General features: G+C 54.7%; 106 protein-coding genes (1 of these 106 only partly in view). 42 read left to right on the top strand and 64 right to left on the bottom strand.

Going from position 1 to position 114,213, the window contains the following annotated elements:
- Positions 1-919 carry the 3' portion of a tyrosine-type recombinase/integrase gene (locus CPA45_RS13915; protein ID WP_096652427.1) on the top strand. It extends 23 nt beyond the left edge of the window, so the window shows 919 of its 942 coding nt (coding positions 24-942); its start codon lies beyond the left edge, outside the window; it ends in the stop codon at positions 917-919.
- Positions 920-964: 45 nt separating this feature from the next.
- On the opposite strand, the gene CPA45_RS13910 is transcribed toward CPA45_RS13915, so the two are convergent.
- The 9 genes from CPA45_RS13910 to CPA45_RS13870 form a co-directional block, all read right to left on the bottom strand.
- Complete coding sequence (locus CPA45_RS13910; protein WP_096652425.1) at positions 965-1,912, bottom strand: acetamidase/formamidase family protein; 948 nt, start codon at positions 1,910-1,912, stop codon at positions 965-967.
- A 28-nt stretch (positions 1,913-1,940) separates the two neighbouring features.
- Entirely contained in the window at positions 1,941-3,206 is a 1,266-nt protein-coding gene (locus CPA45_RS13905; RefSeq protein WP_096652423.1) for an amidase, read from the bottom strand.
- 66 nt (positions 3,207-3,272) lie between these two features.
- Positions 3,273-4,673 (bottom strand): amidase, encoded by a 1,401-nt coding sequence (locus CPA45_RS13900; RefSeq protein WP_096652421.1) that lies wholly within the window; start codon positions 4,671-4,673, stop codon positions 3,273-3,275.
- Positions 4,674-4,690: 17 nt separating this feature from the next.
- Positions 4,691-5,161, bottom strand: a complete 471-nt coding sequence (locus CPA45_RS13895) for a RidA family protein (protein WP_096652419.1) — start codon at positions 5,159-5,161, stop codon at positions 4,691-4,693.
- Positions 5,145-6,431 carry a M20 family metallo-hydrolase gene (locus CPA45_RS13890; RefSeq protein ID WP_096652417.1) on the bottom strand — a complete coding sequence of 429 codons (1,287 nt, stop codon included), beginning with the start codon at positions 6,429-6,431 and terminating at the stop codon, positions 5,145-5,147. Before CPA45_RS13890 ends, CPA45_RS13895 begins: the two co-directional genes overlap by 17 nt.
- Positions 6,432-6,442: 11 nt before the next feature.
- Complete coding sequence (locus CPA45_RS13885) at positions 6,443-7,717, bottom strand: TRAP transporter large permease (RefSeq protein WP_096652416.1); 1,275 nt, start codon at positions 7,715-7,717, stop codon at positions 6,443-6,445.
- Positions 7,718-7,732: 15 nt separating this feature from the next.
- A complete protein-coding gene (locus CPA45_RS13880; protein WP_096652414.1) occupies positions 7,733-8,254 on the bottom strand; it encodes a TRAP transporter small permease in 522 nt (173 codons plus the stop codon).
- A gap of 44 nt (positions 8,255-8,298) precedes the next feature.
- Positions 8,299-9,300 carry a TRAP transporter substrate-binding protein gene (locus CPA45_RS13875; protein WP_096652412.1) on the bottom strand — a complete coding sequence of 334 codons (1,002 nt, stop codon included), beginning with the start codon at positions 9,298-9,300 and terminating at the stop codon, positions 8,299-8,301.
- 132 nt (positions 9,301-9,432) lie between these two features.
- A complete protein-coding gene (locus tag CPA45_RS13870; RefSeq protein ID WP_096652410.1) occupies positions 9,433-10,437 on the bottom strand; it encodes an asparaginase in 1,005 nt (334 codons plus the stop codon).
- A gap of 202 nt (positions 10,438-10,639) precedes the next feature.
- Here CPA45_RS13870 and CPA45_RS13865 point away from each other — a divergent pair, with 202 nt between their 5' ends.
- Entirely contained in the window at positions 10,640-11,371 is a 732-nt protein-coding gene (locus CPA45_RS13865) for a FadR/GntR family transcriptional regulator (protein ID WP_096652408.1), read from the top strand.
- Positions 11,372-12,490: 1,119 nt separating this feature from the next.
- Here CPA45_RS13865 and CPA45_RS22860 read toward each other — a convergent pair.
- From CPA45_RS22860 to CPA45_RS13795, 14 genes are all read right to left on the bottom strand, one after another.
- Positions 12,491-12,658 carry a hypothetical protein gene (locus tag CPA45_RS22860; protein WP_165771561.1) on the bottom strand — a complete coding sequence of 56 codons (168 nt, stop codon included), beginning with the start codon at positions 12,656-12,658 and terminating at the stop codon, positions 12,491-12,493.
- A 109-nt stretch (positions 12,659-12,767) separates the two neighbouring features.
- Positions 12,768-13,979, bottom strand: a complete 1,212-nt coding sequence (locus tag CPA45_RS13855; protein ID WP_096652406.1) for an XRE family transcriptional regulator — start codon at positions 13,977-13,979, stop codon at positions 12,768-12,770.
- Positions 13,976-14,563: an alpha/beta hydrolase gene (locus tag CPA45_RS13850; RefSeq protein WP_133066788.1), complete on the bottom strand. Its 588-nt coding sequence runs from the start codon at positions 14,561-14,563 to the stop codon at positions 13,976-13,978. The genes CPA45_RS13855 and CPA45_RS13850 overlap by 4 nt, the downstream gene beginning before the upstream one ends.
- Before the next feature lie 174 nt (positions 14,564-14,737).
- Positions 14,738-17,650 (bottom strand): DUF927 domain-containing protein, encoded by a 2,913-nt coding sequence (locus CPA45_RS13845; protein ID WP_096652402.1) that lies wholly within the window; start codon positions 17,648-17,650, stop codon positions 14,738-14,740.
- Positions 17,647-17,946: a hypothetical protein gene (locus CPA45_RS13840; RefSeq protein WP_096652400.1), complete on the bottom strand. Its 300-nt coding sequence runs from the start codon at positions 17,944-17,946 to the stop codon at positions 17,647-17,649. The genes CPA45_RS13845 and CPA45_RS13840 overlap by 4 nt, the downstream gene beginning before the upstream one ends.
- Positions 17,943-18,272, bottom strand: coding sequence for a hypothetical protein (locus CPA45_RS13835; RefSeq protein ID WP_096652398.1), 330 nt, complete (start codon positions 18,270-18,272; stop codon positions 17,943-17,945). The genes CPA45_RS13840 and CPA45_RS13835 overlap by 4 nt, the downstream gene beginning before the upstream one ends.
- Positions 18,269-18,736, bottom strand: a complete 468-nt coding sequence (locus tag CPA45_RS13830) for a hypothetical protein (RefSeq protein ID WP_096652396.1) — start codon at positions 18,734-18,736, stop codon at positions 18,269-18,271. Before CPA45_RS13830 ends, CPA45_RS13835 begins: the two co-directional genes overlap by 4 nt.
- Entirely contained in the window at positions 18,733-18,918 is a 186-nt protein-coding gene (locus CPA45_RS13825) for a hypothetical protein (protein ID WP_096652462.1), read from the bottom strand. Before CPA45_RS13825 ends, CPA45_RS13830 begins: the two co-directional genes overlap by 4 nt.
- 376 nt (positions 18,919-19,294) lie before the next feature.
- Positions 19,295-19,966 (bottom strand): hypothetical protein, encoded by a 672-nt coding sequence (locus CPA45_RS13820; RefSeq protein WP_096652394.1) that lies wholly within the window; start codon positions 19,964-19,966, stop codon positions 19,295-19,297.
- Entirely contained in the window at positions 19,963-20,448 is a 486-nt protein-coding gene (locus CPA45_RS13815; RefSeq protein ID WP_096652392.1) for a hypothetical protein, read from the bottom strand. The genes CPA45_RS13820 and CPA45_RS13815 overlap by 4 nt, the downstream gene beginning before the upstream one ends.
- Complete coding sequence (locus CPA45_RS13810) at positions 20,445-20,744, bottom strand: helix-turn-helix domain-containing protein (protein WP_096652390.1); 300 nt, start codon at positions 20,742-20,744, stop codon at positions 20,445-20,447. The genes CPA45_RS13815 and CPA45_RS13810 overlap by 4 nt, the downstream gene beginning before the upstream one ends.
- A 320-nt stretch (positions 20,745-21,064) precedes the next feature.
- Positions 21,065-21,772: a hypothetical protein gene (locus tag CPA45_RS13805; protein ID WP_165771563.1), complete on the bottom strand. Its 708-nt coding sequence runs from the start codon at positions 21,770-21,772 to the stop codon at positions 21,065-21,067.
- Positions 21,769-22,056 carry a type II toxin-antitoxin system RelE/ParE family toxin gene (locus CPA45_RS13800; RefSeq protein WP_096652386.1) on the bottom strand — a complete coding sequence of 96 codons (288 nt, stop codon included), beginning with the start codon at positions 22,054-22,056 and terminating at the stop codon, positions 21,769-21,771. The genes CPA45_RS13805 and CPA45_RS13800 overlap by 4 nt, the downstream gene beginning before the upstream one ends.
- Positions 22,046-22,489, bottom strand: coding sequence for a hypothetical protein (locus CPA45_RS13795; protein ID WP_096652384.1), 444 nt, complete (start codon positions 22,487-22,489; stop codon positions 22,046-22,048). The genes CPA45_RS13800 and CPA45_RS13795 overlap by 11 nt, the downstream gene beginning before the upstream one ends.
- A 69-nt stretch (positions 22,490-22,558) precedes the next feature.
- On the opposite strand from CPA45_RS13795, the gene CPA45_RS22980 reads away from it, so the two are divergent.
- Positions 22,559-22,705, top strand: a complete 147-nt coding sequence (locus CPA45_RS22980; protein WP_208858512.1) for a hypothetical protein — start codon at positions 22,559-22,561, stop codon at positions 22,703-22,705.
- Between the two features lie 182 nt (positions 22,706-22,887).
- Here the strand turns inward: CPA45_RS22980 and CPA45_RS13790 are convergent, their stop codons facing one another.
- The 3 genes from CPA45_RS13790 to CPA45_RS13780 form a co-directional block, all read right to left on the bottom strand.
- Positions 22,888-24,243 carry a tyrosine-type recombinase/integrase gene (locus CPA45_RS13790; protein ID WP_096652383.1) on the bottom strand — a complete coding sequence of 452 codons (1,356 nt, stop codon included), beginning with the start codon at positions 24,241-24,243 and terminating at the stop codon, positions 22,888-22,890.
- Positions 24,244-24,803: 560 nt separating this feature from the next.
- A complete protein-coding gene (locus tag CPA45_RS13785; RefSeq protein ID WP_096652381.1) occupies positions 24,804-25,781 on the bottom strand; it encodes an OmpA family protein in 978 nt (325 codons plus the stop codon).
- Between the two features lie 179 nt (positions 25,782-25,960).
- The gene (locus CPA45_RS13780) at positions 25,961-26,413 is read right to left on the bottom strand and encodes an META domain-containing protein (protein WP_096652379.1); all 453 of its coding nucleotides are present in this window, start codon (positions 26,411-26,413) and stop codon (positions 25,961-25,963) included.
- A gap of 193 nt (positions 26,414-26,606) precedes the next feature.
- On the opposite strand from CPA45_RS13780, the gene thpD reads away from it, so the two are divergent.
- Together thpD and CPA45_RS13770 are read left to right on the top strand one after the other, a co-directional pair.
- Positions 26,607-27,575: an ectoine hydroxylase gene (thpD, locus tag CPA45_RS13775; RefSeq protein WP_096652377.1), complete on the top strand. Its 969-nt coding sequence runs from the start codon at positions 26,607-26,609 to the stop codon at positions 27,573-27,575.
- Positions 27,576-27,697: 122 nt separating this feature from the next.
- Positions 27,698-28,363 (top strand): fumarylacetoacetate hydrolase family protein, encoded by a 666-nt coding sequence (locus CPA45_RS13770; RefSeq protein ID WP_078090106.1) that lies wholly within the window; start codon positions 27,698-27,700, stop codon positions 28,361-28,363.
- Between the two features lie 247 nt (positions 28,364-28,610).
- Here CPA45_RS13770 and speA read toward each other — a convergent pair whose 3' ends face one another.
- Both speA and CPA45_RS13760 read right to left on the bottom strand, forming a co-directional pair.
- On the bottom strand, positions 28,611-30,527 hold the full coding sequence (gene speA, locus CPA45_RS13765) for a biosynthetic arginine decarboxylase (RefSeq protein WP_096652375.1): 1,917 nt from the start codon (positions 30,525-30,527) through the stop codon (positions 28,611-28,613).
- The gene (locus CPA45_RS13760; RefSeq protein WP_096652373.1) at positions 30,527-31,483 is read right to left on the bottom strand and encodes a homoserine kinase; all 957 of its coding nucleotides are present in this window, start codon (positions 31,481-31,483) and stop codon (positions 30,527-30,529) included. Before CPA45_RS13760 ends, speA begins: the two co-directional genes overlap by 1 nt.
- Before the next feature lie 174 nt (positions 31,484-31,657).
- Between CPA45_RS13760 and polA the strand changes: the two genes are divergently transcribed.
- Positions 31,658-34,447: a DNA polymerase I gene (polA, locus tag CPA45_RS13755; RefSeq protein ID WP_096652371.1), complete on the top strand. Its 2,790-nt coding sequence runs from the start codon at positions 31,658-31,660 to the stop codon at positions 34,445-34,447.
- Positions 34,448-34,546: 99 nt separating this feature from the next.
- On the opposite strand, the gene CPA45_RS13750 is transcribed toward polA, so the two are convergent.
- Positions 34,547-35,572, bottom strand: a complete 1,026-nt coding sequence (locus tag CPA45_RS13750) for a Fe(3+) ABC transporter substrate-binding protein (protein ID WP_096652369.1) — start codon at positions 35,570-35,572, stop codon at positions 34,547-34,549.
- A 239-nt stretch (positions 35,573-35,811) separates the two neighbouring features.
- Between CPA45_RS13750 and CPA45_RS13745 the strand changes: the two genes are divergently transcribed.
- A complete protein-coding gene (locus CPA45_RS13745; protein ID WP_096652367.1) occupies positions 35,812-36,903 on the top strand; it encodes an ABC transporter ATP-binding protein in 1,092 nt (363 codons plus the stop codon).
- A 5-nt stretch (positions 36,904-36,908) separates the two neighbouring features.
- On the opposite strand, the gene CPA45_RS13740 is transcribed toward CPA45_RS13745, so the two are convergent.
- The 4 genes from CPA45_RS13740 to dctP all read right to left on the bottom strand — a co-directional run bounded on the left by CPA45_RS13740 (position 36,909) and on the right by dctP (position 41,793).
- Complete coding sequence (locus CPA45_RS13740; RefSeq protein WP_096652460.1) at positions 36,909-38,624, bottom strand: ABC transporter permease; 1,716 nt, start codon at positions 38,622-38,624, stop codon at positions 36,909-36,911.
- Positions 38,625-38,794: 170 nt separating this feature from the next.
- Positions 38,795-40,126, bottom strand: a complete 1,332-nt coding sequence (locus CPA45_RS13735; protein ID WP_078090111.1) for a TRAP transporter large permease — start codon at positions 40,124-40,126, stop codon at positions 38,795-38,797.
- A complete protein-coding gene (locus tag CPA45_RS13730; protein ID WP_096652365.1) occupies positions 40,123-40,626 on the bottom strand; it encodes a TRAP transporter small permease subunit in 504 nt (167 codons plus the stop codon). Before CPA45_RS13730 ends, CPA45_RS13735 begins: the two co-directional genes overlap by 4 nt.
- Before the next feature lie 63 nt (positions 40,627-40,689).
- Positions 40,690-41,793, bottom strand: a complete 1,104-nt coding sequence (gene dctP, locus CPA45_RS13725) for a TRAP transporter substrate-binding protein DctP (RefSeq protein ID WP_096652363.1) — start codon at positions 41,791-41,793, stop codon at positions 40,690-40,692.
- A 317-nt stretch (positions 41,794-42,110) separates the two neighbouring features.
- Between dctP and CPA45_RS13720 the strand changes: the two genes are divergently transcribed.
- Together CPA45_RS13720 and CPA45_RS13715 are read left to right on the top strand one after the other, a co-directional pair.
- Entirely contained in the window at positions 42,111-44,255 is a 2,145-nt protein-coding gene (locus CPA45_RS13720) for a tRNA(Met) cytidine acetyltransferase TmcA (protein ID WP_096652361.1), read from the top strand.
- Between the two features lie 126 nt (positions 44,256-44,381).
- Positions 44,382-45,845, top strand: coding sequence for an aminoacyl-histidine dipeptidase (locus CPA45_RS13715; RefSeq protein ID WP_096652359.1), 1,464 nt, complete (start codon positions 44,382-44,384; stop codon positions 45,843-45,845).
- Positions 45,846-45,942: 97 nt separating this feature from the next.
- On the opposite strand, the gene CPA45_RS13710 is transcribed toward CPA45_RS13715, so the two are convergent.
- Both CPA45_RS13710 and CPA45_RS13705 read right to left on the bottom strand, forming a co-directional pair.
- Complete coding sequence (locus CPA45_RS13710) at positions 45,943-46,419, bottom strand: Dps family protein (RefSeq protein ID WP_096652357.1); 477 nt, start codon at positions 46,417-46,419, stop codon at positions 45,943-45,945.
- 230 nt (positions 46,420-46,649) lie between these two features.
- The gene (locus CPA45_RS13705) at positions 46,650-47,780 is read right to left on the bottom strand and encodes a glycerate kinase (protein WP_096652355.1); all 1,131 of its coding nucleotides are present in this window, start codon (positions 47,778-47,780) and stop codon (positions 46,650-46,652) included.
- A 363-nt stretch (positions 47,781-48,143) separates the two neighbouring features.
- On the opposite strand from CPA45_RS13705, the gene CPA45_RS13700 reads away from it, so the two are divergent.
- From CPA45_RS13700 to CPA45_RS13685, 4 genes are all read left to right on the top strand, one after another.
- Entirely contained in the window at positions 48,144-48,743 is a 600-nt protein-coding gene (locus tag CPA45_RS13700) for a hypothetical protein (protein WP_096652353.1), read from the top strand.
- A complete protein-coding gene (locus tag CPA45_RS13695) occupies positions 48,740-49,111 on the top strand; it encodes a hypothetical protein (RefSeq protein ID WP_096652351.1) in 372 nt (123 codons plus the stop codon). The genes CPA45_RS13700 and CPA45_RS13695 overlap by 4 nt, the downstream gene beginning before the upstream one ends.
- A gap of 65 nt (positions 49,112-49,176) precedes the next feature.
- Positions 49,177-49,803, top strand: a complete 627-nt coding sequence (locus tag CPA45_RS13690) for a DUF1007 family protein (protein WP_096652459.1) — start codon at positions 49,177-49,179, stop codon at positions 49,801-49,803.
- A 59-nt stretch (positions 49,804-49,862) separates the two neighbouring features.
- Positions 49,863-50,864: a nickel/cobalt transporter gene (locus CPA45_RS13685; RefSeq protein WP_096652350.1), complete on the top strand. Its 1,002-nt coding sequence runs from the start codon at positions 49,863-49,865 to the stop codon at positions 50,862-50,864.
- A 61-nt stretch (positions 50,865-50,925) separates the two neighbouring features.
- Here CPA45_RS13685 and CPA45_RS13680 read toward each other — a convergent pair whose 3' ends face one another.
- Positions 50,926-51,345 (bottom strand): HIT domain-containing protein, encoded by a 420-nt coding sequence (locus CPA45_RS13680; protein ID WP_096652348.1) that lies wholly within the window; start codon positions 51,343-51,345, stop codon positions 50,926-50,928.
- A gap of 208 nt (positions 51,346-51,553) precedes the next feature.
- Between CPA45_RS13680 and CPA45_RS13675 the strand changes: the two genes are divergently transcribed.
- Positions 51,554-51,685, top strand: a complete 132-nt coding sequence (locus CPA45_RS13675) for an entericidin A/B family lipoprotein (RefSeq protein WP_078090121.1) — start codon at positions 51,554-51,556, stop codon at positions 51,683-51,685.
- A 105-nt stretch (positions 51,686-51,790) separates the two neighbouring features.
- Positions 51,791-52,156 carry an I78 family peptidase inhibitor gene (locus tag CPA45_RS13670; protein ID WP_096652346.1) on the top strand — a complete coding sequence of 122 codons (366 nt, stop codon included), beginning with the start codon at positions 51,791-51,793 and terminating at the stop codon, positions 52,154-52,156.
- On the opposite strand, the gene CPA45_RS13665 is transcribed toward CPA45_RS13670, so the two are convergent.
- The gene (locus CPA45_RS13665) at positions 52,153-52,758 is read right to left on the bottom strand and encodes a LysE family translocator (RefSeq protein ID WP_096652344.1); all 606 of its coding nucleotides are present in this window, start codon (positions 52,756-52,758) and stop codon (positions 52,153-52,155) included. The two genes, CPA45_RS13670 and CPA45_RS13665, sit on opposite strands and share 4 nt — an antisense overlap.
- 96 nt (positions 52,759-52,854) lie before the next feature.
- Here CPA45_RS13665 and CPA45_RS13660 point away from each other — a divergent pair, with 96 nt between their 5' ends.
- Positions 52,855-54,249 (top strand): aminotransferase-like domain-containing protein, encoded by a 1,395-nt coding sequence (locus CPA45_RS13660; RefSeq protein ID WP_096652341.1) that lies wholly within the window; start codon positions 52,855-52,857, stop codon positions 54,247-54,249.
- On the opposite strand, the gene CPA45_RS13655 is transcribed toward CPA45_RS13660, so the two are convergent.
- From CPA45_RS13655 to CPA45_RS13625, 7 genes are all read right to left on the bottom strand, one after another.
- A complete protein-coding gene (locus CPA45_RS13655) occupies positions 54,250-55,254 on the bottom strand; it encodes a hypothetical protein (protein WP_096652338.1) in 1,005 nt (334 codons plus the stop codon). It lies immediately after the preceding gene.
- Positions 55,255-55,267: 13 nt separating this feature from the next.
- The gene (locus tag CPA45_RS13650; RefSeq protein WP_096652336.1) at positions 55,268-55,792 is read right to left on the bottom strand and encodes an acyl-CoA thioesterase; all 525 of its coding nucleotides are present in this window, start codon (positions 55,790-55,792) and stop codon (positions 55,268-55,270) included.
- A 115-nt stretch (positions 55,793-55,907) separates the two neighbouring features.
- Positions 55,908-57,218, bottom strand: a complete 1,311-nt coding sequence (locus tag CPA45_RS13645) for a short-chain fatty acid transporter (RefSeq protein WP_096652333.1) — start codon at positions 57,216-57,218, stop codon at positions 55,908-55,910.
- A 151-nt stretch (positions 57,219-57,369) separates the two neighbouring features.
- The gene (locus CPA45_RS13640; protein ID WP_096652331.1) at positions 57,370-58,674 is read right to left on the bottom strand and encodes an MATE family efflux transporter; all 1,305 of its coding nucleotides are present in this window, start codon (positions 58,672-58,674) and stop codon (positions 57,370-57,372) included.
- A gap of 9 nt (positions 58,675-58,683) precedes the next feature.
- Complete coding sequence (locus CPA45_RS13635) at positions 58,684-58,932, bottom strand: YfhL family 4Fe-4S dicluster ferredoxin (protein WP_078090129.1); 249 nt, start codon at positions 58,930-58,932, stop codon at positions 58,684-58,686.
- A 71-nt stretch (positions 58,933-59,003) separates the two neighbouring features.
- Complete coding sequence (gene coaD, locus CPA45_RS13630) at positions 59,004-59,498, bottom strand: pantetheine-phosphate adenylyltransferase (protein WP_096652328.1); 495 nt, start codon at positions 59,496-59,498, stop codon at positions 59,004-59,006.
- Positions 59,495-61,378 (bottom strand): beta-ketoacyl synthase, encoded by a 1,884-nt coding sequence (locus tag CPA45_RS13625; protein WP_096652457.1) that lies wholly within the window; start codon positions 61,376-61,378, stop codon positions 59,495-59,497. The genes coaD and CPA45_RS13625 overlap by 4 nt, the downstream gene beginning before the upstream one ends.
- A 210-nt stretch (positions 61,379-61,588) precedes the next feature.
- Here CPA45_RS13625 and trmB point away from each other — a divergent pair, with 210 nt between their 5' ends.
- From trmB to CPA45_RS13595, 6 genes are all read left to right on the top strand, one after another.
- Positions 61,589-62,254: a tRNA (guanine(46)-N(7))-methyltransferase TrmB gene (gene trmB, locus CPA45_RS13620; protein WP_096652325.1), complete on the top strand. Its 666-nt coding sequence runs from the start codon at positions 61,589-61,591 to the stop codon at positions 62,252-62,254.
- Positions 62,251-62,580 carry a DMT family transporter gene (locus tag CPA45_RS13615; RefSeq protein WP_078090132.1) on the top strand — a complete coding sequence of 110 codons (330 nt, stop codon included), beginning with the start codon at positions 62,251-62,253 and terminating at the stop codon, positions 62,578-62,580. The genes trmB and CPA45_RS13615 overlap by 4 nt, the downstream gene beginning before the upstream one ends.
- A 92-nt stretch (positions 62,581-62,672) precedes the next feature.
- Positions 62,673-64,106, top strand: a complete 1,434-nt coding sequence (gene dacB / locus CPA45_RS13610) for a D-alanyl-D-alanine carboxypeptidase/D-alanyl-D-alanine endopeptidase (RefSeq protein WP_096652322.1) — start codon at positions 62,673-62,675, stop codon at positions 64,104-64,106.
- Positions 64,107-64,137: 31 nt separating this feature from the next.
- Positions 64,138-64,509: a diacylglycerol kinase gene (locus CPA45_RS13605; RefSeq protein WP_096652319.1), complete on the top strand. Its 372-nt coding sequence runs from the start codon at positions 64,138-64,140 to the stop codon at positions 64,507-64,509.
- A 134-nt stretch (positions 64,510-64,643) separates the two neighbouring features.
- The gene (gene glnE / locus CPA45_RS13600) at positions 64,644-67,643 is read left to right on the top strand and encodes a bifunctional [glutamate--ammonia ligase]-adenylyl-L-tyrosine phosphorylase/[glutamate--ammonia-ligase] adenylyltransferase (protein WP_096652455.1); all 3,000 of its coding nucleotides are present in this window, start codon (positions 64,644-64,646) and stop codon (positions 67,641-67,643) included.
- Between the two features lie 133 nt (positions 67,644-67,776).
- Positions 67,777-68,670, top strand: coding sequence for an AEC family transporter (locus CPA45_RS13595; RefSeq protein ID WP_096652316.1), 894 nt, complete (start codon positions 67,777-67,779; stop codon positions 68,668-68,670).
- Positions 68,671-68,813: 143 nt separating this feature from the next.
- Here the strand turns inward: CPA45_RS13595 and CPA45_RS13590 are convergent, their stop codons facing one another.
- Positions 68,814-69,170: a hypothetical protein gene (locus CPA45_RS13590; RefSeq protein ID WP_096652314.1), complete on the bottom strand. Its 357-nt coding sequence runs from the start codon at positions 69,168-69,170 to the stop codon at positions 68,814-68,816.
- 166 nt (positions 69,171-69,336) lie between these two features.
- Here CPA45_RS13590 and CPA45_RS13585 point away from each other — a divergent pair, with 166 nt between their 5' ends.
- The 5 genes from CPA45_RS13585 (at position 69,337) to CPA45_RS13570 (ending at position 73,491) form a co-directional block, all read left to right on the top strand.
- Positions 69,337-70,962, top strand: coding sequence for a BCCT family transporter (locus CPA45_RS13585; protein WP_096652311.1), 1,626 nt, complete (start codon positions 69,337-69,339; stop codon positions 70,960-70,962).
- A 46-nt stretch (positions 70,963-71,008) separates the two neighbouring features.
- Positions 71,009-71,167: a hypothetical protein gene (locus CPA45_RS22855; RefSeq protein ID WP_165771560.1), complete on the top strand. Its 159-nt coding sequence runs from the start codon at positions 71,009-71,011 to the stop codon at positions 71,165-71,167.
- 184 nt (positions 71,168-71,351) lie between these two features.
- Entirely contained in the window at positions 71,352-72,710 is a 1,359-nt protein-coding gene (locus CPA45_RS13580; protein WP_096652308.1) for an MFS transporter, read from the top strand.
- Positions 72,711-72,723: 13 nt separating this feature from the next.
- Complete coding sequence (locus CPA45_RS13575) at positions 72,724-73,239, top strand: retropepsin-like aspartic protease family protein (RefSeq protein WP_096652306.1); 516 nt, start codon at positions 72,724-72,726, stop codon at positions 73,237-73,239.
- 72 nt (positions 73,240-73,311) lie between these two features.
- Positions 73,312-73,491 carry a PLDc N-terminal domain-containing protein gene (locus CPA45_RS13570; protein WP_078090140.1) on the top strand — a complete coding sequence of 60 codons (180 nt, stop codon included), beginning with the start codon at positions 73,312-73,314 and terminating at the stop codon, positions 73,489-73,491.
- A 127-nt stretch (positions 73,492-73,618) separates the two neighbouring features.
- Here CPA45_RS13570 and CPA45_RS22850 read toward each other — a convergent pair whose 3' ends face one another.
- Positions 73,619-73,759: a hypothetical protein gene (locus CPA45_RS22850; protein WP_165771562.1), complete on the bottom strand. Its 141-nt coding sequence runs from the start codon at positions 73,757-73,759 to the stop codon at positions 73,619-73,621.
- 240 nt (positions 73,760-73,999) lie between these two features.
- On the opposite strand from CPA45_RS22850, the gene CPA45_RS13565 reads away from it, so the two are divergent.
- Both CPA45_RS13565 and CPA45_RS13560 read left to right on the top strand, forming a co-directional pair.
- Entirely contained in the window at positions 74,000-74,758 is a 759-nt protein-coding gene (locus CPA45_RS13565) for a winged helix-turn-helix domain-containing protein (protein ID WP_096652303.1), read from the top strand.
- Positions 74,759-74,776: 18 nt separating this feature from the next.
- Positions 74,777-76,384 carry an ATP-binding protein gene (locus tag CPA45_RS13560; protein ID WP_096652299.1) on the top strand — a complete coding sequence of 536 codons (1,608 nt, stop codon included), beginning with the start codon at positions 74,777-74,779 and terminating at the stop codon, positions 76,382-76,384.
- On the opposite strand, the gene CPA45_RS13555 is transcribed toward CPA45_RS13560, so the two are convergent.
- A complete protein-coding gene (locus CPA45_RS13555; protein WP_096652295.1) occupies positions 76,347-77,285 on the bottom strand; it encodes a LysR family transcriptional regulator in 939 nt (312 codons plus the stop codon). The two genes, CPA45_RS13560 and CPA45_RS13555, sit on opposite strands and share 38 nt — an antisense overlap.
- 99 nt (positions 77,286-77,384) lie before the next feature.
- On the opposite strand from CPA45_RS13555, the gene metE reads away from it, so the two are divergent.
- The gene (metE, locus tag CPA45_RS13550; RefSeq protein ID WP_096652292.1) at positions 77,385-79,682 is read left to right on the top strand and encodes a 5-methyltetrahydropteroyltriglutamate--homocysteine S-methyltransferase; all 2,298 of its coding nucleotides are present in this window, start codon (positions 77,385-77,387) and stop codon (positions 79,680-79,682) included.
- A 128-nt stretch (positions 79,683-79,810) separates the two neighbouring features.
- On the opposite strand, the gene ppk1 is transcribed toward metE, so the two are convergent.
- Positions 79,811-82,003 (bottom strand): polyphosphate kinase 1, encoded by a 2,193-nt coding sequence (gene ppk1 / locus CPA45_RS13545; RefSeq protein ID WP_096652453.1) that lies wholly within the window; start codon positions 82,001-82,003, stop codon positions 79,811-79,813.
- Between the two features lie 142 nt (positions 82,004-82,145).
- On the bottom strand, positions 82,146-83,153 hold the full coding sequence (gene hemB, locus CPA45_RS13540) for a porphobilinogen synthase (protein WP_096652289.1): 1,008 nt from the start codon (positions 83,151-83,153) through the stop codon (positions 82,146-82,148).
- A 176-nt stretch (positions 83,154-83,329) separates the two neighbouring features.
- Between hemB and elbB the strand changes: the two genes are divergently transcribed.
- Positions 83,330-83,989 (top strand): isoprenoid biosynthesis glyoxalase ElbB, encoded by a 660-nt coding sequence (gene elbB / locus CPA45_RS13535; protein WP_096652286.1) that lies wholly within the window; start codon positions 83,330-83,332, stop codon positions 83,987-83,989.
- A gap of 133 nt (positions 83,990-84,122) precedes the next feature.
- Here elbB and tatC read toward each other — a convergent pair whose 3' ends face one another.
- The 13 genes from tatC to CPA45_RS13470 all read right to left on the bottom strand — a co-directional run bounded on the left by tatC (position 84,123) and on the right by CPA45_RS13470 (position 96,763).
- Positions 84,123-84,902, bottom strand: a complete 780-nt coding sequence (gene tatC, locus CPA45_RS13530) for a twin-arginine translocase subunit TatC (RefSeq protein WP_096652283.1) — start codon at positions 84,900-84,902, stop codon at positions 84,123-84,125.
- Entirely contained in the window at positions 84,899-85,354 is a 456-nt protein-coding gene (gene tatB, locus CPA45_RS13525) for a Sec-independent protein translocase protein TatB (protein WP_096652280.1), read from the bottom strand. Before tatB ends, tatC begins: the two co-directional genes overlap by 4 nt.
- 3 nt (positions 85,355-85,357) lie before the next feature.
- Positions 85,358-85,633, bottom strand: a complete 276-nt coding sequence (tatA, locus tag CPA45_RS13520; RefSeq protein ID WP_096652278.1) for a Sec-independent protein translocase subunit TatA — start codon at positions 85,631-85,633, stop codon at positions 85,358-85,360.
- Between the two features lie 23 nt (positions 85,634-85,656).
- On the bottom strand, positions 85,657-86,013 hold the full coding sequence (locus CPA45_RS13515; protein WP_096652276.1) for a phosphoribosyl-ATP diphosphatase: 357 nt from the start codon (positions 86,011-86,013) through the stop codon (positions 85,657-85,659).
- Between the two features lie 74 nt (positions 86,014-86,087).
- Positions 86,088-87,710 carry a ubiquinone biosynthesis regulatory protein kinase UbiB gene (ubiB, locus tag CPA45_RS13510; protein ID WP_096652273.1) on the bottom strand — a complete coding sequence of 541 codons (1,623 nt, stop codon included), beginning with the start codon at positions 87,708-87,710 and terminating at the stop codon, positions 86,088-86,090.
- Positions 87,707-88,387: a ubiquinone biosynthesis accessory factor UbiJ gene (locus CPA45_RS13505; RefSeq protein ID WP_096652270.1), complete on the bottom strand. Its 681-nt coding sequence runs from the start codon at positions 88,385-88,387 to the stop codon at positions 87,707-87,709. Before CPA45_RS13505 ends, ubiB begins: the two co-directional genes overlap by 4 nt.
- A gap of 40 nt (positions 88,388-88,427) precedes the next feature.
- Entirely contained in the window at positions 88,428-89,183 is a 756-nt protein-coding gene (gene ubiE / locus CPA45_RS13500) for a bifunctional demethylmenaquinone methyltransferase/2-methoxy-6-polyprenyl-1,4-benzoquinol methylase UbiE (RefSeq protein WP_078090153.1), read from the bottom strand.
- Positions 89,184-89,304: 121 nt separating this feature from the next.
- Entirely contained in the window at positions 89,305-89,688 is a 384-nt protein-coding gene (locus CPA45_RS13495) for a gamma-butyrobetaine hydroxylase family protein (RefSeq protein WP_096652267.1), read from the bottom strand.
- Positions 89,689-89,765: 77 nt separating this feature from the next.
- Positions 89,766-91,088, bottom strand: coding sequence for an ATP-dependent protease ATPase subunit HslU (gene hslU / locus CPA45_RS13490; RefSeq protein ID WP_078090155.1), 1,323 nt, complete (start codon positions 91,086-91,088; stop codon positions 89,766-89,768).
- A gap of 9 nt (positions 91,089-91,097) precedes the next feature.
- Positions 91,098-91,631, bottom strand: coding sequence for an ATP-dependent protease subunit HslV (gene hslV, locus CPA45_RS13485; protein WP_078090156.1), 534 nt, complete (start codon positions 91,629-91,631; stop codon positions 91,098-91,100).
- A gap of 184 nt (positions 91,632-91,815) precedes the next feature.
- Positions 91,816-92,547 carry an SPOR domain-containing protein gene (locus CPA45_RS13480; RefSeq protein WP_096652264.1) on the bottom strand — a complete coding sequence of 244 codons (732 nt, stop codon included), beginning with the start codon at positions 92,545-92,547 and terminating at the stop codon, positions 91,816-91,818.
- 3 nt (positions 92,548-92,550) lie between these two features.
- Positions 92,551-94,236 carry an arginine--tRNA ligase gene (argS, locus tag CPA45_RS13475; RefSeq protein ID WP_096652261.1) on the bottom strand — a complete coding sequence of 562 codons (1,686 nt, stop codon included), beginning with the start codon at positions 94,234-94,236 and terminating at the stop codon, positions 92,551-92,553.
- Positions 94,237-94,378: 142 nt separating this feature from the next.
- Positions 94,379-96,763 (bottom strand): primosomal protein N', encoded by a 2,385-nt coding sequence (locus tag CPA45_RS13470; protein WP_096652259.1) that lies wholly within the window; start codon positions 96,761-96,763, stop codon positions 94,379-94,381.
- A gap of 19 nt (positions 96,764-96,782) precedes the next feature.
- Here CPA45_RS13470 and rpmE point away from each other — a divergent pair, with 19 nt between their 5' ends.
- Entirely contained in the window at positions 96,783-96,998 is a 216-nt protein-coding gene (gene rpmE / locus CPA45_RS13465) for a 50S ribosomal protein L31 (RefSeq protein ID WP_096652256.1), read from the top strand.
- Between the two features lie 390 nt (positions 96,999-97,388).
- Positions 97,389-98,663, top strand: a complete 1,275-nt coding sequence (locus CPA45_RS13460; protein ID WP_096652254.1) for a malic enzyme-like NAD(P)-binding protein — start codon at positions 97,389-97,391, stop codon at positions 98,661-98,663.
- A 139-nt stretch (positions 98,664-98,802) separates the two neighbouring features.
- Here CPA45_RS13460 and CPA45_RS13455 read toward each other — a convergent pair whose 3' ends face one another.
- The gene (locus CPA45_RS13455) at positions 98,803-99,642 is read right to left on the bottom strand and encodes an acyl-CoA thioesterase (protein WP_096652251.1); all 840 of its coding nucleotides are present in this window, start codon (positions 99,640-99,642) and stop codon (positions 98,803-98,805) included.
- A 113-nt stretch (positions 99,643-99,755) separates the two neighbouring features.
- Between CPA45_RS13455 and tadA the strand changes: the two genes are divergently transcribed.
- Positions 99,756-100,223, top strand: coding sequence for a tRNA adenosine(34) deaminase TadA (gene tadA / locus CPA45_RS13450; RefSeq protein ID WP_208858513.1), 468 nt, complete (start codon positions 99,756-99,758; stop codon positions 100,221-100,223).
- A gap of 97 nt (positions 100,224-100,320) precedes the next feature.
- Here the strand turns inward: tadA and mltF are convergent, their stop codons facing one another.
- Positions 100,321-101,784 (bottom strand): membrane-bound lytic murein transglycosylase MltF, encoded by a 1,464-nt coding sequence (gene mltF / locus CPA45_RS13445; RefSeq protein WP_096652245.1) that lies wholly within the window; start codon positions 101,782-101,784, stop codon positions 100,321-100,323.
- Between the two features lie 183 nt (positions 101,785-101,967).
- Here mltF and purL point away from each other — a divergent pair, with 183 nt between their 5' ends.
- From purL to CPA45_RS22715, 8 genes are all read left to right on the top strand, one after another.
- Positions 101,968-105,894: a phosphoribosylformylglycinamidine synthase gene (gene purL / locus CPA45_RS13440; RefSeq protein WP_096652241.1), complete on the top strand. Its 3,927-nt coding sequence runs from the start codon at positions 101,968-101,970 to the stop codon at positions 105,892-105,894.
- A gap of 188 nt (positions 105,895-106,082) precedes the next feature.
- Positions 106,083-106,874: a crotonase/enoyl-CoA hydratase family protein gene (locus tag CPA45_RS13435; RefSeq protein WP_096652238.1), complete on the top strand. Its 792-nt coding sequence runs from the start codon at positions 106,083-106,085 to the stop codon at positions 106,872-106,874.
- 1 nt (position 106,875) lies between these two features.
- Positions 106,876-108,711: a DNA repair helicase RadD gene (radD, locus tag CPA45_RS13430; RefSeq protein ID WP_096652235.1), complete on the top strand. Its 1,836-nt coding sequence runs from the start codon at positions 106,876-106,878 to the stop codon at positions 108,709-108,711.
- 67 nt (positions 108,712-108,778) lie between these two features.
- Positions 108,779-109,747, top strand: coding sequence for a segregation and condensation protein A (locus CPA45_RS13425; RefSeq protein ID WP_096652232.1), 969 nt, complete (start codon positions 108,779-108,781; stop codon positions 109,745-109,747).
- Positions 109,744-110,562, top strand: a complete 819-nt coding sequence (scpB, locus tag CPA45_RS13420) for an SMC-Scp complex subunit ScpB (protein WP_096652229.1) — start codon at positions 109,744-109,746, stop codon at positions 110,560-110,562. Before CPA45_RS13425 ends, scpB begins: the two co-directional genes overlap by 4 nt.
- On the top strand, positions 110,549-111,424 hold the full coding sequence (rluB, locus tag CPA45_RS13415; protein WP_096652226.1) for a 23S rRNA pseudouridine(2605) synthase RluB: 876 nt from the start codon (positions 110,549-110,551) through the stop codon (positions 111,422-111,424). Before scpB ends, rluB begins: the two co-directional genes overlap by 14 nt.
- A gap of 1,191 nt (positions 111,425-112,615) precedes the next feature.
- The gene (locus CPA45_RS13410) at positions 112,616-113,404 is read left to right on the top strand and encodes an OmpA family protein (protein ID WP_096652223.1); all 789 of its coding nucleotides are present in this window, start codon (positions 112,616-112,618) and stop codon (positions 113,402-113,404) included.
- A 228-nt stretch (positions 113,405-113,632) separates the two neighbouring features.
- Positions 113,633-114,213: BapA/Bap/LapF family prefix-like domain-containing protein (locus CPA45_RS22715; protein WP_133066787.1), on the top strand; the 581-nt coding region annotated here is incomplete at its 3' end.

Below are 114,213 nucleotides of genomic sequence, written 5' to 3'. Positions count from 1 at the left end.
CTTGCTGCAATCCTATTTTTCTGAGCGCTGGCTGACCGAAAGAAGCCGGATTTCCTATAGCGTTCCGGTGAAGCTATTCCGGAGATTCGTGGGCCAGGATAAGCTGCCTGCGGAGGTGTCCCGTGATGATGTCAGGGAGTGGAGGGAGTTCTGCTTCTCGGAGGAGGGCAGAAACCTCGCGCACTCAAGCTGGAATAACTACTGCCGGCACAACCGAATCCTCTTCAAGCATGCGATTGATCACGCCTTGATCGATATCTCCTACAACCCTTTTGCCAAGATGGAGGTCAGCTCCCCCAAAAAACGCAAAAAGACGCTAAGCAAGCGGCAGGTCGATATGGCACGCGAGGCCATCAGCCTGTATAAAAGGATAGAGGTTCACCAAGGAAAGCCCTCCATGCTGCATCCCGTCTGGTTCTGGGAAGCCGTGTTTGAAACGTTCTACCATACCGGTATTCGACTGACTCAACTGCTGCTGATGAAGCCCGAGGATGTCAACCTAAAGAGCCGCGTTCTCACCGCTACCTGGCAGGGCGCAAAGAATAACCGGGAGCACTTTGTTCCCATCTCCAATGCCCTCTATCCGCATTTGGAAAACCTGCTGAATTCTGCCAGAGCGGTGGGTATCCAGCGGGGCGAGCAGCTCTTTAACGTGAACCGATTCAGCGTTCGGCACCGAATGGAGACGATGGACTCCTGGCAGGTGGAGAGCTTCTATCAGAAGCTCTCCCAGATTTGCGGCTACCAGATGAGTCCGCACCGATTCCGCCATACCTTGGGCACTGAGCTGATGAAAGAGCCGGACCGTAACCTGCACATCGTCAAGGCGCTGCTTGGCCACAGTAATATCAGCACAACGCTCGAGTACGTCGAGGTCGATATCGGCAGCCTGCGCAGTGCCATCGAGGGGCGTGTCTAGTTGTAATGCACGTCAACTGCAACAAGACTGTTTGGCTTGGCGAGGCTACTCGAGAACGACCCTGGGCAGATAGAAGGACACCACCCAGTTCGGCGCATCGACGATCTCGCTGATGCGCAGGTCCCCGCATACCGAGCAGAGCATGTAGGCCTGTTCGGCCGGCAGGTTCCGCGTCTTTCCCAGCCAGTCGATGGCGCCCTCCACCGCCTGGCGAGCACCGGTCATCAGGTCGGGCCCGATGCCCGTGAACACCTCGTAGCCGGCGCCATCCAGGTGACGCGTCACCGGCCCCGGCGTGCTGAAGCGGGGCATGGCCAGGTGCGTGTCCTTGATCAGGTCCAGGGTGACACTGACCTGCATGGCGCTCTCGATGGCCGTGCCGCAGACCTCCCCGTCGCCTTGGGCGGCATGGGTATCGCCGATCGAGAACAGTGCTCCGACGACCTCCACCGGGAGGTAGAGGGTGCTGCCGGCGCTCAGGTCGCGGATATCGAGATTCCCACCGACTCGCCTCGGCGGCACGATGGAGTGGGTGCCCTCAGCGGCGGGGGCCAGTCCGATGGTGCCGGCGAACGGCTTGAGGGGGATGCGCGCCTGGCTGCCGAAGGCGGCAGGCGTTCGGGCGGTGGAGTCGTAGTCCCACAGGAACAGATCTGGTGAGGTGAACTGATCGGCTAGCAGACCGAACCCGGGGATGATGGCGGTCCAGCCGAACCCGGAGGGGCGGAACTCGTTGATCGTCACCTTGAGGATGTCGCCCGGTTGCGCACCATCGACAAAGATGGGGCCGGTCACAGGGTTGAGGTGCTCGAACGGCATGGTCGCCACGTCCGCCGCCTTCGACTCTCGGGTGAAGTACCCGCCCGCTGCATCCTGGCACTCGAAGGAGAGCGTGGTTCCGGGTGCCACCGTCTCGACGGGAGCGTTGGCATGGTTCCAGCCGTGATGGCAGTGCTGGCCATGAATCGTCTTGATGGGCGTCGGGTGAGCCATGGCGGCATCTCCTTCCGGGGTGAATGACTCAGGGCATCAGGGCGCTGGCGATACTCAGCAGTCGCTGATCCTGATAGCGGTCGGCGATCAGCTGCACGCCGACGGGTAGGCCCAGGGGCGTCCAGTGCAGTGGCAGGTTCACGCAGGGCACTCCCAGCAGGGTCCAGGCCCGCGAGTAGATCGGGTCGCCGGTGCTGGCGAGGCCTTCCGGAGCTGCGCCCGGGGCGCTGGGGGCCAGCAGCACGTCGAAGCGCTCGGCAAGCTGTTGCGACAACTCGATCCTGGCCCGCTCGGTGGCCTGCCGCGCCTGCCAGTAAGTGGCGAGGGTGAGGTTCTGCCCCTCGTCCAGCAGCGCAAGCAGAGGCGAACTCATCAACGCCCCAAAGCGTTCACGCTCGCTGGCCAGGGCTCTCGTGGCCTCATAGGCCAGGATGACCCGCTGGTGCGCCACGAGCTCATCGAATGACGCGCCCAGCTCGGCGGTACCGATATCGGCGCCAAGGGCGGCCATCTTCTCACCGGCGCCTTTCAGGGCGGTGGCGGTCTCCGGCGACGGCGAATGTGTGCTGGGCACCTGGCAGAGGCCGACGCGGACCCCGTCGAGCCGCGTCAGGGTGCGGATCGGGGGACTGCCGGTGAGAGCCCTGAACAGCGTGCGGCTGTCCTCCAGGTGCCGCGTGAACCACCCCAGCGTGTCCAGCGACGGCGCGAGTGCCTTCACCCCGGCGACGCCCAGCGTGCCGTGGGTGGGCTTGAACCCCACGACGCCGCAGTAGCTGGCTGGACGAATGATACTGCCCACTGTCTGGGTACCCAGCGCTACGGGCACCATGCCAGCGGCAACAGCCGCCGCCGAACCGCTCGAGGAGCCGCCCGGGGTGCGTGTCGGGTCGTGCGGGTTACGCGTCTTGCTGGGCTGAAAGTAGGCATACTCGGTCGATACCGTCTTGCCCATGGGCAGGGCGCCGAGGCGAGCGAGCTCGGTGACGATGGAGGCATCCAGATCAGACTGAGCGACCCGATGATAGCCTCGGGTGCCCCAGGTGGTAGGCAGCCGTGCCGTATCGATGATGTCCTTGATGCCCACCGGTATTCCGAAGAGGGACTGGCCAGGCTTCACGCCATCAGGGGCGGTGATGGCGGGCTCGGGGGCCTGGCACTCCCAAGCCTGGAGGGTGGGCTCCAGGGCATCGATCCGTTCCCGGCAGGCCCGCCACCAGTCGAGTGGCGCGAACTCGCCGCGGGAGAGTCCGCGCTGAAAGCCTGCCAGGGTCATCTGGGTCCAATCGGTCATCTGCCTTTCACTCCTGACTGACCTGCTGCGTGAAGGGTGGCATGAGCGCCCCGGCCAAGTGGTGGATCAAGGGGCCGGCGGTTCCCCGAGCAGGGTGGTGCCGGTGCCCAGCTGCTCCTCGATGGCCTGCCCAATGGCCAGCAAGCGGGCGTCCTGCCAGGGACCGGCCAGCACCTGCAGCCCGACCGGCATGCCGGCAGCGTCCTTGCCCACCGGCAGGGTCAATCCGCACAGCCCCATGAAGTTGGCGATCACCGTGTTGCGCAGCGCGTGCATGTTGGCCCGGGCATAGGCGCCCTCGGGGAGCAGGCTCTCCAGGGTGGGCGGCGTGATCGCCACGGTGGGGGTGAGCAGGGCGTCCACGTCGGCCAGCCGCGTTGCGGCCGCGGCAGTCAGCTTGTCGATAACGGCGCGGCGGCGCACGTACTCCCAGGCCGGCATGTCGTCGGCGGCCTCGACCCGGGCAGCGACATTGGGATCCAGTGCCTCGATCATCTCGGGAAGCTCGGTCTTGAGGAAGGCCGCCAGCTCGGCTGCGGCCAGCCCCCCCTGCTGGAACAGGGTGTACGCCTCGTCGGTATGGGGCAGGTCGAGGGTGACCACGCGGGCTCCGGCCGCCTCGAGCCGGCGGATGGCCGCCTCGACGGTTTCGGCAATCCCGGGGCTGCAGTCCTCCCAGAAGAAGGTGCTGGGCACGCCGAAGGTCAGATCGGCCAGCGCGGGCGGCGCCGGAACGCGGGTGGCACGGCTCGTCAGGGCGCCGTCCAGTGCATCGAAGGCGAAGGCCAGGTCGTCCACGCGGTGGGCCAGCAGGCCCGGGGAATCCAGTGTGCTGGAGAGCGGTACGATCTGGCTCGTTGACCAGCGGCCGGCTGTGGTCTTGAGCCCCGCAACCCCGGTCATTGACGCGGGAATGCGCACCGAACCGGCGGTATCGGTGCCCAGGGCGAGGCTCGCGGTACCGCCCACCAGTGACACGCCAGCACCCGCGCTGGAGCCGCCGGGCGTGCGGTGATCCTTGAGATCCCAGGGATTGCGGGGCGCGCCCCAGTGGGCATTGGTTCCGAGGCCACCGAAGGCAAACTCCACCGTGTGGGTCTTGCCCATGACGCTGGGCAGCTGGGAGAGCAGGGCAGCGACCATTGGGCCAGGCTGTTCCCACCTCTGGGGAAGCCGCTGGGCCGAGCCGGCGTAGGTTGGCAGGCCCGATACCGCATAGATGTCCTTGATGGAGACGGGAATGCCCATCAGGGTCCCGGCATCCCCGCCCTGACGGATCACTGCATCGATGGCCTGGGCGAAGGCCATCGCGGCCTCGCCGTTCCAGGTCAGGTAGGCATGGTCATGTTCGCCGCGGGCCTGATGGGCCGCCAGGGAGGACTCGGCCAGTTGGGTAGCGGTGAGCGTACCGTTGCGCAGCCCGGCGTACTGCTCGCGGAGTGGGCGCTTCAGGGGAGAGTCGGTCATGGTGGGCTTCCTTGGGTTCAGTCGCGAATCTCGAAAATCGATTCGACTTCGACGGCGGCGTTGCCGGGCAGGGTGGCGACGCCGATGGCGGTGCGGGCATGGCGTCCATGCTCGCCGAACAGCGCGATGAACAGCTCCGAGGCGCCGTTGATCACCAGCGGCACGTCGTGGAACCCGGGCGCCACGTTGACGAACCCGTTCATGCGCACGCAGCGTACAACTCGGCTCATGTCGCCCTCCACTGCATCGCTGAGCGAGGCCAGCAGGTTGAGAGCACAGGCCTGGGCGGCCAGCTTGCCGGTCTCGAGGTCGAACTCGGCTCCGACCTTGCCTGGGTAGAGGACCTCGCCGTCCCGCTCGCAGATCTGGCCGGCCAGGAACAGCTGGTTGCCCAGTCGCGACCAAGGCAGGAAGGCGCCGCGGGGGCGAGGGATGGCGGGCAGGGTGAGGCCCTGGGCGGCTACGGCCGCGTCAATGGTCTGGGTCATCTCTATCACTCCTTGTCATGATCAGCTGCTGGACGGCGTGCATCAGGGTGCGGACGGCAACTTCGGCGTCGGCGCGCTCGATGTGTTCATCGGGATGGTGGCTGATGCCCGCGCGGCAGGGGGTGAAGAGCATCGCCGTGGGGCAGAGGTGGGCGAGGTGGATGGCGTCGTGGAAAGCCCCGGACACCAGTCGTGGAGCCTGTGGCCAGTGCGCCTTCACGGCCTCGTCGAGTATGGCGACCAGGGCGTCATCGAAGGCTACCGGGGCCACCCGCGAGGTCGCTTCCAGGCGGGCCGTGCAGCCGGACCACTCTCGCTGAGCCACCTGTCTGAAGGTCGTATCCAGCGCCTCCAGCACCGTCGGATCGGGGTGGCGAAGGTCGATAGTGAAGCGGGCTCGCTGGGGGATGGTGTTCACCGAGTTGGGCGACAGCGCGAACTTGCCGATGGTGAAGCGCACCTGGTCATCGTGGGTCGCCACGGCTGCCTTCAGGGCACCGACCAGGGCGTGGGCGCCCATGAAGGCATCGCGACGCGACGCCTCGGGGGTGGTGCCCGCGTGGTTGGCCTGGCCGTCGACCTCGACCTCGTACCAGTGGACGCCCTGGATGCCGGTGACGACACACACCGGTGCTCCTTGCTCTTCCAGCACGGGCCCCTGCTCGATATGCAGCTCAAGGAAGGCGTGGGGCACGACGGGCGCGGAGCGGAAGCGGGCGCCGTGGGCCTCCAGCAGCGCCAGGCAGTCGGCCAGTGCCGCCTGGAAGGTGATCCCCTCGTCGTCCTGTGCGGAGAGGACCGTCTCGGCGCCGCGCTGGCCAGCAAACCAAGAGGAGCCGGAGGCCCCGGGGGCGAAGCGTGCTCCCTCCTCGTTGGTCCAGGAGACCACCTCCACCGGGCGCCGGTGGGCAATGCCCTGCTCGGAGAGGGTGCGCAGGACCGCCAGGCCGGCTACCACGCCCAGGGTGCCGTCGTAGGCCCCGGCGCTGGGCTGGCTGTCGAGGTGGCTGCCGATCAGCAGCGGGGCCAGCGTCGGCTCCTGCCCCTCACGGCGGAGGAAGACGTTGCCCATGGCATCGTAGTGGGCGCTGCAGCCGAGTGCCTCACCCTGCGCCATCAACCACAGCCGGGCGCGATTGTCCTGGTCGTCCAGGGCCAGGCGACGAATGCCGCGAGGGGAGAGGGCGCCGATCCGGGCCTGGGCCTCGAGATCGGCCCAGAAGCGCTCGCCGTCGACCGCGCCGGCCAGGGATGAACTCGTCGTGTGCATGCTCGGCCTCCTCAGTAGAGCAGCGATGGCAGCCAGGTACTGATCCAGGGCACGTAGGTGATGACCATCAGGGCGATCAACATGATCAGGATCAGCGGCAGGCAGGCCTTGAAGACCTCCTGCAGCGACATCTTCGAGATGGCCATGGCCACGAACAGGTTCAGCCCGACCGGTGGTGTGATCATGCCCACGGAGAAGTTGACCAGTGTGATGACACCGAAGTGGACCGGATCTACGCCGACCTGGGCGGCGATCGGCTGCAGCAGCGGCGAGAGCACGATGATCGCCGAGGCACTGTCGAGGAAGAAGCCGGCAATGATCATCACCAGGTTGAACAGGGCCATCACCTGGAAGGGATCATCGGTGAGGGAGAGTACCTGGCTCGCCAGCTGGGTCGGGGTGCCGGTGATCGCCAACAGCCACGAGAAGGCCGAGGCGCCGGCGGTGATCAGCAGCAGGGTGGCCGAGATCAGGCCAGAGCTGCGCAGGGTGCTGATCAGGTCCCGGAAGTCGATGCGGCGGTAGACCACCATGCCGACAAACAGCCCGTAGACGCAGGCCACCGCCGCGGACTCGGTGGGGGTGAAGACACCGCTGTAGATCCCGCCGAGCAGGATGAACGGCAGGCCCAGGCCCCAGGCGGCCGACTTGAACGCAGATCCGATCTGGCGCAGGGTCGGAAACGGCGAGCGCTCGTAGCCCCTGATCGAGGAGTAGACGATGCAGTAGGCGATCAGCAGTGAGCCGATCAGGATGGCCGGCAGCAGGCCCGCCGCGAACAGCCGGCCGACCGACGTGCCGGTCACTGACCCATAGATGATCAGCGCGATGCTTGGTGGCACGATGGGCCCCAGGGTGCCCGCGGTGGCGATCAGACCGATGGCGAAGCGCTTGTCGTAGCCCGCTGCCACCAGGGCAGGGAACATGATTGAGCCGATAGCCACCACGGTGGCGGGGCTCGAGCCCGAGATCGCTCCGAAGAACAGGCAGGAGAGCACGGTGGCTGCCGCCAAGCCCCCAGGCACCCAGCCGACCAGCGCCTTGGCCAGGTTGATGAGCCGGTCCGAGAGTCCGCCGATACGCATCAGTTCGGCCGCCAGGATGAAGAACGGGATGGCCATCAGCGAGAAGTTGTTCATCCCGGTGAACATGCGCATGGGGACGATGACGGGGCTGGTGGTGCCGAAGAACTCGATGGCCAGGAAGACGGAGAACGCCAGCGCCGCGAAGATCGGCAGCCCCAGCAGCAGCACCGCGAAGAAGATGGGAAGAAGTGCCGTGATCATGAGGATCTCCAGTCGTTAGACGAGCTTGTCTTTCTCGGCGGCGAGCTCTTCGGCGAGAGTGACCGGCGGCTTGGTCCATGCCTCATGGATGACCCACAGGTAGCGCAGGATCAGCAGGATGCCCGATACGCCAATGGGCAGGTAGAACCAGGCCATGGGCAGGCGCAGGGCGGCCGTCAACTGTCCGCGTCCCAGCGTGTTGAAGTAGAGGTGGAAGCCGTAATAGACCAGGAAGCCGGCGAAGGCGATACCCAGCACCGCGGCGATGATATGCAGCCAGCGGTTGATGGCAGGCGACACGAAGGCGTTGAGCACGTCGACGGAGATATGCACGCCGTGCCGGACCCCCATGCTGGCTCCCACGAAGCTCATGCAGATGATGGAGTAGATGACGACTTCCTCGGCCCAGAACAGCGAGCCGTTGAAGCCGTAGCGATAGACGACCTGGATGGTGGTAATGATGGTCGCGATCGACATGAACGCGACCATCGCCACACTCTCCAGGAAATCAATCACCTTGTTGAGTGCTTCGAACATGGTGAGTGCACCGGGTTAGAGTGACATCGAAGGGGATGGCAGGATCAGTACTCGATACCCACCGCGTCATAGACCTTGTGCAGGAGCTCGGTGGTGACCACACTCTCGTACTCCTCATGGACCGGCATGCTGGCTTCGATGAAGGCTTCGCGCGCCTCGGGAGTGATCTCGTTGATGGCAATCTCATCCTGAATGGCCTCGAGAATCTTTTCCTCGTCCTGTAGGGTCAGCTCGCGCGAGGTGGTGCGCCCATTGTCGAAGGCTTCAACCATTACGGCCTGAAGGTCTTCCGGAAGTGAGTCCCAGGAGTCCTGGTTAATCACCGCCGCATAGGCGTGGTAGGCGTGGTTGGTCAGCGAAAGATAGTCCTGCACTTCGTGGAAGCGCATGGTGTAGATATTGGCCAGCGGGTTTTCCTGCCCGGCAACGACGCCCTGTTGTAGGCCGTTGTAGACTTCGGTGAAGGCCATGGCGGTGGCATTGGCACCGAAGTTCTGATACGTGGAGATGATGATCGGTGCCTGCATGGTACGCATACGGATGGCATCGAGGTCCTCGGGGCCATGGATGGGTCTGATGTTGTTGGTCATGTGGCGGAAGCCGGCGCCCCAGAAGTTCACGCCATACATGTTGTGCTCACTGAGTGTGTCCAGGATCTCCCGCCCCACGTCGCCATCCAGGGTCGACACCATGGTGTCGTAGTCGGCGAGCAGGAACGGCAGGTCGAGGATCTGCAGGCGTGGCTCGAAGTTGCCGAGCGTGGCGCTGGGCGGGATGCCGATATCGACCAGCCCCATCTGGATCTGCTCGATGATCTCCACGTCGCCGCCGACCTGGGCGGCGGGTAGTACGTTGATCTGGATGCGCCCCTCGGACTTCTCCTCGACCTCCTCCTTGAAGCGAAGTGCTGCCTGCCCGTTGGGGGTATCCTCGATCAGGACGTGGGCGAAGCTGAAGGTGTACTCGGCGGCCTGTGCCTGGCTCATGCCGAAGGACGCTGCGGCAATTGCCGCCACCAGGGACACCTTGGTCAGTTTGCTCTTCATTGTCAGCACCTTGTTGGTTGTTGGTGTGCATCTTCTTGTGAAACTCGACACCGGCGTGACCCGGAGTCACCCGCACTCGGTACGGGCCCTTTCAGCCTGACGCGGCCAGGCGGAGCATGTTGCCGGCCATGCTCAGGCCGTCAGGGTTCGTAGTGCCGGTACGATCTCACCCTTCGCAGAGGCGAGGAGGACCGACAGGGCAAGCCGGGCTTTACGAGCGCTCAGGTCCGGCATGGCGATGACGCCGGCTGCCTCCAGGCTCGCCAGGCTGCCGACGAATTCGTAGCTGGCATGGACCGGTCCGGTGGGGCAGCTGCTGACGATTGCCACCGGAGTGCCTTGTTCGGTTATGTGCGGGATAGCATTCAGCCAGTCCGGGGGGACATGGCCGCGTCCCAGGCCGTCTATCACCAAGCCGGCGGCCCCCCCGGCAACTGCAGCCTCCAGCAGGGCGGGTGAGGCGTCCAGATAGGCGGGCAGGATGTCGACCCTCGGCAGCGTGGCATCGATGGGGAGGTCCAGCCCTTCAGGGCGAGCAGGGCGTAGCGCGACACTCACCCGTGCCCCATCGACATAGCCGAGGGGGCCGGTCTCGGGCGCGGCAAAGCCGTTCACCTGAAAGCTGCTCACCTTGCGGACATGCCGAGCAGAGAAGATCGACTGGTTGAATACCACCAGGGTGCCGAGGCCGCGGGCCGCATCGCTGGCGGCGACCACCACGGCATCGGCGATGTTGCGAAAGGCATCCGTCCCGGGTTCGTGGGGGGCACGCTGCGAGCCGGTCAGCACGATGGTGGGGGAGGCCGGTAGGGTAATATCGAGGAAGTAGGCGGTCTCCTCGAGGGTGTCGGTGCCATGGGTGATGACGATGCCCGTTACGTCTGAAGACTCGGCCAGAGCCAGGCACTCCTGGCGCAGGTGCATCAAGTCATCGCGGGTAATGGCATTGCTGGGTTTCTGCAGCAGGGAGCGGACCTCGACGTAGATGGCCGTACCCTCCGGGAGCGAAACCCGGCTCATCAGTACGTCACCCTTCAGAGCACCTGACCGATTCCGGCCGGAATCATCCGGGCTACTGGCGATAGTGCCGCCGGTGGTGAGGACCACCACTCGGGGGCTTGTCCTGATTATTGTCATTATTGTCACCGTGTCGGGCATGGGGGCCTTGGCCCTCGATGCCACTTCAGGGTTCAGACGTCAGATGTCTGTTGTCTGACCTCATGCTAGACTCGATTTCGAGTCGTCTGCAAGCGGGAAATGACAGGACGTCCAACTATTCGGCATCGACAAATCACAATTCGCTTCGATGCGGCACGCCACGCCAACACGAGACGCCAGCATGAGTCTGAAACGCCAGCCCACACTGCCGCTCACGTCCATGGAGAGCTTCGGCAGCTCCATTGATCGCAGCTCCGTTGCCCTGCAGCTGCTGGAACGCATCAAGGGGGCACTGATTCGCGGTGAACTCCAGCCGGGCGATTACCTGCCGTCGGAGACGGAGCTGACCCAGACCCTGGGGATCGGCAAGTCGAGCGTCCGAGAGGCCATCAAGATGCTGCAGGCCATCGGCATCGTGGACGTTAAGCGGGGGCAGGGCACCATGATTTGCCGCGAGCCAGGAGCCCCTCTGGTGGACCCAATGGCATTCGGCATGATCCTGGCCCGGGGCATGACCCGAGATGTGCTCGAGTTCCGCAAGATGTTCGAGCCCGCCTATACCCTGCAGGCCATGCACAATGCCTGGCCGGAGGACCATGCTCGCATCCAGCAGAGCATCGAGGCCATGGCCACTGCAATTGCCAACGGGGAGCAGACGGCTCGTCACGATGTCGCCTTCCACCGGGCGATCCTTCAGGCGACCCACAACCCGATGACCATTCGGGTGGGTGAGACTCTGATCCAGCTGATCGAGGCGGCCCTGGAGACCTCGATGCAGACGTTGCCCGAGGTCGCCCTGAAGGACCACCGGGCCATCTATGCCGCCTTACAGGCGGGTGACGAGTCGGCGGTAAGGGCGGCCATCGAAGTCAGCAGCGAGAGCTGGGAGACTAATTTGACTTACCTAGAATGAACGATTGATCTGAAAGCGTCATAAGCTCATGTGGGTTAGGCATGATCGAACAAGTAGCAAGCAGGTCTCCGTCAGTTGGATCACCGTTGCTGAAACAATGTGGTCAGCCCGGCACCGCTTTTTGCTTCACTCGAGATCCCTTCTGCGCCTATCGGCCTGCTTTAGACGATTGTCTGAATTAGCCCTCCCTGATGCAGGTTGACACTTGCAGCCTCATCCTCTTCAATAGCTACTCGATGATGCCGTGTGATGCTGGTGATAATTCCTGATCTCCCAGGCTGTCCCTATACGCATTTCACGAGGCCTTGCGCTAGGCGTAATGCACTGATTTTTCTACTTTTTTTGGTGGTGTGACTTGTAATCAGTAGGTCCCGGGTTCGACTCCTGGTGTCGGCACCACTAAAAGTGGTTCAAAAGCAAAGCGTTAGAGACATTAAAAGGCCACCCCATCGGGTGGCTTTTTTCGTTGGGTATATGCCGGGTATAGAACTGGCGTGTTTTTCTATCCCTGAGGCCTGAATGCCTACCCCGCGTTTGCCTCCAGAAAAGAAGCGCTGGCGTGTTCTGGCTAAGCTCCCTTAGTGATAACGTCAATCCATTTTCTATGTGCATTCAAGTGCAGCTTTATGGCACTCAACCCTTTGATATACCCCCCTGCCATTTTCCCCGCTTAAACAAGCAAGGGGGGCGTATCGGTCTAGAGCCATAGGGCTCTGAACTTTTGACCTGCCCCCCGGCTGGGCACGAGACCGCCAGCACCCCCTATATACCTAAAACCCTTGGAGAGCTTCAAAGGGGCAAAACCTCTGGTGGTAGTGCATGGCATTGGGGCGCATCACGGCGCTACTTGGATGATGCTTTTGCAGGGCGTGGGCATGCCTGACCCGGGTCGCTGTGTTTTGGTTGTGTCCGTTGTGTCTTTGTGTCCTGAGTCACTTTAAGTCAATGAAACTAATAGTAAAAATTTGTAGGACACAAAATTAAAAACAGGCTGACACAAAGTGCTTAGACACAAGTTGTGTCTTGGTTTTGGAAGGTGCTGGTTAGGCGGTAATCCATCACGGTCGGGGTGCGACACGACACAAAATAGCGAAACAGCGTTCTTAGCCCTGAACAGCACTATTGGCAAGGCACAATGAGAGCGGCCCTAGCGTGGCTGTTGGCGCGGCTGAAGCTCATAGCCAATGGTTGATTAGGTGCCTGCTTGGGGTACGCTACTGCCAGCGCCAGCGCCAGCGCCAGCGCCAGCGCCAGCGCCAGCGCCAGCACCAGCACCAGCACCAGCACCAGCACCAGCCAAGGTGGTATTAACTTATTGAAGTGGTGCTTAGCCTCGCGTTGAGGCTAAGCAGTCAGGAAAGTGTAGAAGGTGTTTAGAGGGGCGGGCTGTAGGTATTTATGTGGTTTGCTTATTACGATGAAACTCTACCACTTTGCCAGGTCTTTCAGTGGCTGATTCCGGGCGGCTGCTCATGCGATCCCGTAGGGTAGGCAGAGTGAGGACAGTGGCACCACCTTTAAAGTATCCCTCAGGAAGGCTGGTTAGCATCTCGATATCTCCTGCTGATAAGCCTATATAGCGAGGGATAGAGTCGAGCGTCATCACTCCTTCATTAACTAGCATTTCGATGGTTCGTTTTAGAAGTCGCGGTTTTTCAGGCGCTCTGGAATCATCGTATGGTTCTGATTTAGCTCCCCAGCGAGCTGAGCGTCTTTTAAAGAGAGCTATCTTTTCTTCTTCATCAATCATACCCAAAGCCACCAAACGCATAATGATGGCTGCGACAGATACTCCCCAGCGCTGTTTGTCTAATAGCAGACTGTCTAAAAGAACTGGTGTCCTTATTTCATTGACAAAAGTCTCAAGAGGTAACAGGAAAGCGCCTGCGAACTGATGGGCTTGGGCTTCCATCAGCTTATACTGATCCCGCTCAGTTGCCCTTGGAATATGCTTGTGCAGGATTAGATGCCCTAGTTCGTGAGCTAAATCGAAGCGGCTTCTAAAACCGTTATCCTTGTCAGCAGACAGCAAAATAAAAGGCCTGTCATGAGAGCCACTCCAAGCTGATAAACCTTCAATCTGAGGAATGCCTGTCTCTTCTCTCACCAATATAATGCCAGCACTTTCAACAGCCAACGCTAAGTCTGGCACTGGCGCACGGCCTAGACGCCAAAGGTCGCGACATTCCGAAGCCGCTTGCTCAATATCTTCTGCCGTAATTTCTTCAGGATTTAAGAATTTACGTACTGGTAAATTTACTAGTGGGTAATCAACGTACTCTTCTAATTTTTCAGTGATTTCTATTGCCCATGCTAAACGAGTTTCCAGCATGTTACGCGCAGCAACATGGGCTGTAGCGTTACTACGAAATAGTGGTTTAGTACATGCCTGTGAGAGAGGACGTGTGAACCACTCGGCCTCTAGGTTTACAACATTAGCTAGACGATCAAGCACTTCATTTGTAGGAGCTTGTTGGCCAGCTTTCCATTTGCTAACAGTAGCAGGCGAAACGCCTACCATGTTCGCCAGTTGAACTTGTGAAAGCCTACGAGCGGCTAATACCTGAATTAGCCGCTCGGGTGCGAATGTGGAAATTCCACGGCTCATTGTGTGCCTTCCTGATCTTGACGCTTGACAACGCCCACCTTGAGACGCGCCGTTGCGTTGTCTTCTTGAGTAACAACCTCTGTTTCATAGCGGCGCAAAAACATTCGGATTGATTCGTGAAAAACCCATCCATTCATGTCTTTGCGAGGTACACCAATCTCAATAGACGATAAAGGGGATTGATCCTCATCACCGTTGTAATGACGGTTCGAACTGGTCATAAAGAAAACGCTTGCGCTAGTTGCTTCGCGCGCTTCCTGAAAAAGGTCAGGCGCAATGATCTTCTCGATCACTTCGTTTGCTTCTGCTAGCTGAGATCGGGCCTTGCTGCGTCTGCCACCCTGGAGGCCGCAATCACTATGAAACCTGCCAATAGTAAAAATACCTGCTTGCCCCACAACAATCTGATTCCCGTTTAATGGTGTTGGGGTCGCTCCCCCTGCTTCTAGTGCATCCCAGAAGGCTTCATTGCAATGGAAGTGGCGCATTTGCCCAGTTGAGTGCGCTCGATGCCCCGGATGGGTAGCCCCACCAGCCGCATATCCACGCCTTGCCCCAGTATAAAGAGCATCTTCAATACCCATGACAAGGTCGCGTGCAAGATGTTTTACAAGCAAATCAGCAATAGGGTTTGGGCGAGGGGACATGTTGGGCAACTCTTGTGGCGGTTTCGTTAAACAGGATTTTAGGCCCTAAAAGTTTCGTGTGTCAATTTTTGAAGCGTATAAGCATCTTCCTAAGGCGATTATGGCTTGATTTTAGGCTGCCTTGGTGGCCGCATCATCGTTCGCGGCGTTCTGTGCCCTGTAGAGCGCTTCATCAGTGAACACGTAGTAGCGTGGTGAGCCGCCTTTGATGCCGGGTACCTTGATAGACGTTTTGCCTTCATGGTCAAGCTGAAGCACGTCATGGGCCTTTAACACCTTGTTGGCTTGGCGTGCTGAGGGTAGCCCCGCACGGCTCCACACCTCTTTTGTCCACGAGGCTGAACCAATGTAATAGGTCGTGATGGTACGGCACTCAGCGCCGCTGCCTAGCGTTTCTGTGCGTCGATAGCCCAGCTTATTGACGGTGCGCGGTGCATGGGTATCGTGCTGGTAATCCACGTTCAGCCGAGAGAATCGCGCCTCCCCGTGCGTTTCAATCAGGTGGCAAAGAGCATCAAGCACCTTGGCTTCTTCCTGACTGCCAGCCCCGCCGCGCTCAGTCAGCCAAGCAGAGAAACACGCCTTAGCGGCGTTCCATGCGGTATAGGCAGGCCAGCCCGTTGCACCCCACTCGGTGGCGTATTCACCCGCCAAGGCCACCAGGGCAAAGCGAGCAGCGGCGCGGTGCGCTTGCCCGCTGGCATCCTTCGGGAGTGTCTCTTTCTCAAAGGCTTGAAGCGTTTTGGGAAACGCTTTGATGATGGTACGCATGTTATCAGGGGTGGTGAGTGCTTCCAGAAACTTCACTAGCGGGGTGCCGTAATACTTATTAACGCTGGCCTTGAGGGAATCAGACAGATCCGCCGCGTTGTCGAAGCCATGAAGCTCTTGAAACAGGCCCATGCCAGCGCCAGCATCGGCAGGCACGCCAAGCATGCGAATATCCATACCCGCCCGGTGCATCTGGTTGGCTTCATCCATGTGCTGTTCTAGCGTCTTTTCCCCCGTAGAGAGAAATAACAAGCGCCAGCGGCGCACAGGCTTCCCGTTGCCGCGATCATTCGCCCGGGCCTTCCCGGCACCGTTGCCCAGCATGTAGACCGTTTCACCGATGATGCGCGGGCTACACATGCCTATTTCATCCAGGGCAAGCAGGCCGTCAGAGTGGGCGGAAGCGATCGACTCTAGGGCGTTGTCAGTAGAGCGCCAGCTACGCACCAGCTTAGGCGAGCCGTATACGGAAACAGCCGCTTGAAGGTGTGTGGTTTTACCTCCTGAACTCTCCCCGTACAGGTGGAAGCCACCCGACTCTAGCCCCAGCAGGTGAAGCAACGGCCCGGCAAAAGCGACGCACACGCTTAGCGCTAGCCTGTCGTTGCCAGGGCAGAGCGCACCAATATGGGTTTGCCACTCTTCTAACGTGCCCGCCTCTTCAATGCTGGGAAGCTCAGCACCGTGGTTGGTGAACTCAAGAGCTTCCACGGTTTCACCGATAGCCCCCATGGGCAGTAAGTAAGCATCGCCGTGCCAGCCCATGCGATCCACCAAGCGAGCGCGGGCGCTGCCTGCATACCCTTGTAGGTAGCTGATAAGGTCATTTTTCGTGTTGCGGGCTGGTCGCTTGGCATCCAGCTTTAACCCCATCGAAAGCAGTGGGGAGATAGCATCTTTCGCGCCTTCGCTTATCAATGCCTCAGCGGGAATGTTCCAACGCTTGGTGATGCCGTCAGGGTCGCAGAACTCAACCAGTAGCCCCCAGTTTTGGCCGCGTTCGTCGCGGGTTTGCGCGATGATATCCAGCCGTTCACAGACGCGCCGGGGCTCACCATCTTCAGGAACGGCATACAGGCCTGTGTCCTTAACGGTGAAGCCGGGTGTTTGCTGTGCCTTTTTGCGGGCGTCTCGCTTTGCCGGGGCAGGCTTGGTTGCTGGCGCAGGTGAAGCGGGTGGGGCTGGAGGTTCCTTAAACAGCGTCCCTTCAGTAGCCAGAGCGCTCAGGTGTGCGGGGGTCCAATCACGGGCTAACAGGTCGGCTGCATCGTCCTTTTCCTGCCACTCACCACCCTCAGCAAAGCCGGGGGTATTGTCATGCCACACAGGGGCTTGGCTGAAGCAATCCAAAGCCACCAGGCGCACAGTCTTGGCCCCAAGCGTTTGTAGCTCCCCGGCCAACCGCTGCATGCAGACAACGCCACCTTCATCGTTGTCAGGCCATAGCAGTACGTCACGCCCCTTGAGTGGGGTGAAGTCGGCTTTACTCACGGAGTTGGTGCCGTTGGGCCAGCAGGTGGCGATATAGTCCGGCAGCAATACGCCAGCCGCATCGGCGCTTTTCTCGCCTTCACAGACCACCACCGGGGCGCTGGGCTGCTTAGCAAGTTGATCCACGTTCAGCAGTGGCCTAGGGGCGGGTAATCCCTTACGTTGCCACTTGGTGTCCCCTGTTCCGGTATGCCGCCAAAGGGTCAGGGGCGCGAATACCTTACGCGGTTTCTCTTCACCTGGTTGCAGTGGCAAGTTAAAGCGATCAATCACCATGAGTAGTTCGCCTTGAGCGTTGCGATATTCCCAACGCTTCCAAGGATCGCCATGCTTTAAGTGCCGCTTGGGTATACCGCTGAGGGCATCGGCGGGTATGGGTGTCACGGGTTGCCATGGGTCAGGCGGTGCCGCCTTGGGCTTTTTGTGCGGGCGGGATGGCTCTATAGGGGCAGTGCCTAGAAAGCCTTCCAGCAGGTGCAAGGCGTCGGCCTGTGCGGGGCAGCGTTCAAGGTAGGCCACCAGGGCGACCAGATCGCCGCCCTTGTCTCCTGAAGCGAAGTCATACCATTGGCCCGTGTCCAAGTTGACCGAAAACGAGCCCGCGTTTTGATCGTCACGGGCGGGGTTCTTCACCACGTATTCACGCTTTTGAACCTTGCCGCCAGGGAGCCAATGCGCCAGCACGCTTTCAATACAGGTTAACGCCAAGCGGTTAGTGTCCTGAAAGCGAGCATGGGTTACTGATCCGTTGGGTTTGCTCATGGCTTGTTCCTTTTAACCGCCTGTAAAGGGGCTGTTAGCTTGGCCTCGCTGGCTGCCCTGATCCCTTCACCGTATTCAAGTTCTAACGCATCGGTCAGGCTATGAATGCGCTCAGTGAGCTGCATGGCCGCATGGCTTAGCCCGCTGGTTAAACCGGGCGTCAGGAAAGGCGTTTCGTCGTCAGTGTCCCGGCGCAATTGATCCTCTTCGATCAAGTGCATAAGGGTTGCAATAGCCGTAGCGCTGTCGCGTAGGTCGTGGCAACGCATATCAAAACCATGGATGGGGCGGTTCATGCGACACCTCCTTTAACCGTTACTAACAGCGCTTCTAGCTCAAGGGCCATGGCGTTCAGTTCTGCAAGGGCGTTGTCGCCCGCAAAGGCAAGGCAGCCAGGTAAGAGAACGCGCAGCGTGATATCTGCTTTAAAGTTGCCCTTGGCAATTTCGCTAAAGCGCAGCGTGTGGGCGCTGAACTCATGGATATGGCCCGCGTATTCAGTGCTAACCGCGTGGGTACCCTGCTGGCTAATGGTGATCGCTAAGCTTTGAATGCGGGCCATTGCCTCCCGGTGTGCATGTGTTAGCTCGCTTGGGGCTGGAGTATGGAAAGTGGTCATCATCCGTTAGCCCTCCCGCTGCTTTGCTGCCCACACGCTTGGGCTTCCAGAGCCGCTAGTTGCCCATTGATATCGGTCAGGGCGCTGGCGCTAAGCTGGCTGCCTAGGCGGGAAAGGTGCTTCGCCTGGTGGCAGGGTGCCGGGGAGTCCAGCAGCTTGGTAATGGAGTAGAACAGCGCCTCTGCATGCTCCAGGTGCTCACGGCAAAGGGTTAAGCTGTCGTCGTGATCCATTAAGCCCAAGGCAGGCCCGCCGTGCGCTTCCAGGGCAACCAGGCGGCGCTCTAGCAAACGGATTAAGCAGGCTTGCACCGTGGCGCGTTCTTGCTGGGTGAGTACTAGGGTGCCGTAGTCGGTTTCAAACTGTTGCTTGATGGTGGCCACTTGCTTGGTGATGGCGTGCCGGGTGTCGTCGATAGCCGCCCGTGAGGTTAGCCATAGCTCTTGAGTAATCGCCTTAGCGTTCATGCCGCACCTGCCTTGCTGCATGGGGCAGCTTCCAGGCGGCGGGCCTTATCCATGTGGTGGTTGTAGCGCTTCAGCCGAACGGCAGCACTTGAGTTAGAAAACAGGGCGGCTTTCGCCATTGCGCGATGGGCAGCGGCGCGAGCGGGCGCACTACGGGTAGGGAACAGGCGGAATGATGCCATGGTTGTGACTCCTAGAGTTGAGGAGTCGCCACGATCCTTCCTACGGGATTGGGTGGCGACTGTACGCGGGGTAGGAAACCGGCACTCTAGGAAACCGGCCAAGCCGAAGCTTGCCCACGCACAGCCGCCATAACATGCAGCGGGCACAAAAAAAGCGCCTGCTGAAATGGGGGCGCTAGTGCGCCTAGAGGTAAACGGGTTCCTACGCCCGGCCACTGATTTTGCAGTGACCGCTTTACAATACCTTTCCCCAAGCGTGGGCGCAAGCGCTGGCGCTTGCCTCATGGTGTGGGGCGTTTTATGCTGTGTGAAGTACATGAAAGCTTCCTCTCCCCAGTGTTCCAGCACTGGGGTTTTTATTGGGTGCCCTTCCACCTCAGGCACGCTGGCCCAATGCGTTATTCCCCTCGGGGTGGTAGGCCTTTTCCCAAGGCGGTGCCTCCTCGCTGGGCATTGGTTGGGGCAGTGGCACCACGGCGCTAGGCGCTTGTGGGGTTTCGCCACCTAGCCACACCCGTACTTCATCGCGTTCCGCGCACAGGGCTTCCCACTCCCCCTCATAAGCGGGCGGTGTATGGGGGCATTGCCCATCTTGTAAGAAGCGTATTTCCGGTAGGTCTGGGGTGAGGTAGTAGGTCACAAAAGCGCCCCAATCCCCTTCAACCATGCGGCCAAGGTGAGGGCAGAAAAGCCCAAAGCGGCCCATTCCCATATCTTTCAAACGCAGCATGAAGCGACCACGCCCGCGTAAGTAGCCAAGGCGGCGGGCATAGGCCCGTGACATTTCCCGTTCAAAGCTGTGGCGCTGGTGGTCAGGTATCACCACGGGAAGCACTAGGCCGTCTGGGTTGCTAAATTGCGCCAGCCCAAGCGCCGGGTAAAGGCTAACCGCATGAATGGCGGTATGACGGCATGGGCGGTAGCGGCCTTGCTGCTCAGCACTAACCACTTGGCAGCCTAAGCCATAAGGATCGTGAAGCTTCCCCGCCAGTAGGACTGATAGTGATCCCGTGGAGAAAGGCGGCTGATAGCCAAGAGTACGTTTCATACGGTGGCCTCATGGATGGCAATAGGGGCTGTGCCCGTGGGCGGCTCGCCTGCTAGCCAGTGGCGCAGGGCGGCGGCTTGCTGGCGCGACGCTTCCCAATCCTCTTGGGTTTGCAGTTCGCGGCGGGTAGCAAGCTGATAGCGCAGGGCGCTAGGGTCGGGGCCTAGGTAGTAGGTCACGAACCCTTCCAGTTGGCCGCGTTTGTCCAGGTCATCAATCAGGCGTCGCGGAAAGGCAAAGCGGCCATGGCCGTGTAGCTCACCAAAGGCCAGGTGGTTGGCCTGCCCTAGCATGTTGTGAAAGTCTGGCAGCGCTGCCAGGTCAACCGTCAGTGGTAGCGCCAGCCCTTCAGCGTTGCAGAATTGGGCGAGCGTTAGCTCAGCGTGCCAACTAATCGTTCTAATGGTGCGGTGTGGGCAGTACAGCGTGTGAACTATGGGATGCTGGCACGCTAGGGCGTAGGGGTCGATAAAGCCTTTCATGCATCCACCTCCCCGCTTTGTCCGGTGTGTTCCTGCATGCGAGAGGCTAGCCATTCATCCAGGTCACGTAGGCGGTAACGAACACGACTACCCACCTTGATGTAACGCACACCGTGACGGCCCGTGCTACGCCAGGTTTCCAGCGTGCGAGGTGACACGCCAAGGTAAGGGGCAGCCTCATTGGTCGTTAACAGTAGGTTGGGGTTGTGTGACTCGGGAAGCCGGGCACTAGCGGCGGGGAGTAGGTCGCTAGCGGCAGGCGTTGAAGGGCGTGAATGTTGGTTTGTATGGTTCATGGCAGTTTGTCCTGTTTGGCTGTTGCACGTTGCAGCGCGTTTGCACACACAGGATTACTGCTTAGGCTGAACACTTGGAGGGGTTTGCTAAGCTAACCCTTTTTTTGGAATAGCCGGACAGGTTGCCACCAGAAAGGCGGGCAGGGCTGGCGCTGGTGGAATATCACAAACGCCTATCGTCGACCGTTAGACAGGTGGCAAGTGGCTTTCTAGGGTAGAGGGCTTGAATAGCAGGGAATGCTTTCAGCGGGCGCAAAATTGCGTTGGCTGAATTTGAAGAAGGCTTGTTTAGCGGGGGAAGCTGGCGCTTTGGCTGTTGGCTATGACTGCGGCCACTGGTTCCAGTGCTTGGGTAGTTTGGGCCAAGCGGGGAAACCTTCGGCTTTATGCCAGTCAGTGAGCCAATCAAAAACGGCACCTTCTTTTGGCATGCTTGACTCTGGAAATACTGTAGCTAATGAATACCAGATAATTTCAGCCGCCTTGGCTTTCTGGAGACGTTTCCCATTAGCGTCATAGCAACCGCTTGGTACCAGAGAAGCAAAGCGATCCCTGATAGGGCCATACTCTTTCCAACGATTATTGCCGCCAGACCGGGCCACTCTGATACGCTCTTCACGCCGTGCCTTTGCTGCCGCTGCGGTTGATCGATCAACAACGGGTATGCCGTAACCCACTAAGTAGGCGAGTCGATAACAAAGCCGCCATGTCTCTGCATCATTGAGCGCACTGAACATGGACCGGGCGGCAAGGGTCATGGCGTCATGTAGGTGTTCTTCAACGTCGGTGATCCGGGGCGTTTGCTTAGTGGCCTGAAAAGACTCTAGCCGCATAGAGAGCATCTCAAGTAACGTGCTGCCAGGCTGTTGCCCCAAGAGTTCCATTTGCTCTGAGAAAGGCAAGTCAGCGTGAAGCCTGAAAGCATCATTACGCTCAACCAGCATTTCTCGCAGGCTCTCCACTTCCGTCATGGCCGCTGGCGTAGGCTTGTGCTGTGTTGTGGTTGGGGAGTCTTGATTAGCCATCATGAGCCACCGGGCGGCCACTGCTGGGCACCGTGCAGCACACGCAGTATGTCCACGCTCTGGGTGTTAAGCCGATAGACAACCAGGTAAGGGGTGCTGGTTACGACAAGTTCACGGGTGCTGCTCACACGCCCGGCCCGCCCTTGTTCAGGGTGGCGCTCTAACCCCTGCACACATAGCTCTATACGGTCAGCCATGCGCAGGGCAGCGCCGGGGCTATCTTGTGCGATGTAATCCGTGATGCCTTCCAGGTCGCGCAAGGCTAGCGCCAGCCATCTAACGCGCATGCTTTTCCCTTATGCGCTGGCGCACATGCTGAAAGGCTTCTGCGTTGTCTGTCCATTGGGCGTCAGGGTGGTTGGCTTCCGCTAACGCCTCCTCTACTTGGCCCCTGAACCAAGCGTCATGCTCAGCCGCTTCATGTGTCTTGATTAACCGGGTAGCGGCATCCGGGCGCTTGCGGGTAGGGGTGGGCTCATAGTGTTCAGCGTCAACGCTAAAGCGTTCAATGCCTACCCGTTTCAAATAGCTCGCTAGGGTCTCAAACCTACCAAAGAGTCGGGGAACCCCACGCTTTGATACCAAGCGGCCACGTGTGCCGTTCAGGTCTACTTCGATTAACCACCCACCTACTTGGCCAATCACACGGGTGTCCTGCATCGCTTGCTCATCCGCTAGGCGGGTTAGTGTCCTATGGTCTATGTCGATTGTGGTACCCATGTTGCTACCTCACTTAATAGCTAACCGATATACAAGTAGTAAGTGTAGGGGATTCCCCCGGCCCACGCTATGCCGCCAGAAACAGCGGGGCAAGGCAATGCCGCTTGCTGGGCAACGGTGTCCTTCCTTGGGGTGCGTGCTGGCGCTGGCAGTGCCTTGGGTATGGGCCTAATGGTGAGCCTGCACCCGCATGAGCGGTGCTGTGTGTCGGGCTAAGGAAGGGCTTGTTGATCGGCTGAGAGCGGGACACAAGTTGTGTCTGAACACTTTGTGTCAGCGTGTTTTTTATTTTGTGTCTTGCGTGTTTTTATTATTAATTTCAGTTGGTTATGATGATTCGGGACACAAAGACACAACGGACACTGCAAAAAACAAGGAACCCGGAAAACGCCTATAAATTACGATGACTTTTTCTTGAAGGGCACCACATCACCAGGTGCCGTGACACCCCCAGCGGCCAACAAATTATCAACTGCCCGGGTCACGCTATCGCGTACCGGGTCGATATCTAACCGGGCATAAATGGCCGTGGCTTGAACGCTCTTATGGTTAAGTGACTTTCCGATGATGGCGAGTGAGGCACCATGCTTTGCTTGCCAACTTCCAAGTGTGCGGCGTAGATCGTGAATGCGAAGGTCAGACAGGGAGAATTGCTCGGGTGTCATATCGTGCTTACCAAGGGCAACGGCACACCCTTGGATAACATCGGTAGGCTGGAAGAGCGCTTTTTCTGTCATGTCTTGAATACGCTGTTCACTCCAGCTATCCACCTCCGCTAGAGCCTTGACGATCCCCAGCGCTTGCGCTCTGGTCAATATCCGTTCCCACCCTTTGCGGGGTTCAGTGAAGTGGCCTGTTTTACCTGTGCCGGGGAATACCCATGCACCCGTGGTGTGTGCCCTGCGTTCATTCAGAACCGTGACTAACTGCGTGGGCAGTGTGACCAGTTGCGGCTCCCCGTTCTTGGTGTCCGGTATGCGCCATACGCCTTCCGTTAGCTCAAGCTCTTCCCATCGCATGGCAAGGACATTGGAGCGCCGGGCACCCGTCAGTAGGCAAGCCAAGAAGAAATCACGCACCGTGTCCGATGGCTCTGCTGCCAATGCCTGAAAGAAGCGGGGTAGCTCCGAAGGCTGCAAGAAGCGGTCACGTTTCTTCTCACGGTTTTTCTTGATCCCAGCGGCAGGGTTGCTGCTATCCCATAGGCCAACATCTTCAGCCCACCCGAAAAGGCTTGAGCACAGTGCAAGCACCCGGTTGGCTTGAATAGGAGCCGTGCGGCTAATGGTGGCATGAAGCGCCACAAAGTCACGGCGGTTGAGTGCGGATAGTTTCCGGCCACCAAAGGTAGGGCTCACGTATTTATGAAACACGCGCTCATCTTCACGCCAAGAGCGTTTCACCAATTGTGAGTGGCGGCGTAAGTAGTCGCTAAACAGTTCGTTCAGTGTTGGCTCCCCTTTTAGCTGGCGCCGAACTTCAGCGGGGTTCTCACCATCAGCGATCGCGCCGCTAATGTGTAACGCCTGCTTTCTGGCCTGCTCGATTGTCATGTTGGGGTAGCGGCCTAAAGTGATGCGCTCGGGTCTGGCGCTAGCCTTTACCCAACGTTGGCAGCTAAACGTTTTGGTGCCCTTCGAGGTCACGCGAAGTTCCAGGCCAGACACTTTCGTGTCCGTATAGTTGGCCCGTTTGCCATCGGCAGGAACTGGGAGGCTATCAAGCGCCTTTTTGGTGAAGTTGAGACGGGGCATGGTGTGGCCTCCAAGGAAGGGCGTTGCGGTCAGTGTTTCCGCTTGGGTATATGCCGGGTCTAGGAAATGCAGCAAATTGGGTGGAATGTCAGAGAAAGCCAACGTAGCCGCATAACAAGAAAAGCCCGTGTTTATAGTTCCTTAGCGCATCATAGCAAACTCTAGCAAACGTGAGCAAAGTATGGACACTCTGACTTGTAATCAGTAGGTCCCGGGTTCGACTCCTGGTGTCGGCACCACTAAAAGTGGTTAAAAGCACAGCGTTAGAGAATTAGATGAAGCCGTCCGAAAGGGCGGCTTTTTCGTATGTGTCTACAAAGTACCAATCGTACGAATGGTTCGAAAGTAGGTACACGTGGGTGGTAGATTTGGCGTTTTTTTGCGGTCATCAACCTAAGCGCATATATTTCAATGCCTCTGGTGCAGATGCAAACAGGACTGTCACAGTTACCCTTCGGTTACGTAGTTGGCAGTGATCTTGTTGGAGGGCTATCACAGAGCCCCCCGTGCCAGGATGAAGTATTGTTGCCTAGATACGCTTTCTTAAATATTGGCCAAATTTAGTTTGGCAACTCTACCAGTTCGACTCGGCGATTGAGGCTGCGGCCCTCTTCGCTTTGATTGCTAGCCAGAGGTGCCATCATGCCTGCGCCTGACGCCCTTAATCGATCGGCTGGTATATCGTGTTGTTGTTCAAGATAGGCTTTGACTGCCTGGGCTCGGTCGGCAGACAAACGCAGGTTGTATTCAAAACTGCCGTCACTATCGGTATGGCCAACAACCAATAGGCTTAGCCCTGTATTCGTTTGCAGTAATTGTGCAACCTCTGTTAGTGCTTCGCTGGACTCGGGCAGTATCTCTGCACTGTCAAAGGCAAAGTGTATCTGCTGCAGGGCTACGCGTCCCTGGCTGCCCAGATCTGTCGCCAGCCTCTCTGCCGTCAGTGGCTCATGCGCCATCTCGCTGTCCATCTCGGTGGCGGTCACGACATCAAGTAACACGACCGGTGTATCGCGACGATCGGGCATAAAAATCACTACTGAGGCCAGTACATTCCCATCCGCTGAACGCACCGCAAGATAGGCAACATCGGATACGCTCCTTTGGCTGGGCAGTCTCATCTGAGGTTTAAACCCCATCCTTTCAACAGCGCTGTACCGCCCCATAAAGTTGATACCGCTGCGGTTATCCAGCTCATTATCTGCACTGCGCCCACTGAACAGTACCTCAAAGCCAGCCCTTTCCAGCGCTTGCTGATAGCTACGCATGATCCTGAGCGTCGTGGTCGGTTCATCAAACAGGTAGACAATACGCAGATGCTCACCTTCTAACGTTTCAGAACTCTCATAACCTTGGCGATAAACAAAAGGGCCGGTAGGAATCATCACACGATCAAAATCGCTTCTTGAAAACCAGCCGATATAGGACCCTGCTACGCGCTCGATCAAAGGGTGATCGCCAGATCCCTCCACATCCTCATTGGCCAAAGCGAGATAAGGCAGTGTCATTAAGAGCAGTAGTGCGGCTATTTTTTTCATGAGAGATATTCATTTAAATTTGGGAATGAAAGTATAAACACTGCTTGTTGAATGAACCAGATGAGAGCTTGGGTACCTTATATGTTTGCATGCCATACCCGCGCACGACCCTGGGGGGCTTCTTCGCAAAAGTCTCAGGAGGAAATTTTCCTTGCCCACATAAGAGTGCGCGTCGCTAATTAATAAAGATGCACGGCTTCCAGTTCAGCGAGTGGGTTGCCATTGGTATCTTCAAGGAGCAGGGTGCTGCCCTTGATTCGCCATTTAGCTACCTGCTTAAAGGTGCTAAGCATCGCCTGCTCAGTTCTCATTTGTGTGGTGGCGCAGGCCATTTTTGTCGTGGCCACTTGCCCAAAGGTTAGATGCTTGCCTTCTGCTTGGTATCGGCCGGTAAACGAATTGCATCCGGTTGATCCTGCTAGGCGTGCATTATCCGTATGTAGCACCATGTGTGCTTCACGAAAATTCTCTGCTGTGGTAACGGGACTGCCATCGAGGGTTACTAGCTTCCAATACGTATTGATGAGGGGCTCATCTGGGAGAGCGGGTGTGTGCTCTACCGAGTAGGAGTGGCAGCCTGCGACTAATATCGACAAGCTTATCAACCCAGTTTTCAGCCATTTGGAGGCCATAGTGTTATTCCCTATTTTTGTTAACTAGAGTAGTAGAAACTTTTTGTGATAACACACGTTATGATGTCATTGGTTCTTACTTGCAGGGCTGTACAGGTTGTCTACCTTTTCTACTGCATGGTGATTTCGCCTGTACAAGGGTTACGTTTCCATGCCTTTGACCTGAAACCTAATCATACAAGGAGTGGATTAGATGACAGTCAGCAATATACCTTTTAAGCCCGTGACTGCTTACAAACAGTACAGTGAAATGGCCGATGTGCCATCAGCTCAAAGTGAGCGCGTAGAGGATATTTACCCTACGCGCTTATCCAGCGCTCCTGCGTCTCTTACCCAACCACGTCGCGATAAGGTGGTAAAGGGGCGTCATTTAGCTGGTCCATTGACCCAGGCTCAATTAGATGAGTTTGAGCGACAGGGCTTTTTATTTATCCCTGAGCTTATTAGTGGTGCCGAGCTGAAGTCATTGCGCCAGGAAATGAAGGCGTTAATGAACAACGATGAGTATCGTGACAAGGACTTCAGCATTACCGAGCCAGAGAGCCACGAAATTCGCTCGCTGTTTGCAGTACATTTGCTTTCTGAGCGTCTGGGTAAGCTTGCTCGCGATGAACGCGTAGCAGGGGCTGCCCGTCAAATTATTGGCGATGACCCCTATGTGCACCAGTCGCGGATAAATTACAAGCCAGGGTTTGCCGGTAAAGGCTTTAACTGGCACTCGGACTTTGAAACGTGGCACGCAGAAGATGGCATGCCGAATATGCACGCGGTAAGCGCATCGCTAATTCTCACTGATAACCATGAATTTAACGGCCCGCTGATGTTGATCCCCGGTTCGCACATGCAGTTTGTGCCTTGCCTGGGGGAAACGCCGGAGGATAACCATAAAAGCTCATTGAAAGCGCAGGAGATAGGTGTGCCAAGCCGTGAGGCATTAACGAAGCTAGTCGCTAAGCAGGGCATTGAAGCGCCGAAGGGTAGGGCTGGTGGCCTGTTGCTATTTGATTGCAACACGCTGCATGCGTCAAACGCTAACCTGTCACCGGACCCGCGAAGTAATGTGTTTTTCGTGTTTAATCGTCCCGATAATCACTGCGTTCAACCGTTTGCTGCGCCTAAGCAACGGCCAGAATTTCTAGCCCACGGGCCGGAAAGCTGTTAGCTGAGCGGCTGTATAGGAGGAAAAAGCCTGCGTTAGGTTGTGGAACATACGTATAGGTGGGGTAGACTAATGCGCCTGTCGTTGCGAATGCGGCACGCATAATGAGAAGGAGATTATCCACCATGCGTTTTGTTCCACAATTTACCGACGGTCAGGAGTTCCCCCACGCGTTGGGCAAGGTTGTATGCGTCGGCCGCAACTATGCCGATCATGCCAAAGAGTTGGATAACCCTGTTCCTAGTGAGCCACTGCTATTTATTAAACCAGCGACGAGTGTTGTCGATTTAACCAAGCCGTTGGACCCGCCTTTTTCCAGAGGCGATATCCATTACGAAGTTGAGTTGGCTCTTTTGGTTGGTGAAACGCTTACGCATGCGACGCAAGATGAAGCAGAGCGGGCAATCACCGGTATTGGCCTAGCAATGGATCTCACACTGCGCGATGTGCAAACGCAGTTAAAAGAGAAGGGACACCCTTGGGAAATCGCTAAAGCATTTGATGGCGCTTGTCCTCTCTCGCCGTTTCTGCCGCTAAGCCGTGTACCTAACTGGAATGCACTGAGTTTTACGCTTGAGCTTGACGGTGAAGAGCGTCAGCACGGTGAAGGTGCCGACATGATTTTTGCTATCCCGACACTGGTAGCTGAAATGAGCCGCCACTTCACCTTGGAGCCAGGTGACATTATTCTCACCGGCACACCTGCTGGTGTTGGCGTGCTGCCGCGTGGCGCCAAGCTGCGTTTAACGCTGACTGGTGGATTGGAAATCGAGACTAGCGTCGTTGAGTAATGGTTTGTCGAATAATAGATAGCTAAGTGATTAAAAGTCGACTAGATGGTTGAGCAGATAGCAGGCCACAAGCACTGGGCTATCATTAAGCTCAATAAAAACGCCACCCGTTAACCACGGGTGGCGTTTTTAGTATAGGGCATCCCAACTATAAAAATTTGAGCGCTAACTATCCATATAAACCAAGGCGATTCCAGCCAAAGTTGTTCAAACCAGCGCTCTTCAAGCCGGGTTATTCAAGATAGGGTTATTCAAGATAGGTGTAGCCTTCAAGGCCTTCGCTTAAGCTTGCTGCAAAGCGAGCCTGTTCATCTGCAGAAAAGCCGCTTGCTGCAAGTTGTGCGGAGAGCTTGCGTTTAAGCACCTTGGCGTCAAAGTTGACGTACGCCAGTACGTCGGCAACCGAGTCGCCAGCCTGTTGGTTAGAGATAACCCAGTTCCCATCGGCATCCAGTGCGGCATCAACCGAGTCGGTATCGCCGAACAGGTTATGTAGATCGCCGAGAATCTCCTGGTAGGCGCCTACCAGGAAAAAGCCTATCCAGCGCTCATTCTCGCTTTTCCACTCTGGCAGCGGCAGCGTGCTTTCCACGCCTTGGCCATCTACGTAGCTATCGATGCGGCCATCGGAATCGCAGGTAATGTCCTGGATAACTGCACGTCGAGTAGGCGCTTGGTCTAGTCCACTTAGTGGCAGTACCGGGAAAATTTGCTCAATCCCCCAAACGTCAGGTACTGACTGGAAGAGCGAGAAGTTAACAAACAATTTGTCGGCAAGCTTCTCTGCTAACTCATCCATGATTTCACGATGGGCTCGGTTGCGGGTATCAAGCTGGCTGCGTAGCCTGGCGCAGGCTGCCATATATAGCCGCTCGCCTACAGCACGTGCGTTGATATCGCTTAGCCCTAATACAAAGCGATCCTGCAGCTCGCTAACGGCCTGCAGCAAGTCGTGCCATGCTTCCACCAGTACCCGTGGCTCTTGGGTCTCGGCCAACTGCTCAAATACACGCCACAGCACTTCTACTTGAGGGTCGCCCTGGGGCATGCGCTCGGGGGGCGTATCATCGATACGCTCTTCGCCGATGACGTTGGTTACCAGCACTGCATGGTGTGCTGTTAGGGCTCGGCCAGATTCACTGATCAAGTGCGGCTGGGGTAGGTTAGCTTCTTGGCAGAGCTGGGCAAAAGCGCTCACTACATTACGGGCATATTCACGCATGGAGTAATTGGCTGAGCAGTAGCTGCGTGAGCGGGTGCCCTCGTAATCAATCCCCAAGCCACCGCCAACATCGACAGTATCAATGGGGGCGCCGAGGGTAATCAGGTTTTGGTAAAAACGAGCACACTCACGCAGGCCACGCTGAATATCGCGGATATTGGCAATTTGCGAACCCAGGTGGAAGTGCACCAACTGCAGGCTTGCTAGTGCATCCTGGGTACGTAGCGTTTCCACTACCTCAAGAATTTGGCTTGCAGTCAGCCCAAATTTAGATTTTTCGCCACCAGTGTTTTGCCATTTGCCTTTACCTACTGAGGCAAGCCGCGCTCGCAGACCAATGCGCGGGGTAACCTCCAGTTCGCGGGCTTCTTCTAGAATTAGCTGCAGCTCGGAGAGCTTTTCGACCACTAAATAGACCTTATGGCCGAGCTTTTCCCCTAGCAGGGCAAGACGCACATACTCGCGGTCTTTATAGCCGTTGCACACAATGAGCGACGAGCCGCCGTCTGATAGGGCGAGTACTGCCAGAAGCTCCGGCTTACTGCCCGCTTCCAGCCCTACGCGGCCATTGCCACGCTCGGCAGTAGCTAGGATCTCCTCAACCACACGGCGCTGTTGGTTGACCTTAATGGGATATACCGCGGTGTAGCCACCCTGGTATTCCGCATCCTGCATGGCGTTATCAAAAGCACCACAAAGCTGCTCCACGCGGTCGTGGAGAATATCACTAAAACGTACCAGCACTGGCAAGCGTAGCCCTGCCTGCTGGAGCTGGCGCACTAGGCCACTAATGGGTAACGCAGGCCCTTCGGCATCGTTGCCAAGTGGGCGAACTAGTGCTTGACCGAGATCGTCTACATCAAAGTAGCCGCTGCCCCATTGATCAATATTCCATGTGCGGCGTGCGCGAAGCGCAGGGCTGCCAAATACCGTTTCGCTCATTAAGAAGCCTCTGGAAGCGGTAGCGCACCAAATAAGATGCGTGCTTTTAAAATGGTTCGGAAACGCTCAGGGTCATGAGGTGTTAAGTCGTGAGCTGGAGGGTCCACGTAGACCACTAGCAAGCGCGACAGCCAGTAGCGCAGTGCTGTCATGCGTAGCATCGTTGGCCATAGAGCTCGCTCAGCAGCGGTTAGCGGCCTGCGGGCTTGGTAAGCGCTGAGGATAGCGTCATGGCGCTGCGCATTTAACGAACCATCTTCATTGGAAGCCCAGTCGTTAATCACAATGGCTAGGTCAAACAACAAATCCCCAGTGCAACCGTTGTAAAAGTCGATAATGCCGCCCAATTGGTTACCGTCATACAGCGTGTTGTCACGGAACAAATCGCCGTGCAGCGCGCCCTGGGGCAACTCACCATACTGGTTGAAGGCACTTTCAAAGTCATCAACCTCATCCTTCATCAGCGCCTGGTCTTCCGGGCTTAGGTAGGTAAGTACTTTATGGTGGACTGCTCGCAGCCAATTCAGATCGCGTGGATTGGGGCGGTGGCCTTGAAAGCGCTGGGAGACCACATGCAGACGGCCAAGCGTGTCACCCAATACTCGGCACTGGGTCGCATTAGGTGCCTCAGGGTGGCGTCCTGGCAGGCGCGGGAACAGCAGGGCGGGTTTACCTGCCAAACTGTGCAGCGCGATGCCTTCTCGGTCATGTATGGTGCCGGGCACCGGGAGGCGGTGCTCATCCAGATAATCTAATAAATCGACAAAAAACGGTAGCTCAGCATGTTCGCCCTGCTCAAACAGGGTTAGTACCAGCTCGCGGCGGTCGGTAGTAACAAAAAATGTCGAATTTTCCGTGCCGCCCGCCACACCCTGAAGTGAAACGAAGCTACCTACATCAAACTTTTCCAAAAACGCGGCGACCTGTGCGTCGCTAAGCGGGGTGAATACAGCCATGAGAGTCTCGCCCAGGTTGCTAAGCCCATTATTGTAGCGGCTTGCTGCGTCAGTTGGCAGCGTTGTTACGCTTTGAAAGTCGTTATTGATTACGGTAGTTTCTGCAGTGACCGCTTTGAACGCGTATCATAACCAGTAGACGTTTATCTGTTTTGCTAACAATGGAATTTGGTTATGGCCCGTGCCCCAATCGTGCTTGTCGATGGCTCTTCCTACCTGTATCGCGCATTTCATGCGCTGCCGCCGCTAACCACCTCTAATGGCCAGCCGACTGGGGCTGTGAAAGGGGTATTGAATATGCTCAAGCGGCTAATAAAAGATTATCCCGAAAGCCCCATGGCAGTGGTCTTTGATGCACCGGGTAAAACTTTTCGCGATGAGATGTACCGCGAGTACAAAGCGCACCGCCCCCCGATGCCCGATGACCTACGCAGCCAAATTAAGCCGCTGCACGCTTGTGTAAAGGCGCTGGGCCTACCACTGCTGTGTGTTGAAGGCGTAGAAGCTGACGATGTCATTGGCACCTTGGCCCACCACGCCACTCAGGCTGGGCGTGACGCGGTTATTTCGACGGGCGACAAAGATATGGCGCAGCTGGTGAATAGCCATATTACGCTTGTGAATACGATGAAAGAGGAAACGTTGGATGTGGCGGGTGTGGAAGAAAAATTTGGCTTGCCGCCTGAGTTGATTATCGACTTCCTTGCTTTGATGGGTGACAAGGTCGATAACATCCCCGGCGTGCCCGGCGTGGGCGAAAAGACTGCCATCGGCCTGCTACAAGGTATGGGAGGCGGGTTGGAAACCATTTATGGCGACCTGGAAAGGGTGAAAACGCTCAGCTTTCGAGGTGCCAAAACCCTGCCCAAAAAGCTTGAGGAGCATCGCGATCAGGCGTTCCTTTCCTACCAGCTAGCCACCATAAAAACAGACTGTGAGCTACCCGTAGGGTTAGATGACCTGGATATTGCCCACCCCGACAGGGAAGCGCTGGTCGAGCTCTATAAAGAGATGGAGTTCCGCCAGTGGCTAGGTGAGCTGCTGGAGGGAAAGGACCAGGGCGTAGATGATGTTAAAGGCGGCGACCCTGCGCCTGCTAGCGCCGATGAAGTGGATAGCGAGCTGAAGGGAGCGAGCAACCCTTCCCAAGAAAATACCCGTGAAGATCACATCATCCTGGAGCAGGCAGACTTCGAGCGTTGGCTAGAGCGGTTGCAAAGCGCCGAGCGTTTCTGTTTTGATCTGGAAACCACCAGCCTTAACTATATGGATGCCGAAATTGTCGGCATTGGTTTGGCGCTGGAAGTGGGCGAGGCGGCCTATATTCCACTGGCCCATGACTATCTGGATGCACCCGCGCAGCTTGACCGTAAGGCGGTACTGGCGGCACTTAAACCGCTACTGGAAGACCCGGCAAAAACCAAAGTTGGTCAGAATCTGAAGTACGATATTTCCGTGCTGGCTAACTACGATATCGCCGTTGTAGGGCCATTGGCTGACACTATGCTAGCCTCCTATGTGCTCAACTCCACTGCCACGCGCCACGATATGGATTCGTTGGCGCTGAAGTACCTTGGCGAAAAAACCATCTCGTTTGAAGAGATCGCTGGCAAAGGTGCCAAGCAACTGACGTTTAATCAGATTGCCCTGGAGCAGGCAGCCCCTTATGCCTGTGAAGATGTGGATATTACGCTGCGGCTTCAAGAAACTCTGCGGCCTCAGGTGGAGCGGGAAGGGCGTTTGGCCGACGTGCTGGATAACCTTGAGCTACCTTTAGTCAACGTGTTGTCGCGTATTGAGCGCAATGGTGTGGCGCTGGATGCCGAGCGTCTCCACGTACAAAGCCAGCAACTTGAAAGCCGTATTCGTGAGCTTGAAAGCGAAGCATTCGAGCTGGCAGGCCGCGAGTTTAATTTAGGTTCGCCCAAGCAGCTGGGCCAAATCCTCTTTGATGAACAGAAGATCCCAGTCATCAAGAAAACGCCGAAGGGCGCCCCCTCCACGGCAGAAGCCGTGCTGGAAGAGCTGGCGCTGGATTACCCGTTGCCCAAAGTTATTATGCAGCACCGAGGGCTTGCCAAGCTGAAGTCCACTTACACTGATAAGCTGCCGCGCTTGCTCAATAAAGCCACTGGTCGAGTGCACACCAGTTACCACCAAGCGGTCACCGCCACCGGACGACTGTCTTCCTCAGACCCTAACCTTCAGAACATCCCCATTCGTACGGAAGAGGGGCGCAAAATACGCCAAGCGTTTATTGCCCGGCCAGGTTACCGCATTGTCGCTGCGGATTACTCACAAATAGAGCTACGTATTATGGCGCACCTGTCGGAAGATAAGGGATTGTTAGAGGCGTTTGCCGAGGGGCGTGATATTCACACTGCGACGGCCGCGGAAGTGTTTGGTACTTCGCTGGACAAGGTCTCTGGCGATCAGCGACGCAGTGCCAAGGCAATTAATTTTGGCCTGATTTATGGTATGAGCGCCTGGGGGCTATCGCGGCAACTGCATATTGATCGCAACCAGGCGCAAACCTATATCGACCGTTACTTTGACCGCTATCCTGGGGTTGCCCGCTATATGGACCGTATTCGTACCCAAGCAGCGGAAGATGGCTTTGTGGAAACCGTGCTCGGCCGCCGTCTCTACTTACCAGAGATTCACTCGCAAAACCGCAACCGTCGCCAAGGTGCTGAGCGCACCGCGATTAACGCACCCATGCAGGGTACCGCTGCCGATATCATCAAGCAGGCAATGATTGATGTGGATGCTTGGCTAGCAGACGGTAAGTTTGACGCGTTAATGGTCATGCAGGTACACGACGAGTTGGTGTTTGAAGTGGCTGAAACTCAAGTAGAAGCCTTTATTGAGCAAGTACAAACACGCATGCAGGCTGCCGCAACGCTAAAAGTACCCTTGACTGTCGAAGCCCAGAGCGGCGCAAACTGGGATGAAGCCCACTAAGCGCTGCCATGCATCGCCTACTTAATAAAAAACCCCGTTGCCAAGGCAACGGGGTTTTGCGTAACAGCATCAATACTAGACTAACGGATGGAGCAGTGCTTAACGCCAGTCGACGCGGTCAAAAATGCGAATTGCTTCTGGGTTATTTTCACCCAGGATGTTCATATTGATGTCGTCTCTAGTGAAATCGCCCCATGACTCTAGCACCGGGTTTTTCTTAATACCTTCGACTACGGGGAATTCGTAGTTGCGCTCGGCGAGAACCTCTTGAGCTTCGTCGGAGGCTAGGAATTCCAAGAACCGGATACCATTTTCAGGGTTCTGGGCATTCGCTACTAGGCCTGCTCCGCCAACGTTAACGTGGGTGCCACGGTCTTCCTGGTTGGGGAAGATAACACCTACTTTACGTGCTGCTTCACGGTCGGATTCGTTATCCGAGTGTAGCAGGCGAACGTAGTAGTAGTGGTTGGCAACGCCTAAACCACACTCACCGCTGGCGACGCCAAGAATTTGGTCAGTATCACCACCTTCCGGTGAGCGAGCCAAGTTATTAACCACACCTTGGGCCCACTCTTGGGCACCTTCTTCGCCATGGTGCTCAATCATTGCAGCGAGTAGCGATTGGTTGTAAATATTGTTCGAAGAGCGAATACATACCTGACCTTCAAACTGCGGGTCGGCGAGATCTTCGTAACTGGTGATCTGGCTAGGATCGAAATTATCACGGTTATAAAAAATTACCCGTGCGCGTTGGCTAAAGCCAAACCACTTGCCTTCCGGGTGACGCATAGACTCAGGGAGACGCTCATTTAGCTCTTCAGAATCCACGGCTTGGAATAGACCATCTTGCTCGGCACGCCACAGGCGACCAGCATCTACTGCCAGCATGATGTCTGCGGGACTGGCGATACCCTCACGCCGCATGCGCTGCATTAACTGATCAGAATCCCCTTCAAGTACGTTTACTTTAATTCCAGTTTCTTCAGTAAACGCTTGGTAAAGAATCTCATCAGAGTCGTAGTGGCGCGCAGAGTAAATGTTAACTTCGTTGGCCTGAGCGCTGCTAGCAAATGCAGCACCAGCCATGATGGCTGCGACGGATACTGTGAGGCGAGTTTTGTTCATTAAAGTCCCCTAAATGTGCATGATAATAAGTTGCATTATCGTGGTGGGTATTCAATCGTTTCTTTGTTCTGACGTCAAGCCAAATGGTAACTGAAATCATTCCACATAATGGATGAAGCGTGCATCTCGCTGCAATAGAAATTAGAATGTAAATAACTTTCAACCGTGTTCGTAACTGTATTGCGTTAGCAGCGAGATGGCCGAACGAACCGATGGTCGAATACAACAATGGTGAAAAAATGACGGCAACTGTTTCACTTACCGATGTTGCAGCCCCGGCTCTGTCTCTGAGAGATATTCATCACACGTTTGCGGCTAACCAAGTCGTGAAAGGGATCGATTTAAATATCGCTCCAGGGGAAGTTGTTTGCCTATTAGGGCCGTCTGGCTGCGGTAAAACCACCTTGTTGCGTATTGCCGCGGGGCTGGAAGTGCTTCAGGAAGGGGCGGTTAGCCTGGATGGTAAGCCAATTGCAGCGCCCGGTAAGCGTCATGTGCCGCCGGAGAAGCGCAATGTTGGTCTGGCTTTTCAAGACTCTGCGCTGTTTCCACATCTAAGCGTGTTGGAAAACGTCACCTTTGGTCTCAAGCACCTGCCGAACCGCGAGCGTCGTGAGCGGGCAATAGAGTTACTCACCCAGCTGGGCATGGCGAATTATATTGAAACTTATCCGCACATGCTGTCGGGTGGGCAGCAGCAGCGTGTGGCGTTGGCGCGTGCTTTAGCACCTACACCAAAGTTAATGCTATTGGACGAACCTTTTTCTAGTCTAGATGCACGACTGCGTGACCGTATTCGGGACGATACGTTGCACGTTCTTAAGAAGCTTGGCTCTGCCACTTTGCTGGTAACCCACGACCCTGAAGAAGCCATGTTTATGGCTGACCGTATTGCGTTGATGCGTGATGGCAAAATTATTCAAACCGGCACCCCGCGAGAGCTATATTGCGCACCGATTGACCCCTTTGTGGTCACGTTTTTTGGTGAAGTAAATGAGCTGCGCGGTACGGTTCATCAAGGGAAGGTGCAGACTCCGGTAGGCGCAGTAGATGCCAGTTGGCTGCCTGAGGGGAGTGAGGCACAAGTCATGATTCGCCCTGAAGCACTGCGTATCAAAGAGAGGGACCTGCCTTTTGAAGCTCATAACCATAGCCATGTGGTAATGGCGAAGCTATTGGGGCGCACCAGCTTGATTCACCTATGTGCTCATAGTGACGATGGCCAGGAAGCGCACCTGCACGCGCGCGTGCCAGGTGTCTTTCTTCCCGAGGAAGGCCAACCGATTGATATCGACTTGGACCACTCCCAGGTGTTTATCTTTCCTCGCTAGCCTTTCTATTTAGCCTGCAATGACTCAGCTTGGCTGCCCGGCCGTGCCCGACGCATCGCCAGGCTGAGTAGTATCACTGGTAGAATCCCCACCACCACAATTGTTAGTGACGCAGTTGAGGCTTCTGCTAAGCGTTCGTCTGAGGCCAAGCTGTGGGCGCGCACCGCCAGCGTATCGAAGTTAAACGGTCGCAGAATCATAGTGGCCGGTAGCTCTTTCATAGCGTCTACGAAAACTAAGATACCCGCTGCTAGCAAGCTGCTGCGCATGAGTGGGGTATGTATCCGGCGCAACGTTCCTCCCGCGGTTTGGCCAAGGGTGCGTGAAGCCGCATCCATGCTAGGCGTTACTTTCCCCAGGCTGGCTTCCACGGCATTGTATGAAACTGCCAAAAAACGTACTACGTAGGCATAAATCAAGATAAACGCCGACCCACTAAACACTAGGCCGATAATTTTGCCATAGTGTTCATGTAGCCAAGTATTGAGGGTGTTATCCAGCCAGGCAAAGGGTATTAAAATGCCCACAGCAACCACTGAGCCCGGAATTGCATAGCCCATGGACGCTATGCGGGTAAATATTCGGGCACTGGGCGAATTGTGCAATCTGACGCCGTAGCTAAGTAGCACCGCCATACCCACGGCAATTAAGGCGGCAATCAGTGACAGGCTTAGGCTATTAGTGGCAAAGCGGATAAAACGGGTTCCAAATAGGCTATCGCCCTGGTGAATGGCTAGATTAAGCAGAATGCCACTGGGCAGTAAAAAGCCAATCAAGATAGGTAGAAAACATACCATGCTAGCACCTAGCGCACGCCAGCCGCGAAGGTGGTATTCCGGCAATTGTTGATAGCGGTTGGTGGTGTGAAAATAGCGCCGTTTACCCCGTGAATAACGCTCTAGCAGCACAAGTACAATGACAAAAGTAAGTAGGCAGGCGGCAAGCTGGGCGGCTGCGACCGGCTCGCCTAAGCCAAACCACGTTCGGTAGATACCAGTGGTGAAGGTGTCCACGCCAAAAAACTGTACGGCACCAAACTCGTTGAGGGTTTCCATCAGCACTAGTGACACACCACCCACTAATGCGGGGCGAGCTAACGGCAGGGCAACGCTGCTAAACAAGTGCCAAGGGCCGCGACCCAAGGTGCGGCCCACGTCCAACACACACACGGACTGCTCAAGGAATGAGGCGCGGGTGAGCAGGTACACATAGGGGTAGAGCACAAAGGTGATTAACGTAGCGGCTCCGCCTAACGAGCGTATATTCGGGAAGTAGTAATCGCCATACTGCCAGCCAAACCACTCTCTTAGCGCGCTTTGCAACGGCCCTGCCACCTGTAAAAAGTCGGTGTAGGCATAGGCTATGACGTAGGTTGGTACTGCTAAGGGAAGTAGAAGGGCCCACTCAAATATTCGTTTGCCTGGAAAGCGGCACATCACCACCAACCAAGCAGAGCTTGCACCAATAACCAGTGTACCCAGCCCCACCCAAAACACTAGCCAGAAGGTGTTGGAGAGATAGCGTGGGAGCACTGTGCTGGCGAGGTGTTGCCATACGCCCTCGGTGGGCACCACGATGTGCCCTAAAACTACCAAAATAGGCAGCGCCACCGACAGTGCTATCAAAAATAGCGCGATCGACCAAGGGTTTAGCGATAGCGTAAAACGCGAGACCAAACCTGAAAATAGAGCCAGCGGTGAACGGCGAGCAGGTAGTGACACGTCGTTATCTCCTAGGTCGATGCGGGCAATGGTGGCATTGCAAATGCGAACATCAATGCGAAAAAGTATCGGGTGCAAATAGTATCACTTGCGCTTGGATGCTGCAGCTAACCCACAGTCCATAATAAAAAAACCCCGCTTGAGAGCGGGGTATACACCACGTTAGATAATTAACCTAAGAGTATTTTGGGAAGTCCTGTTACCAGCCATGGGAAGAACGCCATAAGTGTACAGGCCAGCAAAATCAAGGCGACGAAGGGGATAACCGCTTTGTACAAATCGACAATTTCGACCCCAGGCGGCGCGACCCCTTTTAAGTAGAACAGTGCGTAGCCGAAGGGCGGTGTTAGGAACGACGTCTGCAGTACCACGGCAACCATCACCACGAACCAGAGTGGGTCAACGCCCATCTGCTGGACGATGGGTAACATAATTGGGAAGCTGAGTAGCACAATGCCCGTCCAGTCCAGAAACATGCCCAGGATAAAAACCAGGAACAGCATCATAATGAGTGCCCCGGTAGTGCCTCCTGGCATCGCTAGTAGCAGGTCCTGGATGACCTGCATGCCCCCTCCGCGTGAAAAAACCCCTGTAAAGGCAGTTGCACCCACCAGGACTAACATTACCATGGTGGTGGTTTTACCCGCTTCAATCAGCGTGTTGAAGCAGGTTTTAATTTTCCGATCACCGAAAATCATAAACAGAACGAAGGCGATAAACACCCCTATTGCGGAGGCTTCGGTAGCCGTCGCAATGCCTGTGAAAAGTGCACCCAAAACACCCAGGATCAACGACATCGGCGGCACCACATACTTTGCCAACATGACCAATAGCTGCTTGGTGCTTACCTCCGCGCGTTCCTCTTTGGGTACTGGCGGGCCGTAAGAGGGTTTGAAATGACAAATCAGTAGCACGTACAGCGCGTACATCACACCCAGCATTAAGCCGGGGATCATTGCGCCAGCAAACAGCGCGCCGACGGAAACAGGCGAGTAACTGGCCATCAAAATCAGCATGATGCTGGGGGGGATCAGAATGCCCAAGCAGCCGCTAGCCATGATAACCCCGGCACTTAGCTCTTTGTTGTAGCCATACTTCAACATTGGCACCAAGGCGATCATGCCCATGACTGCAATGGATGCCCCAACAATGCCGGTAGTGGCCGCCAGCAGCACCGATACAATGACTACCGTGAGCGCCAGGCCGCCCCGTAGATTGGCAAGCAACAAGCGCATGGCATCAAACATCTTCTCCGTGACGCCAGAATCGTTTAGAAACCTTGCCATGAGTACAAACAGGGGGATGGCGACCAGGACATAGTTGTCCATGGCATTACCAAAAATATTGTTAATCAGCGTGCCCAGTACGCGTTCACCAGGTCCTAGGAATGCACCGATAACCGCCACGCCACCGAGTACAAAGGCCAGCGGATGACCCATGAAAAGGCCAATTAGCAGGCCACCAAACATCACTAGCGCAAGTAGTTCAGGGCTCAGGTTCATACCGGCTTCTCCTCGCGCAGCTGCATAATGGCTCGCAAAACGATGGCAATCGCCTGTAATAGAATTAAAACAGCGGCAACCACAATCACGCCCTTGATGGGGTAGACCGGGATCGACACCATGCCGTAGGTGGTTTCACCACGGCTAAGAGAGCGTTCAAAGAAGCGCCAGCCGTAGGTCAGTAACATCCAGATAAAGGGAACAAAGAACACCAGGTAACCGACTATTTCGATCACAGCTTGACGCTTACGGGAAAGTAATCGCTTTACTACGTCAACTTCGACATGGGCATGGTGGCGCAGCCCATACGCGGCCATAAGCATAAAGTGGGCGCCAAACAGCATTTTGGTCACATCGAACGCCCAGTCGCTGGGGCGACCAAAGAAAAAGCGTGATGCAATGTCATAAAGAACAATCAGGGTGATGATGGCAATTAACGGAGCAATAATTCGCCCGAGAAGCTCGTTAAGCGCATCGATCGCCTTGGCAATCGCATTCATGGAAGACCTCCGCGGTCAGCACAAAAAAACCGCCCCGGTTCGCCGGGGCGGCACAGAAGCGCCTTACAGGCAGGCTTCGATCTCTTCCAGTGAGGGCAGGTTATCCATTGTACGGCTCATGTTGAAGGGTGCAGAAACGTCACGCCATACGCCGTACTCTTGCAGATAGGTGATCATAGAGTGGTAGACTTTCGCGTGGTCGGCGTGCTCGCAGGCGCCGCGTACAATCACCTCGTTAGTGATTTCCTGGATACGCTCCAGATCCTCTGCCGAGAACTGGTTGATCGTTATGCCTGCATCAATAAATTTCTGGGTGGCCTCGCTGGACTCACGCTCTGACCAGGATAGTGACCATGCCATTGTTGCATCGGCAGCGATTCTTAGCTTTTCCTGAGTCTCTTCGGAGAGGGCATCCCAGGCATCTTTGTTAATCATAACGCCGAAGACGCTGGCCGACTGGTGCCAGCCAGGAGTGGCCCAATAATCGGCAACCTCTGCAAAGCCAGCGTTGAAATCAACGCCGGGAGTTGAGAATTCTCCCGCGTCGATAACACCGCGCTCAATGGCTTGATACACTTCACCACCGGCCAGCGTTACCTGGGAACCGCCCAACTGCTCTAGAACACGGCCCTGGTCGCGGCCAGAAAGACGTAGCCGTTTGCCCTCTAAATCGGCAAGGCTCTCGATGGGGGTGCGGCCCATAAAGCCGGATTCATTGTTGGTAATGCCGTAGGGCAAATAAACCATGTTGTACTGGCCGTAGATCTCTTCATAGAGCTCGCGGCCTCCCCACTGTTGAATCCAGTTAAGGTAATCGACACCGTTAAACAAGCTTGTAGTGGTGGCTAATGGGGAGAAAGCCGGGTTCAGACCTGCCCAGTAGCCAGGCCAATCACCAGCCGCCTCGATGCTACCGGTTTCAGTGGCATCAAAAACCTCTGTGCCGGGCATCAGCGTGCCACCAGCGCGGAAATTGATTTGCAACTCGTCGCCAGCTAGCTTGTTGACCAAATCAGCCCAGTGCTGGTCGATCTTGATCAAATCCAGGTTGTCTGGCCAGGTGGATGTCATGGTCCACTGTTCTTGTGCCTGAGCGGAAGTGGTAAGTGCGGCGAATGCGACCCCAGCCGCAAGACTAGTAAGAGCGAATTTTGTCATTTTCTTCATGATGTTTTCCTGGTTGGGCGTAGGAATTTATTAGTGTTTGTTACCTGGATGCAGGAAAGTAAAGCGTGGAAGGTGACGTTTACGTAAAGCGCTGCGTCTATTCCACTGCAAATCTAAGCTATCACACTCCTGCCGCTGCGGCGCAATATCAGTAATTTAAGGAAGTTAACGCAGCAGTAGCCGTAAGCTGGTTTTTTATTTTTAAATTTAACAATGATTTATGAGTTTTTTATGACGCAAAGAAGAGGTGTTTCAGCGTTGAAAATCGACGGTTTTAATACCAAAGTTGCAAGCGAAATGCTCAGATGGAAGCTGCCATGAGTGCGTCTGGCGCTAACGGTGATCGCCATGTCTTGACGCTGGTTTGTCACGCGGTGCGCTTGCTGCGCCGCCGCTGGAGGCAGCTGGTGTGGCTCTCTGGGCCGTCAAATGAGTGCCGCGAGCAGGCTTTGCAGCTTTGGCAAGCCGCTCCTTGGCAGTCGCCACTTTGGGTAAGTGGCGCGCACGAAGCGCCTGTTTCCCCTAGCTTAACGGCGCGTAAGGCGCGTACCCGGCTAGGTGCCGAGCATCAATTGATGGTCATTGATGCTAGTGGCGACCAAGGACTAGACCCAGATGCCTTAGGAGCATTGGCTGGAACGGTGACGGCAGGCGGGCTCTGTATCGTGATTACTCCCGAGTACTTTGGCGCCCGCCCAGACCCAGACTATGCCCGTTTTGCTGATCACCCTTGGTCCTGGGAGTCGCTCACTGCACACTACTTAACGCGTTTGGCGCGTTTACTGGCATCTTCTTCCGCCGTTATTCGTTGGTCCGCAGGCAGAGAGCTGAAATTGCCTAAACTGACAGAGCGCGCTCAGTACGTTGTGTATGCTGACGATGCCGACTGCTTAACGCGCGATCAAGCGCGGGCAGTTGCTGGTTTGGTCGGGCTTAAACGACGTCGGCCACTGGTAATCACTGCCGACCGAGGGCGTGGTAAAAGCGCTGCGCTAGGCATTGCCTGTGCTCGGCTATTTTCCCAGGGAGTGGCACATATTGTGGTCACCGCTCCTCGGCTGAGCTCCCTTGACAGTCTCTTCACGCGGTTGGCCGCACTCTGTCCCGAGGGACAGCAGGTAACGCCAGGGCGCTTTGTGCTTCCAGAGGGTGCGGCGCTCGACTTTTTACCGCCGGATAGACTGACTGAATATGTTAACGAGCAACGCATAGGCGGTGACGGTAGCTACTTACTGGTTGATGAGGCAGCAGCCATCCCTGCGGCGCTATTAGGGCAGTGGCTGGCCGCATTTCCGCGCATTGCTTTTGCTACCACGGTGCATGGCTATGAAGGGTCTGGGCGTGGCTTCGCTTTACGGTTCCGCGATGTACTAGATCGCCAGGCGCCCCAATGGCGCGGGCTTGAACTCATTGAACCGATCCGCTGGTCGTCAGAGGACCCCCTTGAATCGGCTATTCAGCAACTGCTGATCTTAAAAGCTCCGCTGCCTCAAGCTAAACACGGTGCTGGGAGAAGTGTTCCGCTAGCCCAAGCCGAGCTCGCTAGGCAAGAGCCGTTACTTGAAAAGTTATTTGGCCTCTTGGTGCAGTCACACTACCGCACCACCCCCAGTGATGTACGCCAATTGCTGGATGGTCCTGGAACGGGGCTGCGCATAATTGATCACCATGAGCCTCAGGCGGTACTGGTTACCCGCGAAGAGGGTGGTTTTGCTGCTCCGCTTGCCGAACAAGTAGCGCGAGGTGAGCGGCGCCCTCGAGGGCACCTGCTCGCCCAATCGCTGGCAGCACATAGTGGCAGTCGGGAGGCGTTGACTGCGCGCTGGCGGCGGGTGTCGCGAATTGCTACCCACCCGGAGCGGCGCCGTGAAGGGTTGGGGCGGCAACTGATCGAAGATGATATTGCGCTAGCTGCTCAACAAGGTATTGCGCTTTATGGGGCGACGTTTGGCGCAGAAGCGTCACTACTACGCTTCTGGTTGGCGCTGGGGTTTGTACCGGTGCGCCTTGGTGTTACGCGGGAAACGGCCACTGGTGAATATGCGGTGATGGTGGCGCAGGCATTGAGCCCTGAAGGTGAAAAAGTACTGAGCGCTCTGCGGAGCCAGTTTGCAGCCTCATTACCTAGCCTCTTGGCCTTTGAGTTAACCACTTTGCCCGCTGCTGTGCTGGTGCTTTTGTTACCTTCGCTCCAAGGCGAGCCTATGAGCGCACTGGATAGACAAGCGATTGACGATGTAGCGCACGCCCATCGCGATCCTGCACTCGCTAGGGTGTCTTTACAGACCCTAGCCCGGGAAGCAAGTCACTGGGAGCTGGATAAGCAGGCAAGCTTGGCACACCAGCAGTTGGCTGCCTGGGCGTTTCAAAACCAGCCCTTGGCGAAAGCCCGCAGTGATGCCATTAGACAGCTGCGCCAAGCTGTCCAGTGCTTGGCTAAATGGATAGCAGCTAGTAACTGAGCAGCCAGCAGTAGAGCGTGGAGCAGAAGAATCAGTAGCTAGTTAAGTAGTGGATAAGCAGTACACGCTTTCCCGACGTGGTTCTGAGCGTTAGGATAGATCAGTTATCGATAATGAAGAGCTCCCATGAACGCACATTTAGAAGCGCTCGCACCAAACCTCGTTTGGCGCCATTTCCGTACGCTGTGTAATACGCCGCGTCCCTCCGGGCATGAAGCCGCGCTGGTCGCTACCCTGGAAGCCTGGGCCGATGCTCAGGGGCTTACTCACGATCGTGATGCCTTCGGCAATCTACGGCTTTGCAAACCGGCATCACCGGGCTGCGAGCAGGCGCCGGGAGTGGTATTGCAGGGGCATTTGGATATGGTCGCTCAGGCAAATACTGGGCATGACCACGATTTTACCCGTGACCCGATCAGCACCTACGTAAAAGAGGGCTGGTTGCATGCTGATGGCACTACCTTGGGTGCTGATAATGGGTTGGGTGTGGCGGCGATTCTTGCCGTGCTGGAAGATCCTGAGCTTACCCATGGGCCGCTAGAGGCGCTGTTTACCCTTGAAGAAGAGACTTCCATGGGCGGTGCGCTGAACCTGGCCGAAAACTGGCTGGAAGGCACGTTGCTGCTCAACCTGGATAGTGAAGATCGTGGTCAGGTTTATATCGGCTGCGCAGGCGGTGCTGATGTAGTGGTGGATGCTCAGCTACCCAGCGCGGGGTTGCTGGAAGAGGAGCAGGTGTTATCACTAGCGTTGACCGGCCTGAAAGGCGGCCACTCGGGTGTAGATGTTCACAAGCCCTTAGGCAATGCCAACCGGTTGCTGGTGCGTGTGTTGCGAGCACTGGAAACCTTTGACGCAAGGCTTATCAGCTACCAAGGCGGCACTCTGCGCAATGCGATCCCCCGCGAGGCATTTGCCCAAGTGGCATTGCCTGCTGATGATGTTGAGGCTGCGTTAGCCACAGTGGCAAGCTTAGAACGCACCTTAAAAACAGAGCTAGGTAGCGGTGATAGTGGCCTGGTACTGACCGCTAAGCGTACGGCGCCCGCTGAGATAGAGCCACTAACGCGTGATGCGAGCGCTATGCTGTTAGCCGCCATGCATGCAGCTCCCTGTGGGGTTGAACGGATGAGCGCAGATGTGCCAGGGGTGGTGGAAACCTCTAATAACCTGGGTGTGTTGAGCTTGGAGGCGGGGCGTTTCCACCTATGTGCGTTAGTGCGCTCGTTGCACGATAGCGCGACTGCCGCTATGGCTGACCGCTTTCAAGCACTGTTTGGGCTAATGGGCGCGAGGGTCAAAGTGGAAAACGGCTATCCTGGCTGGGCGCCCAATCCAGAAAGTGGCCTATTGGCGATGTTTAAACAGCGCCACGCTGCACTTCTTGGTCGTGAGCCTGAGGTGAAGGTAATTCATGCGGGGCTGGAGTGCGGTATTTTAGGTAGTAAGTATCCGCACCTGGATATGATTTCGTTTGGTCCGCTGATTCGTGGCGCCCACTCGCCGAATGAGCGTGTAGAGCTGGACTCAGTGGTGGAGTTTTGGGACATGTTGCGTGCGATGATCGAGGAGCTAGCGACGAAGCGCTAGTATTGAGTATGTGCTAGTTACTATCCCTAGACGCAAAAACGGCACCTTTTCGGTGCCGTTTTTTTACTTTCCGTGTAGGCTGGTGGCCTAGTAATGCTTATTTGCCTAAATAAGCATTCAGCATCCACACGGTTTTTTCCTGCTCGCGAATATAGTCGCCTGCTTGGGAGGCGGTACCCTCATCGTCGGCATCCGAAGCGATGGAGAGTAGCTCACGCTGCAGTTCGATCAACGTTTGGTAGCCCGCTAGCACCCCTTTCACACAGGTCTTGCCGTCGTGTACGTCTTTATCTTCCTGAATGTGGGATAACTTTATGTAATCGCTGTAAGCGTGTACGGGTTTATGACCTAGCGTGAGAATACGCTCGGCGACTTCATCTACTTTGGTGAGTAGATCAGTGTAGAACTCTTCGAATTTGGCGTGTAGCTCGAAAAAGTCGCTACCTTTCACGTTCCAGTGGTAACCACGGACGTTCATATAAAAAATTTGATAGTTGGCCAGCAGGTGATTGAGTTTTTCGGCCAGTTGAGTAGCGCTGCCTTCGTGTAGGCCAATGCTGTTGGTATCTGTCATGTGGTGCTCCTCCATGGTTGGAGCCGCTGTAACGCTTAGCGGCCATCAAATCATTTGATTTAGCTTAAGGCGCTTACTCTAAGCTGCAAAGCAAGTTTTTTGCATCGCGTCGATAGCGCCATAACATTACGCTGACAGTAAGTTGACGGCACTTACTTCTCATTGAGAGATGTAGGCGCTGGTGGGGCTTTTCAAGGGTCAGGGGTAAACTCGCTCTATCGACCGACTGTCTATCTAGCTAGCCACAGGCGAGCAATGTTCTCACAGCGTGCCTCTAAAAGCTCTGCTGTGCGTGGTAGGGCTTGCTCTAGGCTCATCGGGCCATCTGCTAGGGCAAAGGCGGCGGTGACACCCTCTTCCAAACAGGCCTGCCAGCCATCTCCTAAACTGCCTGCTAAAATAATCACAGGCTTACCATGCTGGTATGCGGCGCGTGCAACACCAATCGGTGTTTTACCTGCAAGGCTTTGGCCATCCAAGCGGCCTTCTCCAGTGATTACCAGCTCGGCTTGGGCGAGCAGTTCTGGAAGTCTGGTCTGCTGCATAATCATTTCGATACCCGGCGTGAGCGTGGCGTTTAAAAACGTGTGTGCGGCAAAGCCCATGCCACCTGCTGCTCCTGCTCCGGCAAGCCCCCTGTCATCGTGGCCAAGCACTTCCACGCAGATATCAGCAAAGTGGCCAAGGGCGCGATCCAATTGGGCGACATCTTGTGGTGAGGCCCCTTTTTGCGGACCAAAAATGGCGCTGGCTCCCCGCTCACCTAATAATGGGTTATCCACATCCACGGCAGCTTCAACCTGAAGCGTGGCAAGACGTGAATCGAGCGTCGACAGATCCAGAGTAGCTAGCTGCTGAAGCGCTGCGCCGCCAGGAGGTAAAGGAGAGCCGTGTCGATCCAGAAATTTGGCGCCTAATGCCTGGAGCATACCTGCTCCCGCATCGTTGGTGGCGCTACCTCCGAGCAACAGCAGAACTTTTTCGGCGCCCTCATCGAGTGCGGCTTTAAATAGTTCGCCCACTCCGTAAGTGGAGGTGTGCAGGGCATTGCGCTCTTGAATGGACAGGTGCTGTAATCCACTGGCTTCTGCTAGTTCAATAAACGCGGTACGCTGTTGCCTGAGCCAGCCCCAACATGCCTGGCGGGGCCGCCCTAAGGCGTCTTGCACGGTCAGCTCGCGGCGCTCGGCATCGGTAGCGGCAATCAGCGCATCCAGGCTGCCTTCTCCGCCATCGGCAAGTGGGCAAACGGTCAGGGTGGCGGTAGGCATTGCACGCTTAACACCCTTGGCCATTGCCAGGGCGGCTTGCTCGGCGTTTAAGGCATCTTTAAAACTATCGGGGCAAAGCAGTACATTCATGGCACAACCTCCGTAACACAGCGTCTTGCAAGCATGATTTTTAGAATATGGTTTTTGAAATGTCTTGAAAACATCGTCTTTAAAATACCGTCTTTAAGACCTTGTCTTTAAAGTACTGTCTTCAAAGCACTGTCTTTAAAATGCCGACTTGAAAACCTTGTCCTTAAAACGCTGTCTTTAAGACGTTGCCTTTAAAATACTGCCCCTAAGGCACTGCCTTTACAGCATGGTTTCTAAATAGGGTCTTTGAAAAATAGCCTTTAAAACACTTGCCTCAGTGTACTGCTATAGATTCATCTCTGCTGGCGAGCTTAGCGCGCTACCCAATGACACACCAGTCACGACAACGGTTAGAGGACTAACATGAAGACAATACCCCTTGGTATGAGTTGTCTGTTGCTCTTGGTGGGCTGCCAGACCATCCCCGACCGCTTACCTCAAGCAGAGCCGGCTCCGGCTGCTTCATGCTATTTTCCAGTGAGCTCAGTAGCAACGCCACAGTCGAGTAGCGGTGGACACAGCCAAGCACAAACCCAAAAAGCACTGGACCAAAGTGTTGCGGTACTGGAAGAGTGGGGCTTTGAGCTTGTTTCGACGGATACCAGCCTGGGGCTTGTCAGCGCTAGCCGTCAGCGCGATCTGATTGGCTACTATGACCCTTACGATAATGCCTACGGCTATGGACGTGGCATGCGCATGTTTGGGAGCGGCGGCCTGGGGCGCAGCGGAGCTAGCATTGGCTTAGGAGTTGGGGGAGGATTCGGGGCGGGAGTCGGCCAACGGCCGGTCGAAGTTGAGCGTGTTTCGTTATTAGTTAACAACGGTTACGTGCGCATCTCACGGGATATTCGTCGCTTCGATCATCTGGGTGATCTACGTGAGTCTTACAGTGCCAGCAATGATGATTTTTGCCAGCGTTTCAAGGCAGCGCTGCCGCAATCCACCACCGAGCGTGCGCTATGATCATTCTTCGAGTTTTATACAGAGCGGTATTGGTAAGTGCTTTAGTCGTATTAGCAGGTTGTGCCTCCCAGCAAGCAGTGGAACCGCGCGAGCTTCACTACTCCTCACCTACCGAGCAAACGTTTCGTCAGGCTGTTGAACTGATGATAGAGCAAGGGTATGTGGTGAGACATGCTGATTTAGCCTTAGGGCGTGCAGACGCGGCCCTTGCCCGCTGGCCAGAGTATCGTTTGCAACTTCAGGTCCAGGAAGAGGGCGCCGGTAGTCGGGTTAGGGTGTCAGCATCACGGGGAAATCAACCACTGCCCCCTTATTTATTAGACCCATGGTTAGTCAAGCTGCAGAGTAAGTTGGGAGAAGCTCCGTGACAGTAGTAACACCTATACTCAGCGTATTAGTAGGTAAGTCACGCTCCTATTGGGTGCCTTTAGCGATGGGCATTTCTAGCCTGCTCAGCAGCACTGTGGTGCTAGCTCATCCTCATGGTTGGATAGATCTGAGTGTGCGGGTGGTCACTGATGAGCAGGGGGCGGTAAGTGCTTTGCATCAAACGTGGCGGATGGATCCATTTTATAGTTTGGTGGTATTTGAAGAGCTTCAGCAAGTACCTGGCGCGGATTTGGAACAAGGGCTGGATCAGTTAGGCAGTGAAATTCGCGACAACCTATCTCATCAGCACTACTTCACAGAGGTTCGCATTAATGGCAAACGCCAGTCTCTAGGGGAAGTAACAGAGTATACGGCGCTAGAGCGGGATGGCCGGCTAACCTTTATGTTCATTTTGCCGCTGTCTTCATCTCAAGCGCTAGCTGGTCATACCCTGGAGTACCAAGTGTTTGATCCTACCTACTACCTCGAAGTAGTTCATGAGGAGGAAGGCGGCAAGCCTGCTGCCGAAGCGCTCATTCTCAACGGAGAGCCAAGCTGCGAGCTCAGTATTTTGCCTGCGAACCCGGATCCTGAACTGGTCATGCAAGCTGCGCTGCTAGACATTGATGAACAGGCTGAGCCGGGGCTGGGCCGCCACTTTGCTGAAACAGGGCGTGTAGCGTGCCTCTAGCAGTTGATAGGGGGAGTCGTGTATAAAGTGTTACTTTATAACTTTCTCTGGAGGGGGCAATGCCTCTAACGCGGCAGCAAATGGCTTGGGGGGCGCTTGCCGTAATGGGTGCAGCGCTGATCATTTTTGTTGTGCAAGCCAATATTCAAGGAGCGAGCTTGCAGTTGCTGGCCTGGCAGCGGGATTTACACCGCAGCTTAACCTTAGCAATTACCGAGCTCTCTCGTACACCCACTACAGGTACTTGGCTGTCGTTGCTGGGCGTTAGCTTTGCTTACGGCGTTTTTCATGCGGCGGGGCCGGGGCATGGTAAAGCTGTACTGGCGACGTATTTGGCCTCTCACGGAGGGGCAACCCGCCGTGCATTGGGGCTATCCTTTGCTGCGTCGCTATTGCAGGGGGTAACTGCGATTGTCATGGTAGCGGTGCTGGTGCATGGATTGGGGTGGGTTACCCGCCAAGCCATGGGCAGCGTGGTATGGGTAGAGCAGGCGAGTTTCATATTGGTAGCACTGTTAGGCGGTTGGTTATGCTGGCGAGCTACCAAGCAATTACGCCGCGCCTATGCCGGTGGGCACCACGATGCGGTTGATCACAGCCACAGCCACGACCATAGTCACAGTCATGATCACTGCTGCGGTGGTGCTCACCATATCGAACCTCAACAGGCGCTTGATTGGCGCACTGCGCTGATAACCGTAGGGGCTATTGGGATGCGCCCCTGTACTGGAGCAGTACTAATGCTGGGGGCAGCAAGCCTACTGGGGCAGTTTTATGTGGGAGTTGCCTCGGTCATTGCCATGTCACTAGGAACGGGCATCACTGTTTCGGTGCTTGCGCTTGCCAGCATTTTTGCAAGGGGCTGGGCAGCTAAGCGCCTGCAGAAACAGCGCAGCCAGAAAATGGTCGAAAAAGTAGCTGGCTGGGTGGCGCTTACAGGTGGAGCGTTGATTATTGTGCTAGGCGTATCGCTCTCCCTTGCAGGTGCTGCCCAGCCAGCCAGCGGGCCGTTGTTGAACGAGCCTGCTTCACGGCAGGGGTCTTCGTTATTGAGAGGTTAGCCTATCCCTCGGTACCAATGCTCGCATGGTTTTGCATGGTGTTGGCCCTCTCCTCCTGGAGCTATAACGTTAACCTGCCAATTTGGGCTAGCAGTTGCTCACGTCGTTGCCCCTGCAAGGTTAATTCATAAGGCTCTGGGGTTCCGTTACCCCAGACGGGAGCAGGCCAGCTTGCATCATCCCGGTAACGTACTACTAAATGGATGTGTAGTTGGCTAACGACATTGCCCAACGTAGCTATATTGAGCTTATCGCCGTGAAACGCTTCTTTCATCGCCTCTCCAAGCATTGTGGCTTCACGCCAAAGCTGGGCCTGTTCTTGAGTAGATAGTTCAAACACTTCGCTGACTGACGCAACTCTAGGCACCAGAACGACCCAGGGGTAGCGCGCATCGTTCATTAATAGTGCGCGGCACAGGGGTAAGTCGGCGAGGGGAAAAGTATCGGTAGCTAAGCGTGAATCGAGATCAAAGGTATCCAAATCAATGGTGCTCCAGGTGGCCAGTTAATGATTAGCAGCATAGCCGTTGCTCGCGCAGCTGAGGTAAAGCTTGGTAGTGCAAAATAGGCGCAATAGGCAAAACGCTGTTACGCTTAGAGTACTCCCAAGCGGTAACGCTGCCTACGGAGCTTCACTATATTGATGGTATGTTGACGGTACCTCGACTGACTTGTTAAGGAGAACACTAATGAAAAAACTACTCGCTACCAGCTTTATTCTGCTCATCGCCGCAGGTGCGTTGGCGGGCTGTAATACAGTGGCAGGCGCAGGACAGGATGTGCAGGAAGGCGGACGAGCCGTTCAGGATGCAGCGAGCTAATGCTATAAATAGCACTATTAGTTAGAGTAGAAGAGCGGGCTGGGCATCACTGCCTAGCCCGTTTTACATGTGGGGTAACCACCGATTAAACAAGGAAGAAGATTAATGGTTAACGTATCAAGCTTAAGCCACTCAATTAAAAAGCAGTTGGGCAGCGGCTGCTTAGTGTTGCTGGCAGCCTCATTGCTGACCGCATGTGCCAGTGGGCCCGACCCTGTGAGCGCTCCCCCTCCACCCACCGGTGGTCAGGGTGAATCAACCGTAGGGGCTAGCTGCGATAGTGAGACAGTACAGTACGCGATCGGTGAGCTATTTGATGAGGCTAATGTCCCGCAGCTACAAAGCGAGAGTGGTGCACGTCAAGTGCGGGTGCTACGCCCCCACAGCGCTGCCACCATGGACTACCGTGAGGACCGTTTGAATATTCATTTAGAGAGCAACGATACCATTGAAGCACTGCGCTGCGGTTAACGCAGAATTAGTACGACACAAGCGGCGGTGAGTAACCCCATGGAGACATTAAAAGCTCGCCATGCACCGTCGCTTTTGATCCATTGCCCTATGGCCGTCCCAAAGGCTGCCCAGAGTGCAATACAAGGTAGTGCTACTACCTCTGCAAAGCCAGCCAGCACGAAAGCATTAATAACCGGTTGGCCGCTTTCGGGCAAAAAACCTGCCATTAGTGCCAACCCCATTATCCATGCCTTGGGGTTAGCAAATTGAAACATCGCAGCCTGCCAAAATGTTAGCGGAACACCTCGTTGATCTCCATCAAGGTTAGGTGGTGGCGCAGTCGCTATTTTCCAGGCGAGATAGAGTAAATAGGCGCTGCCCACCCAGCGCAAAGTGATCTGTACCACTGGGAAACGCTCAAATAACACCCCAAGCCCCAGCGCAATGCTGGCAAATAGTAAAAAGCAGCCACCTAAAATGCCCCACATGTGTGGCATGGTGCGCCGAAAACCAAAGTTAGCCCCTGATGCTGTCAACATAATGTTGTTAGGGCCGGGGGTTAGAGTCATCGACATCATAAAGAGTGCAGCAGGGCCAAGGATTAGCCATTCACTGTTCATTTTTTGTATCCATACAATTTTATGGTTTGTTTGTACTTTGAGTACTATTGTTAGCATAATGGCCACTGAAGTTACGTCAAAGGTTTTATTGTCACCATGACAATTTGGATGCCTGAGCTTGAATCAATACCGGGGCCGCGTTACCGGGCCATTGCCCATGCGATTGGAGAGGCAATTAGTGCTGGCACGCTCGCCCCGGGAGAGCGACTACCGCCCCAGCGGCGCTTAGCCGATGCACTGGGAGTAACCGTAGGGACGGTTACCCGAGGCTATGCGGAAGCTGAGCATAATGGTTGGGTTGTCGCGCGGGTGGGCAGTGGCACTTATGTCAAACAGCCCGCGTTGAGGGCCACGTTTGATATGGCGCGGCTGCCGAGTGACGACAGTGACGTCATCGATTTAAGCCTAAGCTTGCCGCCGCCTCATCCGCTACGTCAGCAGGCATTCAGTCACGCATTGAGCGCAGTGAGTACGTCTCCCGCAGCATTAATGCGGGGAGTCTCCTATTTGGATGCCAGAGGCAGCGAGGGCCATCGTGACCTGCTAACAGAATGGCTTGCAGAGCTAGGTATGCCGTTGGTCAGTGATGAGTTACTGATTACCCAGGGAGGGCAGCATGGTATTAGTTTGGTGTTAAATACACTGTTGCGCCCGGGTGAATTGATGGCGGCGGATGCATTAACGTACCCAGGGGCAATCAGCGCTGCTCAGCAAGCCCACCTCAAAATGGTGGGCATCACCTTTGATGAGGGGGGGATGAGTATGGATGCGCTGGAAGCACAGTGTGCCCGTCAGCCTCCTCGCTTAATCTATATAACGCCCGACCAGAACAATCCCACTGGTGTTTGTCTGAGTGAAGCGCGTCGCCACCAACTGGTGGCGCTTGCGAGGCGCTACGACATATGGCTATTGGAAGATGGTGTGCAGTATTTACCTGTTGAGCAACGCGGTATACCGCTTTACCAGCTAGCACCAGAACGGACGCTATTTGTCTTTAGTACAGCGAAGGTATTAGCGGGCGGGTTGCGTATAGGCATCCTGCGTGCGCCTAATGTGTTACTAGAGCGCCTTGCGACAGGACTAAGAGCGCAGAGTTGGATGGTACCGCCACTGATGGTAGACGTTGCCTGCCACTGGATTAACCAGCCTGCCGCCCGAACATTACTGGAGTGGCAAACCAAGGAGTTAGCAGCACGGCAAACGTTGGCGGCCGACATTTTATCTGGCTATCAATTGAGTAACCGCTCCCATGGCAGCAATATCTGGCTAATGCTTCCCGATGGGTGTCGCGCCCTCGAACTATGTGAACGCTTACTGCATAGTGGCGTTAAGGTTTCCAGCGCCGAACCCTTTTGTGTGGGCAGTACGCCGGCCCCTCAAGCAATCCGCATCTGTATTGGCGCCGCTAAAGATCAGCAGGCGCTAAGCAGTGCACTGGCGACGATTAAGCAGTCTCTTACTCAGCCGCCTAATACTCCAGTGACGGTATAGTCACTCGTAGCGATCTTTCCAGCGCTGACGGTGCACCTGCTCTTTGAGCATCTCCAGAATATCGTAGAGGACCTGCTCAGTGACATGGGCACTGCCTTCATCGACGGTTAACCAGCTATCAAAGCCACTTTCAGCCGTTTGCTCAACCAATTGGCGGAATTCTTTAGAGTGAATACCCAGTGCCAGCTCATCAACTAACCGCTGGGCAACTCCGCTTAATGAGGCTTGCATGGCGCTGGAAGCAGTCTGCCCCATAGGCAGACGATGTAGCTTTTGGATTTCAGGGCTTTCTCGTAGTGTGCGGCTTACCAAGTCATCAATTGCTTGCATAATGGCAGTGCGGTTCTGTTGGTAAGCTTGTCCGACGGTAGCCTCTAACCGCTGGGCTATTTCGTGAATGAGTTGGTCTTTACGCGGCATGATGACTCGGTCGATGACCCGCTCGGTAAGCGAGTCGCTGGCAACAATTTGCTGCTGCACATTGCCAAGCAGGCGTAGAGCAATACGGTCTGAGAGCTCTTCTAGCAGGATATCGTAGTATTTGGCGGCAAACTGATAGATTGACCAGCGGGTGACGTTAATCAAACGTAGCCGGTGCAACCTGTTTAGTAGCGATACGATGCGAAGTACGCGTAGCCAGCGGAAACCACTCAGCGGGATACAGCCAAGCACGTCGTACCAGTGGACAAAAGGGTAAAAAAACCAGCGGTGATAGCGCCGCTCGGCAATGGCAACGGCCCAGCCTAATAGAACATCGGTAATAAAAAAAGCGACAAAAAACAGGTCTATGGTAGTAAAGCGGCTATGTATGGTTGTGTCGTAAAAGTCGTGGAAACCTGGTGTGATGGAAGCGACCGCTTGATTGAGTGGGGCAATCAGAAACAGTGAGTCAAACAGCAGTAGACTCAGGTTGATGATCACTACGGCGAGAACTAAAAAATCCCAACCGATATGCGCATACTCAACGGTTTTAGGCAGGTGTGGGTAGCGCTCCCTGTCGGGCATGAAGACTCCTTGTCTAGGAATTTAGCTGATGGTGCTGTTGGGTTAACAACTCTTCCTGCTCTGCCTGCTTGCGCAGTTTTTTGCGCAGTGCAGCTTTGTCATAGCGTAATTTTTGTAGTGATGTTTCCAGAGCCAAAGGCGGCACTCTAGCGGGTTTACCATCGGCATTTACCGCTACCATCGTCAGATAGCAGCTATTGGTGTGGCGAATCAGCTTTTGCCGAATATCCTCGGCCACTACTTTAATGCCAATTTCCATAGAAGAGCGTCCTACATGATTGACGCTGGCTAGGAAGGTGACCAACTCACCTACATGAATGGGCTGCTTAAACAGCACCTGGTCCACCGAAAGCGTCACGACATAGTGCCCTGAATAGCGGCTGGCACAAGCGTAGGCCACCTCATCAAGCTTTTTAAGAATAGCACCACCGTGCACTTTGCCACTGAAATTGGCCATGTCTGGTGTCATTAGCACGGTCATTGAAAGCTCATGCTGACCGGGCAGGGCGCTGTGTTCAAGGTTGGGTGTTTCAGGCATAGGGAAACCTTCCGGGGTAAAAATGCCCGCCCCGTGGGGCGGACGGTACGGCTTTGTGGGTCGAAAGCGGCTCCGTACTCAGAACCACGCTACTTATTAGAACCACACTACTTATTTAGAACCACACTAGGCCAACGGAGATGATAATGCCGGTAACAAACAGCTGGATCAGGCAGAAGCCCATAATATCTTTGGCCTTTAGGCCAGCAATGGCCAGCACAGGCAGTGCCCAGAAGGGTTGAAGCAGGTTGGTCCAGGCATCACCCCAGGCAACTGCCATGGCAACGCGGGCAATGTCGGCGCCTAACGCTTCAGCCGCCGGTAGCATCACTGGCGCTTGTACTGCCCACTGGCCGCCGCCGGAAGGTACAAACAGGTTAACAATCCCTGCGCTGAGAAACGACCAGAAAGGTAGCGAGGTGGCGGTAGCAAAGGACACTAGCCATTCAGACATGCTCTGTGCCAAACCTGATTGCACCATAATGGCCATGATGCCAGCGTAGAATGGGAACTGAATGACGATGCCAGCTCCCCCTTTAATGGCTTCATTAAGGCTATTAAGCAGGTTGCGCGGGGTGCGGTGCAGCACAATGGCTAAGAATAAAAATAGGAAGTTGACTACATTTAGGTTCAAGCCGCCGCCACGTAGCAGAAAGTGGTCAAGCAGGAAGAGCAGCCCAGGTATACCAACCAACAGGGCGAGCGGCATGCTGTTTTCCAGTTTCTCTGCTGGACGAGTAATACGGCCTTGAGATTCAGGCGCATCATCAAGCAGCTTGGGGTCAACATAGACGCTATCTTTTTCATCCGGCAGCATCATGCGGTTTACCAGCGGTACGGCAATAAACAGACAAATCACGATGGCTAAGTTAAAGAAGGCGAAAATAGTTGAGCCTGTGCTAATTACGCCAATCTGGTCTGCGGAAAAATGCCCCTCAGTAGCGATGGTAAGTGGCACTGAACCCGCTAAACCGCCGTGCCACACCACAAAGCCCGAATAGGCACTGGCGACCAGCAAGCGGTAGTCAACACGAATTAAGCGTGCCAGCTCTTTAGCAAACAGTGCGCCGACTACTAGGCCAAAACCCCAGTTGATCCAGCTAGCAGCGAGCGATACCAGGGTAACCAAAATAATAGCGCCACCAGGGCTTTTCGCGGTACTGGCAATTTTCTGGAGTAATCGTTTAACCGGTGGAGAGCTGGCCAGCATAAAGCCTGTTACCAATACCAGCAGCATCTGCATCGAGAAGGTCAGTAGCCCCCAGAAGCCGTCGCCCCACATACGTAGCACGGCAAGGGGTGTTTGGCGCTCGACCGCAATAGCAGCTACTGCTGCGATAAGCGTCAGCAGTAGCACAAATATATAGGGGTCTGGCAGGTAACGCTCAACCAGCTTGACCGCCGGTTTAGATATGAACTTTAGCATGGGATGCTCGCTTTATTCGTTATTAGGAAGTGCGTGGCTAATATAAGACGGCACGGCGCATTTTTCATCTCTCGTCGAGCAGCTACTCAGGAACTTACGTTAACGTTAGCGCAGTTAGAAAAGAGAGGGCGTTTCAGGCTTCAACGGTCAATTAATCAAGGGGGAGAGGGCGCCAGCGGGTATGGCGATAATGGTAATAATAGCCGATCAGCACGATAGAGCGCGCCAGGGTGAAAAGGGTGAAGGCTAGCCAAAGCCCGTGATTCCCCAGTCCTTGGGTAAGCCACCAGGTAGGTAAGTAGATAGCCAGTCCAATGAAGATGCTATTGCGCATTTCGCGCACTGCGGTGGTGCCGATAAATACTCCGTCAAGTAGGTAGCCCCACACCGCCAGCAGCGGCATGGCGACCATCCAAGGTAAGTAGTTAGCAGCAGTGGCGCGAACGTCATCCAGACCTGTGAGCAGTGCAATAAGGGTGTTACCGCCTAAGGCAAATACCAGGGCCGCGACGGCGGCGGTCCAAAAAGAGAACTGGGCGGTAGCGCGAACTGTTTTGGCAAATTCGTGCCAGTTACGTCTCCCGAAGGCACGGCCCACTAAGGACTCTGCTGCATGGGCAAAGCCGTCGAGCGCGTAGCTGGTCAGCATAATGAACTGAAGCAGTACGGCGTTAGCCGCTAACACTGTGTCGCCTTGGCGTGCCCCTTGAGCAGTAAAGAAGGCCATGGCAAACAGTAGGCCCAGGGTGCGTACAAATAGGTTTGCATTGACATTAAACAGTGCCGAGTAAGCCGATAGTACTAATAGCCTCTGACGCTGGAAGGTGCCTTCCAAATGGCCAAGCTGGCGCAGCACTAAAAATCCACCAAAGGCGAGAGCACTGTAATCGGCGATCACGCTGGCCAGCGCCACGCCGTTACTGGTCATACCTAGTCCGATCACAAACCAAAGGTCGAGCACAATATTGATGCTATTAGTAAGCAGCAAAATCATCAGCGTGACGCGGGAGTTTTGCTGGCCTAAAAACCAGCCCAGAATCGCGTAGTTTGCCAGTACTGCTGGTGCCGACCATAAGCGGATATTGGCATATTCCCGGGCTAACGGTGTTGCTGCTTCGCTACCATCTAATAGCCAAAGCCCAAGGGAAATCAGTGGTGAGCCAAACAAAATTAATAGTGTGCCAATGATGCCAGCTATGATCAGCGACTGACCCAGAAGATTACGCACTTCGCTATCATTTTCGCGGCCTATCGCTTGGGCGACGAGACCCGTGGTACCCATACGTAGAAAGCCAAAACCCCAATAGAGAAAGCTAAACAGCGTAGCACCGAGCGTGACTCCCGCGAGATAGCGTGAGTCGGGCAGGTGACCAACCACGGCGGTATCCACCAGTCCCAGCAAGGGAACGGTGATATTTGAGAGAATAATTGGCCAAGCAAGGGCCCAAATGCGCACGAAACCGTGTCAGGCTGCGGTGATAATACGGTACTTCGCCATCAACTGCTCTTGGGTTTCGGGGCGTTCTGGGTCAAGAGGAATGCAGTCTACCGGGCAGACCTGCTGGCATTGTGGTTCGTCAAAGTGGCCAACGCACTCGGTACATAGGCTCGGGTTAATCACATAAATTTCTTCGCCGGGAGAAATGGCGTCGTTCGGGCATTCAGGTTCGCAGACGTCGCAGTTAATGCATTCGTCGGTGATCATCAGGGCCATGGGCATACCTCACGAATGGCTTGCCACTCGGGTATACGATCCCCGAGTGTTTTACTCAACAATGTTGATAGCTAGGTAGTGTAGTGCTTACGCAGCGCCTCTGCGACCTCAGGGTGGACCAGGGGGGAAATATCGCCGCCAAGCTTGGCGATTTCTCGCACGATGGTCGATGAGATATATGAGTTCTCAACTGCTGGGGTGAGAAATACACTTTCAAGCTCGGGGTTTTGGGCGCGGTTCATGTTAGCTAGCTGCAGCTCGTACTCAAAGTCCGAGATAGCTCGCAGTCCACGGAGAATAATGGTCGCCTTTTGTTCGTGCATCATGGTGGTCAGCAGGGTTGCAAAGCCGATGACCTCCACGTTGGTTAGCGACGCACAAACTGACTTGGCTAGTGCGATACGGGTATCCAGGTCAAGACTGGGCTGCTTGCCAGTGCTTGCGGCCACGGCGATGATCACTTTATCGAACATCCGCGCGCCGCGCTCAATCAGGTCGAAGTGACCGTTGGTGATTGGATCAAAGGTGCCTGGATAGACCGCGATATTTTCACGATTCGCGCTCATTCCGTAGCCTCCTCGTCAAGCTGGCCAAAAGGGTTATCCGTGGCAAGAGAGACAGCCTGCTCATAGCCTGGGATGTGGATGCGGTCGGCGTGGATCTCAAGTTCAGGGCCTTCCAACACTGCCTCGCCAAATTGGTAGCGGGGGGCATAGTGTCCACGATCAGCGTCGCTCAGATAGGCGGCTGCGTTGGCTCTTACCGTTTCGCGCCGGCCCTTCCAAGCATCAATAGCAGCACTGCCATGGCGCTTGGTGAGCAGCCTTTCGGTGACCTCTGGGGAAAGCACGACGCCGGTTGCATTGTTGCCACCAAACCCTTTGGCATTAATAAAGGCTGCATCGGCCTTAAACGCTTGCGGGGCGGTGAACAGCCGTAGTCGCTCAGCGTAGACATCGTCAGCGATGGCATCCAGCGTTGGGATGCCAGGTAGCAAACCATGGGCAAAACTGCCCAAGGCGCTGGCCAACTGGTCACCGGCGGCAGAGCCCTGGGAGTGGCCGATAAATGCTTTTATCGCAACGATGGGCCAGTCACTGATGCCATGAGCACGGGCGATTTCATCTAGCACGTGGGATTCCGTCACGCGATTTTTTGGCGTGCTGGTGCCATGGGCATGTAGAAAGGTACGCTCTTTAAGCGCCTTATCACCCAGTATGTCTTTGACTAACGCGGCGGCTTTGCCCAGGGTAATGTAGTTGCCAATGCCTGGGGCGGAAATTGAGCGTTTGTAACCATCGGCATTCACGAACACATCAGGCACTGCGCCATGAATATCGGCACCTAGTTCGATGGCCAGAGTATCGTCCATCAGCAGAATAAACTGGCTGGCTTCTGCCATGGTAAAACCACAGTTACGTGCAAATGGGCGACAGGCACGTTGGTAGTCGGCGTCGGTCAGTAGCTCTAAGGCGTCCAGCGCTTTGAGGCTAGCGTCATCCGCAAGTGCCCCCATTGCACGGAATCCTTCAATAATTTCAGGCGTGATAGGCGCATCGGCGGTACCCACCATTACAACTCGTCTACGGCCAGAGCGAATATCGTCAAGCCCAAGGCGTAGGTTGTAGAGGAAGCTTGCACAGGCTCCCAGCGCTGCACCAGTACCGCCTACGCTGCCTAACACATAGGCGTTGAGGAAGTCTGCGGGCATTTGCCCATAGCCAAGGGGCATCTGCTTGGAGGTCGCACGCTGACCACTTACCAAACTTTTCAGCAGCCCCCCCCAGCCTTGGTCATCCAGTTGGCCGATGGAGTTGCCCGCATAGACTGCAATATGGTCAGGGTTGAGTTGCTGACGCAGATCCTCCCAGACAAAGCCGCTGGCTCCTAGGCAGTCGCTGGCCGCAAACACCGCCATAGATAACCCACGGGGGTGGTGTACGCTACGGTAAAGATTTGCAGGGTCGAAGCCACTGGGTAGCTGCGCTGCTGCGCGCACCTTTGGTTCATAGGCGTCAGGAAAGAGTACCTCGAGAGTTCCCACTGGCACGGTAACTTCGACTTCCTTGGCATCAATATTCTGTATTTGCCAGTTGGCCGGAATTTGTTCAGGAAGCTGACGTCGACGCAGCGTAAAGCGCAGCGGCTCTACTAGCGCCATGCTAGCTTGGCGGTTACCAGGCAGCCCAGGCGCTAGAAAACGCGGGTCTTCATTGCGGCGAATGAGGGTGTGGTTAAGCACCTGTTCGCGCAGCGTTTGAGCAGGGGAGTCTAGGGGCTGGCCTGTACTATCTTGCCAACCATTCTCAGAATGTTTAGCAAGACGCATAAGCGTCGCTAAGCCTTCCAATGTTTGGCGTTGCTGGTCAGCTGGAAGAGCATCAAGCACGGTGCGGCGGAAGGCCTGGTGGCCCGAGGTTCTGCCGGCGGGATTGATGCCGCCCATGCCGACAATCACCGGTAAGTGTGACAAGCCGGGTTCCTCGTGGTGCGGTGGTTTTTAGTAACAGTTATTGGCCGATGCACAGAAAAAAAACGCTGTTCATCTGCTCTTAATCAGGTTCTCAAGCGTGATCATAGCACCGGGTATACAACGGCGTCATGCCGCATCCGTCAGAGACTGCTAGAATCACGCTTTTTTCCAGCAGGGGATGGCATGCAGCACAATTCGCGACCGGTAATTTCCAACCAGCCAGGCCCACATCACGATTTGGCTCGCCGGGTAGCACGTGCGCTGGAGAACCCTCTGCGCAAGCCTATTGCTGCACATACCGAGCAAGCTTTTGAAGAGGCTCAAACTTGGTATAAGCAGCGTCAAGCACCGCTGATACTAGATGCTGGCTGTGGTGTTGGGCTATCTACCCGCCGCTTAGCGGCGCAGTTTCCTGACTGTGCCGTCATCGGTGTGGACCGCAGCGAGGATCGGTTAGGGCGTGACCACGGCAATTTACCTGAGAACGCACGGCTGGTACGGGCGGACCTGGTCGATTTTTGGCGTTTGGCCGAGCAAGCAGGGTGGGCGCTAGAGCGCCACTATTTGCTTTATCCCAATCCTTACCCTAAGGCAGCACACTTAAAAATGCGTTGGCATGGCCATCCTGTGTTGCCTACTTTGCTGGCGCTGGGAGGCAAGCTGGAGTTGCGCTCTAACTGGTCGCTATACGTAGAGGAGTTTGCCCTGGCGGTAGCCCAGGTGACAGGGCAACAAGCAGAGGTTGGCGTGCTTTCCCCTAATGGGAACTACTTGACCCCCTTTGAAGCAAAGTATGATCAAAGTGGCCAAACGCTATGGCGTTTATGCATAGAGTTGGAGCGCGCATGACCTTTGTGTTTTTGACACTGGCGATTGTTGCTGAGGTGATGGCGACCAGTGCGCTAAAAGCGTCAATGGGGTTCACACGCCCGCTCCCTAGCCTGTTAGTAGTGATAGGCTACGGCGTGGCGTTTTATCTGCTGAGTTTAGTGCTGCGAACTCTGCCGGTGGGTATAGCCTATGCCATTTGGGCGGGCCTTGGCATTGTGCTGGTTACTCTGGTGGGTATGGTGGCCTTCGGCGAAAAGCCTGATTTACCTGCAGTCATTGGCATTAGCTTAATTGTGGCCGGTGTGGTCACGCTGCAAGTCTTTTCTAAAATGAACGTGCATTGAGGTAGCTGAACGTGACGTACTGTGTAGGTAAATACCGAGTTAAAAAACGTGCTAATAACTCGCTTAAGTCCCCTGTAGGCTGGCTGCGATGGATGGTTGTAGCGAGTGTTGCCACCGCCACGCTTGGCGTAAGCACAGCACTTTTTGCGGACTTTAGCCGATTAGGCCAACTGCAAAGTAAAGGCTTTTCAATCAGTGCCGAAGCTCGCCTACTGGATGCGGATGCTGGCAGCAATGCGCTTTTGGGCAGTCTTAATCCTGAGCGGCAGCTGTCACCCGCGTCGGTTACTAAAGCATATATGGCGGCGGCGGCGCTCAACCGTTATGGCCCTCAGCACCGCTTTACCAGCCAATTGGTAAGCACGGGAACGATTGATAGCGGCGTACTGCGTGGTGATCTTGTGTTTGAAGGTGGTGGCGACCCAGGCCTTACCACAGAAGATCTATGGCGGCTCGTGCAGCGCCTACAGATTGCGGGGGTGCGTGAAGTTGATGGCGCTTTGGTAGTTAGCCAGTGGCGTTTTGGACCTGTCGAGTGTATTACCACTGACCGCTGCAACGGGCGTGCTCGGGTGACTAATGCTTATAGCGCACCCTTAACATCGGCAGGTGTTAACTTTGGTACCTGGTGTGTCAACGTTGCACCTGCTACCACAGCGGGAGCCCCCGCCCGTGTAGCGCTATGCGATAGCCCGCAGCCGCTGATAGCAATCGATAATCAAGTGGTGACCCGGCCAGCCAACAGTGGCACGGAGATTAATGCCGAGCGTATTACCGACGAACGTGGCGATGTTATACGTCTGACAGGACAAATTTCGACTAATGCCACGGCTAGGGATATCTATCGTGGTGCAGGAGATGCGGCTGAAAAAACCGCCCAGGTACTGCTGAGTATGCTGAACCAGGCGGGCATTACCGTACGCGACCCGTGGCGGGTCAGCTCCACTCGCCCTGCCGGTGCGCAGCGTTTGGCGGCAGTAGATAGTATGCCGCTACAGGAATTGCTGCTGCGTACTATGAACTACTCAAATAACTATATGGCTGACGTGCTGGCGCTTAACCTGGTGGAAACACCGCAGGCGCAGCTACGCCAGGCAGGTCAAGCGATTGAAGCTTACGTCCAGAGTTTGCCAGGGCATGGCCCGATTACGCTTTCAAGCGGCAGTGGGTTAACCACCGATAACCGCACCTCTGCTCAAGGTGTCAACGTGATGCTGGAGGATATGTTTCACCAAGGAGCCTTGTTCCCAAGTTTTGTGGCGTCTTTTCAGTCTCCTGCCAACGGTGTGATGCGTTTTATACGCCGTGGCTCGCCTAATTTCCAAAACAACGTCATGGTCAAAACCGGTACGCTGAACCAGCCATTTGCGGTACGCGCTTTAGCGGGTTACTTCCGTACCGCCCAGGGGCGATGGGGTGTTTTCAGCGTGTTGGTTAACGGGAGTGGTAGCACGCCCTACCTCAGTTGGCCTGAAGTGCTCGACCCACTGTCACTGGATTTAGACGCGATGATATTGGCTAACTAACGATGAACTATTCACAGGGTGGGCAATGTGCATGAAGCCAGGTCATACCGGATTAACTCACTTAATACACTCCACTCGCTACTCGTGGAAAGGTCTTAAAGCTGCATTTAGAAATGAAGCAGCCTTTCGCCAAGAGGTGGTGATTGCCGCCGTGTTGCTGCCCTTAGCCTGGTGGCTCGCAGACACGTCAGTCACTTGGCTGCTATTGGTAGGCAGCCTGTTTTTGGTGCTGATAGTAGAGCTGCTTAATAGCGCTGTTGAAAATGTGGTTGACCGGATTGGTACAGAGCACCATGAGCTTTCTGGGCGGGCAAAGGATATTGGTTCGGCGGCGGTTATGCTGTCGCTGATTATGGCTGGGCTGACGTGGGGGGTGCTTGGCTGGCAGAAATTCTTTGGCTAGCTTTTTTCGACACGGCTATAACGGACACTGTTCATTAACACCCCTTATTAAAGAAGGGGTTTTAATAATACGTTAAGTGTCGATATTCACTACACTTTTAACAATGACATAAAATGCTTGGTAGTGAGGTGGTTATGCAACTGAACGATACGTTTTTACCTAGTGCGGTGCTGCCTTCTGTGCTCAAGCCAGTTGCGCAAAAAGCGTGGCAACGGCTGTGTGATGCGCTTAGCCAGGCGGATAATATTGCTGAGATGACCAAGCAGTCGAAGCCTTCCAGTAGCTGGGAGGCTCTTTCCGATACCCGCCGTGAAGCCCTCGCTAAGGTGCTTAGCGTATCGACCTTTGCGTTAGATACCTTAGCGCGTTTCCCCCACTGGCTGATTGAGTTGGATGTTGCTGGTGAGTTGGACACTGCCCCCAGTAAGGATGATCAGGCGCTTTGGCTACAAGAGCTGCTGGAAGGCGCCGATGATGAAGAGGCGATGCAGCGCGTCATCCGCCGCTTTCGCCGTGCTCGCATGCTAGGTATCGTCTGGCGCGACCTTAACCGCCCTGCTGGCTATTCCATGTGGGATACCGCTCAGTCGGTGTCATGGCTGGCGGAAGTGTCTACTGAGGCTGCATTGGAGTGGCTAGAGCGCTTTTATGCCTCTCGCTGGGGCCTACCCGCCCTGCGTAATGATGGCTCTTCCCAACGACTGGTAGTACTGGGGATGGGCAAACTAGGCGCTGGCGAGCTTAATTTATCCTCAGATATTGACCTGATTTTTGCATTTCCCGAGAAAGGGGAGACCGAAGGCGGTCGGAAGCCTCTTGAGCATCAGGAGTACTTCACTAAGCTGGGGCAACGGCTAATAGCCGCGCTGGATGCCATTACCGCCGACGGCTTTGCTTTCCGGGTGGATATGCGTCTGCGCCCATTAGGCGATGGAGGCCCCTTAGTCGGCAGTTTCTCAATGCTTTCCAGCTACTATCAGGACCAAGGCCGAGAGTGGGAACGCTACGCCATGCTGAAAGCGCGGCCCATCGCAGGCGACTTAGATGCAGGTGATGAACTATTAGCAAGCCTTAAGCCGTTTGTTTACCGCCGCTACCTGGATTTTGGTGCAATTGAATCACTGCGCGAGCTAAAAGCGATGATTAATCGTGAAGTTAAGCGCAAAGGTATGCAGAGTAATATCAAACTGGGGCCGGGCGGCATTCGGGAAGTGGAGTTCGTTGTACAGGCGTTTCAGCTTATTCGAGGTGGCCGTGATACCGAGCTCCAGGTTAGCTCGCTAAAAACTGCGCTAAACCGCCTGCCGGAGCTGGGACTGTTGCCACAACGGGTAGTTGACGAGCTGCTGCCGGATTACGCCTTCTTGCGGGATGTAGAGCACGTTATCCAGGCGTTAGAAGATCGCCAAACCCAAATGCTACCAACCGACGATATCGACCGAGAGCGGGTGGCCTTTGCCATGGGGCATGATGACTGGCCAGGGCTAGTGGCACAGTTGGATGAAGTGCGCCAACGGGTGCGCCAGCACTTTGATGCCGTCATTGCGGACCCCGAAGAGGACGCTGAGGAGGAGAATAACGAGGCAAGCCTAAGCTTAGGCGAATGGCGTTTAATCTGGCGTGGTGAACTAGCACAGGAGGAAGCACTTACTCACCTTGCCGAGGCTGGTTTTACAGAGCCCGAAAAGGCGCTCAAGCGGCTGCACAGCCTCTATCACTCTCGCCAAGTACAGAGTATGCAGCGTATTGGCTTTGAGCGTTTAGATGCTCTAATGCCGTTGCTGCTAGATGCTGTAGCAGATAACGAAACGCCAGATACAGCGCTGTCTAGGGTGCAGCCGCTGATTGAGTCGGTGCTGCGTCGCACAGCTTATCTTGCGCTGCTGCGTGAAAATCCCCATGCGCTTGAGCACCTGATGCGGCTATGCTCGGCAAGCCCATGGATCGCCGAGCAACTGGCGCGCTACCCCATTTTGTTGGACGAACTGCTAACCCCAGAGACGCTTTATACGCCAGCGGACAAAGCACGCCTTGCCGATGAGCTACGCCAAACCCTAAATCGGCTTCCGGAAGATGACGATGAAGCACAGTTAGAAGCACTGCGCGTGTTCAAACATGCGCAAATGTTACACGTGGCCGCATCGGATGTGGCTGGAACGCGCCATCTAATGAAAGTAAGCGATTACCTAACTTATATTGCTGAAGTCATTTTAGACGCGGTGCTGGCCATGGCGTGGAAGCATGTGACGCGCAAGCACGGTGTGCCCGTTGGCCTTAATGCCCAGGAGCCGGCTTTCTTGATTATTGGCTACGGTAAGCTGGGCGGCATTGAGCTGGGTTATAGCTCTGACCTGGACCTGGTGTTTCTCCATGACAGTGATGGTAAAGGCACTACCGATGGCCCTAGGCCGGTGGATTCTCCTGTGTTCTTCACTCGTTTGGGGCAGCGCATTATCCACTTATTAACCGCTGTGACCCCGGCAGGTAGTCTGTATGAAGTTGACATGCGCCTGCGTCCTTCTGGCAACGCGGGGTTATTAGTGACATCGCTAGCGGCTTTTGCCGACTACCAGCGCCAAAATGCCTGGACCTGGGAGCACCAAGCCCTGGTGCGTGCCCGAGTCGTAGCGGGTAGTGCAAAACTAGCACAAGATTTTGACGCAATACGGGGCGATATTCTGTGCCGCGAGCGTGAGCGTGAAAGTCTACGCGATGATGTCGTTAACATGCGCCATAAGATGCGTGACCATTTAGGGTCAAAAGGGGTGGGGGCAAGGGGGCAGGCTACAACAGATACGATCGCTGACGAGCAGGGAGAGCAGTTTGACTTGAAGCACGATGCTGGGGGTATGGTGGATATAGAGTTTCTCTGCCAATACGCTGTGCTGGCGCTGGCCCATCAAACACCATCGCTGATCACTTATAGCGATAATATTCGTATTTTAGAAACCCTCGCTGAGAGTGGGCATATCTCCCAAGATGAGGCTGACCAGCTGCGCGAAGCCTATTTGGCGTACCGAAGCCGCGCTCACCGAGCGGCACTTACGGGTGAGAAAACCTTGGCGAAAGCAGTAGAGTTTGAAGCGCATCGCAAATTTGTTATTACACTTTGGCAGCGTTTTCTTGGGTCGTGATTGGCGGCTTGGCACTTTTTAAGTAGCATCAACAGGGAAGATAGCCTGATAACAAATTATTCAGAATAAATATAAGGAAGTAAGCGATGCTGTCACTGTGCGACGTAACTGATCGTTCAGAAGTGGCGAGCTTATGATCGGCCATATCCTCGCAACGCTGCTGCCTGTCTTTTTAATTGCTGGCAGTGGCGCGGCTTATGGACGCTTTCGTACGCCTGATATCAGAAGCCTTAACACCCTCAATATGGAGCTTTTTGTACCGCTATTGGTCTTTGCGGTACTCGCAGACCGCCAAGCACCGTTGGCGGACTATGCGTGGCTAGCTACCGCAGCAGTGGCGGTGGTTTTAGGCTCTGGGCTTGTACTATGGCCCGTCGCTAAATGGCTGTCACTGGACATAAAAGTATTTCTGCCTCCGATGATGTTTAACAACTCCGGAAACATGGGGGTGCCTTTGCTGGTGCTCGCGTTTGGGCCAGAAGTGCTCCCAGCGGCGGTGGTGGTTTTTATCGTTGAAATGCTGCTGCACTTCTCGGTGGGGCTATATATGTTAGACCCGCGCACTTCGCTGTGGCGGTTACTGCGCATGCCAATTGTTGCCGCAAGCTTAGCGGGCTTGGTGGTTAATGTCAGCGGGATGCCGCTACCCAGCTGGCTGCTGGAAGCGATGCATATGCTGGGTGGAGTATGTATTCCGTTGATGCTTTTCGCGCTGGGTGTACGTTTGTTAGAGATTGATTTTAGTGATTGGCGCACAGGGGTGTTAGGAGCAGTGCTTTGCCCACTTTCAGGCTTGGTCATTGCGCTACCACTCATGTGGCTACTGCCGCTTAATCCACTACAAACCGCCGTGCTACTAGTGTTTTCAGTGCTACCTCCAGCGGTATTGAATTATCTGGTTGCCGAGCAGTATAAGCTACAGCCACAGAAGGTGGCCTCGCTGGTACTGATTGGTAATTTAGGCAGTCTGATCGTAATGCCATTAACACTGGCAGCAGCATTTGCCTGGATTTATGCGCCGCTTTAATCGCACCGCCTTTAAAAAGGTGTATGAACAAACGATTTAATAAAGAGCGTCGGCTCAATAGTAGATGGTTCAATCATAGCGGCGCTGAGCAAGGGGCTACGTGATGGACGACGCCGTGCTGAAAAACACCGAACCGAAAAAACTTAGTGGCGGCGGGTTTCATCTTTAACTTCGTAGCTACCTTCGAGTGCATCATATTGATTGGATTGATGCTGTGAACCGGCGTAGCCACCACCAATATCCTGTGCTTGATCGGCGCGCATCTGCTCCATACGTTTTTTCATTTTATGGCGTACAAACGGCATCATGGCCCAGCCTATCAGCAAGAAAAATAAGCCGAGTACAACGCCAACAATCATCAATGCGCCAAACGCAAGCCAAGTGAGCAGTAGCTTTAGGCTACCGATTAAGCCCGTAGGCTGCGTTTGAGCTGCCCTTGCGCGCCATTGATTTGCAGCCTGCCAAGCGGCGTTACGTTGGTCACGATTCATCTGTGGCATGAGAGCCTCCATCGTTCATTTGCCCCATTGGAACATAGTGGGGCTATCAAGTTCATTTCTGCATTATCTATTAGGCCACCGACATGCGGTTGCAAAGCTCAAATGTTAGGATTTATCTATACGTATAGGACTGACGTGCATAACACTCATCTAACAAGGTGGTTCTATGGCAAATCATGGAGGCAAGTCGGTGTTTATCGCATCTGCGGTAATCATTTTTGGCTTGGTTATTATTGGCGCAGCTTTTCCTGAAAGCTTTGGCAATGCAGCGGAAGCGGCACTAAGCACGGTTACTGAGCTTTTTGGTTGGTTCTATCTCTTTTCAGTATTTGGCTTTGTCATCTTTTTATTTGGGCTAGCGCTGAGCAAGTATGGAAAAGTTCGTTTAGGGCCTCAGGACAGCACCCCAAGCTACAGCTTTTTTTCATGGATAAGCATGTTGTTAGCTGCTGGCTTTGGCGTGGGATTAGTATTTTATGGCATGGCAGAGCCCATGAGCCACTATATCAAACCACCTTATGGGGATATGCCCGCGGAAACCGAAGCAGCCGCACGTTATGCTATCCAATACAGCTATTTTAATTGGGGGGTGCATCAGTGGGCGGCGTTCTCTGTGGTGGGTTTGATCATCGCCTATTTTCAGTTCCGTAAAGGCCAGGCTGGGCTGGTTTCTTCAGTGCTTTCATCGGTCACGGCAAAGCATCCCCGGGTTCGTCCCTACGCCTCTTGGTTAGATGTATTCGCAGTAGTGGCGACAGTGATGGGAGTAGCCACTTCACTGGGCCTCGGTGTTTTGCAGATGAATGGTGGCCTTAACGCTGTATTTGGCTTACCAGAGAATGGCCTGTGGCAGTTTATTATTCTCTTTGTAATGTTCTGTGCCTATATGCTTTCTACATGGTCGGGGCTTGATAAAGGAATTAAGCGCTTATCTAACTTAAATATGGTGATGTGTATTGGCTTAATGCTGTATGTGCTGATCACGGGGCCGACGATTGCGATTCTTGAAACCATTACGCTAGGCATCGGCGATTACCTACAAAATTTTATAGGTATGAGTCTACGTATTTCACCCTATAGCGATAATGAGTGGGCAAGTAGCTGGACGATTTTCTACTGGGCTTGGGTGATTGCATGGTCACCATTTGTGGGTACCTTCGTTGCCCGTGTGTCCCGTGGTCGTACTATCAAAGAGTATGTCTTTGGTGTGCTATTAGTTCCGCCTCTACTGGCCTGCTTGTGGATTGGCGTGTTTGGTGGTGCTGCACTTAATATGGAGCTCAATGGTGATAATGTAGGGCTTGCAGCCGCAACGGAAGCCAATCTTACTGCCGCCCTGTTTGAGATGTTTGAGCTAATGCCCTTCTCTAATGTGCTGTCAGTACTGGCGATGATGCTGATATTTATTTTCTTGGTGACCTCTGCTGACTCGGCATCCTATATTGTGGCGCAAATGACCGATAACGGTTCTATCAATCCACCTTTATACAAGCGGGTGATTTGGGGGGTGTTAATCGCCGCTATTTGTTTAACGCTGATCGTCGCTGGTGGTTTGTCTGGCCTTCAGTCGGCTGCAGTGCTGTCAGCATTACCGTTTACGTTTATTCTGTATATGATGATAGTAGTGCTGATGCGCGAGCTGCGTGCTGATCGCAAAGCGATGTTGACACAGCTCTATCGGCGCCACGGGGAAACTCCGGTGGGCGCAGATGCGTTTGAAGCAGAGCAGTTGGGTGAAGAAGAGCGTTTACGGCGTGCACCTAGCGTGGTAAACCGGCGTATTAACAGCTAAATAATATTAAACCAGTTATTCGTGGGAGCGCACACATGGAACGAGCGTGCTGATGGTTCGGCAGGTACGCCACGGTGCAACGCGCCGACAGCCTAAGCCGAGAAGTGTGGTATTTGACCGCTGGCTTGATCGCATTGTCACAGTGGCAGTGGTAACTGCCATTGTGATTGGGTTGGCTGCTGTCATCGCCCATTGGCTGCTGTGAAAAACGTACTTTCGCTATCTACCACTATTCTTGCTACTACTCCATCACTACGCCCGGCTTTGCCGGGCGTTAGTCTTCTGCTGCGGCCTAAATGCTTAAAAGCACAGGCGCTCTATGACTCGTTTAGCTTGGCGTCACTACAAGCAGTAGAGCGTCGTCTGTAAACCCATTAGAGAGATTCAACATGCTGCCCGCTACTACTGCAACGGTTGCACCCAGCTACGCATCACGCCGCGAAATTTTTGGTTGGGCAATGTTCGACTTTGCCAATCAGGCTTACACGTTGCTCATCATTACCGTTGTATTTGGGGAGTTATTCACCACGGTGATTGTTGGTGACCGAGGTGATGGTTTTCGCTTGGCAAACTTTCTGTGGAGCTTAGCGCTGGCGATTAGCTACTTGATGGTCGTCCTCACCGCGCCGCTGTGTGGGGCAGTAATGGACTACCGTGCAGAAAAAAAACGCTTTCTATTAATTAGTTACCTGGCCACGGTGGCCACCACGGCAATGCTTTATTTTGTGGAGCCTGGCTTTATTGTGGTGGGGCTACTGCTAATTGTGCTATCCAACTACGCCTACTCCATGGGCGAGTCTTTTATTGCTGCGTTTTTACCAGAACTGGGGCCGCCTGATGCGTTAGGCAAGATTTCTGGTTTTGGCTGGGCATTGGGCTATATCGGCGGGCTCTTTGCTGCAGGTTTCACGTTGGTGGTACTTGGCGAAGCCACGCTGGACAATTTCGAGCGGATACGCTGGGTGGGTCCTTTTGCGGCTGGTTTTTTCCTATTGGCTGCGATCCCCACATTCTTATGGCTTAAAGAGAGGGGCGTGCCACAGCCCAGCGGTGTTGCCTATCGTCGTATTGCGCAGCAAAGGGTCTTGGCGACGCTTCATGAGCTACGTTATTTCAAAGATTTGAGCGTCTTTCTAGTGTCGTTACTATTTTCCATGGCAGGGGTCTACATCATTATTGCCTTTGCTTTTATCTATGGTGCACAGGTCATTGGCTGGGATGAAAGCGTTCGCAATATTATGTTCATCATCGTTCAGGTGACGGCAGCTGCTGGGGCGTTAGGGTTTGGTTTTATTCAGGATAAGCTGGGTGCGAAGCGCACCTATCTAATGACGCTGGCGCTATGGATAACGGCTATTGTGGCGATTTGGGCAACCCCAGAATTAACCACGTGGGTAAATAGTCGCTTTGGCTGGCAGTGGCAGTCTCAGTATGTCTTTTTAGTGGTGGGCTGTTTGGCGGGCCTAAGTTTAGGCTCTAGTCAGTCAGCGAGCCGGGCACTTGTAGGGCTCTTCTCGCCGCTAGCAAAATCAGCCGAGTTTTTTGGGTTCTGGGGGTTGGCCAACAAACTGGCTGGTGTGCTGGGTATCGTTATGCTGGGCGTGCTGCAAACGCTAATTGGCTTGCAAGCGTCTATTCTATTGTGTGTAGGGCTATTTATTGTTGCTATGCTGATTTGTGCAGGTGTCAATGAACGACGAGGGCGTGAGGCCGCTGTTGCCTGGAAAAGCGAAGAGCAAAGCCGATAGCCTAGGGAGGTGCATGACAACACACACAGCACAGCGCGGCGGTATAGTCATGATGCTGCTTTTCTGGGTTCTGCTTATTGGTGCTGGCACTTGGCTGTTGGATGGTGGCTTTAATAGCATTATGGCGCCCAACTCCCACGTTATGCATGCTACACCCGATGGTGGGCCCGTTACGTTAAAGCGTAATCGTGCTGGGCATTTTGAAGCGCCAGGGAAAATTAACGGCGAACCTGTTACTTTTTTGTTAGATACTGGGGCTACCTATGTCGCTGTGCCCAGAGACTTGGCCGTTAGCTTAGGGTTAGAGCCAGGCCGCAGTGCTTGGTTTAATACAGCAAATGGGCGTGTTGAGGGAAACTTAACCATGCTAGACCAAGTGGCGCTAGGTGGTATAAGCGCAAGTAATGTGCAGGGGTCAATTAGCCCAGGAATGGAGCGCGATACCGTACTGCTTGGAATGAGTTTCTTGAATTTGCTAGTAATTGAAATTCGTGACGGTGAAATGGTACTGAGCTTACCGGATCGGTGAATCATGCTTGTCAGCGTCAAAGGCTTGTGCTTAGCTTGAAACTCATGGACGCTAAAATGCTAAGGAGTTGCTATGGGTATTGAAGTAGGTGGTTTATTAGGCCTGATCTGGCTCATCATTGTAATTTGGGCCGTTGTTAAGGTAGCCAAAAGCTCTGCAGGTGGTTTAGCGAAGCTACTGTGGATTCTAGTGCTGCTGTTTTTCCCGTTTATCGGTTTAATTGCGTGGCTCTTGCTGGGCCCCAAGGGGTAGCGCGTCAAGCGCTGCTTGTTGCGAGCATGAAATAGGACTTAAAAGGCAGGCCTCACTGGGGCCTGCCTTTTTCATTGTTAGTTTCTATACGCTGAAGCCGATATAGCGACAGCTGGTGCGAATTTAGTTAATCCGATGAACCAGCTCTGCCACCTGGGGGAGCTTTGTAGTGGCCGGGGATTTTCAACTTTTCCCCATTGGGCAGATCGCGCACCTGAGTGGGTACATAAACACGTTTGATAACACTTTTGGTTTTACCGCTATTCATGGCTTTCTCCTCCTGCCAGGTTGTTGACAGTTAGCCTGACTTACATTAGCGCTTGGAGTAAAAAGACGCAATGGGGGCTGAGGGGCAGCATGATTAGATGCTCTATAAGATAAGATGGCTAAGCAAAAGAAGAAGCAGGTGTTTATGCGGTTTTAAATTATTCTGGCTGCTATCATAGTCTGCCTTTTGCAAAGGGATGTGGGTAATACCACATGCGGCCTAAGAGGAGTGAGAAAGCGAATGACAGATCACTTGGAAGAAAAGTTTCACGCACTTGGGTCACAAGAGCCGGTAGTGCCTGACTATCCCGATCAAGACCATGTACTGATTATCGAAGACGATCAGCGATTGGCGGAGCTTACCCGTGATTACTTGGAAGCCAACGGCTTTCGAGTCACACTAGAAGCCGATGGTGCAAAGGGTGTTGATCGCATTTTGAACCTACAGCCAGATCTGGTCATCCTCGACTTGATGCTACCTGGAGAAGATGGGTTAGCGATTTGTCGGCGTGTGCGGCCCAATTTCGCTGGTCCCATCATGATGCTAACGGCCCGCACTGATGACTTAGACCAAGTGCTGGGGCTCGAGATGGGCGCTGACGACTATGTGCCGAAGCCGGTGCAGCCTCGCGTGCTACTAGCCCGTATGCGGGCGCTGTTACGGCGTGCCGATGGCCCTACTGCTGATGGTGAAATGCGCCTTAAGTTTGAGCATTTAGAGATCGACAACGCAACCCGGGAAGCGTGGCTATCAGGTGAGCGTATTGATCTAACCAGCGCAGAATTCGACCTTTTATGGCTACTGGCCCGTAATGCCGGGCGTGTGTTGACCCGAGAAGAGATCTTTAGCGATTTGCGCGGTATCAAGTACGATGGTCAAGACCGCTCAATTGATGTGCGTGTCTCACGCATTCGACCCAAAATTGGTGATGATCCTAACCAGCCGCACCGTATTAAAACGGTACGCAGTAAGGGCTATCTTTTCGTTAAAGACAGTTAATGTAGAGAGGTTCGCCTAATGCAGCGAGCGCTCAGCCACGGCTCTTTTTTAAGGTTCTATTTATTGCTGGGGCTAGCACTGTGTGTCGTATTCCTGATTGCTTTAGGAGGGCGCTCGTTTATTGAGCAGGTTCGTCGCGAGGATTATCGAGAGCAGCTTGCCGCACTACCCATGTCATTAATGACGCAACAGCTTGCTAACTTACCCATAGAGCAGCGTGAAGAGCGCTTAAACCGCTTCTCTGAAGAGCTGGGTATGCAGTTAACGTTACGCCAGCTTCATGATGCTGGCCTTGGGTATTTTAAGCGAGCCCGTATTGAGCGAGGCGCTGTTGTTGTCGATGAATCGCCTTGGCGGCTTCGCCAGCGGCTACCTGGAGGCAGCGAGAGGGATAGCTGGGTGCTGGAAGCCTCCTTGGCTTCGTGGAGCGAGCGCCAGTGGCAGGGTAGTGTAGCATTGCTGGGGGAGTGGCTGGTGGCGATGCCCACAAGTGACCGGCCAGCCGCCATCGCGTCGCTGCGCCCAGGCAGTTGGCCGCTAACGCTACTTTCTACTCTGCCTGATGACCTGACGCCTGAGCAGCGGTTTCAGCTCACATTGGGTGGTGTCATTACACGGTTAACGACCGATAAACTATCGATTACCTTGCTCTATCAGCTCCCTGGTGAAAACCAGTGGGTACAAGCTGGCCCAATCTCCCGTGGCGATACGTTACCGCTTAATCTGCATTTGCCGCTGCTGGTCGGTCTAATGATCGTGCTCAGCCTAATTCTTTACTTAATTATGCGTAGCATTGAAGCTCGTATGGCGCGCCTAGAACTTGCCGCCACGCGCATCGCTAGTGGCCGTTTGGAAACCCGAGTAAAAGTAGAAAGCGGTGACTTTTTAGGTCGTGTAGGCATGGCGTTTAATGGCATGGCTAATCAGGTGCAAACCTTACTGCGCGGTCAGCAGGAAATGATTCGTGCTGTTTCCCATGAGCTACGCACTCCTGTTGCGCGCATCCGTTTTGCGGTGCAAATGGTTGAAGATATGACAGACCAGCCAGCGATTCGGCGCCAGTTGCAGGGTATTGATGCGGATATTGCAGAACTCGATGAACTGGTTGATGAGATCCTCACCTATGCGCGTTTAGGTGGTGAAACCATTCATGGTGCTGAGCTGGCGATGGCGCTAGTCGAGTGCCGGGCAATGGCTGAACGCGTTATTGATACCTTGTCGCCGCTGCATAAAGAGCTGCGCTTGGCGCTTATTTCAGGCCCGGAAATTGAGCTACTAGCTGAACCCCGTTACCTACAAAGAGCACTACAAAATCTAGTAAGCAATGCCTGTCGATATGGTAAATCTCAGGTAGTAATTCGTTTATGCGATGAACCTAACTTAGTACGTATTGATGTCGAGGATGATGGCCCAGGCATTCCCTTGGAAGCACGAAGTGATATTTTTAAACCTTTTGCACGGCTTGATAATAGCCGTGCCCGCAGCTCAGGAGGCTATGGGCTGGGGCTTTCTATTGTGCAGAAAATCATGGCGGGCCATGGTGGTAGTGTGACCGTCGATACCAGCCCCACTCTTGGTGGTGCACGTTTTACGCTGCTGATTCCTCGTCGCGACATGCCGGCTTAATGCCCGTAAGTACGGCAAACGATGTTTCCCGCGCGGTGCGCAAAAAATCCTGCATCCATGGTGCTTCCAACGTATCTTCACGGATCGCGGCGTATAGTGTGCTCCAGATACCATTTTCGCCTAGCTTAACGGCGCAAACATAATCGCGTTCCAAATACTCGGTTAGTGCCCAGTTGGGCAGTGCACAGACGCCGCGTCCGCTGGCTACGAGCTGCATCATCATAATGGTCAACTCGGCGGTACGGATCTCTTTAGGCCGCACGTTAGCAGGCGACAAAAACTGACTAAAGATATCCAGCCGGGAGTGCTCAACCGGGTAGGTAATCAGTGTTTCATCCGCAAGCGCTTTTGGCTCAATAAAGGCCCGCCTTGCAAAATCATGCTGACGGGAAACCGCTAGCAGCCCTTCGTAGCGAAATAGTGGCGCATAGTGAATTCCCTCTAGTGGCTGGGGGTCAGCGGTAATCACTAGGTCTAGCTGCTCACGGGCGAGCGCAGGAAGTGGATCGAAGTGGTGCCCGCTAGGAATATCAATCTCTACTTCTGGCCAGTGGTCACGAAAATAGTCCACCGTCGGCATCAGCCACTGAAAACAGCTGTGGCACTCAATGGCCATATGTAGCCGACCCTGCTCGGTACCTGCCAAGCGGGCTAAGTCCCGTTCCGCTTTACGTACCGCTGGTAAAATCTCATCGGCCAGTGCCAGTAGACGTAGCCCTGCTCGAGTAAATTCAACGGGGCGTGTTTTTCGCGCGAATAAAGGGCCGTCGACTCGGCTTTCTAAATCTTTAAGCTGGTGCGACAAGGCGGACTGGGTGAGGTGCACGCGCTCGGCGGCTTCTACCAGTGAGCCTGTTTCCCGTAGGGCAAGCAGGGTACGGAGGTGACGTAATTCAATCATTGTGATTTTGATTCATGTTGGGTATTAGAAACTTTAGTTTGATTCACCTTTTTAGGGTGGTCAGACTGTGTGAAATCATTCACGTTGGAAGGTTTCATCATGACAGTTTCTCATATTCTCGGCTATCCCCGCATTGGCGCTCAGCGCGAACTTAAGAAAGTAACAGAAGCTTACTGGGGCGGTGAGGTAACGCGTGAGGGGCTTGAGGCTGCTGGGCAGGCACTGCGTTTACAGCACTGGCACACCCAACAAAGAGCGGGGCTGGATTTTGTTAGTGTAGGTGATTTTGCTTTTTATGATCAGGTGCTTAACGTTTCAGTAATGTTGGGGGCTATACCGGGTCGATTTAATGCTCAGCAAGAAGTGGCAGCAAAGGACGTGGACCTGGACACAGCATTCCGTATGGCCCGTGGCCGTGCTCCCAGCGGTGAGCCTGCTGCCGCCTGTGAAATGACCAAATATTTTGATACCAACTACCACTACTTGGTGCCGGAACTGCATGAAGGGCAGTCGTTCACGCTAGCATCCAAGCGCCTATTTGATGAAGTTGATGAAGCCTTACAAGCGGGATTTACCCCCAAAGTAACCCTTACTGGACCGCTAACCTGGCTGTGGTTGGGTAAAACCAAGGGCAGTGACTTTGACCGCTTAACGTTATTGGACAGCGTGCTGGATGTCTATAGTGACATTCTCTCTCGCTTGGCTACCCAAGGTATTGAGTGGGTACAGCTGGATGAGCCTGCGTTGGTACAGGACTTGCCGCTCGCCTGGCAGCAAGCCTATGAGCGTGCTTACCACCGCTTGCAGTCGGCACAGGTGCAATTACTGGTTGCCACTTATTTTGGCGCCTTGGGGGATAACCTCTCGTTAACCACTCGCTTACCAGTCGCGGGGCTGCATATCGATGCGGTTCGCGCCCCCCAGCAGGTTGAGAGTGTGATTGACCGGTTAAGCCCCCATCAAGTGCTTTCCATTGGTTTCGTGGATGGCCGTAATATTTGGCGCGCCGATTTAGCCGCGCTGCGTGAGCGTTTACTACCGCTGAAAGTACGCCTTGGGCAACGTTTATGGTTAGCGCCAAGTTGCTCACTGCTACACGTACCGGTAGACCTAACTCAGGAAACTGAACTTGATGCTGAGTTGGTTAGCTGGTTGGCCTTTGCCCGCCAAAAGCTAGATGAAGTCGTCACGCTTGCTCGCCTCGTCGATAACCGTGCGACAGCAGTCGATGAGCAGCGCGTGAGTGAAGCAACACGCGCTTTAGATGCACGCCGAGAGTCCGTACGCATTCACCAGCCAGTGGTGAGCCAGCGTTTAGCGGCGATTACCGAACAGGACAGTCAGCGCCGCTCCTCGTATGAGAAACGGGCCGTTGCTCAACGTAGGTCGCTTGCGTTGCCACTATTCCCTACCACGACGATTGGCTCTTTCCCTCAAACCAATGAGATTCGTGCCGCACGGCGGGCATTTAAAGTCGGCGAGCTTAGCCAAGCCGACTATGAAATACGTATGCGCGAAGAGATCGCTTATGTCGTGGAGCGTCAGGAAGCCCTAGGGCTGGATGTGCCCGTGCATGGCGAAGCCGAGCGCAATGACATGGTTGAGTACTTCGGTGAGCAGTTAGAGGGCTTTGCGTTTACTCGCTTTGGCTGGGTGCAGAGTTACGGTACACGCTGTGTTAAGCCCCCGATTATTTTTGGTGATATAACACGACCAACGCCCATGACGGTGCGCTGGAGCGAGTATGCCCAAACACTGACGCAAAAGCCGATGAAGGGGATGCTAACGGGACCGGTAACCATTTTACAGTGGTCGTTTGTGCGTGATGACCAGCCTCGCGCAACCACGTGTCGGCAGATCGCTCTAGCGTTGCGTGATGAAGTGGTGGATCTGGAAAAAGCCGGCATTCAGATTATTCAAATTGATGAGCCTGCACTACGCGAGGGGTTACCGCTGCGCCAACATGAGTGGCAAGCCTATCTTGATTGGGCGGTAGAAAGCTTCCAGCTAAGTGCGGCAGGTGTTGCAGATAGCACGCAAATTCATACCCACATGTGTTACTCGGAGTTTAACGACATTATTGGCGCCATTGCGGCACTTGATGCTGATGTGATTACTATCGAGACCTCACGCTCAGATATGCAGTTATTGGATGCGTTCCAAAATTTTGCTTATCCAAATGAGATCGGGCCTGGGGTTTATGATATCCACACCCCCAATATCCCTGATGTTGCCTGGATGGTTGCGCTAATGGAAAAAGCGTTAGAAAAGATTCCCGCTGAACGGCTATGGGTGAACCCGGACTGCGGCTTAAAAACCCGTGGTTGGACAGAGGTCGAGCCTGCCTTGGCCAATATGGTAGAGGCTGCCAAAATACTGCGACAACGCTACGCGTAAACGGCCAGCGTCCATATTAAGAAGACAAGGTCAGTACCCCTCCAAGGGGAGCTGATCGGGTTGAAGTTTGCCAATTAGCCCCGCTGTGTTAGGCAGCGGGGCTTTTGTGTATAGCTAACTATCGGTAGCTAACTCTTTGATGCATAAGCATAGAGTAGCGTTTCCTGGGCACTAATCGCATCGCCACTGCCTGGGTCTTGCAGCTGATAGCTGCCGTCGCTTTGCAGTAGCCAACTTTGACAGTTGTCGACGAGGTAGGTCTCCAGGTCTTTACGTACCCGGCTGGCAAGCTTCTTGTCCAGCAGAGGGAAGCAGGTCTCAACCCGGTGGAACATATTGCGCGACATAAAATCAGCGCTTGAGCACCAGGTTTCCGACTTACCGTCGTTATGGAAGTGGAACACACGAGTATGTTCCAAAAAGCGACCAATAATGGAGCGCACGCGGATATTACCCGATACGCCTTCAATGCCTGGCTTCAGACAACACATGCCGCGAATAATCAGGTCGCACTCCACACCTGCTTGTGAAGCGCGGTAAAGCGCTTTAATAAGTTTTGGCTCTGTTAGTGAATTACATTTGATAATGATGTGGCCACGTTTGCCCTTACGCGCAAGCTGGGCCTCACGATCGATCATTTCTACCAACCGCTCATGCAGTGTAAAGGGGGCATGGAGCAGGGTGTCAATTTTGCGTGCGCGGCCCATCCCAGAAAGCTGTTGAAACACTTTGTGTACGTCAGCGCATAGTGCTTTATTCGCAGTCAGTAGGCTGTAGTCAGTGTAGAGCTTGGCGGTTTTGGCGTGGTAGTTACCGGTGCCCAAGTGCGCGTAGTAGCGCAGCTCGCCCTTTTCCCGGCGCACGATATGTAGCATTTTGGCGTGGGTTTTATACGCCATAATGCCGTAAATCACGATAGCCCCAGCTTCTTGTAGTCGCGCAGCCAACTGAAGGTTATCGGCCTCATCAAAACGTGCCCGTAGCTCTATCACGACAGTCACTTCCTTGCCGTGGCTAGCCGCCTCTACAAGGGCATTTACAATTGAGGAGTCGGCGCCAGTGCGGTAAAGCGTCTGCTTTACCGCCAGTACATCAGGGTCCCGGGCAGCCTCACGAAGCAAGTCTTCAATAGGTGAGAAGGCTTGAAAGGGATGGTGTAACAAAATATCGCTTTTGGCGATAGCGCTAAATAGGCTGCCGCCTTTTAATGCTTTGGGCACGTTAGGGGTAAATGGGCGATATAGTAGTTCTGGGCGGTCAACGTCGCCTAGTACCGACATCATACGGGTTAAGTTAACGGGCCCTTGTACTCGGTATAGGTCGCTGCTTTCCAGCTCAAATTGACGCAGTAAAAAGCTGCTTAAATCGTCGGGGCAGTTGTCTGCCACCTCAAGGCGCACGCCACTTCCGTAACGGCGAGCCAGCAGCTCGCCGCGTAGTGCCGAGGCTAGATCGGATACCTCCTCAGGATCGACAGTCATATCCGCATTGCGTGTTAGCCGGAACTGATAGCAGCCGCATACGCGCATGCCAGGGAAAAGCTCCTCGGCATGCGCGTGAATCATTGAGGATAGAAACACATATTCCGAAAAGCCTTCTGCACACAGCTCCTTGGGAAGGGCCATTAACCGGGGTAGCGAGCGTGGTGCAGGAAGGATCGCCATACCACCCGCGCGACCAAAGGCATCTTTTCCTTCTAGCTCAACGATAAAATTAAGGCTTTTATTTACCAAACGGGGAAAGGGGTGTGAGGGATCCAGGCCGATAGGGCTGATGACAGGCATAATTTCGCTATCGAAGAATTCTCGTACCCAAGCTTTTTGGGCATCGCTCCACTGGTCGCGGCGACGAAAACGCAGTCCCTGACTCTCCAGGCCTGGCAGTAGTACCTCATTTAAAATTTGATACTGACGCTCAATCTGCTGATGGGCAACTTCGGAGATTTCCGTTAGTACTGCTTTGGGCAAGCGGCCGTCGGCGGCAGTAGTGTCGTCACCCAGCGCCAGTTGATGCTTGAGTCCTGCAACACGAATTTCAAAAAACTCATCCATGTTTGATGAGAAAATAAGCAAAAACATCAAACGGTTAAGAATGGGGTGGGCATCATCTAGCGCTTGTTCTAACACGCGGATATTAAACTGCAAATGTGAAATTTCGCGATTGAAATAGAGCTGCGGATCGTCCAGGTCGGTTTCTAAGTGTGACTCCCGTGCCTGTACGCCGGTAGGCGTTCGATTAATGCGTAGTGGCAAGCTTTCCCCTTCGCCAACATATGGCTCAATAGGCGTTGATGGCACTGAGTCTGGTACTTGGTTGTCCATGGCTGCCCCGCGTAAATGGCTTACTTTAAGCATAGCGTGATAACGCTTATTAGCGGCAGTATGCAGGGAGAAGATGACAAACAAGTGTCACCTGTTTGTCATCTCGACAGCGTAAGTATAAGTAGCGGAGTGGCAGAAGGCGTTAGCGCTGTAGCAAGCGTGCGGCTTCCATGGCGAAGTAGGTGAGGATGCCATCAGCACCTGCGCGCTTAAAGCACATGAGCGACTCAAGTATGACTGCCTCGGCCTCTAGCCAACCGTTATCGAATGCAGCGCGGTGCATAGCGTACTCACCACTTACCTGGTAAGCAAAAGTGGGTACTTGTAACTCGCTTTTGACGCGACGAACCACGTCTAAGTAAGGCATTCCAGGTTTGACCATTACCATGTCAGCTCCTTCAGCGATATCCATGGCAACCTCGTGGAGTGCTTCATCGCTGTTGGCGGGGTCCATCTGGTAAGTGCGCTTGTCCGCCTTGCCCAGGTTGGTAGCGGAGCCGACTGCATCGCGGAAGGGGCCGTAATAGTGAGAAGCATACTTGGCGCTGTAGGCCATGATACGTACGTTATGTAGGTGTTCCTGCTCCAGCACTTGGCGAATAGCGCCGATGCGGCCATCCATCATGTCTGAAGGGGCAACCACATCAGCACCTGCTTCAGCGTGGGAAAGCGCCTGCTTGAGCAAAGTGTCTACCGTGCGGTCATTTTGGACATAGCCATGTTCATCAATAATGCCGTCCTGGCCATGGATGGTATAGGGATCGAGGGCGACATCGGTAATTATGCCCAGCTCAGGCAGCGCTTCTTTTAGGGCCCGAACGCAGCGTTGTACCAAGCCGTTTGCGTTGTAGGCTTCTTCAGCCAGTTCGCTCTTTTGTTCCGCCCCAACCACGGGGAAAAGAGCAAGCGCTGGAATACCGAGCGCATATGCTTCGCGGGCTTGTTCAATAAGCAGGTCGATCGACAAACGCTCAACGCCCGGCATGGAGACCACCGTTTCACGCTGGTTTTCTCCCTCTAGAACAAACACCGGTAGAATCAGATCAGCAGGAGTTAACGTCACCTCCTGCATTAAGCGGCGCGAAAAGTCGTCACGGCGCATGCGGCGCATACGAGTGGCGGGGAAGTGGCGGGGACTTGATGTGCTCAAAGGAGTTCTCCACAAAACGCTAACATAAGGGTGCCCTTAGGCTTACAGTGAGTATATCAGCCATACCTTGCGGCGAAAGCCGCCTTGTGGCGGTTGGATGGACTGGCTAAAGTGGGTAGTTTGGCCAAGTCGCTAGGCATGTGGTGAAAAATAACGGCGACCATAAGGAGATAGGCATGACTAAACAGGTAGCAATCGTATTGGCAGGCTGCGGTGTTTTTGATGGTTCAGAAATCTATGAAACCACCCTAACCCTGCTGCGGCTGGATCAACTGGGCATTGGTTACCGCTGTTTTGCGCCTGATGTGGAACAGTACCACGTGATTAATCATTTAACCCAAGAACCTGTTGAAGGGGAGCAGCGTAACGTACTGCAAGAGTCTGCGCGATTAGCCCGTGGTGAGATCAGCCCTATTACTGAGCTAGATGCCGATGAATTCGACGCGGTGATTGTGCCTGGCGGGTTTGGTGTTGCTAAGAATTTGTCTGACTTTGCCGTTGAAGGCGATAGCATGCAGGTGCTAGAGAGCCTAAAAGAAGCACTGGCAGGTTTTAAAGAAGAGGCTAAGCCCATCGGCTTAATATGTATTGCGCCGGTCATGGTGCCACGCTTACTAGGAGAAGGCGTCGCGGTAACTATTGGCAATGATCCGGGTGTATCTGGCGCAATAAGTGCCATGGGCGGCCTGCATCGCAGCTGTGGTGTTGAGGATATTGTCGTGGACTTAGAGCACCGCGTAGTGACGACGCCCGCCTATATGCTAGCAACACGTATTAGTGAGGCAGCCACAGGGATCTTTAAGTTGGTTGATCGTATTGATGAAATGATGGGTTAAGTAACACCAAGCGCTGGCTAACACCCAAACTGCTTGTTGAGCAAAAAAGCCCCAGCTATCAAAAGGTAGCTGGGGCTTTTTAGTAGGTACTTTTTAGGAGGTGCTTAAGTTTAGCTAAGACTGGTGACCGCTGTTAGTTCTCTTGCTCGTCAGGCGCTTCAGCTTTGCGTTTACGCACTAAACGGCCAAATAGCAGGCCTATTTCGTAAAGCAGGTACATCGGTACAGCCAGCAGACTCTGGGAAATAATATCGGGGGGGGTTAGTAGCATACCGACAATGAAGCAGCCCAAAATAATATACGGGCGCTTTTTGGAAAGGCTTTCAACGGTGGTAGCGCCCGAGAAAATCAGCAAAAACGTAGCAATCGGGATTTCAAAGGCGACCCCGAAAGCGAAAAACAACTTCAGCACAAAGTTGAGGTACTGGTTGATATCGGTCATCACTGCGACATTTTCCGGACCTGTTTGAGTGAAAAACTCAAACAGCAGTGGGAAGACGACGTAGTAGGCAAATGCAGCACCGGCGTAAAACAGAGCAACGCTAGACACTAAGATAGGAATAGCCAATGCTTTTTCATTGTCATACAGGCCTGGCGCTACAAAGGCCCAGGCTTGGTGAAGCACAAAGGGGATAGCGATAAATACCGCAACCACCAAGGTCAGCTTAAAAGGGGCAAGGAAGGGGGAGGCCACTTCGGTGGCTATCATCTGAGAGCCTTCCGGCAACAGGGCCATCAAAGGCTCGGCAACAAAGGTATAAATGTCGTTAGCAAAGGCATACAGGCCAAGAAAGATCACCAGAATGACCACGACGGCTTTAATGAGGCGTGTTCGCAGCTCTATTAGGTGCTCAATAAGCGGGGCTTGGCTTTGTTCGTTACGCGGCTCCTGTGGATCGCCAGACATGCTCATTGGTGATTGCTATCCTTTTTAACGTCAGCCTTTTTTAGATCAGCTTCTTTAACATCAGCCTTGTGAAGATCAGTGGCTTCAGTGTCTTCACGTACCATTTGTAGCGCCTCATCCAGCCGGGCGCTGGCATTGGAAACTCGCTGTTCGGTAGCTTGTTTTGCAGCAGCAGACGTTGAGCTATTGGCCGACGGGGCATCGGCAATGCTCTCAACGTCCTGCTTGGCTTTCTTTAAGCTGTCATCGAGTTTTTTCTGCTGCTCATTCAGCTTCTGGCGTAGCTCTTCTGCTTCCAGTTGCGCGCTAATTTCACGCTGCATGCCGGATACCGTGCGCTTGATCTTGCCAATCCACATGCCAGCGGTGCGCGCAGCTTTTGGCAGACGCTCAGGGCCAAGAACCAGTAGCGCGACTATGCCAATAAGCATCAGTTCAAGGAAGCCGATATCCAGCATGGGTTATTTGCGCTCTTGGTTGCTGTCGGCTTCCGCCGCACGTTTCTCTTCGGCTTGCACATCATAGGTATTGCCAGCCTCATCATGGCTTACTTTAGCCTGGGGCTGGTCGGCGTCTTTCTTGTCGCCATCTTTCTCTTCTTCGTGCATCGCTTTTTTAAAGCCTTTGACTGCACCGCCTAGGTCGGTGCCCACATTACGTAGCTTTTTGGTGCCGAAAATCAGGATGATAATGCCCAGAACAATCAGCAACTGCCAAATACTGATACCACCTAACATATGCATTTCCTCATCGGTGCAGGTTAACGTTGTGTGCGAGACGCTTTTTCGTCGTGACCAGAAATACCAAGCCGCTTGGCTAGCTCATCTAAAACACATTGGTGATCCAGCTCTAAATGCGACAGCATCACCAAGCTATGAAACCACAGGTCGGCGGTTTCAGCGACTAGAGCTTGCCGCTCTTGGTCGCCACCGTGTTCGGCATCTTTTGCAGCCAATAGCGTTTCTGTGGCTTCTTCGCCGACCTTTTCGAGTATCTTGTTCAAACCCTTGTGATGCAAGGAGGCAACATAAGAATCTTCTGCGGCTGCGTGGCGTCGCTGCTTCAATACCTCGGCTAAAGCATCCAGTACGGGCGTTTGGGTAGCTGTCGTACTCATGGCATTCCTTCTGTCAATCGGTAGGGCGTTTTCGCCTGGTATTAGCTTTTGCGTGTCTATTTATTGCCATAATATTACTGCCATAACAGCAGCAGTAGCCCTACGCCTGCGGCAGCTAATACGGGCCACTCCTGGGTAGCAGCCCAGCTGCTAAGTGGCTGCCAAGCTAGCGCAATGGCGACCAGAATCAAACCTACCCGCAGCCGGTAATGGCGTTTGCCTTGACGTGTGAACTGGCGCCGCATGCTGCTGATAGCGCTGACCTGCTGATGGCGCTGGCGGTGCTCATGCTCCATACGGCTTAACGCTTGGTGGGCTAATGCTGGCAGTTCCGGCAGCTGACGAGAGAGCTCGGGTGCTTGGCGCTTTAAAGACTCCCAAAGGCCGCTTACCCCTGCACGCTCTTTCATCCATTGTTCAAGGTAGGGCTTTGCTGTGCTCCATAGATCAAGGTCAGGATAGAGCTGACGGCCCAGGCCTTCGATGTTAAGCAGCGTTTTCTGCAGTAGTACCAGTTGTGGCTGCACTTCCATATTAAAGCGCCGTGCGGTTTGAAACAGCCCCAAAAGCACCTGTCCAAAAGAGATATCCTTTAGCGGTTTCTCAAGAATAGGCTCACAAACGGTCCGAATAGCGGCGGCAAACTCATTAGCACGCGTATTTTCGCCTACCCAACCAGACTCAATATGCAGTGCGGCTACCTCGTAGTAATCCTGGTGGAAAAACGCGAGCAGGTTGCGTGCCAGGTAATCCTGATCTTCTCGGGTTAGGCTGCCCACAATGCCGCAATCGATAGCAATATATTGCGGGTCTTCAGGGTTGTCACAGTTAACGAAAATATTGCCGGGATGCATATCGGCGTGGAAAAAATTATCGCGAAAGACCTGGGTGAAAAATAGCTCTACGCCCCGTTCGGCGAGTTTTTTAAGGTTCGTGCCTCTGGCAATTAAGGTCTCTAGGTCAGCCACAGGAATGCCATGGATACGTTCCTGCACCATGACATGCCGTCGGGTGAAGGGCCAATAAATCGTTGGCACAAACAGCAGTGGCGAGTCTTTAAAGTTGCGCTTTAGCTGGGAGGTGTTGGCAGCCTCTTTGTAGAGGTCCAGCTCATCAAACAGCGTTGACTCATAATCGCGGATGACTTCAACCGGGCGCAGACGTTTAGCCTCGGGCACTTTGGCGAGCAGCTTGGCTACCTGATACATCAGCGCCATATCCTGGCGCATTATGCGGTCAATGCCAGGACGAATGATCTTTACCACCACATCTTCACCACCATGCAGGGTGGCAGCATGCACTTGGGCTATTGAAGCGGAGGCTAGCGGCTCCCGATCAAATGCTGCGAATGCCTCGGTTAGTGACATCTCCAGCTGTTTTTCAACTCTTGCGGCTGCCTGCTCTCCTGGAAAAGGAGGTACCTGGTCTTGAAGCCGCTTTAACTCATCGGCAATGTCTTCAGGCAGTAGGTCGCGCCGGGTCGAAAGCATTTGACCAAACTTGATAAAAATTGGCCCTAGCGCTTCTAGTGCTAGCCGCAGCCGTTGGCCCCTTGAACGCTGGCCGATGGGCACCAAACGCAGTGGTGAAAACCACATCAGCGTGCGCAGCCACAGTGGTAGGCGTTCAACTGGAATCAAGGTATCTAGGCGGTGACGGGTGATCACCCAGACGATTTTGAACAGCCGCAGGCTCATGGACGCTGCTCCTCGGTGTTTAACAGCGTTCGTGTTGGCTGCTCCGAGAGTAGCTGGGTTAAACGTCGCTGAAGGCGGTTCAGCCGCGCTTCCAGGCGGTCAGTAGCAAGCTCAAGCTCGGTTAGGTGGTCACGCAGCAGATGACGCTGCTGGCGGCCGGGTAATAAGCGAGCTTCTTCGAATACGTATTCCGAAACGTCTTGGAACAGCTCATCTTTGGCGCGCAGACCCCAGCGAGCCGCCCGGCGTATGCCTTCGGCCAGGGAGTGCGCCGGGAGGTCGCCTAGCCAGCGAGCCAGTTCACCTTCCCAGTCGATATCCAGGTCAAACAGTAAGTCGCGGGTAGCTTCTACTAAATGAATGCGACCACGAACTGAGAGCTTGCCATCAAACATCAGCCGCTCAACAGAAGCACCGCTCAGCCACTCAGAGAGGGTCTCTGGGGTAAGCTCAACGATGGCATCAACGTCTGTTTCATCCAAATCGTCGCCACGCAGCAGGTCAATACCGGCATGGTGGTAGTGCAGCACCAGCTGTAGGTGAGGCTTTTCTAGCCTTACCAGCAAACGGCTGCCTGCCAGCGCTGCCAGCCGAGAGGGGGCTGCTGGATCGCGTGCGAGGAGGGCGTTCAACGTGCGTTCACATCCGGCCAGCAGTAGGGTCGGGGTTACCAGCATGCTGACCTCTTGATCAGTAACGTCATGGTTTACAGAGACTTCATAGTTTAATACCGCGGTGAAGGGCGACAATACCACCAGTGAGGTTGGTATATTCGACCCGTTCAAGGCCCGCGGTTTCCATCATCTCTTTCAGCGTTTCCTGGTCAGGATGCATACGAATAGACTCCGCCAGATAGCGATAGCTTTCGCCATCACCCGCTACAAGTTCACCCATTTTGGGCAGTAGCCGGAAAGAGTACTCATCGTAAGCTTTGGAAAGTAATGGATTATTGGGCTTTGAAAACTCAAGTACTAAAAGGCGGCCGCCAGGTTTGAGTACACGGGCCATGGAGCGCAGCGCCGCATCTTTATCGGTCACGTTGCGCAGGCCGAAGGCAATGGTAATGCAGTCAAAACTGTTGTCGGGAAACGGCAAACACTCGGCATTAGCCTGGACGTATTCAACGTTGCCGCCTACGCCGTTATCCATCAGCTTATCGCGGCCGACCCTTAACATTGAGGCGTTGATATCTGCGAGCACTACTTTGCCGCTGGGGCCGACAAGGCGCGAAAATTTGAGCGTTAAATCACCGGTGCCACCTGCAATATCCAGGACGTGGTGCCCTGGGCGAACACCTGCGCGTTCGATAGTGAGCCTTTTCCATATGCGGTGAATACCCATCGACATCAGGTCATTCATAACATCGTAGCGGGCGGCTACCGAATGGAAAACATCGGCCACTCGGGACGCTTTTTCGTCAACGGGAACTTCTTGGTAACCAAAATGAGTAGTGCGCTTTTCTGTGGGGCTCATGGGGCTATAGCTCCCGAGTTCGAGGCGGTAATAGTCGACCCAAAGGTCGTCGCATTAAAAGGTTGGCGATATTGTAGCCTTCTCTAGCCCAATTTGTCTGCGCTTCACCTGGGACTCAGCGTCACAGTTGCTTGAATTGTATGCCAGACGGCTCTCGTGAGGCGCCAGCATCCTGTAAGCGCTGCAGATAGTTTTGCCAGTAGTCACCCTGATGCTGGGCAAGGTCGTAGAGGTAGTTCCAGCTATATAGGCCGCTATCGTGCCCGTCATCAAAGTGTAGCTTTAAGGCGTAATTACCTGCTTGGGTAATATTTTGCAGGCCTACGTCTTTTTTACCAACCTGAAGCACTGCTGTATCGCCACCGTGGCCGCGTACTTCTGCAGAGGGGGAGTAGACGCGTAAAAATTCGATAGGCAGGCGGTAGCGTTCACCGTTGGCGTAGTCAAGCTCCAGCTCGCGATCCTGCTTATGGTAGTGAACTCGGGTGGGAGTGGGGGCGTTCATGGATGAGTGTAACCTCTAAAAAGGCGTGGCGATGGCAGCGCGATTGGCTGTCATCGCCACACTCCATGGGTGCTGGCTTACAAAATATAGCGCGATAGGTCTTCGTCGACTGCTAGTTCACCTAGTTGGGCATTGACGTAGTCGGCGTCGATGACCAGTGGGCTGTCCATATCACCGCCTTTAAATGAAGCTTCTTCCAGCAAGCGCTCTAGCACCGTGTGTAGGCGGCGAGCACCGATGTTTTCAGTGCCTTCGTTAACTTGCCAGGATATCTCGGCAATACGTTCGATGCCGTCTGGGGTGAACTCAAGATCCAGCCCTTCGGTGGCTAGTAGCGCCTGATACTGCTTGGTTAGCGAGGCAGAAGGCTCGGTGAGAATTCGTTTGAAGTCGCCGGGCGTTAGCGCATCCAGTTCAACGCGAATCGGCAGGCGGCCCTGCAATTCAGGAATCAGATCCGAGGGGCGCGCCAAATGGAAAGCCCCTGAGGCGATGAACAGAATATGATCAGTTTTAACCATGCCGTACTTGGTGGACACGGTTGAACCTTCGATCAGCGGCAGCAGGTCACGCTGTACACCTTCACGGGAGACTTCACCGCCGCTGGACTGACCGCTGCCCTTAGCGACTTTGTCGATCTCATCCAAGAATACAATACCGTGCTGTTCTACAGCTTCAACGGCGCGTGCTTTGATCTCTTCTTCGTTGACCAGTTTGCTGGCTTCTTCGTCGCGCAGTAGAACTAGCGCTTCTTTCACGGTAACGCGGCGCTGCTCACGCTTTTGCTGGCCCATATTGGAGAACAGGCTCTGCAGCTGGTTGGTCATCTCTTCCATGCCCGGCGGGGTCATGATGTCGATACCATGGCTTTGGGAAGAGATCTCGATATCGATCTCTTTATCGTCGAGCTGGCCTTCGCGCAACTTTTTACGGAATGTCTGGCGGGTGCCGCTATCTTCCCTGGGTTTATCTTCCTGACCGCGAGGAGGGGGCAGCAGAGCATCAAGAACTCGATCTTCTGCGGCGTCTTCGGCACGGTGGCCGACTTCCTCTTTAGCGTGCTCGCGAACCATCTTGATGGCGGCTTCCATTAGGTCGCGGATAATCGACTCAACGTCACGGCCCACGTAGCCCACTTCGGTAAATTTAGTGGCTTCAACCTTGATAAATGGTGCGCGCGCCAGCTTGGCTAGACGGCGAGCAATTTCGGTTTTGCCTACGCCGGTAGGGCCAATCATTAGAATATTTTTCGGGGTAACTTCAGGGCGCAGATCGTCATCGAGCTGCATACGCCGCCAGCGGTTGCGCAGCGCAATGGCCACGGCGCGTTTGGCATCTTGCTGGCCAATAATATATTGATCCAGGGCGTGAACGATTTCGCGGGGTGTCATCTGGGTCATAAGGTGGCCTCAACGGTCGTTGATGTTCAGCTCTTCAAGCGTCACGTGGTGATTGGTAAATACGCAGATGTCACCGGCGATTTGTAGGGATTTTTCGGTAATTTCCCGAGCGGAAAGCTCGGTGTTTTCGAGGAGCGCACGGGCACTAGCTTGGGCAAAATTGCCGCCGGAGCCGATGGCGATAATACCGCGCTCCGGTTCGACTACGTCGCCGTTACCGGTGATGATCAGCGAGGCACTGTGATCGGCCACGGCAAGTAGCGCTTCAAGGCGGCGTAGTGCGCGATCGGTGCGCCAATCTTTGGCAAGCTCAACCGCAGCTTTGGTAAGGTGGCCCTGGTACTTTTCCAGTTGTGCTTCAAAACGCTCAAACAGGGTAAACGCATCAGCGGTGCCGCCAGCAAAACCTGCTAGCACTTTGCCGCGATAAAGGCGGCGTACTTTACTGGCATTACCTTTCATCACGGTATTGCCCAGCGATACTTGGCCGTCGCCAGCAAGGGCAACCTGGTTACCGCGGCGTACGGAGACGATAGTGGTCATGGAGATAACTCCTTGGGGGGAGGCGTGCTCCCGATGACTGATGGGCTGCTTACAGCGGCCGCAAAAAAAGCGATTCCCAACAAAATGCGGGCGGTCGATAAAAAATCAACCGCCCGTGCAATAAAGCCGTTAGATAAAGTAGGGCTTAGGCTATGTTCGGGAGCATAGCGGAGGAACAGGCTCGCTAGTTTTGCAGCTGGATCAGTAGTGGTTCAATGCCCTGAGTGCTCATGAGGTCCTGAGCACGGTTTAGCTCTCGAGTATCCTCGTAGGGGCCCACCTGGACGCGGTGCCAGGTATCTCCACCCGCCTGAACTTCGCTAATCTGCGCCAGCAGGCTCAAGTTGCGCAGGCGACTGCGCAGCTGTTCAGCGTCACTAAGCTCGCGAAATGAGGCGGCCTGCAACATGTAGCGGTTGGGGACGCTGGGGCTGGCGGCTGCTTGCTGTACAGCGGCAATTTGCTCCTCCGGGCGCATATTCGCTGCAATAACTTGTGCAATTGGGTCATCGCCTGCGCTGCTATCCGCGGTGCTTGCTGCGGGCTGCTCGGCGACTTCTGGTCGGGTTACCGTGGACGGTAGCGTTACGCCAGGTGCAATCACCTCGGTTTCAGGAAGCAGTGTGTAAAATTCAAAGGTAGGCATCGAAGGCTCCGCCGCGCTTTCTGTTTGGCGGGCTGCGCTGCGTTCATCGCTACCGGGTGGTTTGGGTAACACTGTCGCCTGCGGGGTTGCTGCACTCTGCTCTTGCCAAGGGGCAGTGCCGTGCTGGTGCTGTGCCAGGAAAAAACCCACGGCCACCCCGGCAAGCCCCCAAAGCCAGCCTGGGGCGCGCCACCCACCGCCGGAGCTGCGGGCAGATTTGCGCTGAGTGGTGGCGCCTCGGCGGGCGGGTTTATTGCTTGGGCTGGCCATGGATTACATCTCCTCTGGGGCGCTGACCCCCATGAGATTAAGTCCGTTGCGCAACACTTGGCGAGTGGCTAAGCCAAGTGCTAAGCGTGTATTGCGCAGGGTGTCGTCGTCAACCATCACTTTGACCGCGTTATAGCAGGTATGGAAGTCGCCAGCTAAGTCCAGCAGGTACTGGGCTATTTGCTGAGGTTCGCGATTCTTGGCGGCGTTCTCGACCACTTCCGGGTAGCGAGCCAAGCGGTTCAACACGGCTTTCTCCTGATCGCTATCCAGCAGGGCCAGGTTAGCCATGGCGAGGCCATGGTCAAACGGCGTGCCTGCTTCTTCGGCTTTGCGCAGCATGCTGGATACCCGCGCATGGGCGTATTGAATGTAGTACACCGGGTTATCGTTCGACTGAGAACGGGCCAGGTCGATATCAAACGTTAACTGCGAATCCGCCCGACGAGCCGCCAGAAAGAAGCGTGTCGCATCGCGGCCCACTTCATCAATCAGGTCTCGCACGGTGACGTAGCTGCCAGCGCGTTTGGAAAGTTTTACTTCAACGCCAGAGCGGGTCACCATCACCATCTGGTGCAGTACGTAGTCGGGCCAGCCTTTGGGAATGCCGACTTCCAGCGCTTGTAGGCCTGCGCGCACGCGGGTAACAGTAGAGTGGTGGTCAGCGCCCTGTTCGTTGATCACGGTTTTGAAGCCGCGCTGCCACTTATTGAGGTGGTAGGCCACATCGGGCAAAAAGTAGGTATAACCGCCTTCGCGCTTACGCATGACGCGATCTTTATCATCGCCAAAGTCGGTAGTGCGTAGCCACAGAGCGCCATCCTCTTCGTAGGTATGGCCGTTGGCGATCAGCTTTTCGACGGTGGCATCTACCTTGCCATCTTCGTAAAGCGATGATTCCAAGAAGTAAACGTCAAACTCAACTCCAAAGGCTTTAAGGTCGAGATCCTGCTCTCGGCGTAGCCAAGCAACTGCAAAGGCCTGAATGGCTTCTAGGTCGTTTGCATCGCCTTTGGCAGTGACTTCGCGATCGTCAGCGGTCACCGTTTTGCCTGCCATGTAGTCGTTGGCGACATCGGTAATGTATTCGCCGCGGTAGCCATCTTCCGGCCAACTGGCGTCGTCGGGGCCAAGTCCTTTCGCACGGGCCTGAACGGAAAGCGCCAGGTTTTTGATCTGGGCGCCAGCATCGTTGTAGTAAAACTCGCGGGTTACATCGTAACCGGTAGCTTCTAACAGGCGACATAGGCAGTCGCCAATCGCTGCGCCACGGCCATGGCCAACGTGCAATGGACCAGTTGGGTTGGCTGACACGAACTCAACTTGTACTTTTTCGCCTTTCCCAATCAGGCTGCGGCCGAAGGCATCGCCGCTATCTAGTGCCTGGGCGACGATTTGTGCGGCGGCATCTGCGGCGGCAAAAAAGTTAATAAACCCGGGGCCCGCAATCTCGGTTTTTTGAATTGCGTCGCTGGCGGGTAGGGCTGCCACCAACGTGTCAGCAAGCTCTCGGGGCTTAATGCCAGCAGGTTTTGCCAGCATCAACGCTAAGTTGGTAGCGTAGTCGCCATGGGCTTTATCTTTGGTAGGGTCAACCTTGATGGCTGGCTGTAGGTCGTTGGGCAGCACGCCTTGGTGCTTAAGCGCGGCAACCGCGCCTTCGAGCAAAGAAATAATCGTGTCTTTCATTTAAATATCCGAATGTCGTCGTTGGCGGCGTGTGCGGGCGCCCAGGTGATGCAGCGGCAAAGTGTGCATTATCGGCAATTGGCGCGCAGTTTCAAAGCCGTATCGATACCGGTGAGGTTAAGCTCGGCGCTGACATATGCCACTAAGCAAGCGTTTGTGGGTCAATATCGATTGACCAGCGTACTTTGCGTGCCTCGCGATTGGCCTCTAACCACTGTACCAGCCAGTTGGCAGCAGCGTGTCGATGGCTGCGTTTATCTGCTGCCAGCATTATGTGGAGATGATAACGATTCTGGCGCCGTTCCATGGGTGCTGGCACTGGGCCTAAGCAGCGCACGGGTATGCAGGCCTCTGTTAACCATTGGCGAAGCGCCTGGGCGGCTTGCTGCGCTAAGGCAAGTACTTCGTCTTCTTTAGGGCTCTCTAATCTTAGCAGTGCCATGAAGCAAAAGGGGGGGAGCTTGGCGACGCGGCGCTCCTCTAACAGGCTTCGTGCCAATACGCTATAACCATGTTCGGCAAGCTGACCCAGGTGCGGGTCATCCGGGTGTAGTGTCTGTACCAGCACGCGCCCTGGGTGAGCGGCGCGTCCAGCACGCCCAGCGACTTGCTCTAGTAGCTGTGCACTGTGCTCAAGGGCTCGGAAATCAGCTGCGTAGAGGCCGCCATCGGCGTTAACCACTACGACCAGTGTAACATGGGGGAGGTGGTGGCCTTTTGCCAACATCTGGGTTCCCACTAACAGGCAGGGCTCGCCGCGCTGAATTTCTTTGAGTATTTGCTCAAAACTCTCTTTTTTACGCGTGCTATCGCGATCGATACGGTGAACGGTAACGTTAGGAAACAGGCCTTGTAGGGTCTCTTCGGTTCGCTCGGTGCCACTGCCTAGCGCGCGCAGGTCGCCGCTACCACACTTCGGGCATGCATCTGGCAGGGCGCGGCGGCTATCGCAGTGGTGGCAGGCAAGCAGGGGTGGCTGGCGGTGCAGCGTCATACGGGAGTCGCACTGGTGGCACTCGGCTATCCAGCCGCAGCTATGGCACGCCAGCGTTGGTGCAAAGCCGCGGCGATTAATAAAGACCAATACCTGTTTGCCCGCGTTAAGCGTGCTTTGGATGGCCTTGATTGCTCCAGGTAGCAGCCCGCCCTGGCGCCGCTGGTGACGTAGGTCGATCAGTTCAAGCTTGGCGGGGGGATGGCGGCTGGGGCGCTGGGTGAGTCGCAGGTGTCGATAAGTGCCAGAAAGTGCCTGCTGCAAGCTTTCAAATGAGGGTGTTGCGCTGCCCAGTAGCAGCGGAATGTTATGGTAATTTGCTCTGGCAACGGCGAGGTCGCGGGCATGGTAGCGCAGCCCATCGTGCTGTTTGTAGGAACCGTCGTGCTCTTCATCAACAATAATTGCCCCAGGGTTGGCAAGCGGTGTGAAAATTGCCGAACGGGTGCCGATGATGACTAAGGCGCGGCCATTGGCAGCGGCCTCCCACACATCCAGGCGCTCTGGGTCGGTAAGTCCAGAATGCAGTGCCACGACAGGGACACGAAAACGACTTCTAAAACGCGCTAGGGTTTGGGGCGTTAAGCCTATTTCGGGCACTAGTACTAAGGACTGTTTGCCCTTGGCGGCCAGTGCTTCGATTAGTTGTAAATAAATTTCGGTTTTGCCGCTGCCGGTCACCCCTTCCAGCAGGCAGGGGTGGTAGCTGTCGAGTTTCTCGTGCAGTACAGCAAGTGCTGCCGCCTGTTCGCGATTAAGCGGTAGTGAGGGAGAGGCCAGTAAGCTACCGCTGGAAGCTTTAGGGGCCGTTAAGATAATCTCTTCAGCGCGCACGAAGCCCTTTTTCTGCAGCGCTAACAGTTGATCGCGAGTGAATCCGTGGGCGCTGATCGCACGCCCTGCCAAGCCGTGAGGATGTTGGCGCAATAGTGCATATAGCTCGGCTTGCTTAGGAGCGCGCTGTAGGGAGGATTCATCGTGTGTCTCAAGAGGTAGCCATAGGGTTTGGGTTCGCCCTGCCATGCTGTGCCCTTGGCGCAGGCGCGCGGGCATGGCCAGTTGCATAGTGTCGCCCAGGCTATGCTGGTAGTAACGGGCGGTAAAGTGGCACAGCCACTGCCAATCGCTTGGTAGCGGCGCATCATCAAGTACGTCGCTGATAGCCCGCAGTTTGGAGCGGGGCAGTTCACTTCCGGTCGTCAGCGCCACGATGACGCCGACCACTTCCCTGCGGCCAAAGGGTACGCGTACCCTCAGCCCAGCCTGCCAGCCGCAGGGGGGGGCTGGGTGAGCAGGTAAATAGTCGAATAGACGGCGCAGCGGTGACGGTAGGGCCACTTTAAGCACCTGAAAAGATCCCTGGGGCAGCTCTTCAGTGAATGTCTGAGAAGAAGCAGAATCGGACAATTGGCCTCCGGCGTTAAGTTTGCTAGAATGCGCGGCCGCTTCGAATCTATAGGATTGAGCGGCTAACCGGTTAGCAGTTTTTTCACACCCGTATGCGGTGCCTGGCAACGGATCAGGTGGCGGCATACAGCTCATGAGGCTCAAGATGAAACAAGGTATCCACCCGAATTACAACACGGTCACCGCCAGCTGTTCTTGCGGTGCAACCTTCCAGGTTGGTTCTACCTCTGGTCAGGACTTCTCCCTGGACGTATGCTCCAACTGCCACCCGTTCTACACCGGTAAGCAGAAGCAAGCGACCACAGGTGGCCGTGTAGAGCGCTTCAACAAGCGTTTTGGCGCTGCAGTCAAGCGCGGTTAATCCTAACGGATTTTCCCTTCCGCGGGCACGCCATGTGCCTTGCGCAAAAAGCCCACACTTCGGTGTGGGCTTTTTGTTAGCTATAAGAAAATTGGTTGTAAGAGAAATAGCCTATGTGACGCACTAAATAGCGCAAGGTACTAAATCTAGTATTTGATCTAGTATTTGATCTAGTATTTTGCTGAATGTTGCGCTGCATCAATAAGTAAACCATTATAGCTGAAGTGTTGATGTATAAGTTGCAGCAAATGGATGCTAAAAGTATCGAACGTGAGTAAAAGTTCGCCAAAACGGCTGTTTTCTGGGTGGGTTGACTACGTGCTTGAGGCGCTTGGGTTTTTTCTATATTCTGAAGCGACTTAACTATTTTAGGCTGATTGGACCCTGACAATGACGGATGCAAATAAGCAAGCGGCTTTGGATTATCACGCTAAACCGATTCCCGGTAAGCTTTCTGTGGAGTTAACTAAGCCCACGGCTACCGCACGGGACTTGGCGCTGGCGTACAGCCCAGGCGTTGCTGAACCGGTGCGTGAAATCGCCCGCGAGGCGGAGAATGCGTACCGCTATACCGGCAAAGGAAATCTTGTGGCAGTGATTTCTGACGGTACCGCAATTTTAGGGTTAGGCAATCTTGGTCCGCTGGCGAGTAAGCCGGTAATGGAAGGTAAGGGCGTACTGTTTAAGTGTTTTGCTGGGATTAACTCTGTCGATATCGAAGTGGATGCTGAAAGCCCGCAGGCATTTATCGATACTGTGGCGCGTATTGCCGACACCTGGGGTGGCATCAACCTTGAAGATATCAAAGCCCCCGAGTGCTTTGTGATCGAAAAAGCGTTGATTGAGCGCTGTAACATTCCTGTTTTCCATGATGATCAGCACGGTACAGCAATTGTGACCGCTGCAGGTATGTTAAATGCCCTGGATATTGCGGGCAAAACCATCGAAAACGTTAAGATTGTTTGTATGGGTGCTGGCGCGGCGGCCATCGCCTGTATGCGACTGCTAGTCTCTTGTGGCGCCAAAAAAGAGAACTTAGTGATGCTTGATCGTCGTGGGGTTATCCACACCCACCGAGACGGTATTAATGAGTATAAAGCTGAATTTGCACGTGACACCGAGATGCGCACGCTAGACGATGCCATTGACGGTGCTGATGTATTTATCGGTTTATCTGGCCCTGGCCTGCTTTCTGCTGAGCAGGTAAAGAAAATGGCTGCGGATCCGGTAATTTTCGCCTGCACCAACCCCGACCCAGAAATTCATCCAGACATTGCTCGCGAGGCGCGCCCGGATGTGATTATGGCGACTGGCCGTTCTGATTACCCGAATCAGGTTAATAACGTACTGGGCTTCCCGTTTATTTTCCGTGGAGCGCTGGATGTGCGTGCCACGCGCATTAACGAGGCCATGAAGCTGGCCGCTGTTCATGCCTTGAAAGACTTAGCCCGTGAGCCTGTACCCCAGGCAGTGTTAGATGCTTACGAGCGTACTGAAATGAGTTTTGGCCGCGAGTACATTATCCCCACTCCGGTTGATATTCGTTTGCTGGATCGTATCTCTTCTGCGGTAGCACAAGCGGCAGTAGACTCTGGTGTGGCGCGCAAACCTTACCCGGCACACTACCCACTGAAAACCATTGACGACGTTTACGGCGACTGTTGATTGCACATAATGTCGTCAAACCTACGCCCGCTAATTAGCGGGCGTAGTTGTTTAAGAAATAGCTGTTTTTAGGACTAGCTACTTAGAGGCTAGTTACTTAAGAGACTTAGCTCTGTTGTTGTGGAAAGGGGGCTAAGTTCTATTGTTGTGAAGATTGTTGTGAAGAGGGGCGGTAGCGGATTAGTCCTTCTTGGGCGGTAGATGCCACTAGGCGGCCATCGCGCTGATAGATTTGCCCGCGTGCTAAGCCTCGTGCGCCGCCCGCCCAGGGGGAGTCAATGACATACAGCAACCAGTCATCCAGCCGGGTATCTTCATGCAGCCACAGAGCATGGTCTAGGCTTGCGATACGTAGTTTAGGGTCGGTGAGCTTGATGCCATGAGGAAGTAACCCCGTCGTCAGCAGATTAAAGTCGGATGCGTAGGAGAGTAGATGACGGTGTAGCGCCGGATCATCAGGTAGCGTGCCCCCTATACGAAACCACAGGCACTGGCCTGCGGGCAAGCTGTTATCGGGATTGTCTGGTAAGTGTAAGAACTCGATGGGGTGGCCGGGAAAGCGGGCATGTTTAACGTCGCCGCTTTCAATTAGTGCCTCGGGCGTTGGTACGTTTGGCATGCTGCGCTGATGGTTGAAGCTCTCTTCAGTGCTTTGGAATGAGGCGCTGCAGAAAAAAATAGGCCGACCTTTTTGAATCGCGGTTACACGTCGAGTGGTAAAGCTGCCGCCATCGCGAATAGTGTCTACTTGGTAAACTACCGGGCGGTGGGGGTCACCAGGGCGCAGAAAGTAGCCATGCTGGGAGTGGGGGCGGCGCTCGTTGGGTACGGTGCGGGCTGCAGCGGCGAGTGCTTGACCTAATACTTGGCCGCCATACAGCTGTGGAAAGCCCAAATCCTGGCTTTGACCGCGAAATAGGGTCTCTTCGAGCGTCTCCAGCTCTAATAAATTTACCAGCGTATTCAGCGCATCATTCATTCTAGTATCCTTGGTGCTGTCTATTTTTGCCGCCGATGACTGCAAGCGTACCTTAATGCGGCTGCCAAACTATTTAAAACGATCGTTTTGCTACCTTAGCGGAGTTTGTCTTGATACGCAGCGATGAATTTTACATGCACCGGGCACTTGACCAAGCACACTTGGCTTTTGAAGCTGGTGAGGTTCCGGTCGGCGCTGTTGTTGTGGATGCTCAGGGCACGATTGTGGGGGTGGGGCGCAACGCACCGGTAGCTAGCTGTGATCCTAGTGGCCACGCTGAAATTCGCGCCCTGCGCGAGGCCGGGCAACAGTTGGGTAACTATCGTTTAGAGGGGTGCACGCTCTTCGTAACGCTTGAGCCTTGCATGATGTGTGCCGGGGCCATGGTACATGCACGCTTAAGTCGCTTGGTATACGGCGCGGCAGAGCCACGTGCCGGTATGGTCGAATCAAAAGCCAATTTACTGGCCCAGCCGTGGTTTAACCATCAGGTAGCAGTGACCGGCGGCGTACTGGCATCCCCAGCGAAAAAACTGCTAAAGCGTTTTTTCATTGAGCGTCGGGCACCGTCTGGTGAGTAGGTGCTAGGCATTTCCATAGGTGGTGAGTGCGCTATATCGAGTCAGCCCCCTTTCTGAGCGCATAGCCGGGCTCGTGCTACGACATTGCGTCCTTGTGTCAATTCAGCGGTGGCACAAGCTCGAACAATAACAGCGGGTCATCGTTGACAGGCGTTTGCTCTAGTTGGAAAAACTGGAGTCGGCTTCGCTCAACGTACTCAAGCATCTCATAGTAACGGCGTATGTTACGCACATAGATGACTGGCTCACCACCACGAGCATAGCCATGGCGAGTTTGGCTGTGCCATTCGCGCTGCTGCAGTAGCGGTAGTGCGGCACGCACATCTTGCCAGCTATTTGGATCTCCACCACGGCTTTCTGTGATTCTGCGCGCATCGTAAAGATGCCCAAGTCCCACGTTATAGGCCGCCATGGCTAGGTATAGACGATCATCGCCGGTAATAGTGTCGGGCAGACGGTCTTTAAGGCTGCGCAAATAGCGTGCACCGCCGTCGATACTCTGCGCCGGGTCGGTGCGATCCGCTATGCCCATTTCGCTAGCGGTTGGGTGGGTTAGCATCATCAACCCTCTTACCCCTGTCGGCGATACGGCATGTGGGTCCCAGTGAGACTCTTGGTAGCCCACGGCGGCCAGTAATTTCCAATCGAAGCCCGTTTTACTGGCAGCCTGTTGAAATAATTCGGTAAACGCCGGTAGGCGCTCGTCAAGGTGCGCCAAGAAGGTACGTGTTCCTACATACTCTAGGTAATCGTCATGCCCAAAGTAGCGGTTGACTAGTCTCTCCAGTGAGCCGTTTTCCTGTAGCTCCAGCAGAAACTGATTGGCCGCTTCCAGCAATCCTAAACCTCGGCCGCTGGGCACCGCCCAGACGAGCGACAGCGGGTCGCCTAGCAAAAAGCCTCGTTCTACGCTCGGAAAAAATAGGCGGTTAAGGCGAAACTGATGATCAAAAATGATTGCTGCATCCAGCGTGCCATCTTCAACGCGGGCCAGCAGTTCGGCGACTTCAAGCTCCTGAGACTCTTTCCAGCTTAGGCGCGGGTAGTCGTGCTGTAGTGCGCGCAGTGCCTCGCTAGTGCCTGCTCCGCTGAGAGTGCCAAGCTCCAGGCCGACTAAATCCTTAGGTTCACGGATACCGTTTAAGCCGCGTCGATAGACGACGAGAGGCTGCATCTGAATAATTGGCCGTGTGTAGTGAATGCCTGGTGAATCCGGTAAGAGCGGCAGCATAGCGGCACCCAGGTCGCCTTGCTCGCGCACCGTAGGCAGAACGCTTTCTGGGTGATGGCTGGCGTTAAGGTTCAAGCTGACACCCAGATGGTCAGCAAACCGCTGCATCAGCTCATATTCGAAACCAGTGGGGCCTTGGCGGCCTTCATAGTAGGTGGTGGGCGCATTGCGGGTATGGACGGTAATAAAGTCTTTCGCGATGATTTGCTTTAAGTGCTCGCCAGGAGGCGTCCACGAAATTCGTGGCACAAGCACAAGCAAAAGCGTCGCGATTATTGCGAGATATACCCGGTAATGGGTAAGAAAATGTCGGCAAATCAATGTCGGCATGGTGTCTTATCGGTATGAAACAAGTGGCCACGATACCCAGCCTGGATGATGCTGTCACCTTGTGGATTTCGTGTGGCCGCCGCTTTCCAGTATCATAGTCTCTAATCCGTGCCATAAAAGAGGGCCGCACTGCGGCCTGGTGATTTCCTGCTCGAACTCTTCCTGCTTTAGAGGCTCCCAGATATGCTCGAACTGCGAGGCGCACCTGCCCTTTCTGCCTTCCGTCATGAACGGCTGTTAACGGTGTTGCGTGAACGTGTTCCGGAGGTGGAGGCACTGTCCGCCAATTACGTCCACTTCATTGATCACCACGACGAGCTTGATAACGCCGCTCTAGAGCGTTTGGCTCAACTGCTCGACTACGGTAGCCAAACAAGCCAAGCCACCCCAGACAATGCCCTGCGCTTTCTCGTTGTACCGCGCTTGGGCACTCAGTCGCCGTGGTCCTCTAAAGCAACCGATATTGCCCATAACTGTGGGCTACACCAGATCAGCCGTATTGAGCGTGGTGTCGACTACCGAGTAGGCCTGCGAGGTGAGCTCAGCACCGAGCAATTGGACACTATCAGCGCGCTGCTCCACGACCGTATGACTGAAAACGTGCTCGCGGATGTGGCCGATGCCGCCAAGTTGTTTGCCCACCATGCGCCTGCACCGTTGGGCAGCGTTGATATTCTAGAGGGTGGCCGCGAGGCGCTGGTAACCGCGAACCGCGAACTAGGCTTGGCGCTGGCGGACGATGAAATTGACTACTTGGTAGCTGCGTTTATTGAGCTTGGCCGCAACCCCAGTGATGTGGAGCTAATGATGTTCGCCCAAGCGAACTCAGAGCATTGCCGCCACAAAATTTTCAACGCGGACTGGGTTATCGACGGCGAGGCCCAGAGCCACTCACTGTTCAAGATGATCAAGAACACCTTTGCGACATCGCCGGATAACGTGCTGTCGGCTTACAGCGATAACGCAGCGGTAATTAAGGGTAGCCATGGGGGACGCTTCTTCCCCACGCCGCTAACCGGTGCTGAGGGTGAGCGAGCCAGCTATGATGCCCACCCAGAGCCGATTCATATTCTGATGAAGGTGGAAACCCACAATCACCCAACGGCGATTGCACCGTTTCCTGGGGCGGCGACCGGCTCCGGCGGTGAAATCCGCGATGAGGGCGCGACTGGTATTGGTGGCAAGCCTAAAGCGGGTCTTTCGGGCTTTACCGTTTCCAACTTGCGCATTCCTGAGTTCGTGCAGCCCTGGGAAGCCTTTGATTACGGTAAGCCTGAGCGCATGCAGTCGGCGCTGCAAATTATGCTGGATGGCCCGATTGGCGGTGCGGCGTTCAATAATGAGTTCGGTCGCCCCAACCTGACAGGCTACTTCCGCACTTACGAGCAGGATGCGCTGAGCGACGGCGGTATTGCACGTCGTGGTTTCCATAAGCCGATTATGCTTGCCGGTGGTTATGGCAATATCCGTGCTCATCATGTCCAGAAAGGTGAAATACCCGTTGGCGGTAAGCTAATTGTCATGGGTGGCCCTGCGATGCTGATTGGCCTGGGCGGCGGTGCAGCCTCAAGCATGGCGTCTGGTGAGTCTAGCGCGGACCTGGATTTTGCTTCAGTGCAGCGGGAAAATCCTGAGATCGAACGACGTGCCCAAGAAGTGATCGATCGCTGTTGGGCGCTGGGCGATAAAAACCCGATTCGCTTTATTCATGATGTTGGTGCTGGTGGGCTTTCCAACGCGCTGCCGGAGCTGGTGAAAGATGGCAATCGTGGTGGTCTGTTTAACCTGCGTGCAGTACCCAATGCCGAACCGGGCATGAGCCCGCTGGAAATTTGGTGTAACGAAGCCCAGGAACGCTACGTGCTGGCTGTTGCTCCACAAGATCTTGATACCTTCGACGCGTTGTGTAAGCGAGAACGCTGCCCCTATGCGGTCGTGGGCGAAGCGATGGAACACCACCATCTGGAAGTGCGCGACGGCCATTTCGACACCAAGCCGGTGGACCTGCCAATGAGCGTGCTGTTTGGCAAACCGCCCAAAATGACCCGTTCGTTTGCGCGCCAAACGCCAGAGCTTTCCGGCATCATGCTCGACAACCTCGATCTGCGTGAAGCTATGGACCGTGTACTTCGTCTGCCCACTGTAGCGTCGAAAAGCTTCTTGATCACCATTGGCGACCGCTCGATTACGGGTCAAGTGGCGCGGGATCAAATGGTGGGGCCCTGGCAGGTGCCTGTGGCTGATGTAGCCGTCACTACCGCCAGTTTTGATACTCATGCTGGCGAAGCCATGGCCATGGGCGAGCGTCCGCCGGTGGCACTGATTAATCCCGCAGCTAGCGCCCGTTTGGCGGTGGCAGAAGCGATTACCAACCTAGCCGCAGCACCGATAGCCAAGCTTTCGGATATTAAACTCTCCGCCAACTGGATGAGCGCTGCTGACTACCCTGGTGAGAACCAAGCGCTTTATGATGCGGTTCACGCCGTAGGTATGGAGCTGTGCCCCGCGCTTGGCATTGCGATTCCAGTGGGTAAGGATTCAATGTCCATGCGCACTGCCTGGCAGGAAGGTGATGATACTGACGAAAAAAGCATCACTTCGCCGCTATCACTGGTAGTCACCGGCTTTGCGCCCGTGACCGATGCTTTGGCTACGCTGACGCCGCAAATCAATTTGGAACAAGACGAGTCTGATTTGATCCTCATCGACTTGGGGAACGGACAGAACCGCTTAGGCGGCTCGGCGCTGGCCCAGGTATATGGTCAGGTGGGAGACGACTGCCCCGATGTGGACGACCCCGAAGACCTGAGAGCGTTTTTCGAAGTGATTCAGGGCCTAAATCGCGACGGTAAGCTATTGGCCTACCATGACCGCAGCGATGGTGGTCTGCTGGTTACATTGCTGGAAATGGCCTTTGCGAGCCATGCCGGACTAGAGATCAAGCTGGACTGGCTGATTGATGAGCCGGTGGAAGCCTTCAATGCGCTGTTCTCGGAAGAGTTGGGCGCAGTGATTCAGGTTAACCGCGAGCACACCGAAGAAGTGTTGGCCCAGTTTGCCATAGCGGGTATCGAGACCTGCGGTGTGATTGCCCGTCCGCGCTATGATGACCAAGTGCGTGTGACGCTATTTGAAGAGCCGTTGCTGGAAACCACCCGCCAACTGACCCAGCGCACCTGGGCCGAAACCAGTTACCGCATGCAGGCGCTACGTGATAATCCTGAATGCGCCAAAAACGAATTCGATAACCTGCTCGATGTCCGCGATCCTGGCCTAAGTGCTGCGCCGACCTTTGATATTAACGAGGATATCAGCGCACCGTTTATCAACACGGCGAAACCTGCTGTAGCGGTACTCCGCGAACAGGGGGTCAACGGCCAAGTAGAGATGGCTTGGGCGTTCCATAAAGCGGGCTTTGACTCCGTGGATGTGCATATGAGCGACATCCTGGAAGGGCGTGTGTCTCTGGATGAGTTCAAGGGGCTGGTAGCCTGTGGTGGTTTCTCCTACGGGGATGTGCTCGGCGCAGGTGGTGGCTGGGCGAAGTCGGTGCTGTTCAATGAGCGTGCCCGCGAGCAGTTTGCTAGCTTTTTCACCCGCGACGATAGTTTTTCGCTGGGCGTGTGCAACGGTTGTCAGATGCTCTCGCAACTGAAGTCGCTGATTCCAGGTGCCGAAAACTGGCCCGCCTTTGTGCGCAATGAATCCGAGCAGTTCGAGGCGCGCGTGGCCATGGTGCGGGTAGAAAAGAGTCCCTCGATTCTGCTAGCGGGTATGGAAGGCTCTAAGCTGCCAATTGCTGTGGCCCACGGCGAGGGTCGCGCTGAGTTCCGTGATACGGCACACCTGCGTAGCATGCAGTCCAATAGCCAGATTGCGCTGCGTTACATCGATAACTACGGCCAAGTCACTACGCGCTATCCGGCTAACCCCAACGGTTCTCCGTCTGGGATTACCGGCCTCACTACGCCAGATGGCCGCGTCACTATCATGATGCCCCACCCTGAACGAGTGACCCGTGCAGTCACTAACTCCTGGCGTCCGGCAGAGTGGACTGAAGATGGCGCCTGGTTGCGCCTATTCCGCAATGCCCGCGTGTGGCTGGGCTGAGTTCCACCCTAGCTTATGAAAAAGCGGCCTACGGGCCGCTTTTTCCTGTGGTGGATAATTGATCCTTGTGAAGGGGAGAGCGAGATTAAACGTTTGTTTGAAAAACTATCGTTCTCGCGCCACACTCAGCTCACAAGCGCAGTTATCGCCAATCGGTGGCGAGCCAAAGGAACCTTCTGGGAGCTCGAATGAATCAAACCTTCAATGAACGTGTGACTCTGACCTTCACTGACCATGTGGCTGAGGTTATGCTGTCGAGACCTGATCATCACAATGGCCTGGACTGGGCCATGATCGACGGCCTGCTCGCGGCCCAGCAGTGTCTAACCCAGCTCGATGGGCTGCGTGCTGTGGTCTTGAGCGGCGAGGGTGATAGCTTTTGCGCTGGGCTCGACATGGCGTCGATCATGGGCGAGGCGGCTCGGTTGCCCACCTTACTGGCACACGACGCCGCGGGTATCAATCCGGTTCAGCGCCTAGCCTTAGGCTGGCGCGAGGCTGGCGTTCCCGTGGTGGTTGCTCTGCACGGTCATGTCTACGGCGGTGGCCTGCAGATAGCTCTGGGTGCCGATATACGTATTCTTCACCCGTCCGCACGTCTGGCGCTGTTGGAGATCGACTGGGGCATCATCCCCGATATGGCAATTAGCGTGACCGGGGTGGGGCTACGTCAGGATGTTCTCTATGAACTGGCGATAAGTGGACGTAAGGTATCAGGAGAAGAGGCTTACCAACTGGGTCTGGGCAGCCGCCTGAGCGATACGCCCCGAGAAACCGCCCAGGCAACCGCTGCGCTCATTGCCTCACGTTCACCTAGGGCTGTCGCTGCGGCTCGTGAGTTATTCGCTCGAGGGCCGGGTCTGGCCCAGCGCGAGCGGTTGGCCCTCGAGGCGCATTTGCAACAGCAGCTGTTGGCTGGCGTCGAGCACCGTGAGGCGGTAAGCGCACGAATGGAGCGTCGTACCCCGTGTTTCGACTGACATGCCTCGATTAAGTCCTTCCGCCGGTGCTGACTCGCCACCATGTTTACGCCCCTACCAAACCGAGGCAGTGAAACGGGTGGTGAGCCACTTTCGCACCACCAGCGCCCCAGCCGTTGTGGTGCTGCCCACTGGCAGTGGTAAGTCGCTGGTGATTGCCGAGCTGGCTAGGCTCGCGCGTGGCCGTGTACTAGTACTGGCGCATGTACGTGAACTTGTGGAACAGAATCACGCCAAATACCAAGCCTACGGATTGGAGGCCGATATTTTTAGTGCCGGGCTAAAGCGCAAAGAGGCTAACCGCCAAGTGGTGTTTGGCTCGGTACAGTCGGTGGTACGTAACCTTGAGCACTTTAATGATGCCAACTTTACGCTGCTTGTGATCGATGAGTGCCACCGGGTCTCGCTAGAGAAAGAGGCAAGCTATCGTCAGGTGATTGATCATCTACAGCATCAAAACCCTCACTTGAAAATTCTTGGTCTAACGGCCACTCCTTTCCGTTTGGGGCAGGGGTTTATCTATCATCGCCACCACCATGGCATGGTGCGCGGAGCAGATGACTGCTTCTTTGCTGACTGCGTATTTGAGCAGCCGCTTAGGCTGATGGTAAAGCAAGGGTTTTTGGCTAAGCCTAACCGCTTGGATATGGCTATTGAGGGCTATGATTTTTCTGCTCTTATACCTGCATCAAGCGGGCTTTTTCGCGAAGAGGAGCTAAACCGCGTAGTCGCAGGCAGTCGCGCCACTCCAGGTATTATTCAGCAAGTGATTGAGTATGCTGCCAACCGCCAAGGGGTCATGATTTTTGCTGCCACCGTGGCCCACGCTGAAGAGATTGTAAGCTATCTGCCCGCTGATGAGGCGGCGCTGATCACTGGTGCCACCACATCCCAAGAGCGCACAGCACTTATCGATGCGTTTAAAGCGCGCCACCTGAAATACTTAGTGAATGTTGCGGTACTGACCACTGGGTTTGATGCCCCTCATGTGGACTTGATCGCCATTCTTCGACCTACAGAATCGGTAAGCCTCTACCAGCAGATGGTTGGCCGTGGGCTACGCCTATCGCCGGGTAAAACAGATTGTCTGATACTCGACTACGCAGGCAACCCCTGGGACCTCTATGCGCCGGAAGTGGGCGAGCCAAAGCCTGATAGCGACAGTGAACCGGTGCAGGTAGAGTGCCCAGCCTGCGGTCACGCCAACCTGTTTTGGGGTAAGCGTGATGGCGAGCTGGTGATTGAACATTTTGGTCGCCGTTGCCAGGGATTGGTCGAACAGCCCAGTCCGCCTGCCAGGGGAGGCAAGGGCGGGCAGAGGGCTGCATCAGGCACCTATAAAAAACAGTGTGACTTTCGTTTTCGTTTTAAGGTCTGCGATAGCTGTGGCGCTGAAAATGATATTGCTGCCCGGCGCTGCCATGGCTGTCAGCAGTTATTGGTGGATGCCGACGATAAGCTGAAAGACGCACTGAAGTTAAAAGACGCCAAAGTGCTTCGCGTCAGCGGTATGCAGTTGGATGCCACTACCAATGGGAGAGGGCTGCCGCGCTTAAAAGTGACGTACCACGATGAAGATGGCGCGAGCCTTGCCGAGTGGTTTGCACTGGAAACACCCGCCCAGCGCCGCGCATTTTACGCTGCTTTTTTGCGCGACCACCTGCGGGCACCGGGTGCTAAGTGGCAGCCGATGTCACCCAGTGAGGTGGTGGATGAACAGCGACGTTTACGCCACCCAGACTTTGTGGTGGGTCGTAAAGTCGGGCGGCACTGGCAGCTTCGCGATAAGCTGTTTGACTATCAAGGGCGTTACCGCAAAGCCGCTGAGGCCGGCTAGGTGCCGCGGCGGCTTGCACGCTGTTACACTGCAGGGATATTTAACTTATTAAAGGAAACCGACCCGCGTGAGCGAGACGTCAAGCTCCCCCGTTGATCAGGACGCCGTTGAGTTTACTGCCGAGCCGGTAGTGGAGGCGCTTGGGCGCCTGTTTGATGAGCCGATTATGGAGCTGCCGGAAGACCTCTATATCCCTCCGGAGGCGCTACGGGTGTTTTTAGAGGCATTTGAAGGGCCGCTTGATCTGCTGCTCTACCTGATACGCCGGCAGAATCTGGATATTTTGACGATCAACGTAGCGACCATCACCCATCAGTACATCGAGTACGTGGAGTTGATGAAAGCGATGGAGATCGAGTTGGCTGGCGAGTACCTGTTAATGGCAGCCATGTTGGCGGAGATCAAGTCTCGCACGCTGCTACCCCGGCCGCCGAAGGCGGAAGGTGAGGAAGGCGAAGACCCAAGGGCCGAGTTGATTCGCCGCTTGCAGGAGTATGAACGCCTTAAAGAAGCCGCCGAAGCATTGGACACGCTACCCCGAGTTGGGCGTGACTGGTTTAGCGTACAGGCTGGGCTGCCCCCGTTGGAAACCCGGGTTATACACCCGGATGTGGAGCTTGATGAACTGTTAGGAGCGCTTTCCGATATTCTGAAGCGCGCTGAACTGACTCAGTCCCACCAAATCAGCCGCGAGGTGCTCTCTACACGTGAACGCATGCTGAAAATCATGGAGCAGTTAACCCTCGATAGTGCCCAGCAGCGTTATACCCCTTTTGAAGCGTTGTTTACCTTAGAGGAGGGGCGCGCTGGTGTAGTGGTAACCTTTATGGCCATTTTAGAGTTAGCTAAAGAAGCCATGATCGAAATTGTTCAAAATGCGCCGCTATCGCCCATTCACGTGCGTGCGCGCCCAGCATCACTTGCTGATGAAGCATTTGAGGATGAAGGCGCATTCGAGCCGCTCGATACAGAAGGAGATGCTTTTGAATCTGTTGCTGAAGAGCCCGTGTTTGAACCTGGCGAGGAGTCGCGGTGAGAGACACCACGTTAGATGATATTGTTGAAGCGGCACTGCTAGCGGCGGGGGAGCCACTAGACATTGAGCGTCTTGAAACACTGTTTTTGGCCGATGAGTGCCCGCCGAGGAAAGCTCTGAGGGATGCTTTGTCGCGCCTATCTCTGCGTCACGAAGCGGGCGCGCTAGAGCTCGTTGAAACTGCATCTGGGTTTCAGCTACGTATTCGGCCACGGTTAGCGCACTGGGTGTCGCGCCTTTGGGATGAGCGCCCCCAGCGCTATTCCCGAGCGTTGCTAGAAACGCTGGCACTGATTGCCTATCGTCAGCCGGTTACCCGGGGGGATATTGAAGACGTTCGCGGGGTGAGCGTCAGCAGCTCGATTATTCGCACCCTAATGGAGCGCGGCTGGATCCGAGTCGTGGGGCACCGTGACGTACCAGGGAGGCCTGCAGTTTACGCCACCACCCGCAGCTTTTTGGATGATTTCGGCCTGAAAACCTTAGATGCGCTGCCGCCCATGCATGCGCTGGTCAATGCTGTCGATAGCAATGACGCCAATGAGCAAAAAGATAATGAACAAAAAGATAGCAGCAGTGATCAAGAAGAGGTGCAACCAGCACTGGACGAAACGCCAGAAACCGTGCAGGATGCGCCACCCCAGAGAGAACAGATAACCGCGGCTGAGATAGCCGATAAGCACGCCGAGACGGCGTTAAACCCGCCGCTGAGCTTTGCCGATTTAGAGGCACGTTTAGCGGCACGTGCGCAGCGTAGCGATGACGCGCGTACGCAGACCAACGATGTGAGGTCAAACGACCATGAGTCAGAGTAACAACACTACGCCTGTCACCAGTGAAAAACTGCAAAAAGTGCTCGCCCGTGCAGGGTTTGGCTCGCGCCGTGAAATGGAAACTGCTATTTCTGAAGGCCGGGTAAAGGTGAATAGCCAGGTGGCTAAGCTAGGCGACCGGGTAGAAGCCCGGGATAAAGTCAGCTTTGATGATCGTCCGGTAACACTGCGTTCTGAAGAGGAAGCACCACGCCGTGTGATTATGTACAACAAACCGGAAGGTGAGTTGTGTACGCGTAAGGACCCAGAAGGTCGTCGTACCGTATTTGAGCGTCTGCCGCGTTTGAAAGGCGAACGCTGGATTGCAGTTGGGCGACTGGATATTAATACCAGCGGCCTATTACTGTTTACCACTGATGGTGAGCTGGCCAACCGTTTAATGCATCCATCCACTCAGGTCGAGCGTGAATACGCAGTACGAGTGATGGGCGAAGTGAAGCGCGAGCACATTGTGGCCATGGTAGATGGCGTGATGCTGGAAGATGGCCCAGCGCGTTTTACCGATGTGCAGGAGTTTGGTGGTGAAGGCATTAATACTTGGTTCCACGTGGTGATTTTAGAAGGCCGCAACCGGGAAGTACGCCGCCTGTGGGAATCCCAAGGGTTGACGGTTAGTCGTCTAAAACGCGTGCGCTACGGTAATATTTTCCTTGATAAGCGCGCTAAAGCGGGGGAATGGGTTGAACTTTCCCAGGATGAGGTTGATGACTTATCTACGCTGGCAAATTTGGAAACCCGTAAAGTGCCAGTGCTGACACCGGATGAGAAAAACCGCTGGAGCCGCGATAAGCACAAACGCCGCCCGGTTCAGGCCATGCGCAAGCCTAAAAGTAATCGGAACTAAGCTACTTACTCATACCTCCCTTGGCGCTTAACTAGCGCCCCAGCACACCACATCAGGGTCCTGAAACTAAAGCGTTTCCAGGGCCCTGATTCGTTTCTCATGCAATGGCATCCAGCTTTGCTATGAGCACATAGTGTGAAAGCTCCCTCCTTTTGATAGCTATTGCTGTATCACGTCGTGATATTTTCATTACTGCCACGCCATCGTATCTGACGAGCCACTGCTTAGCTAAATTGGCACTCCGGCAGCAGGCACACTGTTCCTCCCTTTGTCCACGTCTCTTTCCCTGACGCTTTTCCTTACCTTATTTCTTTACCCATTTCCTGTCCCTCGATATTACGTGCCACAACGCGTTCAATGGGCGAGGTAGATGCTTGCCGTGCCCTATATTTGGTTGCTTTGGTGTGCCTGATTAAGATGGGTTACTGAATCGATCCATCTTGTAATGGTAATGAAGCACTCATTGCTTAAGTCATTAATTTATTAAGTTATTTACTTTTCTTAATCGTGATAACGAGGCTGTTCAAATACCTGTTTAAATAATTATTAATAGAAGCTGTACAAGATTTTCACTTCACTTTCTTCGTTAGACACCTCTAATTTTATTTTTCATTTGCAATAACCCATTGGTTGTAAAAGTTTTGTCTATTTATTTTTCTCTTTTAAAGTGGCTGATTCTTATTGCCTGCCTTTTTTCTCTCTCTTTATGATGGGTTGAATATTTATTAATTACAATAACTTAGTTTGTTTTTTGCTTTCTGGTTGGTGTTCGTGTTGCTTGTTATTTAGCATGCTAATTATTTACTGAGTTGTTTTTGCATTGATGAACACACTTTTCAAGTAAGTCATTGATTTTTTTATTATAACAGTAAAGTTTTATTAAGCTTATGCAGGTTTATTCCTTTAGTTAATATTTGGGTTTGTTTTCTATAAATAAGATTGTTCGTCTTATCAACAGCTTACACTTGTCTTTAGGGTTTTTGTTGCGGTTGGTTTTTAAATGGTCTAATTTAAATGTGTGCTGTGAAGAAATGTATCAGGATCGTAGGTGGTTGATTTTACTGGAGTTAAAAAAGACAAATCTACAATAATAAATTTTCCTCACAGTTATCCAAAGTAAAAGTGCGCCAATTTAAAGCATTGGTCGCACTTTGGCGCTTCGTAAGCCACTCTACTTGTAAGGGGCAAGCTATGGAGAAATATACTAAATCAAGAGCTGTGCTATTGGCTGCCGGGGTTCTATTAGCGGCAGCAGGTAGTATCGCCAGCTCTGCTCACGCTCAGGGATTCACTGATGTTACGGCATCTCCCACTGGGTTAAATGAACGGTTTCTAAGAAACGGTACTTTTATACCTATCAATAACTTGCAGAGGGTAAGCGAAGGTTCTGGAAGATTAACTCAACAAGATGTAACAAGCCTTCTTGGCTCTCCAAATGACCCATCAAGTACAGAGCGAGGGAATAATTGGCTATATAACGTTAATTTACCTTTGCAGGGTGAGGACTATCTTGTTTGCCAATACCGAGTTTCATTTTCGCAACAAGTAGTTATGTCTTCCGATTGGAGAAGGCCACAGTGTAGTCGCTTGTTCGCAGAGCTATCTCAACCTCAGGCATTAAGCTTTTCAGCTGACCTTCTATTTGGATTTGATAGCTACGCTATTTCTTCGCAAGGTCGACGGGAGCTTCAGCAAGCTACGCAAGAAGCTACAGCTAGACTCAGAACCCCTTCAATCCTGGTAACTGGCCACACTGACCGAATCGGTTCGGCCGAATACAACATGCGGCTTTCCCAGCAGCGTGCACAAGCGGTAGCTGATGCTTTGGTACAGGGCGGAGTCAGTCCTCAGCATATCAACTACGTAGGCCGTGGAGAGAATGAGCCGCTGGTGAGTTGCCAGAACATTTCTGGCGCTGCATTGAAAGAGTGCCTAGCCCCCAACCGCCGTGTCGAAATCCTGCTGCAAGAAAGCATTTGAAGCCTGAGTGGTAGATCGCTTTCGAAAGCTCACTAAGTGTTTTGACAATCAGTAGAAGGAGATGCCTAACAAATCAATAACTAAGGTTTTGGCGTTGAGAATTGTCTTCAGCCTTGGGAAACATCACAGCAGGAGCGCGCCAGTGTTCTACAGAATGCTGGGGGAGCATCAGGAAGGGTGTGTTCGTCAAGGGATACAAACTGAAAGTGACAAGAAAACAGGTGGAGCATGAACAATGCACTCATAGTCGTTACCCCCAAAGCGGGTGGCGATGTGGTCGAAGTACCACGAGGAAGTGCTGTTAATCTTCAGGCGCCCAGTGCAGTAAAAATCTCTGTAGGGCCTGAAGAAGTAGCAGCGTTTGATCGGTCGGGAATGGATCTGATTATCACCCTTAACTCGGGGGAACAGATTGTCATTACCGGCTTTTTTAATGTCTCGGAAGGGGAGCGCAGTGAGCTGCTGCTCGAAGATTCCGACGGAGTCATTTGGTGGGGACAGTACGAGTCACCCTGGTCAGGATTTGCATTTGCTGAAATCCAAGAAGCGGGCGAGGCGGCTTGGGGTGGTGTTGTCCCACCGTGGGTAGTCGCCTTAGCAATGATTGGCGTAGGGGCCGCTTTGATCGCTTCGTCGTCGTCTTCCTCATCCTCATCCTCATCCCCTCCTCCAGATAGTGATGCAGACGCAGATTCGGACGCGGATGCCGATGCGGATACGGATGCTGACGCCGACGACGACGACGATACCGACGACGACGACGATACCGACGACGACGACGATACCGACGACGACGACGATACGGACGA

Origin of the sequence: Vreelandella nigrificans, assembly GCF_002374315.1 — a bacterium.
GTDB classification, from domain to species: domain Bacteria; phylum Pseudomonadota; class Gammaproteobacteria; order Pseudomonadales; family Halomonadaceae; genus Vreelandella; species Vreelandella nigrificans.
This window is presented reverse-complemented; position numbering and strand designations above follow the sequence as displayed.

Excerpts from the sequence above, each read along its gene's own strand:
- CPA45_RS13910 (WP_096652425.1), bottom strand. The coding sequence starts at position 1,912 with ATGGCTCACCCGACGCCCATCAAGACGATTCATGGCCAGCACTGCCAT.
- CPA45_RS13905 (WP_096652423.1), bottom strand. The coding sequence starts at position 3,206 with ATGACCGATTGGACCCAGATGACCCTGGCAGGCTTTCAGCGCGGACTC.
- CPA45_RS13900 (WP_096652421.1), bottom strand. The coding sequence starts at position 4,673 with ATGACCGACTCTCCCCTGAAGCGCCCACTCCGCGAGCAGTACGCCGGG.
- CPA45_RS13895 (WP_096652419.1), bottom strand. The coding sequence starts at position 5,161 with ATGACCCAGACCATTGACGCGGCCGTAGCCGCCCAGGGCCTCACCCTG.
- CPA45_RS13890 (WP_096652417.1), bottom strand. The coding sequence starts at position 6,431 with ATGCACACGACGAGTTCATCCCTGGCCGGCGCGGTCGACGGCGAGCGC.
- CPA45_RS13885 (WP_096652416.1), bottom strand. The coding sequence starts at position 7,717 with ATGATCACGGCACTTCTTCCCATCTTCTTCGCGGTGCTGCTGCTGGGG.
- CPA45_RS13880 (WP_096652414.1), bottom strand. The coding sequence starts at position 8,254 with ATGTTCGAAGCACTCAACAAGGTGATTGATTTCCTGGAGAGTGTGGCG.
- CPA45_RS13875 (WP_096652412.1), bottom strand. The coding sequence starts at position 9,300 with ATGAAGAGCAAACTGACCAAGGTGTCCCTGGTGGCGGCAATTGCCGCA.
- CPA45_RS13870 (WP_096652410.1), bottom strand. The coding sequence starts at position 10,437 with ATGACAATAATCAGGACAAGCCCCCGAGTGGTGGTCCTCACCACCGGC.
- CPA45_RS13865 (WP_096652408.1), top strand. The coding sequence starts at position 10,640 with ATGAGTCTGAAACGCCAGCCCACACTGCCGCTCACGTCCATGGAGAGC.
- CPA45_RS13855 (WP_096652406.1), bottom strand. The coding sequence starts at position 13,979 with ATGAGCCGTGGAATTTCCACATTCGCACCCGAGCGGCTAATTCAGGTA.
- CPA45_RS13850 (WP_133066788.1), bottom strand. The coding sequence starts at position 14,563 with ATGGGTATTGAAGATGCTCTTTATACTGGGGCAAGGCGTGGATATGCG.
- CPA45_RS13845 (WP_096652402.1), bottom strand. The coding sequence starts at position 17,650 with ATGAGCAAACCCAACGGATCAGTAACCCATGCTCGCTTTCAGGACACT.
- CPA45_RS13840 (WP_096652400.1), bottom strand. The coding sequence starts at position 17,946 with ATGAACCGCCCCATCCATGGTTTTGATATGCGTTGCCACGACCTACGC.
- CPA45_RS13835 (WP_096652398.1), bottom strand. The coding sequence starts at position 18,272 with ATGATGACCACTTTCCATACTCCAGCCCCAAGCGAGCTAACACATGCA.
- CPA45_RS13830 (WP_096652396.1), bottom strand. The coding sequence starts at position 18,736 with ATGAACGCTAAGGCGATTACTCAAGAGCTATGGCTAACCTCACGGGCG.
- CPA45_RS13825 (WP_096652462.1), bottom strand. The coding sequence starts at position 18,918 with ATGGCATCATTCCGCCTGTTCCCTACCCGTAGTGCGCCCGCTCGCGCC.
- CPA45_RS13820 (WP_096652394.1), bottom strand. The coding sequence starts at position 19,966 with ATGAAACGTACTCTTGGCTATCAGCCGCCTTTCTCCACGGGATCACTA.
- CPA45_RS13815 (WP_096652392.1), bottom strand. The coding sequence starts at position 20,448 with ATGAAAGGCTTTATCGACCCCTACGCCCTAGCGTGCCAGCATCCCATA.
- CPA45_RS13810 (WP_096652390.1), bottom strand. The coding sequence starts at position 20,744 with ATGAACCATACAAACCAACATTCACGCCCTTCAACGCCTGCCGCTAGC.
- CPA45_RS13805 (WP_165771563.1), bottom strand. The coding sequence starts at position 21,772 with ATGATGGCTAATCAAGACTCCCCAACCACAACACAGCACAAGCCTACG.
- CPA45_RS13800 (WP_096652386.1), bottom strand. The coding sequence starts at position 22,056 with ATGCGCGTTAGATGGCTGGCGCTAGCCTTGCGCGACCTGGAAGGCATC.
- CPA45_RS13795 (WP_096652384.1), bottom strand. The coding sequence starts at position 22,489 with ATGGGTACCACAATCGACATAGACCATAGGACACTAACCCGCCTAGCG.
- CPA45_RS22980 (WP_208858512.1), top strand. The coding sequence starts at position 22,559 with ATGCCGCCAGAAACAGCGGGGCAAGGCAATGCCGCTTGCTGGGCAACG.
- CPA45_RS13790 (WP_096652383.1), bottom strand. The coding sequence starts at position 24,243 with ATGCCCCGTCTCAACTTCACCAAAAAGGCGCTTGATAGCCTCCCAGTT.
- CPA45_RS13785 (WP_096652381.1), bottom strand. The coding sequence starts at position 25,781 with ATGAAAAAAATAGCCGCACTACTGCTCTTAATGACACTGCCTTATCTC.
- CPA45_RS13780 (WP_096652379.1), bottom strand. The coding sequence starts at position 26,413 with ATGGCCTCCAAATGGCTGAAAACTGGGTTGATAAGCTTGTCGATATTA.
- thpD (WP_096652377.1), top strand. The coding sequence starts at position 26,607 with ATGACAGTCAGCAATATACCTTTTAAGCCCGTGACTGCTTACAAACAG.
- CPA45_RS13770 (WP_078090106.1), top strand. The coding sequence starts at position 27,698 with ATGCGTTTTGTTCCACAATTTACCGACGGTCAGGAGTTCCCCCACGCG.
- speA (WP_096652375.1), bottom strand. The coding sequence starts at position 30,527 with ATGAGCGAAACGGTATTTGGCAGCCCTGCGCTTCGCGCACGCCGCACA.
- CPA45_RS13760 (WP_096652373.1), bottom strand. The coding sequence starts at position 31,483 with ATGGCTGTATTCACCCCGCTTAGCGACGCACAGGTCGCCGCGTTTTTG.
- polA (WP_096652371.1), top strand. The coding sequence starts at position 31,658 with ATGGCCCGTGCCCCAATCGTGCTTGTCGATGGCTCTTCCTACCTGTAT.
- CPA45_RS13750 (WP_096652369.1), bottom strand. The coding sequence starts at position 35,572 with ATGAACAAAACTCGCCTCACAGTATCCGTCGCAGCCATCATGGCTGGT.
- CPA45_RS13745 (WP_096652367.1), top strand. The coding sequence starts at position 35,812 with ATGACGGCAACTGTTTCACTTACCGATGTTGCAGCCCCGGCTCTGTCT.
- CPA45_RS13735 (WP_078090111.1), bottom strand. The coding sequence starts at position 40,126 with ATGAACCTGAGCCCTGAACTACTTGCGCTAGTGATGTTTGGTGGCCTG.
- CPA45_RS13730 (WP_096652365.1), bottom strand. The coding sequence starts at position 40,626 with ATGAATGCGATTGCCAAGGCGATCGATGCGCTTAACGAGCTTCTCGGG.
- dctP (WP_096652363.1), bottom strand. The coding sequence starts at position 41,793 with ATGAAGAAAATGACAAAATTCGCTCTTACTAGTCTTGCGGCTGGGGTC.
- CPA45_RS13720 (WP_096652361.1), top strand. The coding sequence starts at position 42,111 with ATGAGTGCGTCTGGCGCTAACGGTGATCGCCATGTCTTGACGCTGGTT.
- CPA45_RS13715 (WP_096652359.1), top strand. The coding sequence starts at position 44,382 with ATGAACGCACATTTAGAAGCGCTCGCACCAAACCTCGTTTGGCGCCAT.
- CPA45_RS13710 (WP_096652357.1), bottom strand. The coding sequence starts at position 46,419 with ATGACAGATACCAACAGCATTGGCCTACACGAAGGCAGCGCTACTCAA.
- CPA45_RS13705 (WP_096652355.1), bottom strand. The coding sequence starts at position 47,780 with ATGAATGTACTGCTTTGCCCCGATAGTTTTAAAGATGCCTTAAACGCC.
- CPA45_RS13700 (WP_096652353.1), top strand. The coding sequence starts at position 48,144 with ATGAAGACAATACCCCTTGGTATGAGTTGTCTGTTGCTCTTGGTGGGC.
- CPA45_RS13695 (WP_096652351.1), top strand. The coding sequence starts at position 48,740 with ATGATCATTCTTCGAGTTTTATACAGAGCGGTATTGGTAAGTGCTTTA.
- CPA45_RS13690 (WP_096652459.1), top strand. The coding sequence starts at position 49,177 with ATGGGCATTTCTAGCCTGCTCAGCAGCACTGTGGTGCTAGCTCATCCT.
- CPA45_RS13685 (WP_096652350.1), top strand. The coding sequence starts at position 49,863 with ATGCCTCTAACGCGGCAGCAAATGGCTTGGGGGGCGCTTGCCGTAATG.
- CPA45_RS13675 (WP_078090121.1), top strand. The coding sequence starts at position 51,554 with ATGAAAAAACTACTCGCTACCAGCTTTATTCTGCTCATCGCCGCAGGT.
- CPA45_RS13670 (WP_096652346.1), top strand. The coding sequence starts at position 51,791 with ATGGTTAACGTATCAAGCTTAAGCCACTCAATTAAAAAGCAGTTGGGC.
- CPA45_RS13665 (WP_096652344.1), bottom strand. The coding sequence starts at position 52,758 with ATGAACAGTGAATGGCTAATCCTTGGCCCTGCTGCACTCTTTATGATG.
- CPA45_RS13660 (WP_096652341.1), top strand. The coding sequence starts at position 52,855 with ATGACAATTTGGATGCCTGAGCTTGAATCAATACCGGGGCCGCGTTAC.
- CPA45_RS13655 (WP_096652338.1), bottom strand. The coding sequence starts at position 55,254 with ATGCCCGACAGGGAGCGCTACCCACACCTGCCTAAAACCGTTGAGTAT.
- CPA45_RS13650 (WP_096652336.1), bottom strand. The coding sequence starts at position 55,792 with ATGCCTGAAACACCCAACCTTGAACACAGCGCCCTGCCCGGTCAGCAT.
- CPA45_RS13645 (WP_096652333.1), bottom strand. The coding sequence starts at position 57,218 with ATGCTAAAGTTCATATCTAAACCGGCGGTCAAGCTGGTTGAGCGTTAC.
- CPA45_RS13635 (WP_078090129.1), bottom strand. The coding sequence starts at position 58,932 with ATGGCCCTGATGATCACCGACGAATGCATTAACTGCGACGTCTGCGAA.
- coaD (WP_096652328.1), bottom strand. The coding sequence starts at position 59,498 with ATGAGCGCGAATCGTGAAAATATCGCGGTCTATCCAGGCACCTTTGAT.
- CPA45_RS13625 (WP_096652457.1), bottom strand. The coding sequence starts at position 61,378 with ATGGGCGGCATCAATCCCGCCGGCAGAACCTCGGGCCACCAGGCCTTC.
- trmB (WP_096652325.1), top strand. The coding sequence starts at position 61,589 with ATGCAGCACAATTCGCGACCGGTAATTTCCAACCAGCCAGGCCCACAT.
- CPA45_RS13615 (WP_078090132.1), top strand. The coding sequence starts at position 62,251 with ATGACCTTTGTGTTTTTGACACTGGCGATTGTTGCTGAGGTGATGGCG.
- dacB (WP_096652322.1), top strand. The coding sequence starts at position 62,673 with ATGGTTGTAGCGAGTGTTGCCACCGCCACGCTTGGCGTAAGCACAGCA.
- CPA45_RS13605 (WP_096652319.1), top strand. The coding sequence starts at position 64,138 with ATGAAGCCAGGTCATACCGGATTAACTCACTTAATACACTCCACTCGC.
- glnE (WP_096652455.1), top strand. The coding sequence starts at position 64,644 with ATGCAACTGAACGATACGTTTTTACCTAGTGCGGTGCTGCCTTCTGTG.
- CPA45_RS13595 (WP_096652316.1), top strand. The coding sequence starts at position 67,777 with ATGATCGGCCATATCCTCGCAACGCTGCTGCCTGTCTTTTTAATTGCT.
- CPA45_RS13590 (WP_096652314.1), bottom strand. The coding sequence starts at position 69,170 with ATGCCACAGATGAATCGTGACCAACGTAACGCCGCTTGGCAGGCTGCA.
- CPA45_RS13585 (WP_096652311.1), top strand. The coding sequence starts at position 69,337 with ATGGCAAATCATGGAGGCAAGTCGGTGTTTATCGCATCTGCGGTAATC.
- CPA45_RS13580 (WP_096652308.1), top strand. The coding sequence starts at position 71,352 with ATGCTGCCCGCTACTACTGCAACGGTTGCACCCAGCTACGCATCACGC.
- CPA45_RS13575 (WP_096652306.1), top strand. The coding sequence starts at position 72,724 with ATGACAACACACACAGCACAGCGCGGCGGTATAGTCATGATGCTGCTT.
- CPA45_RS13570 (WP_078090140.1), top strand. The coding sequence starts at position 73,312 with ATGGGTATTGAAGTAGGTGGTTTATTAGGCCTGATCTGGCTCATCATT.
- CPA45_RS22850 (WP_165771562.1), bottom strand. The coding sequence starts at position 73,759 with ATGAATAGCGGTAAAACCAAAAGTGTTATCAAACGTGTTTATGTACCC.
- CPA45_RS13565 (WP_096652303.1), top strand. The coding sequence starts at position 74,000 with ATGACAGATCACTTGGAAGAAAAGTTTCACGCACTTGGGTCACAAGAG.
- CPA45_RS13560 (WP_096652299.1), top strand. The coding sequence starts at position 74,777 with ATGCAGCGAGCGCTCAGCCACGGCTCTTTTTTAAGGTTCTATTTATTG.
- CPA45_RS13555 (WP_096652295.1), bottom strand. The coding sequence starts at position 77,285 with ATGATTGAATTACGTCACCTCCGTACCCTGCTTGCCCTACGGGAAACA.
- metE (WP_096652292.1), top strand. The coding sequence starts at position 77,385 with ATGACAGTTTCTCATATTCTCGGCTATCCCCGCATTGGCGCTCAGCGC.
- ppk1 (WP_096652453.1), bottom strand. The coding sequence starts at position 82,003 with ATGGACAACCAAGTACCAGACTCAGTGCCATCAACGCCTATTGAGCCA.
- elbB (WP_096652286.1), top strand. The coding sequence starts at position 83,330 with ATGACTAAACAGGTAGCAATCGTATTGGCAGGCTGCGGTGTTTTTGAT.
- tatC (WP_096652283.1), bottom strand. The coding sequence starts at position 84,902 with ATGAGCATGTCTGGCGATCCACAGGAGCCGCGTAACGAACAAAGCCAA.
- tatB (WP_096652280.1), bottom strand. The coding sequence starts at position 85,354 with ATGCTGGATATCGGCTTCCTTGAACTGATGCTTATTGGCATAGTCGCG.
- tatA (WP_096652278.1), bottom strand. The coding sequence starts at position 85,633 with ATGTTAGGTGGTATCAGTATTTGGCAGTTGCTGATTGTTCTGGGCATT.
- CPA45_RS13515 (WP_096652276.1), bottom strand. The coding sequence starts at position 86,013 with ATGAGTACGACAGCTACCCAAACGCCCGTACTGGATGCTTTAGCCGAG.
- ubiB (WP_096652273.1), bottom strand. The coding sequence starts at position 87,710 with ATGAGCCTGCGGCTGTTCAAAATCGTCTGGGTGATCACCCGTCACCGC.
- CPA45_RS13505 (WP_096652270.1), bottom strand. The coding sequence starts at position 88,387 with ATGCTGGTAACCCCGACCCTACTGCTGGCCGGATGTGAACGCACGTTG.
- ubiE (WP_078090153.1), bottom strand. The coding sequence starts at position 89,183 with ATGAGCCCCACAGAAAAGCGCACTACTCATTTTGGTTACCAAGAAGTT.
- CPA45_RS13495 (WP_096652267.1), bottom strand. The coding sequence starts at position 89,688 with ATGAACGCCCCCACTCCCACCCGAGTTCACTACCATAAGCAGGATCGC.
- hslU (WP_078090155.1), bottom strand. The coding sequence starts at position 91,088 with ATGACCCAGATGACACCCCGCGAAATCGTTCACGCCCTGGATCAATAT.
- hslV (WP_078090156.1), bottom strand. The coding sequence starts at position 91,631 with ATGACCACTATCGTCTCCGTACGCCGCGGTAACCAGGTTGCCCTTGCT.
- CPA45_RS13480 (WP_096652264.1), bottom strand. The coding sequence starts at position 92,547 with ATGGCCAGCCCAAGCAATAAACCCGCCCGCCGAGGCGCCACCACTCAG.
- argS (WP_096652261.1), bottom strand. The coding sequence starts at position 94,236 with ATGAAAGACACGATTATTTCTTTGCTCGAAGGCGCGGTTGCCGCGCTT.
- CPA45_RS13470 (WP_096652259.1), bottom strand. The coding sequence starts at position 96,763 with ATGCCGCCACCTGATCCGTTGCCAGGCACCGCATACGGGTGTGAAAAA.
- rpmE (WP_096652256.1), top strand. The coding sequence starts at position 96,783 with ATGAAACAAGGTATCCACCCGAATTACAACACGGTCACCGCCAGCTGT.
- CPA45_RS13460 (WP_096652254.1), top strand. The coding sequence starts at position 97,389 with ATGACGGATGCAAATAAGCAAGCGGCTTTGGATTATCACGCTAAACCG.
- CPA45_RS13455 (WP_096652251.1), bottom strand. The coding sequence starts at position 99,642 with ATGAATGATGCGCTGAATACGCTGGTAAATTTATTAGAGCTGGAGACG.
- mltF (WP_096652245.1), bottom strand. The coding sequence starts at position 101,784 with ATGCCGACATTGATTTGCCGACATTTTCTTACCCATTACCGGGTATAT.
- purL (WP_096652241.1), top strand. The coding sequence starts at position 101,968 with ATGCTCGAACTGCGAGGCGCACCTGCCCTTTCTGCCTTCCGTCATGAA.
- CPA45_RS13435 (WP_096652238.1), top strand. The coding sequence starts at position 106,083 with ATGAATCAAACCTTCAATGAACGTGTGACTCTGACCTTCACTGACCAT.
- radD (WP_096652235.1), top strand. The coding sequence starts at position 106,876 with ATGCCTCGATTAAGTCCTTCCGCCGGTGCTGACTCGCCACCATGTTTA.
- rluB (WP_096652226.1), top strand. The coding sequence starts at position 110,549 with ATGAGTCAGAGTAACAACACTACGCCTGTCACCAGTGAAAAACTGCAA.
- CPA45_RS13410 (WP_096652223.1), top strand. The coding sequence starts at position 112,616 with ATGGAGAAATATACTAAATCAAGAGCTGTGCTATTGGCTGCCGGGGTT.